Source organism: uncultured Pseudosulfitobacter sp. (assembly GCF_963976325.1).
Taxonomy (GTDB): domain Bacteria; phylum Pseudomonadota; class Alphaproteobacteria; order Rhodobacterales; family Rhodobacteraceae; genus Pseudosulfitobacter.
The window spans coordinates 56,212-165,756 of record NZ_CAXBJW010000002.1 but is presented as its reverse complement, the minus strand read 5'-3'; the positions used below and the strand labels follow the sequence as shown (position 1 = coordinate 165,756).

Annotated in this window: 121 protein-coding genes, 1 tRNA gene, 1 other RNA gene and 2 pseudogenes (2 of these 125 cut by a window edge); 72 read left to right on the top strand and 53 right to left on the bottom strand. The window is 62.6% G+C overall.

All coding sequences use genetic code 11. From position 1 onward, the window contains the following. Positions 1 to 1,647 (bottom strand): annotated as a pseudogene (locus AAC077_RS07940) (DNA polymerase III subunit gamma/tau) (its annotated part extends 105 nt beyond the left edge of the window); the annotation flags it as partial. 67 nt (positions 1,648 to 1,714) lie between these two features. Then, entirely contained in the window at positions 1,715 to 2,077 is a 363-nt protein-coding gene (locus AAC077_RS07935; RefSeq protein ID WP_339768307.1) for a DUF202 domain-containing protein, read from the bottom strand. Between the two features lie 64 nt (positions 2,078 to 2,141). Between AAC077_RS07935 and AAC077_RS07930 the strand changes: the two genes are divergently transcribed. Further along, complete coding sequence (locus tag AAC077_RS07930) at positions 2,142 to 2,978, top strand: neutral zinc metallopeptidase (protein WP_339768305.1); 837 nt, start codon at positions 2,142 to 2,144, stop codon at positions 2,976 to 2,978. A 33-nt stretch (positions 2,979 to 3,011) separates the two neighbouring features. Here the strand turns inward: AAC077_RS07930 and ffs are convergent. Beyond that, positions 3,012 to 3,110: signal recognition particle sRNA small type (gene ffs, locus AAC077_RS07925), an RNA gene on the bottom strand. 225 nt (positions 3,111 to 3,335) lie between these two features. Here ffs and nudC point away from each other — a divergent pair. Continuing rightward, positions 3,336 to 4,304, top strand: coding sequence for an NAD(+) diphosphatase (gene nudC, locus AAC077_RS07920; RefSeq protein WP_339768303.1), 969 nt, complete (start codon positions 3,336 to 3,338; stop codon positions 4,302 to 4,304). A gap of 42 nt (positions 4,305 to 4,346) precedes the next feature. After that, the gene (locus AAC077_RS07915) at positions 4,347 to 4,814 is read left to right on the top strand and encodes an SRPBCC family protein (protein ID WP_339768301.1); all 468 of its coding nucleotides are present in this window, start codon (positions 4,347 to 4,349) and stop codon (positions 4,812 to 4,814) included. An 11-nt stretch (positions 4,815 to 4,825) separates the two neighbouring features. Here the strand turns inward: AAC077_RS07915 and AAC077_RS07910 are convergent, their stop codons facing one another. Next, entirely contained in the window at positions 4,826 to 5,875 is a 1,050-nt protein-coding gene (locus tag AAC077_RS07910) for a PAS domain-containing sensor histidine kinase (protein ID WP_339768299.1), read from the bottom strand. Between the two features lie 145 nt (positions 5,876 to 6,020). Next, on the bottom strand, positions 6,021 to 6,851 hold the full coding sequence (locus tag AAC077_RS07905; protein WP_339768297.1) for a prephenate dehydratase: 831 nt from the start codon (positions 6,849 to 6,851) through the stop codon (positions 6,021 to 6,023). A 133-nt stretch (positions 6,852 to 6,984) separates the two neighbouring features. On the opposite strand from AAC077_RS07905, the gene AAC077_RS07900 reads away from it, so the two are divergent. The 5 genes from AAC077_RS07900 to AAC077_RS07880 all read left to right on the top strand — a co-directional run bounded on the left by AAC077_RS07900 (position 6,985) and on the right by AAC077_RS07880 (position 13,529). Further along, positions 6,985 to 7,488, top strand: a complete 504-nt coding sequence (locus AAC077_RS07900) for a cytochrome c family protein (protein WP_339768295.1) — start codon at positions 6,985 to 6,987, stop codon at positions 7,486 to 7,488. 310 nt (positions 7,489 to 7,798) lie between these two features. Next, the gene (locus AAC077_RS07895) at positions 7,799 to 9,673 is read left to right on the top strand and encodes an extracellular solute-binding protein (RefSeq protein WP_339769478.1); all 1,875 of its coding nucleotides are present in this window, start codon (positions 7,799 to 7,801) and stop codon (positions 9,671 to 9,673) included. Between the two features lie 3 nt (positions 9,674 to 9,676). Continuing rightward, complete coding sequence (locus AAC077_RS07890) at positions 9,677 to 10,771, top strand: microcin C ABC transporter permease YejB (RefSeq protein ID WP_339768294.1); 1,095 nt, start codon at positions 9,677 to 9,679, stop codon at positions 10,769 to 10,771. After that, entirely contained in the window at positions 10,771 to 11,949 is a 1,179-nt protein-coding gene (locus tag AAC077_RS07885; protein ID WP_339768293.1) for an ABC transporter permease, read from the top strand. Before AAC077_RS07890 ends, AAC077_RS07885 begins: the two co-directional genes overlap by 1 nt. Continuing rightward, a complete protein-coding gene (locus AAC077_RS07880) occupies positions 11,946 to 13,529 on the top strand; it encodes an ABC transporter ATP-binding protein (RefSeq protein ID WP_339768291.1) in 1,584 nt (527 codons plus the stop codon). The genes AAC077_RS07885 and AAC077_RS07880 overlap by 4 nt, the downstream gene beginning before the upstream one ends. A gap of 2 nt (positions 13,530 to 13,531) precedes the next feature. On the opposite strand, the gene AAC077_RS07875 is transcribed toward AAC077_RS07880, so the two are convergent. Both AAC077_RS07875 and AAC077_RS07870 read right to left on the bottom strand, forming a co-directional pair. Further along, positions 13,532 to 13,678: a hypothetical protein gene (locus tag AAC077_RS07875; RefSeq protein ID WP_339768289.1), complete on the bottom strand. Its 147-nt coding sequence runs from the start codon at positions 13,676 to 13,678 to the stop codon at positions 13,532 to 13,534. 111 nt (positions 13,679 to 13,789) lie between these two features. After that, on the bottom strand, positions 13,790 to 14,335 hold the full coding sequence (locus AAC077_RS07870) for a cysteine hydrolase family protein (RefSeq protein ID WP_339768287.1): 546 nt from the start codon (positions 14,333 to 14,335) through the stop codon (positions 13,790 to 13,792). Between the two features lie 280 nt (positions 14,336 to 14,615). On the opposite strand from AAC077_RS07870, the gene AAC077_RS07865 reads away from it, so the two are divergent. Continuing rightward, positions 14,616 to 15,476 carry a LysR family transcriptional regulator gene (locus AAC077_RS07865; RefSeq protein ID WP_339768285.1) on the top strand — a complete coding sequence of 287 codons (861 nt, stop codon included), beginning with the start codon at positions 14,616 to 14,618 and terminating at the stop codon, positions 15,474 to 15,476. Between the two features lie 3 nt (positions 15,477 to 15,479). On the opposite strand, the gene AAC077_RS07860 is transcribed toward AAC077_RS07865, so the two are convergent. Both AAC077_RS07860 and AAC077_RS07855 read right to left on the bottom strand, forming a co-directional pair. Further along, positions 15,480 to 16,913: a D-alanyl-D-alanine carboxypeptidase family protein gene (locus tag AAC077_RS07860; RefSeq protein ID WP_339768283.1), complete on the bottom strand. Its 1,434-nt coding sequence runs from the start codon at positions 16,911 to 16,913 to the stop codon at positions 15,480 to 15,482. Positions 16,914 to 17,190: 277 nt separating this feature from the next. After that, complete coding sequence (locus tag AAC077_RS07855; RefSeq protein ID WP_339768281.1) at positions 17,191 to 17,889, bottom strand: HAD family hydrolase; 699 nt, start codon at positions 17,887 to 17,889, stop codon at positions 17,191 to 17,193. A 102-nt stretch (positions 17,890 to 17,991) separates the two neighbouring features. Between AAC077_RS07855 and clpS the strand changes: the two genes are divergently transcribed. From clpS to hemF, 4 genes are all read left to right on the top strand, one after another. Beyond that, on the top strand, positions 17,992 to 18,315 hold the full coding sequence (clpS, locus tag AAC077_RS07850) for an ATP-dependent Clp protease adapter ClpS (protein ID WP_037915897.1): 324 nt from the start codon (positions 17,992 to 17,994) through the stop codon (positions 18,313 to 18,315). An 85-nt stretch (positions 18,316 to 18,400) separates the two neighbouring features. Further along, positions 18,401 to 19,369, top strand: a complete 969-nt coding sequence (locus AAC077_RS07845; protein ID WP_339768272.1) for a class I SAM-dependent methyltransferase — start codon at positions 18,401 to 18,403, stop codon at positions 19,367 to 19,369. A gap of 10 nt (positions 19,370 to 19,379) precedes the next feature. Next, entirely contained in the window at positions 19,380 to 20,180 is an 801-nt protein-coding gene (locus tag AAC077_RS07840; protein WP_339768271.1) for an SDR family oxidoreductase, read from the top strand. A gap of 9 nt (positions 20,181 to 20,189) precedes the next feature. Next, a complete protein-coding gene (gene hemF / locus AAC077_RS07835; protein ID WP_339768269.1) occupies positions 20,190 to 21,083 on the top strand; it encodes an oxygen-dependent coproporphyrinogen oxidase in 894 nt (297 codons plus the stop codon). Positions 21,084 to 21,090: 7 nt separating this feature from the next. Here hemF and AAC077_RS07830 read toward each other — a convergent pair whose 3' ends face one another. Together AAC077_RS07830 and hemC are read right to left on the bottom strand one after the other, a co-directional pair. Next, positions 21,091 to 22,050 (bottom strand): fatty acid desaturase family protein, encoded by a 960-nt coding sequence (locus AAC077_RS07830; RefSeq protein WP_339768267.1) that lies wholly within the window; start codon positions 22,048 to 22,050, stop codon positions 21,091 to 21,093. A gap of 144 nt (positions 22,051 to 22,194) precedes the next feature. Continuing rightward, a complete protein-coding gene (gene hemC / locus AAC077_RS07825) occupies positions 22,195 to 23,133 on the bottom strand; it encodes a hydroxymethylbilane synthase (RefSeq protein WP_339768265.1) in 939 nt (312 codons plus the stop codon). Positions 23,134 to 23,250: 117 nt separating this feature from the next. Between hemC and hemE the strand changes: the two genes are divergently transcribed. Together hemE and AAC077_RS07815 are read left to right on the top strand one after the other, a co-directional pair. Beyond that, positions 23,251 to 24,285, top strand: a complete 1,035-nt coding sequence (gene hemE / locus AAC077_RS07820; RefSeq protein ID WP_339768263.1) for a uroporphyrinogen decarboxylase — start codon at positions 23,251 to 23,253, stop codon at positions 24,283 to 24,285. 53 nt (positions 24,286 to 24,338) lie between these two features. Continuing rightward, a tRNA-Met gene (locus AAC077_RS07815) sits at positions 24,339 to 24,415 on the top strand. 189 nt (positions 24,416 to 24,604) lie between these two features. On the opposite strand, the gene AAC077_RS07810 is transcribed toward AAC077_RS07815, so the two are convergent. Beyond that, a complete protein-coding gene (locus AAC077_RS07810; protein ID WP_339768261.1) occupies positions 24,605 to 25,693 on the bottom strand; it encodes an AbrB family transcriptional regulator in 1,089 nt (362 codons plus the stop codon). Positions 25,694 to 26,094: 401 nt separating this feature from the next. Here AAC077_RS07810 and AAC077_RS07805 point away from each other — a divergent pair, with 401 nt between their 5' ends. From AAC077_RS07805 to AAC077_RS07740, 14 genes are all read left to right on the top strand, one after another. Further along, positions 26,095 to 27,135, top strand: coding sequence for a TRAP transporter substrate-binding protein (locus AAC077_RS07805; RefSeq protein WP_339768259.1), 1,041 nt, complete (start codon positions 26,095 to 26,097; stop codon positions 27,133 to 27,135). A gap of 79 nt (positions 27,136 to 27,214) precedes the next feature. After that, positions 27,215 to 27,796, top strand: a complete 582-nt coding sequence (locus AAC077_RS07800) for a TRAP transporter small permease subunit (protein ID WP_339768257.1) — start codon at positions 27,215 to 27,217, stop codon at positions 27,794 to 27,796. A 6-nt stretch (positions 27,797 to 27,802) separates the two neighbouring features. Next, positions 27,803 to 29,155 carry a TRAP transporter large permease gene (locus AAC077_RS07795; protein ID WP_339768255.1) on the top strand — a complete coding sequence of 451 codons (1,353 nt, stop codon included), beginning with the start codon at positions 27,803 to 27,805 and terminating at the stop codon, positions 29,153 to 29,155. Between the two features lie 11 nt (positions 29,156 to 29,166). Then, positions 29,167 to 30,969 carry a feruloyl-CoA synthase gene (locus AAC077_RS07790; protein WP_339768253.1) on the top strand — a complete coding sequence of 601 codons (1,803 nt, stop codon included), beginning with the start codon at positions 29,167 to 29,169 and terminating at the stop codon, positions 30,967 to 30,969. Positions 30,970 to 31,074: 105 nt separating this feature from the next. Next, a complete protein-coding gene (locus tag AAC077_RS07785; RefSeq protein ID WP_339768251.1) occupies positions 31,075 to 32,622 on the top strand; it encodes a benzoate-CoA ligase family protein in 1,548 nt (515 codons plus the stop codon). Next, positions 32,619 to 33,431, top strand: coding sequence for an alpha/beta hydrolase (locus AAC077_RS07780; RefSeq protein ID WP_339768249.1), 813 nt, complete (start codon positions 32,619 to 32,621; stop codon positions 33,429 to 33,431). Before AAC077_RS07785 ends, AAC077_RS07780 begins: the two co-directional genes overlap by 4 nt. Continuing rightward, positions 33,418 to 33,870 (top strand): DUF309 domain-containing protein, encoded by a 453-nt coding sequence (locus AAC077_RS07775; protein ID WP_339768247.1) that lies wholly within the window; start codon positions 33,418 to 33,420, stop codon positions 33,868 to 33,870. The genes AAC077_RS07780 and AAC077_RS07775 overlap by 14 nt, the downstream gene beginning before the upstream one ends. A 118-nt stretch (positions 33,871 to 33,988) precedes the next feature. Next, a complete protein-coding gene (gene boxC / locus AAC077_RS07770) occupies positions 33,989 to 35,650 on the top strand; it encodes a 2,3-epoxybenzoyl-CoA dihydrolase (RefSeq protein ID WP_339768245.1) in 1,662 nt (553 codons plus the stop codon). Positions 35,651 to 35,710: 60 nt separating this feature from the next. Next, a complete protein-coding gene (boxB, locus tag AAC077_RS07765; RefSeq protein WP_339768243.1) occupies positions 35,711 to 37,162 on the top strand; it encodes a benzoyl-CoA 2,3-epoxidase subunit BoxB in 1,452 nt (483 codons plus the stop codon). A 73-nt stretch (positions 37,163 to 37,235) separates the two neighbouring features. Further along, positions 37,236 to 37,406, top strand: a complete 171-nt coding sequence (locus tag AAC077_RS07760; RefSeq protein WP_197021985.1) for a hypothetical protein — start codon at positions 37,236 to 37,238, stop codon at positions 37,404 to 37,406. Then, positions 37,403 to 38,578 carry a benzoyl-CoA 2,3-epoxidase subunit BoxA gene (gene boxA, locus AAC077_RS07755; RefSeq protein ID WP_339768241.1) on the top strand — a complete coding sequence of 392 codons (1,176 nt, stop codon included), beginning with the start codon at positions 37,403 to 37,405 and terminating at the stop codon, positions 38,576 to 38,578. Before AAC077_RS07760 ends, boxA begins: the two co-directional genes overlap by 4 nt. Next, positions 38,562 to 39,008: a thioesterase family protein gene (locus tag AAC077_RS07750; RefSeq protein ID WP_339768239.1), complete on the top strand. Its 447-nt coding sequence runs from the start codon at positions 38,562 to 38,564 to the stop codon at positions 39,006 to 39,008. Before boxA ends, AAC077_RS07750 begins: the two co-directional genes overlap by 17 nt. Before the next feature lie 4 nt (positions 39,009 to 39,012). Further along, positions 39,013 to 39,900: a helix-turn-helix transcriptional regulator gene (locus tag AAC077_RS07745; RefSeq protein WP_339768237.1), complete on the top strand. Its 888-nt coding sequence runs from the start codon at positions 39,013 to 39,015 to the stop codon at positions 39,898 to 39,900. Continuing rightward, positions 39,897 to 40,376 carry a 3-hydroxyacyl-CoA dehydrogenase family protein gene (locus AAC077_RS07740; RefSeq protein WP_339768235.1) on the top strand — a complete coding sequence of 160 codons (480 nt, stop codon included), beginning with the start codon at positions 39,897 to 39,899 and terminating at the stop codon, positions 40,374 to 40,376. Before AAC077_RS07745 ends, AAC077_RS07740 begins: the two co-directional genes overlap by 4 nt. 2 nt (positions 40,377 to 40,378) lie before the next feature. On the opposite strand, the gene AAC077_RS07735 is transcribed toward AAC077_RS07740, so the two are convergent. From AAC077_RS07735 to hmgA, 6 genes are all read right to left on the bottom strand, one after another. Continuing rightward, positions 40,379 to 40,576, bottom strand: a complete 198-nt coding sequence (locus AAC077_RS07735; protein WP_028957133.1) for a DUF2783 domain-containing protein — start codon at positions 40,574 to 40,576, stop codon at positions 40,379 to 40,381. Further along, positions 40,573 to 42,123, bottom strand: coding sequence for an FAD-dependent oxidoreductase (locus AAC077_RS07730; protein ID WP_339768233.1), 1,551 nt, complete (start codon positions 42,121 to 42,123; stop codon positions 40,573 to 40,575). The genes AAC077_RS07735 and AAC077_RS07730 overlap by 4 nt, the downstream gene beginning before the upstream one ends. Positions 42,124 to 42,136: 13 nt before the next feature. Beyond that, positions 42,137 to 42,403: a hypothetical protein gene (locus AAC077_RS07725; RefSeq protein ID WP_339768231.1), complete on the bottom strand. Its 267-nt coding sequence runs from the start codon at positions 42,401 to 42,403 to the stop codon at positions 42,137 to 42,139. Then, entirely contained in the window at positions 42,400 to 43,350 is a 951-nt protein-coding gene (locus AAC077_RS07720) for an MBL fold metallo-hydrolase (protein WP_339768229.1), read from the bottom strand. Before AAC077_RS07720 ends, AAC077_RS07725 begins: the two co-directional genes overlap by 4 nt. A 67-nt stretch (positions 43,351 to 43,417) precedes the next feature. Next, the gene (fahA, locus tag AAC077_RS07715) at positions 43,418 to 44,674 is read right to left on the bottom strand and encodes a fumarylacetoacetase (protein ID WP_339768227.1); all 1,257 of its coding nucleotides are present in this window, start codon (positions 44,672 to 44,674) and stop codon (positions 43,418 to 43,420) included. 69 nt (positions 44,675 to 44,743) lie between these two features. After that, positions 44,744 to 46,078, bottom strand: coding sequence for a homogentisate 1,2-dioxygenase (hmgA, locus tag AAC077_RS07710; RefSeq protein ID WP_339769476.1), 1,335 nt, complete (start codon positions 46,076 to 46,078; stop codon positions 44,744 to 44,746). Between the two features lie 124 nt (positions 46,079 to 46,202). Between hmgA and AAC077_RS07705 the strand changes: the two genes are divergently transcribed. Beyond that, positions 46,203 to 46,643 carry a MarR family transcriptional regulator gene (locus tag AAC077_RS07705; RefSeq protein WP_339768226.1) on the top strand — a complete coding sequence of 147 codons (441 nt, stop codon included), beginning with the start codon at positions 46,203 to 46,205 and terminating at the stop codon, positions 46,641 to 46,643. Positions 46,644 to 46,903: 260 nt separating this feature from the next. Here the strand turns inward: AAC077_RS07705 and AAC077_RS07700 are convergent, their stop codons facing one another. The 3 genes from AAC077_RS07700 to rplS all read right to left on the bottom strand — a co-directional run bounded on the left by AAC077_RS07700 (position 46,904) and on the right by rplS (position 49,000). Further along, entirely contained in the window at positions 46,904 to 47,713 is an 810-nt protein-coding gene (locus tag AAC077_RS07700; RefSeq protein WP_339768224.1) for a division plane positioning ATPase MipZ, read from the bottom strand. Positions 47,714 to 48,383: 670 nt separating this feature from the next. Then, positions 48,384 to 48,605 carry a 50S ribosomal protein L31 gene (gene rpmE / locus AAC077_RS07695; protein WP_028957141.1) on the bottom strand — a complete coding sequence of 74 codons (222 nt, stop codon included), beginning with the start codon at positions 48,603 to 48,605 and terminating at the stop codon, positions 48,384 to 48,386. An 11-nt stretch (positions 48,606 to 48,616) separates the two neighbouring features. Next, on the bottom strand, positions 48,617 to 49,000 hold the full coding sequence (rplS, locus tag AAC077_RS07690) for a 50S ribosomal protein L19 (RefSeq protein ID WP_339768222.1): 384 nt from the start codon (positions 48,998 to 49,000) through the stop codon (positions 48,617 to 48,619). 336 nt (positions 49,001 to 49,336) lie between these two features. Between rplS and AAC077_RS07685 the strand changes: the two genes are divergently transcribed. From AAC077_RS07685 to AAC077_RS07670, 4 genes and pseudogenes are all read left to right on the top strand, one after another. After that, a complete protein-coding gene (locus AAC077_RS07685; RefSeq protein WP_339768220.1) occupies positions 49,337 to 49,705 on the top strand; it encodes a hypothetical protein in 369 nt (122 codons plus the stop codon). 41 nt (positions 49,706 to 49,746) lie between these two features. Next, positions 49,747 to 51,138 (top strand): PepSY domain-containing protein, encoded by a 1,392-nt coding sequence (locus AAC077_RS07680; RefSeq protein WP_339768218.1) that lies wholly within the window; start codon positions 49,747 to 49,749, stop codon positions 51,136 to 51,138. Between the two features lie 63 nt (positions 51,139 to 51,201). Then, a pseudogene (locus AAC077_RS07675) lies at positions 51,202 to 51,447 on the top strand (SDR family NAD(P)-dependent oxidoreductase); the annotation flags it as partial. A 61-nt stretch (positions 51,448 to 51,508) separates the two neighbouring features. After that, on the top strand, positions 51,509 to 51,970 hold the full coding sequence (locus AAC077_RS07670) for an SDR family NAD(P)-dependent oxidoreductase (RefSeq protein WP_339769475.1): 462 nt from the start codon (positions 51,509 to 51,511) through the stop codon (positions 51,968 to 51,970). A 3-nt stretch (positions 51,971 to 51,973) separates the two neighbouring features. On the opposite strand, the gene trmD is transcribed toward AAC077_RS07670, so the two are convergent. The 5 genes from trmD to rimM all read right to left on the bottom strand — a co-directional run bounded on the left by trmD (position 51,974) and on the right by rimM (position 55,112). Beyond that, positions 51,974 to 52,762, bottom strand: a complete 789-nt coding sequence (gene trmD / locus AAC077_RS07665; RefSeq protein ID WP_339768216.1) for a tRNA (guanosine(37)-N1)-methyltransferase TrmD — start codon at positions 52,760 to 52,762, stop codon at positions 51,974 to 51,976. After that, positions 52,759 to 53,553, bottom strand: coding sequence for a hypothetical protein (locus tag AAC077_RS07660; protein ID WP_339768214.1), 795 nt, complete (start codon positions 53,551 to 53,553; stop codon positions 52,759 to 52,761). The genes trmD and AAC077_RS07660 overlap by 4 nt, the downstream gene beginning before the upstream one ends. Next, complete coding sequence (locus AAC077_RS07655) at positions 53,553 to 54,344, bottom strand: hypothetical protein (protein WP_339768212.1); 792 nt, start codon at positions 54,342 to 54,344, stop codon at positions 53,553 to 53,555. The genes AAC077_RS07660 and AAC077_RS07655 overlap by 1 nt, the downstream gene beginning before the upstream one ends. Positions 54,345 to 54,362: 18 nt before the next feature. After that, the gene (locus tag AAC077_RS07650) at positions 54,363 to 54,524 is read right to left on the bottom strand and encodes a DUF1328 family protein (RefSeq protein WP_339768210.1); all 162 of its coding nucleotides are present in this window, start codon (positions 54,522 to 54,524) and stop codon (positions 54,363 to 54,365) included. Positions 54,525 to 54,599: 75 nt separating this feature from the next. Next, positions 54,600 to 55,112, bottom strand: a complete 513-nt coding sequence (rimM, locus tag AAC077_RS07645; protein ID WP_339768208.1) for a ribosome maturation factor RimM — start codon at positions 55,110 to 55,112, stop codon at positions 54,600 to 54,602. 341 nt (positions 55,113 to 55,453) lie between these two features. Here rimM and AAC077_RS07640 point away from each other — a divergent pair, with 341 nt between their 5' ends. After that, positions 55,454 to 56,269, top strand: a complete 816-nt coding sequence (locus AAC077_RS07640; RefSeq protein ID WP_339768206.1) for an ion transporter — start codon at positions 55,454 to 55,456, stop codon at positions 56,267 to 56,269. Positions 56,270 to 56,634: 365 nt separating this feature from the next. Here the strand turns inward: AAC077_RS07640 and rpsP are convergent, their stop codons facing one another. From rpsP to AAC077_RS07615, 5 genes are all read right to left on the bottom strand, one after another. After that, positions 56,635 to 57,024 (bottom strand): 30S ribosomal protein S16, encoded by a 390-nt coding sequence (rpsP, locus tag AAC077_RS07635; protein ID WP_339768204.1) that lies wholly within the window; start codon positions 57,022 to 57,024, stop codon positions 56,635 to 56,637. Between the two features lie 45 nt (positions 57,025 to 57,069). Then, positions 57,070 to 57,366 carry a chorismate mutase gene (locus tag AAC077_RS07630; protein WP_339768202.1) on the bottom strand — a complete coding sequence of 99 codons (297 nt, stop codon included), beginning with the start codon at positions 57,364 to 57,366 and terminating at the stop codon, positions 57,070 to 57,072. Continuing rightward, positions 57,367 to 58,884, bottom strand: coding sequence for a signal recognition particle protein (gene ffh, locus AAC077_RS07625; protein WP_339768200.1), 1,518 nt, complete (start codon positions 58,882 to 58,884; stop codon positions 57,367 to 57,369). 212 nt (positions 58,885 to 59,096) lie between these two features. Continuing rightward, positions 59,097 to 59,561: a hypothetical protein gene (locus AAC077_RS07620; protein WP_339768198.1), complete on the bottom strand. Its 465-nt coding sequence runs from the start codon at positions 59,559 to 59,561 to the stop codon at positions 59,097 to 59,099. Between the two features lie 128 nt (positions 59,562 to 59,689). After that, entirely contained in the window at positions 59,690 to 60,268 is a 579-nt protein-coding gene (locus AAC077_RS07615; protein WP_339768197.1) for an NAD(P)H-dependent oxidoreductase, read from the bottom strand. A 121-nt stretch (positions 60,269 to 60,389) separates the two neighbouring features. Here AAC077_RS07615 and AAC077_RS07610 point away from each other — a divergent pair, with 121 nt between their 5' ends. Then, positions 60,390 to 61,271 carry a LysR family transcriptional regulator gene (locus AAC077_RS07610; RefSeq protein ID WP_339768195.1) on the top strand — a complete coding sequence of 294 codons (882 nt, stop codon included), beginning with the start codon at positions 60,390 to 60,392 and terminating at the stop codon, positions 61,269 to 61,271. Beyond that, on the top strand, positions 61,271 to 62,176 hold the full coding sequence (locus AAC077_RS07605; protein WP_339768193.1) for a DMT family transporter: 906 nt from the start codon (positions 61,271 to 61,273) through the stop codon (positions 62,174 to 62,176). The genes AAC077_RS07610 and AAC077_RS07605 overlap by 1 nt, the downstream gene beginning before the upstream one ends. 157 nt (positions 62,177 to 62,333) lie before the next feature. On the opposite strand, the gene AAC077_RS07600 is transcribed toward AAC077_RS07605, so the two are convergent. Then, positions 62,334 to 62,684 (bottom strand): metalloregulator ArsR/SmtB family transcription factor, encoded by a 351-nt coding sequence (locus tag AAC077_RS07600; protein ID WP_339768191.1) that lies wholly within the window; start codon positions 62,682 to 62,684, stop codon positions 62,334 to 62,336. 353 nt (positions 62,685 to 63,037) lie between these two features. Between AAC077_RS07600 and AAC077_RS07595 the strand changes: the two genes are divergently transcribed. The 6 genes from AAC077_RS07595 to AAC077_RS07570 all read left to right on the top strand — a co-directional run bounded on the left by AAC077_RS07595 (position 63,038) and on the right by AAC077_RS07570 (position 66,784). Beyond that, a complete protein-coding gene (locus tag AAC077_RS07595; RefSeq protein ID WP_339768189.1) occupies positions 63,038 to 63,946 on the top strand; it encodes a LysR substrate-binding domain-containing protein in 909 nt (302 codons plus the stop codon). A 212-nt stretch (positions 63,947 to 64,158) separates the two neighbouring features. Continuing rightward, the gene (locus tag AAC077_RS07590; RefSeq protein WP_073194184.1) at positions 64,159 to 64,485 is read left to right on the top strand and encodes an AtpZ/AtpI family protein; all 327 of its coding nucleotides are present in this window, start codon (positions 64,159 to 64,161) and stop codon (positions 64,483 to 64,485) included. A 47-nt stretch (positions 64,486 to 64,532) separates the two neighbouring features. Beyond that, complete coding sequence (locus tag AAC077_RS07585; RefSeq protein ID WP_339769473.1) at positions 64,533 to 65,303, top strand: F0F1 ATP synthase subunit A; 771 nt, start codon at positions 64,533 to 64,535, stop codon at positions 65,301 to 65,303. 47 nt (positions 65,304 to 65,350) lie between these two features. Beyond that, a complete protein-coding gene (locus AAC077_RS07580; RefSeq protein WP_028957161.1) occupies positions 65,351 to 65,587 on the top strand; it encodes a F0F1 ATP synthase subunit C in 237 nt (78 codons plus the stop codon). A gap of 83 nt (positions 65,588 to 65,670) precedes the next feature. Continuing rightward, positions 65,671 to 66,222 carry a F0F1 ATP synthase subunit B' gene (locus AAC077_RS07575; protein WP_339768185.1) on the top strand — a complete coding sequence of 184 codons (552 nt, stop codon included), beginning with the start codon at positions 65,671 to 65,673 and terminating at the stop codon, positions 66,220 to 66,222. Between the two features lie 4 nt (positions 66,223 to 66,226). Continuing rightward, on the top strand, positions 66,227 to 66,784 hold the full coding sequence (locus tag AAC077_RS07570; RefSeq protein WP_339768183.1) for a F0F1 ATP synthase subunit B: 558 nt from the start codon (positions 66,227 to 66,229) through the stop codon (positions 66,782 to 66,784). Between the two features lie 533 nt (positions 66,785 to 67,317). Here the strand turns inward: AAC077_RS07570 and AAC077_RS07565 are convergent. Next, a complete protein-coding gene (locus AAC077_RS07565; protein ID WP_339768181.1) occupies positions 67,318 to 68,085 on the bottom strand; it encodes an FCD domain-containing protein in 768 nt (255 codons plus the stop codon). A 112-nt stretch (positions 68,086 to 68,197) separates the two neighbouring features. Here AAC077_RS07565 and AAC077_RS07560 point away from each other — a divergent pair, with 112 nt between their 5' ends. Next, entirely contained in the window at positions 68,198 to 68,587 is a 390-nt protein-coding gene (locus tag AAC077_RS07560) for a hypothetical protein (RefSeq protein WP_339768179.1), read from the top strand. 144 nt (positions 68,588 to 68,731) lie between these two features. Then, positions 68,732 to 72,187, top strand: coding sequence for a chromosome segregation protein SMC (gene smc / locus AAC077_RS07555; protein ID WP_339769471.1), 3,456 nt, complete (start codon positions 68,732 to 68,734; stop codon positions 72,185 to 72,187). Between the two features lie 78 nt (positions 72,188 to 72,265). Here the strand turns inward: smc and AAC077_RS07550 are convergent, their stop codons facing one another. The 5 genes from AAC077_RS07550 to AAC077_RS07530 form a co-directional block, all read right to left on the bottom strand. Then, the gene (locus tag AAC077_RS07550) at positions 72,266 to 73,339 is read right to left on the bottom strand and encodes a PRC-barrel domain-containing protein (RefSeq protein ID WP_339768177.1); all 1,074 of its coding nucleotides are present in this window, start codon (positions 73,337 to 73,339) and stop codon (positions 72,266 to 72,268) included. 142 nt (positions 73,340 to 73,481) lie between these two features. Beyond that, on the bottom strand, positions 73,482 to 73,871 hold the full coding sequence (locus AAC077_RS07545; RefSeq protein ID WP_339768175.1) for a rhodanese-like domain-containing protein: 390 nt from the start codon (positions 73,869 to 73,871) through the stop codon (positions 73,482 to 73,484). Positions 73,872 to 73,882: 11 nt separating this feature from the next. Then, positions 73,883 to 75,046 (bottom strand): lytic murein transglycosylase, encoded by a 1,164-nt coding sequence (locus tag AAC077_RS07540; RefSeq protein WP_339768173.1) that lies wholly within the window; start codon positions 75,044 to 75,046, stop codon positions 73,883 to 73,885. A gap of 12 nt (positions 75,047 to 75,058) precedes the next feature. Beyond that, entirely contained in the window at positions 75,059 to 75,967 is a 909-nt protein-coding gene (gene cbiB / locus AAC077_RS07535) for an adenosylcobinamide-phosphate synthase CbiB (RefSeq protein WP_339768171.1), read from the bottom strand. Continuing rightward, positions 75,967 to 76,896 (bottom strand): threonine-phosphate decarboxylase, encoded by a 930-nt coding sequence (locus AAC077_RS07530; RefSeq protein WP_339768169.1) that lies wholly within the window; start codon positions 76,894 to 76,896, stop codon positions 75,967 to 75,969. The genes cbiB and AAC077_RS07530 overlap by 1 nt, the downstream gene beginning before the upstream one ends. Before the next feature lie 180 nt (positions 76,897 to 77,076). Here AAC077_RS07530 and AAC077_RS07525 point away from each other — a divergent pair, with 180 nt between their 5' ends. After that, positions 77,077 to 77,451 (top strand): response regulator, encoded by a 375-nt coding sequence (locus AAC077_RS07525; protein WP_339769469.1) that lies wholly within the window; start codon positions 77,077 to 77,079, stop codon positions 77,449 to 77,451. 2 nt (positions 77,452 to 77,453) lie between these two features. On the opposite strand, the gene AAC077_RS07520 is transcribed toward AAC077_RS07525, so the two are convergent. Further along, on the bottom strand, positions 77,454 to 78,428 hold the full coding sequence (locus AAC077_RS07520) for a glutathione S-transferase family protein (RefSeq protein ID WP_339768167.1): 975 nt from the start codon (positions 78,426 to 78,428) through the stop codon (positions 77,454 to 77,456). A 195-nt stretch (positions 78,429 to 78,623) separates the two neighbouring features. Here AAC077_RS07520 and AAC077_RS07515 point away from each other — a divergent pair, with 195 nt between their 5' ends. Further along, positions 78,624 to 78,989, top strand: a complete 366-nt coding sequence (locus tag AAC077_RS07515; protein ID WP_339768165.1) for a hypothetical protein — start codon at positions 78,624 to 78,626, stop codon at positions 78,987 to 78,989. Positions 78,990 to 79,202: 213 nt separating this feature from the next. Beyond that, a complete protein-coding gene (locus tag AAC077_RS07510; protein WP_339768164.1) occupies positions 79,203 to 80,531 on the top strand; it encodes an MATE family efflux transporter in 1,329 nt (442 codons plus the stop codon). 57 nt (positions 80,532 to 80,588) lie between these two features. Here AAC077_RS07510 and AAC077_RS07505 read toward each other — a convergent pair whose 3' ends face one another. Continuing rightward, entirely contained in the window at positions 80,589 to 81,758 is a 1,170-nt protein-coding gene (locus tag AAC077_RS07505) for a MalY/PatB family protein (protein WP_339768163.1), read from the bottom strand. Between the two features lie 100 nt (positions 81,759 to 81,858). Here AAC077_RS07505 and def (AAC077_RS07500) point away from each other — a divergent pair, with 100 nt between their 5' ends. Genes def (AAC077_RS07500) through AAC077_RS07480 form a run of 5 tightly spaced genes read left to right on the top strand, consistent with a single transcriptional unit; the run spans position 81,859 to position 84,555 of the window. Beyond that, a complete protein-coding gene (def, locus tag AAC077_RS07500) occupies positions 81,859 to 82,383 on the top strand; it encodes a peptide deformylase (protein ID WP_339768162.1) in 525 nt (174 codons plus the stop codon). Next, positions 82,380 to 82,883 (top strand): peptide deformylase, encoded by a 504-nt coding sequence (gene def / locus AAC077_RS07495; RefSeq protein WP_339768160.1) that lies wholly within the window; start codon positions 82,380 to 82,382, stop codon positions 82,881 to 82,883. The genes def (AAC077_RS07500) and def (AAC077_RS07495) overlap by 4 nt, the downstream gene beginning before the upstream one ends. Beyond that, positions 82,880 to 83,374 carry a peptide deformylase gene (gene def, locus AAC077_RS07490; protein ID WP_339768159.1) on the top strand — a complete coding sequence of 165 codons (495 nt, stop codon included), beginning with the start codon at positions 82,880 to 82,882 and terminating at the stop codon, positions 83,372 to 83,374. Before def (AAC077_RS07495) ends, def (AAC077_RS07490) begins: the two co-directional genes overlap by 4 nt. A gap of 29 nt (positions 83,375 to 83,403) precedes the next feature. Continuing rightward, positions 83,404 to 84,309 carry a methionyl-tRNA formyltransferase gene (gene fmt, locus AAC077_RS07485; RefSeq protein ID WP_339768157.1) on the top strand — a complete coding sequence of 302 codons (906 nt, stop codon included), beginning with the start codon at positions 83,404 to 83,406 and terminating at the stop codon, positions 84,307 to 84,309. 9 nt (positions 84,310 to 84,318) lie between these two features. Beyond that, positions 84,319 to 84,555: a hypothetical protein gene (locus AAC077_RS07480; RefSeq protein ID WP_339768155.1), complete on the top strand. Its 237-nt coding sequence runs from the start codon at positions 84,319 to 84,321 to the stop codon at positions 84,553 to 84,555. 49 nt (positions 84,556 to 84,604) lie between these two features. Here AAC077_RS07480 and AAC077_RS07475 read toward each other — a convergent pair whose 3' ends face one another. The 8 genes from AAC077_RS07475 to AAC077_RS07440 all read right to left on the bottom strand — a co-directional run bounded on the left by AAC077_RS07475 (position 84,605) and on the right by AAC077_RS07440 (position 89,274). Then, positions 84,605 to 85,228 (bottom strand): trimeric intracellular cation channel family protein, encoded by a 624-nt coding sequence (locus AAC077_RS07475; protein ID WP_339768153.1) that lies wholly within the window; start codon positions 85,226 to 85,228, stop codon positions 84,605 to 84,607. Next, positions 85,225 to 85,614, bottom strand: coding sequence for a hypothetical protein (locus AAC077_RS07470; protein WP_339768151.1), 390 nt, complete (start codon positions 85,612 to 85,614; stop codon positions 85,225 to 85,227). The genes AAC077_RS07475 and AAC077_RS07470 overlap by 4 nt, the downstream gene beginning before the upstream one ends. Continuing rightward, positions 85,611 to 86,072: a ribonuclease HI gene (rnhA, locus tag AAC077_RS07465; RefSeq protein WP_339768149.1), complete on the bottom strand. Its 462-nt coding sequence runs from the start codon at positions 86,070 to 86,072 to the stop codon at positions 85,611 to 85,613. The genes AAC077_RS07470 and rnhA overlap by 4 nt, the downstream gene beginning before the upstream one ends. Further along, positions 86,065 to 86,640: a class I SAM-dependent methyltransferase gene (locus AAC077_RS07460; RefSeq protein WP_339768147.1), complete on the bottom strand. Its 576-nt coding sequence runs from the start codon at positions 86,638 to 86,640 to the stop codon at positions 86,065 to 86,067. The genes rnhA and AAC077_RS07460 overlap by 8 nt, the downstream gene beginning before the upstream one ends. Beyond that, on the bottom strand, positions 86,637 to 87,089 hold the full coding sequence (locus AAC077_RS07455; RefSeq protein WP_339768145.1) for a DUF3429 domain-containing protein: 453 nt from the start codon (positions 87,087 to 87,089) through the stop codon (positions 86,637 to 86,639). The genes AAC077_RS07460 and AAC077_RS07455 overlap by 4 nt, the downstream gene beginning before the upstream one ends. Positions 87,090 to 87,122: 33 nt before the next feature. Further along, the gene (locus tag AAC077_RS07450; protein WP_339768144.1) at positions 87,123 to 87,518 is read right to left on the bottom strand and encodes a VOC family protein; all 396 of its coding nucleotides are present in this window, start codon (positions 87,516 to 87,518) and stop codon (positions 87,123 to 87,125) included. An 11-nt stretch (positions 87,519 to 87,529) separates the two neighbouring features. Continuing rightward, a complete protein-coding gene (gene ispH, locus AAC077_RS07445; RefSeq protein ID WP_339769466.1) occupies positions 87,530 to 88,483 on the bottom strand; it encodes a 4-hydroxy-3-methylbut-2-enyl diphosphate reductase in 954 nt (317 codons plus the stop codon). A 212-nt stretch (positions 88,484 to 88,695) separates the two neighbouring features. Further along, entirely contained in the window at positions 88,696 to 89,274 is a 579-nt protein-coding gene (locus AAC077_RS07440) for an NYN domain-containing protein (RefSeq protein WP_339768142.1), read from the bottom strand. A 97-nt stretch (positions 89,275 to 89,371) separates the two neighbouring features. On the opposite strand from AAC077_RS07440, the gene folK reads away from it, so the two are divergent. From folK to recO, 12 genes are all read left to right on the top strand, one after another. After that, on the top strand, positions 89,372 to 89,980 hold the full coding sequence (gene folK, locus AAC077_RS07435; protein ID WP_339768140.1) for a 2-amino-4-hydroxy-6-hydroxymethyldihydropteridine diphosphokinase: 609 nt from the start codon (positions 89,372 to 89,374) through the stop codon (positions 89,978 to 89,980). A 106-nt stretch (positions 89,981 to 90,086) separates the two neighbouring features. Then, positions 90,087 to 90,443 carry a DNA-directed RNA polymerase subunit omega gene (rpoZ, locus tag AAC077_RS07430; RefSeq protein WP_339768138.1) on the top strand — a complete coding sequence of 119 codons (357 nt, stop codon included), beginning with the start codon at positions 90,087 to 90,089 and terminating at the stop codon, positions 90,441 to 90,443. 20 nt (positions 90,444 to 90,463) lie between these two features. After that, a complete protein-coding gene (locus AAC077_RS07425; RefSeq protein ID WP_339768136.1) occupies positions 90,464 to 92,605 on the top strand; it encodes a bifunctional (p)ppGpp synthetase/guanosine-3',5'-bis(diphosphate) 3'-pyrophosphohydrolase in 2,142 nt (713 codons plus the stop codon). A 26-nt stretch (positions 92,606 to 92,631) separates the two neighbouring features. Beyond that, a complete protein-coding gene (locus AAC077_RS07420) occupies positions 92,632 to 93,312 on the top strand; it encodes a DUF2062 domain-containing protein (protein ID WP_339768134.1) in 681 nt (226 codons plus the stop codon). Between the two features lie 142 nt (positions 93,313 to 93,454). Then, positions 93,455 to 94,204 (top strand): pyridoxine 5'-phosphate synthase, encoded by a 750-nt coding sequence (locus AAC077_RS07415; protein ID WP_339768132.1) that lies wholly within the window; start codon positions 93,455 to 93,457, stop codon positions 94,202 to 94,204. Continuing rightward, positions 94,197 to 94,628: an ABZJ_00895 family protein gene (locus AAC077_RS07410; RefSeq protein WP_339768131.1), complete on the top strand. Its 432-nt coding sequence runs from the start codon at positions 94,197 to 94,199 to the stop codon at positions 94,626 to 94,628. Before AAC077_RS07415 ends, AAC077_RS07410 begins: the two co-directional genes overlap by 8 nt. Then, positions 94,625 to 95,029: a holo-ACP synthase gene (gene acpS / locus AAC077_RS07405; RefSeq protein ID WP_339768130.1), complete on the top strand. Its 405-nt coding sequence runs from the start codon at positions 94,625 to 94,627 to the stop codon at positions 95,027 to 95,029. Before AAC077_RS07410 ends, acpS begins: the two co-directional genes overlap by 4 nt. Positions 95,030 to 95,110: 81 nt before the next feature. Continuing rightward, complete coding sequence (gene lepB, locus AAC077_RS07400; protein WP_339768128.1) at positions 95,111 to 95,947, top strand: signal peptidase I; 837 nt, start codon at positions 95,111 to 95,113, stop codon at positions 95,945 to 95,947. A gap of 8 nt (positions 95,948 to 95,955) precedes the next feature. Next, the gene (gene rnc / locus AAC077_RS07395) at positions 95,956 to 96,642 is read left to right on the top strand and encodes a ribonuclease III (RefSeq protein ID WP_339768126.1); all 687 of its coding nucleotides are present in this window, start codon (positions 95,956 to 95,958) and stop codon (positions 96,640 to 96,642) included. Further along, entirely contained in the window at positions 96,639 to 97,547 is a 909-nt protein-coding gene (gene era / locus AAC077_RS07390; RefSeq protein ID WP_339768125.1) for a GTPase Era, read from the top strand. Before rnc ends, era begins: the two co-directional genes overlap by 4 nt. Before the next feature lie 51 nt (positions 97,548 to 97,598). Beyond that, a complete protein-coding gene (locus tag AAC077_RS07385; protein WP_339768123.1) occupies positions 97,599 to 97,928 on the top strand; it encodes a DUF1491 family protein in 330 nt (109 codons plus the stop codon). Positions 97,929 to 97,930: 2 nt separating this feature from the next. Further along, positions 97,931 to 98,656, top strand: coding sequence for a DNA repair protein RecO (gene recO / locus AAC077_RS07380; RefSeq protein WP_339768121.1), 726 nt, complete (start codon positions 97,931 to 97,933; stop codon positions 98,654 to 98,656). On the opposite strand, the gene AAC077_RS07375 is transcribed toward recO, so the two are convergent. From AAC077_RS07375 to AAC077_RS07365, 3 genes are all read right to left on the bottom strand, one after another. Next, entirely contained in the window at positions 98,640 to 99,029 is a 390-nt protein-coding gene (locus AAC077_RS07375) for an META domain-containing protein (RefSeq protein ID WP_339768119.1), read from the bottom strand. The two genes, recO and AAC077_RS07375, sit on opposite strands and share 17 nt — an antisense overlap. An 8-nt stretch (positions 99,030 to 99,037) precedes the next feature. Further along, positions 99,038 to 99,565 (bottom strand): TetR/AcrR family transcriptional regulator, encoded by a 528-nt coding sequence (locus AAC077_RS07370; protein ID WP_339768117.1) that lies wholly within the window; start codon positions 99,563 to 99,565, stop codon positions 99,038 to 99,040. Positions 99,566 to 99,688: 123 nt separating this feature from the next. Beyond that, positions 99,689 to 101,374 carry an acyl-CoA dehydrogenase family protein gene (locus AAC077_RS07365; RefSeq protein WP_339768116.1) on the bottom strand — a complete coding sequence of 562 codons (1,686 nt, stop codon included), beginning with the start codon at positions 101,372 to 101,374 and terminating at the stop codon, positions 99,689 to 99,691. A gap of 148 nt (positions 101,375 to 101,522) precedes the next feature. Here AAC077_RS07365 and AAC077_RS07360 point away from each other — a divergent pair, with 148 nt between their 5' ends. Further along, entirely contained in the window at positions 101,523 to 102,290 is a 768-nt protein-coding gene (locus AAC077_RS07360; protein WP_339768115.1) for a sulfite exporter TauE/SafE family protein, read from the top strand. Between the two features lie 3 nt (positions 102,291 to 102,293). Here the strand turns inward: AAC077_RS07360 and AAC077_RS07355 are convergent, their stop codons facing one another. Beyond that, entirely contained in the window at positions 102,294 to 102,650 is a 357-nt protein-coding gene (locus tag AAC077_RS07355) for a helix-turn-helix transcriptional regulator (protein WP_339768113.1), read from the bottom strand. Between the two features lie 210 nt (positions 102,651 to 102,860). Between AAC077_RS07355 and AAC077_RS07350 the strand changes: the two genes are divergently transcribed. After that, positions 102,861 to 103,691: a LysR family transcriptional regulator gene (locus AAC077_RS07350; RefSeq protein WP_339768111.1), complete on the top strand. Its 831-nt coding sequence runs from the start codon at positions 102,861 to 102,863 to the stop codon at positions 103,689 to 103,691. 183 nt (positions 103,692 to 103,874) lie between these two features. Then, the gene (locus AAC077_RS07345; protein WP_339768109.1) at positions 103,875 to 104,579 is read left to right on the top strand and encodes a hypothetical protein; all 705 of its coding nucleotides are present in this window, start codon (positions 103,875 to 103,877) and stop codon (positions 104,577 to 104,579) included. Between the two features lie 92 nt (positions 104,580 to 104,671). On the opposite strand, the gene AAC077_RS07340 is transcribed toward AAC077_RS07345, so the two are convergent. Further along, positions 104,672 to 106,270 carry a phosphoenolpyruvate carboxykinase gene (locus AAC077_RS07340; protein WP_339768107.1) on the bottom strand — a complete coding sequence of 533 codons (1,599 nt, stop codon included), beginning with the start codon at positions 106,268 to 106,270 and terminating at the stop codon, positions 104,672 to 104,674. Between the two features lie 346 nt (positions 106,271 to 106,616). Between AAC077_RS07340 and AAC077_RS07335 the strand changes: the two genes are divergently transcribed. The 4 genes in view from AAC077_RS07335 to rapZ are tightly spaced (at most 49 nt apart) and all read left to right on the top strand, a layout consistent with a single transcriptional unit that may run on beyond the window. Beyond that, the gene (locus AAC077_RS07335) at positions 106,617 to 107,318 is read left to right on the top strand and encodes a response regulator transcription factor (RefSeq protein ID WP_028957212.1); all 702 of its coding nucleotides are present in this window, start codon (positions 106,617 to 106,619) and stop codon (positions 107,316 to 107,318) included. A 42-nt stretch (positions 107,319 to 107,360) separates the two neighbouring features. Next, positions 107,361 to 109,055: a sensor histidine kinase gene (locus AAC077_RS07330; RefSeq protein WP_339768104.1), complete on the top strand. Its 1,695-nt coding sequence runs from the start codon at positions 107,361 to 107,363 to the stop codon at positions 109,053 to 109,055. Between the two features lie 49 nt (positions 109,056 to 109,104). Continuing rightward, positions 109,105 to 109,491: a serine kinase gene (locus tag AAC077_RS07325; protein ID WP_339768102.1), complete on the top strand. Its 387-nt coding sequence runs from the start codon at positions 109,105 to 109,107 to the stop codon at positions 109,489 to 109,491. Further along, positions 109,488 to 109,545, top strand: partial view of an RNase adapter RapZ gene (gene rapZ / locus AAC077_RS07320; protein WP_339768100.1) — the 5' portion only. The gene runs 833 nt beyond the window's last position; the window shows 58 of its 891 coding nt (coding positions 1–58); it begins with the start codon at positions 109,488 to 109,490; the stop codon falls past the right edge of the window. The genes AAC077_RS07325 and rapZ overlap by 4 nt, the downstream gene beginning before the upstream one ends.

Below are 109,545 nucleotides of genomic sequence, written 5' to 3'. Positions count from 1 at the left end.
CTTTGGGAATTGCGCCAGCACGGCCATGACCAGCGGATGCGCTTCGGCTTCGGCGCGCTGTTCCAGCTCGGCGGCATCGCGCACCTCGGCGATGGTCTTGCCGCCGCCGTCGTTGACGATTGTCACGGCCCAGCGGTTGCCGGTCCATGTTTGCAGGCGCGCGCCCAGCCGTTGCGCCAGATCGCGGGGGGCGTTTTCCGTGGGCACGAATTCAATGCGGCCGGGTTGGTAGGCCGCCAGTTTCAGCGAGGTTTCCACCTCGACCAGCAGTTTGACGTCGCGGTTTGTGCGGATCAGTTCGATCACATGCTCGAAGGTGGGAAAGCGGGCCAGCGCGCTGTCGGCATTGACGGCCAGCGCCGCAGTGGGGCCGCCGTTGCTGTGGGCCGCAGGGCGGGCGGCCTGCGCATAGGCCTGCGTCGCACCGCCCGATGCTGCACCACCCACCGCGCCGCCATTGCCACCGGGTGCGGGCGGTGGCGTGCTGTTCAGCTTGCGCACCAGTTCCTCGGGTGTGGGCAGGTCGGCCACATGGGTCAGGCGGATGATCGCCATTTCGGCAGCCATCATCGCATTGGGGGCGGCGGCGACCTCGTCCAAGGCTTTCAGCAGCATCTGCCACAGGCGCGTCAGCACCCGCATCGGCAGGTTTTCGGCCATGGTCTGACCGCGCTGCCGTTCGTCGGGGGACACGGTGGGGTCTTCCGACGCTTCGGGGGTGATTTTGACGACGCTGACCCAATGGGTGATCTCGGCCAGATCGCGCAGCACCGCCATCGGATCGGCCCCGTCGGCATATTGCGCGCCCAGCTCGGTCAGCGCCGCCGCTGCGTCGCCGCGCAGGATCATGTCCAGCAGGTCCAGCACGCGCCCACGATCGGCCAGTCCCAGCATCGCGCGGACCTGTTCGGCGGTCGTCTCGCCCGCGCCGTGTGAAATCGCCTGATCCAGCAGCGATGTCGCATCGCGCGCCGACCCTTCGGCGGCGCGGGTGATCAGGGCCAGCGCGTCGTCGGCAATCTCGGCGTTTTCGGCACTGGCGATCTTGCGCATCAGCGCGATCATCACCTCGGGTTCGATCCGGCGCAGGTCGAACCGTTGGCAGCGCGACAGCACCGTCACCGGCACCTTGCGAATCTCGGTGGTGGCAAAGATGAATTTGACGTGTGCGGGGGGTTCTTCCAGCGTCTTCAGCAGCGCGTTGAACGCACTGGTCGACAGCATGTGCACTTCGTCGATGATGTAGATCTTGTAGCGGGCCGAGGCCGCGCGGTAGTGAACCGAATCAATAATCTCGCGGATGTCGCCCACGCCGGTGCGCGATGCGGCGTCCATTTCCATCACGTCGACGTGGCGGCCTTCCATGATGGCCACGCAATGTTCGCAGACGCCGCAGGGTTCGGTCGTGGGCGTGCCGTTGCCGTCCGGGCCGATGCAGTTCATGCCCTTGGCGATGATCCGCGCGGTGGTGGTTTTGCCGGTGCCGCGAATGCCCGTCATGATGAACGCCTGCGCGATGCGGTCGGCGTCGAACGCGTTTTTCAGCGTACGCACCATCGCATCCTGACCGACAAGATCGGTAAAGGTTTCGGGCCGGTATTTGCGGGCCAGTACCTGATATTGGACGGGGGCTGTGTCGGTCATGGCAACCTTGCTGGATTCGAGTGACCGGCCAAACCTATGTGCTGGCGGCGGCGGCGTCTACCGCTCAGGCCTACAATGACCAAAGGATAACGCCGGTGCCAAGCGCGCCAAGCGCCATGACGATGGCAACGATCAGGAAATAGCGCGGTGTCTTGATCGACGCGTCGCGCTGGCTCAGGCGGTCATGCGTGCGCGCCGCCTGTCGTTGGGCTGACCAGAACATGAACAGGGCGGCGGCCAGAAAAATGGACGCGACGGCTTTGGCCATCCACGTGGGTTCAAAGGCACCAAACACCGCCTTCAGGCCGATGGCGACGCCGATGGCGGCCATGCCCGTGCGCATCCAGCCCGCAAAGGTGCGTTCGTTGGCAAGGCTGGTGCGGTCTTCGGCCCAGTGAGTGCGGTCTTCGGCCAATTCATTTCTGTCTGACATTGAACTAATCTGGTGCAAAGGCGTTGGCTGACAAGCGGTTTTAGCGCCAAAAGGGAGAATTATCATGCGTTTGCGGGGAATCAAGGGCAGTCGGAATGTCGAGGTCCGCGGGCGTGGGCGTGCAGGCGCTGCGGGTGGCATTGGTGTTGTCGGTCTGCTGGTGGTGCTGGCTGTCGGCTATTTCACCGGCATTGACGTGACGCCGCTGGTGCAGGGCGCAGGTCAGCAACAGACGCAGCAGGGCGCGCCCGCCCAGCCTGCGAACCCCGAAGCCACACAATTTGCATCCCAGGTTCTGGCCACGACCGAACAGGTCTGGACCCAGATCTTTGCCGAGCAGGTGGGGCGCGCATACACGCCGCCGGTGCTTGTGGTCTTTGACGGCGTCACACAAAGCCCTTGCGGCGGGGCATCCGGTGCCACGGGGCCGTTCTATTGCCCGGTGGACCAAAAGGCTTATCTGGACACGCAGTTTTTCGACATGCTGTCACAGCGGTTGGGCGCGGACGGCGATTTTGCGGCGGCCTATGTGATCGCCCACGAGGTAGCACACCATGTGCAGAACCAGTTGGGCATTCTGGGGCAGGTGAACGCGGCCCGACAGCGGGCCAGCACCGCCGAGGCGAATGCGCTGACCGTGCGGCTGGAGTTGATGGCCGATTGCTTTTCGGGCGTCTGGGCCCAGTCGGTGCGCGGCCTGATGGAACGTGGCGATCTGGACGAGGCGCTGAATGCGGCGCGCAAGATCGGGGATGATTATCTGCAACGTCAGGCCGGACAGGTGCCGCAGCCGCATACGTTTACCCATGGCACATCGGAACAGCGGTCCGGCTGGTTCCAGCGCGGCTATGACAGCGGGCAGATTGATCAATGCGATACGTTCGCCGCGCAGAAGCTGTAAGGGGAACACGCCGCTTTGCCGTGCAAAGGGCGAAGGTGAGAGATTGGACAACGACCCAAGCGGGACTCGTTACGGCTGCTTCCTTCCGGATCTGACCGGGTTGGCGAGGCGCTCGCCCGCGCCAACCTCTCGATGCCCCATATAGGGGGCGTGTGGCGGCATGGCAACCGGTTGCCTGCATGGAAATTCGTGGTTTCCGGCAGGCAGGGCGGTGCTTCGGGGCAATCTCTGGGGGAAAATCCGACGCCGCCCGACGTCCGTGGGTTGAGCAAGCGCCTGATCGGCATGGTTTTCGTGGGATTGAACCATTTTCGCCCCCGTGGCACAGGTTAATCCGGTGCGAGGGAGACAGTGCAGATGAGACATGCAGAAACGGTGACATTCGGAGGTTCGGCGCTGGACCGCGCGGGCGAGATACGCGCTAACCCGCAGGCAATGGCCGAGGCACGTGCGCACCCCGATGCCCGTGCGATCGTGTTGTGGCGTGGCAAGCCGTTGATCGTGCGCATTCGTCCCACGATCCTGATGCGCCTGCCGATGGACCACCCGATTTTGCAGGACGCGACCGACGCGCCGATTTTTCTGGGCCGCGAAGACGGCGCGCCGCGCTTTGCCTTTGATCTGTCGAAATGGGAGCCGGACCAGACTGATATGGCCGCGCTTGGCGGGTTTCTGGACCCCAGCGAACAGCACCACCCGACCTTGGACGATCTCGAGGTTTTTGCCGAATTGCGCCGCATCATGACGTGGCTTAGCCCGCGCGACGCGGAACTGGCTGCGACGGCCAAGGCGATCATCGGCTGGCACGACAGCCACGGGTTTTGCGCCAAATGCGGCGCGGCCAGCGAGATTGCCGATGCCGGTTGGCGTCGGGCCTGTCCCGCCTGCCACACCAGCCACTTTCCGCGTACTGATCCCGTGGTTATCATGCTGATCACACACGGAAATTCCGTTCTGATGGGTCGCTCTCCCGGCTGGCCCGATGGCATGTATTCGCTGCTGGCGGGCTTTGTCGAACCCGGCGAAACGCTGGAAGCGGCGGTGCGCCGCGAGGTGTTCGAGGAAAGCGGCGTGCACGTGGGGCAGGTCGATTATCTGGCCAGCCAGCCGTGGCCTTTCCCGGCGTCGCTGATGTTCGGCTGTCACGGTGTGGCGACCAGTGACAAGATCCAGATTGATCCGGTCGAGATCGAGGACGCGATGTGGGTCAGCCGCGAAGAAATGGTGCAAGCCTTTGCCGGCGAGCACCCGCGCCTGCTGCCTGCACGCAAGGGCGCTATCGCGCACTTCTTGCTGGAAAACTGGCTTGCGGATACTTTGGATTAAGATGAAGCTGATAGAAAATCTCAGAAGAGAGCAGGCAGGACCATGAAATTTTCAACCCGAGAGGACTTCGAAGCCCCCATCGAAGGCGTGTTCGACATGCTGTGCGATTTCGAGGGTTTTGAACGCTCGGCCATGCGCCGCGGTGCCGAGGTGCAGCGGGTGGACCGGCTGCCCAAGCCCGGCGTTGGCATGATGTGGGACGTCGTGTTTTCGATGCGTGGCAAGATGCGCAAGGTGCAGCTTGAGATGACCCGCTTTGATCGGCCGCAGGACATGCTGCTGGTCTATCGCTCGGCCGGGCTTGAGGGGACGTTCCAGATCGAGCTGATGGCGCTGTCGCGCACCCGCACGCGGGTGGCAATCGCGCTGGACATCGTGCCGCTGAACTTGTCGGCGCGCCTGTTGGTGCAATCGCTGAAGCTGGCCAAAACGTCGCTGACCAAACGGTTCAAGCTGCGTGTGGCCGAATACGCCAAGACGATGGAAGACCGTTACAAGCGCTCTGCCTGACCCGCTACGATTCAGGCGCCACGCGGCATCGTAAAGGTAAAGCTGGTGCCCGCCTCGTCCGAGGTCAGATGCATCGCGCCGCCATGCGCGCGCGCAATCTGGTCTGCAATATACAGCCCCAACCCCAGCCCCTTTTGATCCTCGTCAGGCTCGAACCCCGAGAAAGGTTCGAATATGCCCACCTGCCGCTCGGCGGGGATCGGGGTGCCACTGTTCTGCACGCTGATCACCAGTGCGTTGTCATCGTCACGGGCGTGCATCCGCACCGCCGCTGCGTTGTCGCCATGTGTCGCCGCGTTGGCCAGCAGGTTTGACACCAGTTGTGCAATGCGCATACTGTCAACACGCACCGGATCGGCAAAGTTGAACTCTGCCTCGAACCGCGTTTGCGGGTGTGCCAGCCGGATTTCCTCAAGCGTGTGGTTCAGCACCTTGTGCAATTCGCTGTCGGTGGGCGACGCCAGGTTGATCCCGTTGCCCAACCGCGCGCGGGCAAAGTCCATCATGTCGTTGATCAGCGCAGACATGCGCGCGACAGAATCCTGAATGCCGGCCATCAGTTGCTGTTTGTCCTGATCCTCTTCTTTGCGCTGCAACATCCGCGTCGCGGCGTTGATTGCCGCAAGCGGGTTGCGCAGGTCATGCCCCAGTATCGCGATGAACTGTTCGCGAAAGCGCGCTTCTTCCTCGCGGTTTTTCAGGTTGGCGCGGTTCAGCTTGTCTTCGGTCACGTCGCGGGCGGAGCAAAAGTATTTGTCGCCCTCTGGAACACAGTTCCATGACAGCCAGCGATAGCCGCCATCTTTGTGCTGATAGCGGTTTTCAAACGCCATGATGGGTCTGCCGCGCTGAATCATTTCGAATGCATCATTCGTCCTGTCGACATCGTCGGGGTGGACGAATTGAAAGAACTCTTGTGTCTCGACCTCGTGCGCACGCCAGCCAAGGACGGTGTACCAGGCGGGGTTGGTGTTCTCGAATTTCCCGCTGGCGCTGAGCACGCCCAACATCTCGGGCGTGACATGCCATGTAAGGCTGTATTTTTCGAAAGAATCCGGCATTTGGCAGGCTCAGTTCACAAGCGGGTTAACAGCAGGTCGGAAAAGGAAAGCTATTGAAATGCCTTTGCAAAACAAGGGCTGGTTTTCCTCATACGACGCTGAGGGTTTTGAGGCAAATGGATATTAAAAAGCGCCTGAGAATGGGTTAATCCCGTCCCGGAGCCGCAGGATAGACGCCCAGAATGTCGATCATATTGGTGAAGTAATCCAGTTCTTCCAGCGCCCGCGCCACGCCGGGGTCTTCGGGGTGGCCTTCGATGTCGGCATAAAACTGGGTCGCGGTGAACGCGCCGCCAACCATATAGCTTTCCAGCTTGGTCATGTTGACCCCGTTGGTGGCAAAGCCGCCCATCGCCTTGTAAAGGGCTGCGGGAATGTTGCGCACCTCGAAGACGAATGTGGTGATCATGTGATCGGCGCGGCGGCTGTGATCGGCTTGCGGCGCCATCAGCAAAAACCGCGTTGTGTTGTGCCCCTGATCCTCGATGCCATCGGCCAGTACCGTCAGCCCGTGGATTTCCGCCGCCACCGAAGATGCCAGCGCCCCCACGCCCATTTCGCCAGACGCCGCGATATCGGCGGCGGCACCGGCGCTGTCCGCCGCGGTTTCCGCTGTAATCCCGTGCGCATTCAGAAACGCACGCGCCTGCGGGATCAGAACCATATGCGCGCGCACATGTTTGATGTCGTCCAGCGACTGGCCGGGGTTTGCCATGATGGCAATCCGCACACGCACGAACGCCTCGCCGACAATACGCAGGCCGGATTGCGGCAACAGGCGGTGAATGTCGGCAACGCGGCCATAGGTCGTGTTCTCGACCGGCAACATGGCCAGATCGGCAGCACCGTCGTTCACGGCGGCAATCACATCGTCAAAGGTGGTGCACGGCACGGGAATCGCTCCGGGCCGTGCTTTCAGGCAGGCTTCGTGACTATAGGCGCCCAGATCTCCCTGAAAGGCGATACGTTCCGGCATGATTGGTCCTTTGTCGTAGGCCCCGGCGTGATTTACAGGGGGCAGGGCGATTGGTCGCGGTAACTACACCTTGCCACAGCCAAGGGGAAGCCGTAGAAACCGCGCCAAACCCATAGACGTGGATGCGAGACAAATGTTCGACACTATGACGACGACAAAGGTGGCCGGCGCGCTGTGCGGCGCGCTTCTTATTTTCCTGCTGGGCAAGTGGGGCGCCGAAGGGCTGTACCATCCTGCAAGCCATGGCGAAGCCGCCTATGTGGTCGAAGTGGCCGACGCGGGTGGCGATGCCGCCCCAGCCGAGGAAGTGAACTTTGACGAGCTGATGGCCAGCGCCGATGTCGAAAGCGGCGCCAAGGTTTTCCGCAAATGTTCGGCTTGCCACAAGCTTGACGGCAGCAACGGCACCGGTCCGCACCTTGACGGTCTGGTCGATCGCGCAGTTGGTAGCGTTGAAGGCTTTAGCTATTCGTCCGCGATGGCGGAACACGGCGGTGTGTGGACACCCGAAGAGATCAGCCATTTCATCGAAAACCCGCGCGGCTATATCTCGGGCACAGCGATGGGCTTTGCCGGTTTGAAAAAACCTCAGGATCGCGCCGACGTGATTGCTTATATTCAAAGCGTTTCGAACTGATCGAACGGCTTGATTGCAGATTTTCCAAGGCCGCTTGCACCGCGCAGGCGGCCTTTTTTGTGCGATCAGGCCGTGATTGACGTTTCGCCGCCGTTCACGGAAACGCAACTTGTGTCCGGTGCCGCTGGCCCTTTAGCTTAGATGTGCCATATTGCGTTGAAACCAACGCCAAAAACGACCCCCACCAAGGAGGACAGGTATCATGATGTCACGTCACCGCAGCCCGAAGGCCCGCGTTATCGCAAAGGTCCGCCGCACCTCGCCGGACAGGGGCGTCTGGGCCGTTGGGCTTGCCCTGCTGTTGGCGCTGATGCTGGCCCTGCCGGTCTGGGCGGACGATGCGGCGGCGACGGATACCACCGCGGCGGCGGATGAAAAAATCATCGACACCTACGGCTACTCCTTTTACGGCGATCTGAGCTATCCCGAGGATTACAAAAACTTTTCCTACGTGAACCCCGACGCGCCCAAGGGCGGTGAAATCTCGTTGGGTGTGGTGGGCACATTCGATTCGATGAACCCTTACACCCGCAAGGGACGGGCCGGTGCACTGTCGTCGATGATGTACGAAAGCCTGCTGGGCGAAGGGCCAAGCGGTGCTGCGGTGCCTGCTGATGTTTATGCCGAATCCTACGGCCTTCTGGCGGAAAGCCTGGAATACGACGAGGGCAAGAATTGGGTGATTTTCCATATGCGCCCCGAGGCGAAGTTTTCTGACGGCACCCCTGTCACCGCCTACGACATCGAATTTTCGCACAACCTGTTGCTGGACGAGGGCCTGAAATCCTACGCCGATGCGGTGCGCAAGCGTATCCCCAAGGTCGAGGTGATCGACGATCACACCATCAAGTTCTACTTTGCCCCTGGCATTTCGCGGCGGTCGTTGATTGATCAGGTGGGCGCGGTCCCTGCATGGTCAAAGGCATGGTACGAAAAGACTGGCGCGGGTCTGAACGAAAGCCGCATGGAGGTTTCTCCCGGTTCCGGTCCCTATGTGATCGAAAGCGTCGATGTGAACCGCCGTATCGTCTATAAACGCAACCCTGACTACTGGGGTGCCGACTTGCCCTTCAACGTGGGGCGCAACAACTTTGACCAGATTCGCATCGAATATTTTGGTGACGACACCGCATCGTTCGAGGCCTTCAAAGCGGGCGAATACACATTCCGCCGCGAGAGCGATTCAAAGAAATGGGCGACCGGCTATGATTTCCCCAAGGTGGAAAGCGGCGCGATCAAGGTCGAGGATCTGCCGGACGGCGCGCCTCCTGCGCCTGCGGGCATCGTGTTCAATTTGGGCTCAGAGCCGCTAAAGGACCGTCGCGTGCGTCAGGCGCTGGCGCTGGCGTTCAACTTTGAATGGACCAACGAAAGCCTGCAATACGGGCTGTTCAAACAACGCGCTTCCTTTACGCAGGACACCGACGTGATGGCAAACGGCGCGCCCGAAGGGGCCGAGCTGGAGCTGTTGAAAAGCCTTGGCGATCTGGTGCCGGCCGAGATGCTGAGCGAACCCGCAGTGGTGCCGCACACCTCCAGCCCCGAACGGTTGCTGGACCGGCGGAACACCCGTGCCGCGATGAAGCTGCTGGATGATGCAGGTTGGCCCGTGGGTGATGACGGCATTCGCCGCAATGCCGAAGGGCAGGTCCTAAAGCTTAACTTCCTGTTCAACTCGTCGGCGTCGGGAACGCTGTCGGGGGTGATGGAAAACTATGTCTCGAACGTGAAAAAACTCGGCGTCGACATCACCCTGGAAAAGGTGGATTCGTCGCAATACACCAGCCGCGAGCGGGACCGCGATTATGATCTGGTTTATGATCAGTACCTGACATTCCTGATCGCGCACACCGGTCTGGGCCAAGCCTACGGCTCGGAAACCTCGGCGTTTTCGCTGTTTAACCCTGCGGGCCTGTCCAGCCCGCTGGTCGATGCAATCATCGACGCTGGCCTGAACGCACAGAACAGCGCCGACGAAAAGACCGCCTTGATCGCGCTTGACCGTGCCTTGCGGTTCGAATTTTTCATGATCCCGGTCTGGTACAACCCCAGCCACTGGGTCGCCTATTACGACCAGTATGAACACCCCGACACCATCCCGCCCTTTGAATTGGGGTATATGGATTTCTGGTGGTACAATCAGGACAAAGCCGACGCCCTGCGCGCGTCGGGCGCGCTGAGGTAACAGATGGGCGCCTATATTCTAAGACGGCTGGCGCTGGTCATACCGACGCTGCTGGGTATCCTTTTGGTCAACTTCGTGCTGACCCAATTCGTGCCCGGCGGTCCGGTGGAACAGGCCATCGCCCGCGCCCAGGGCGGCGGCGACGTGTTCCAGGGCTTTGCCGGTGGCAACAACGACGCCGGCGGCATGGACGCGCTGAACACCGCGTCGGACAGCAAATATATCGGTGCCCGTGGCCTGCCGCCCGAGTTCATCAAAGAGCTTGAGAAAGAGTTCGGCTTTGACAAACCTCCGGTGGAGCGGTTCTTGCGGATGGTCTGGAATTACATGCGCTTTGATTTCGGCGAGAGTTATTTCAGGTCGGTCAGCGTGGTTGATCTGATCATCGAGAAACTGCCCGTGTCGATCACACTGGGCCTGTGGTCCACGCTGATCGCTTATATGATCTCGATCCCGCTGGGCATCCGCAAGGCGGTCAAGGACGGGTCGCGGTTTGACACATGGACATCGGGCGCCATCATCGCGGCCTATGCGATCCCGGGCTTCCTGTTCGCGATCCTGCTGCTGGTGCTGTTCGCGGGCGGGTCGTACTGGCAGATATTCCCGCTGCGCGGACTGACCTCGGACAATTTCGACACGCTCAGCGCCTGGGGCAAGGTCAAGGATTACGCCTGGCACATCACCCTGCCGGTGCTGGCCAGCACCATCGGGGCCTTCGCCACGCTGACCCTGCTGACCAAGAACAGCTTTCTGGACGAGATCAAGAAACACTATGTGATGACCGCCCGCGCCAAGGGGCTGTCGGAACGCCGCGTGCTCTATGGCCACGTGTTCCGCAACGCCATGCTGATCGTCATCGCGGGTTTTCCGGCAGTGTTTATCGGCGTATTCTTTGGCGGCTCGCTGATCATCGAGACGATCTTTTCGCTCGACGGTCTGGGCCGTCTGGGGTTCGAGGCCGCGGTGGCGCGCGACTATCCCATCGTTTTCGGCACGCTGTTCATCTTTGGCCTGATCGGCCTTGTGGTCGGCATCTTGTCGGACCTGATGTATGTGCTGGTCGATCCGCGCATTGATTTCGAGCGGAGGGAAGGCTGATGGTGCACGAAACCGATCCCGTCGTCGCACAGCCCACACCGGGCGAAGCACCGGCCCCGCGCCGACGCACCTTTGGCCTGTCACCGCTGAACAAACGCCGCTGGAGCAACTTCAGGAAAAACCGCCGCGCCTTCTGGTCGCTGTGCATTTTTCTGGTGCTCTTCGGGCTGAGCCTGTTTGCCGAGTTTCTGGCCAACGACAAGCCGATTTTGGTGCGTTATCAGGGCGAATTCTACACGCCGATCTGGAACTTTTACCCTGAAACCGATTTCGGCGGCGATTTCCAGACCGAGGCTGTCTACCGCGACCCCGAGGTGAAATGCCTGATCGCCACGGGTGGCATGGACGCCTGTTTTGACGATCCCGATGCCTTGATCATAGACGCCGCAGACGGCGAGATTGACGGCACGCAGATCAACCGCGGCTGGGCCATCTGGCCGCCGATCCCCTATTCGTTCAACACCGCCGTGGACCGCCCAGGCGCGGCCCCCCTGCCGCCCAACCGTCAGAACCTGCTGGGCACCGATGGCACCAAACGCGACGTGCTGGCGCGGGTGATCCACGGCTTCCGGCTGTCGATCCTGTTCACCCTGATCGTGACGGGGTCGGCCAGCATCATAGGTATTATCGCGGGTGCGGTGCAGGGGTTCTTTGGCGGCTGGACCGATCTGATTTTTCAGCGGATCATCGAAATCTGGTCCTCGACGCCCAGCCTTTATGTCATCATCATCATGTTCGCGATATTGGGGCGCAGTTTCTGGCTGCTTGTGTTCCTGCTGGTGCTGTTCAGTTGGACGGGTCTGGTTGGCGTGGTGCGCGCTGAATTCCTGCGTGCGCGCAATCTGGAATATGTGCGGGCGGCGCGGGCCCTGGGCGTGGGGAACGTGACGATCATGTTCCGTCACATGTTGCCCAACGCGATGGTGGCGACGTTGACCATGCTGCCGTTCATCATCACCGGCACGATTTCATCCTTGGCGGTGCTCGATTTCCTCGGCTTTGGCCTGCCATCGTCGGCGCCTTCGCTGGGCGAGCTGACCTTGCAAGCCAAGCAGAACCTGCAAGCGCCCTGGCTGGCCTTTACCGCCTTCACCGTGTTCGCGGTGATGCTGTCGCTGCTGATCTTTATCTTTGAGGGCGTCCGCGATGCCTTTGACCCGCGAAAGACGTTTTCATGACTGATCCCATCCTCAAGGTGGAAAACCTGCGCGTGTCCTTCCGGCAGGACGGCGCGTTGACCGATGCGGTCAAGGGCGTGTCGTTCAGCGTTGCGCGTGGTGAAACCGTGGCGCTGGTGGGGGAAAGCGGCTCGGGCAAGTCGGTGTCGGCGCTGTCCACCGTGTCCCTGTTGGGCGACAGCGCGCAGGTGTCAGGCTCGGTCACATACGACGGGCAGGAAATGATCGGCGCCAGCGACGCGCTGCTGCGCAAGGTGCGCGGCAACGACATCTCGTTCATCTTTCAGGAACCGATGACCTCGCTCAACCCGCTGCACACCATTGAAAAGCAGTTGACCGAAAGCCTGGCCCTGCATCAGGGGCTGGCAGGCAAGGCGGCGCGTACGCGTATTCTGGAACTGATGGACAAGGTCGGCATCCGCGACGCCGAAAGCCGTCTGGGGGCCTATCCGCACCAACTGTCCGGCGGCCAACGGCAGCGGGTGATGATCGCCATGGCGCTGGCCAACCAGCCCGACGTTCTGATCGCGGACGAACCGACCACGGCGCTGGATGTGACCATTCAGGCGCAGATCCTGGACCTGCTGGCGGACCTGAAGCAGACCGAGAACATGGGGATGCTGTTCATCACCCACGATCTGGGCATCGTGCGCCGCATCGCGGACCGTGTGTTCGTCATGCGCCACGGCGAAGTGGTCGAAAGCGGCCCGACGGCCGAGATTTTCGCCAACCCGCAACACGACTACACCAAGATGTTGCTCAGCGCCGAACCCTCGGGCGCGCCGGACCCTGTGGCCGCAGACGCGCCCGTGGTGGCCGAAACCGAACATCTGAAGGTCTGGTTCCCGATCCAGACCGGGCTGATGCGCCGGGTCACCGGCCATGTAAAGGCGGTGAACGACGCCAGCCTGACGGTGCGCGCCGGTGAAACCGTGGGCATCGTGGGCGAAAGCGGCTCGGGCAAGACCACGCTGGCGCTGGCCATCATGAGGCTGATCTCGTCCCAAGGGCGGATCGTCTACATGGGGCAGGACGTGCGCAAATGGTCCACCCGCGAATTACGCCGTCTGCGGTCGGAAATGCAGATCGTGTTTCAGGACCCCTTTGGCTCGCTCAGCCCGCGTATGACCTGCGCCCAGATCATCGCCGAGGGGCTGACAGTGCACAAGGTCGACGCCCACCGCGACCGCCGCGAACTGGTCAGCGAAGTCATGGTCGAGGTGGGCCTGGACCCCGCCACGATGGACCGCTACCCGCACGAGTTTTCAGGCGGCCAGCGCCAGCGCATCGCCATTGCCCGCGCCATGGTGCTGCGCCCCAAGCTGGTGGTGCTGGACGAACCGACCAGCGCGCTGGACATGACGGTGCAGGTGCAGATCGTGGAACTGCTGCGGAACTTGCAAAAGAAATACGGGCTGGCCTATCTGTTCATCAGCCACGACCTGAAGGTCGTGCGCGCGATGTCACATCAGGTGATGGTGATGAAGCAGGGCGATGTTGTGGAACACGGCACCGCTGCTGACATGTTCGACAATCCGCAAACGGAATACACCCAGACGCTGCTACAGGCGACGCACTAGGTTTATTGCACCGAGGTCAGTGTGGATGTGTGAACGGTCGGCACCTGCAAGGCGGCCAGCCACGTCACGGGCTGTTCTTTCGGCAGGCTGACGACCACACCCAAAGCCAGCGCGGCGGCCAGGCCGGTTGCCATGATAAACAGTTTCATGCGCTGTGCTCCTTTTGCGTTCGACACAAGTATAACGCACACGGAGCAGAATTCCGTCGCTGTATTGGCTGCTTTTTATTCAAGTCGGCCAAAAACAGCGCATGGGCTGGTTCAGTCGGCCTGATCAAGCGACGGGATCACATTTGCATATGTGCCGTTCAGCGCCGCCATGATTGTCGTGTGAACCTGCGGCGCGGGCACTTCGGTGTCGTTCCATTTGACGGCAGGGGCCGCGCAGGCGTTGGCGATGATTTCAACCTTGTAGCCCAGATCGCTGGCCGCGCGGGCGGTGGCGTCGATGCACATCTGGCTCATCGCGCCAACCAGACGGATGTGGGTGACGCCCTTGGCTTGCAATTGCGCGTGCAGGTCGGTGTTCAGAAAACTGTTCGGCTTGTGTTTCAGGATCATCGCCTCGCCCGCGACGGGTGCGACCGACGCATGGATTTCCGCGCCTGTCGTGTCGGGGCGGAAAAACGGGGCATCCTTGGTGCCTTGGTGATGCACATGAAACACCGGCCATGCACGGTCGCGGGCCTGTTCCAGCACGTCCTTGGCAGCCGCAGCGGCAGCGTCCATCTGGTGCAAGGGCCACCGGCCCCCGGGGAAATAGTCGTTCTGAATATCCACGAGGACCAAAGCTTTGACGTCGTTCATGCGTTCACTCACTGCTTTTTGCGATCACTGTCGTGCGACGATTGCACGAACCAATGCCCCTTGGGAAGCCAACGCTTGCGGGGGGCTTTCGGTTTGGTCTCGGGCGCTTTGATCGCACCGCTCCGCGTGGCAGTTCTGAAAGTATTTGCGTATATCAGCAGCATCTTGCGTCCTTTCGTTTTTGCGCTTCGATGCTTGTAATGTGTGGCTATTCCGTGATTGATACCACTCAATTGGATTTCTCAAATGTAAGCTGGGGTTTCATATGGACTGGCGACACATGCCCCCCTTGGCCGCATTGCGGGCCTTTGCGGCCTTTGCCGAACGGGGCACATTGGTTGGTGCGGGTGGCACGCTGGGGGTCAGTCACGCCGCCGTCAGCCAACAAATCCGCAGTCTCGAGGATCACCTGGGGCTGCCGCTTGTGGATCGCACAGGCCGCAAGCTGGAACTGACCGAGGCGGGCGCCGTGCTGGCCCAGGCGTGCAGCGAAGGCTTCGGCAACATCGCCCGCACGGTCGAGGACATCACCGGCGTCAGCGACGCGCGCGCGGTGCATGTGTCGACCACGCCAACCTTTGCCGCCTCGTGGTTGATGCCGCGATTGCCTGCGTTTCAGGCGGACCATCCGGGGATCAAACTGCTGATCGACCCAACCCCCAAGCTGGCCGAGCTTAGCCCGGGCGGAATTGATCTGGCGATTCGCTACGGGGTTGGTCCGTGGGGGCGGTACGATTGCCAGATGCTGCTGGAATCCCCCATCGTGGTGGTTGCAGCGCCCTCATTGATTGCAGGGCGCCCCGTGGGAACCCCGACCGACTTAGCGTGCCTGCCATGGCTCGAGGAACTGGGCACCACGGAAAGCACCACGTGGCTGCACCGGCACGGTGTCGAACAGGGGGCAGTGGGCGCTTACATGCAGATGCCGGGCAATCTGGTGCTGGACGCGGCGCGGGGCGGGCAGGGGATTGCGGTGACGGTGCGTGCCTTCGTGGCCGCGGACATCGCCGAGGGGCGTCTGGTGCAGTTGTTTGAAGAACCGCAGGCAGGGGCGGGCTATCATCTGGTCACACGGGCCGGTGTCATGCGCCCGGGGTTGCGCACCTTTGTGCGCTGGCTGGCCCGTCAGGTGCCGACGTAGGGCCTACGAGGCCGGGCCGACCATAAAGCATGTCACGTTGCGGGCTTGCAGCCTGCGACAGGCCAGATCGGCCGTGTCGCGGGTCATGCCGACAAAATGCGCCTCGAACCCTTGGGGGCGGCGCACAACCTTGCGCAGCGCACCGTCCAACGTGGCCATTTCCGACAGGGCGGTTTTCAGCAAAACCTTTTCGGCTGCATAGCGGCTGGGATACCGACCCACGTTCACACCCCAATGATGACCACCCGAGGTGGACAGGCGTGTGACAACTTCGGGTTCTGCTTCTTTCGCGATTGCCGTGGTCGCTGCTGCCGAGGTGTCGACACTGGCCAGAACGACATCTTCGGGCCGCGCTTCGGGGCGGACCGAGGTGGTCTTGGGCGCGGACTTGACCACTGTGGTGGGCGTGGCGTCGGCAATTGCAGCGGCCTGGGCCTGTGCCTCGACCAACGCGGCGGCGATGTCGGTGGGCGACACGACGGGCGGCGGGGCTTGCGCGACCAGAACCGGTTGCGGTGTCTCGCCGGGGCGCAGGGATGGCCGCAGGCTGCGGGTGACGGCGCCTGTCACACGAATGGTTTTGCCCGCGCCTTGCGGTGTCTCGCCATTGCCGGCGACCACAACGGGTTCGTCGGTATAGGCCGGGCCGTCGGGCTTGCGCACAGGCGCATTGCTGGGCGAACGGCGGAAACCCAGATCCATCAGCTCGGCGACCTTGGCGTTGCGCGATGCGGTGGATTTGCCACCAAACACGGTGGCGATAACGCGTTCGTTGCCACGCTGCGCCGACGCCGTCAGGTTGAACCCGGCGGCGCGGGTGTAGCCGGTCTTGATGCCGTCCGCGCCCTTGTAAGACGCCAAAAAGCGGCGGTTGGTGTGATACACCGTCTTGCCGCCCGCATCCGCCGAAGTGCGCGAGAACAGGTTGTAGTATTCCGGATAGTCGTACAGCAGATGGCGGCCCAGAATGGTCATGTCATGGGCCGTGCTCAGGTGGCCCTCTTCGGTCAGACCGTTGGCGTTCTTGAACGTGGTGCGCGTCATCCCCAGCGCCTTGGCAGTGCGGTTCATCCGGCGGGCAAAGGCCGCTTCCGATCCGCCGATGGCCTCGCCGATTGCCGTGGCCGCATCGTTGGCCGACTTCACCGCCGCGGCGCGCACCAGATAGCGCAGTTTGATTTTTTGACCGGGCCGCAGGCCCAGCTTGGACGGCTCTTCCGAGGCGGCCTTTTTCGACACGGTCACCATGGTGTCCATGGTGATCTCGCCCTTTTTGACGGCCTCGAAGGTGATGTACAGCGTCATCATCTTGGTCAGCGACGCTGGATGCAGGCGCGCGTTTGCGTTCTGCTCGTGCAGGACCTCGCCGGTGCGGGCGTCGATCACATATGCGGCATAGGGCGCAGCAATGGCGCTCAGCGGAAGAACCACCAGCATCCAGAATGCGACGAATAGAAATAGCCCGAAACGGGCCGGCTGAGCGCGCCGAACCTTCACTGGAAACCTGCCTTTTTGTCTGCCTCGTGACCCCCGATTTTTCGGGTGGTCGATTTTATTGGCTTCAGGCTAGCATAGGTTGAATTTGTAATAAACCCTTATAACAAAGGGAAATCTGGAATTCCGCCGATGGAGTTTGGCCATATGTAGGGGTTGATCGGTCAACGGTGTCCACACCAAGTAATGTGTTCGGAATGTGGCGCGCCGACGGCGAAAATCAGCCGAGCCGGGACAGCAGATCAGGCAGCGCGCCCAGATCAAGAATTTCGTGGAATCGCGGGTGGCCCTCGGGGCGTTCGGCGTGCTCCAGATCCCACAGCAGGTCGTGGGGCACATGCACCGCCCAGCCGCCTGCATCCAGCATCGGGCGCACGTCTGAGGCCATCGAATTCCCGATCATCATGCCACGCGCGGCACCGTCATAGGCGTCGAAAATGCGGGTGTAGGTGGCGGGCGTCTTGGCCGACACGATCTGCACAGCGTCGAACATCTCGCCCAGACCGGACTGGGCGACCTTGCGTTCCTGATCCAGCAAATCGCCCTTGGTGACCAGCAGCACGGGGCCGATGGCCTGCGCCGCGCGCAAGGCGTCATTGGCATGGGGCAACACATCAACCGGATGCTGCAACATATCCTGCCCCGCGGCGATCAGCTCGGCGATGACGGCACCGGGCACGGCGTTGTCAGTCACCTCAAGCGCCGTTTCGATCATCGACAGGACGAATCCCTTGATGCCAAAACCATAGTGCCGGATGTTGCGCCGCTCGGCCTCCAGCAGCCGCGACATCAGCGCATCGCCATCGGTGTGCGGCGCCAGCAGCTCTGCGAACCGCTCTTGTGTCAGCTTGAAGAAACGCTCGTTGTGCCACAGCGTATCATCCGCATCGAAGGCAATAGTTGTTAAGGTTTGAGCCATAGCCGGGACTGCCTCTTTTCATGGGGCGCATGGACGTTATATAGAGGCAACAGACACTGACAACGGATTTGGGTGACGGTTTTGAAACTCGGACAGGCGCATATGATGGCAGGCAAGGGCGATGACGAGGGCGACAGCTCGGTCATCACTGAAACCAAGCCGAAAACAAAGCGGCCACCGTTGTACAAAGTGATGCTGCTGAACGACGATTACACGCCGATGGAATTCGTCGTGCTGGTGCTGGAACGGTTCTTTGGCCTGAACCACGCGCAAGCGTTCGAAATCATGCTGACCGTTCACAAAAAGGGGCTGGCAGTTGTCGGCGTCTTTAGCCACGAGATCGCCGAGACGAAAGTGGCGCAGGTGATGGATTTTGCACGGCGTCACCAGCATCCGCTGCAATGCACCATGGAAAAAGAAGACTGATCGCGATGTGTTCGCACGGTCATGGATGCGTTTCCCTGACGGGGAAGCGTGATGAGGGTTTGATGACATTCCAACAGGTTGCACCATGATCGGTGCGCGTTTGCCCTTGGCGGTCGAGGCGGGCTTTGACGGCGCAGGGCGCGTTGCGGTCTTTGCCCCTGCGGTTGGTGCCGACCTGAGTGCGATGGGCGGTTGCGAGGTCATCTCGCCCCTGCGCCCCGTCCATGATTATTTCGAAAGCATGGGTCTGACCTGCCGCACCGCGCCCGAGGGGCGCTACGACGCCGCCGTGGTCTGCGTGCCGCGCGCCAAGGCCGAGGCGCATGTGCTGATTGCGCAGGCCTGCGCCGTAACGGATGGCCCGGTCGTGATCGACGGGCAAAAAACCGACGGTATCGACAGCATCCGCAAGGAACTGCGCAAGCGCGCCGACGTGACCGAAGCGATCAACAAGGCGCATGGCAAACTGTTCTGGATGACATCCAGCGATAATTTTGCCGATTGGGCCCAAGGCCCCGCGCTGACCGATGGCGGCTTCTGGACCGCGCCGGGCGTGTTTTCCGCCGATGGCATTGATCCCGCGTCCGAAATGCTGGCCGCGGCCCTGCCGGACAAGCTGGGCAAACAGGTCGCGGATCTGGGGGCAGGCTGGGGGTATCTTTCGGCGCATATCCTGACGCGCGACGATGTGCAGGCCGTGCATCTGGTCGAGGCACACCACCTGGCGCTGGAATGTGCCAAACGCAACGTGACCGACCCGCGCGCACAGTATCATTGGGCCGACGCCACCCGCTGGGCCCCGTCGGGACGCATCGACACCGTGGTGATGAACCCGCCCTTTCACACCACGCGCAACGCCGACCCGTCGCTGGGACAGGCCTTTGTTGCGGCGGCGGCACGGGTGTTGACCCCGCAGGGCAGCCTGTGGATGGTTGCGAACCGCCATCTGCCTTACGAGACGGCGCTGGACCAACAGTTCGCCCGCGTCGAAGACATGGGCGGTGACGGACGGTTCAAATTGACGCGGGCGACCAAGCCCAGACGCAGGACATAAGGATCAGGCGATGTCATTTTCGATTTCAGGCAAGACGGCGATTGTGACGGGGGCGGCCAACGGCATCGGTCTGGCCATCGCGCGACAGTTTGCCGACAAGGGCGCCAACGTGATGTGCGCCGACATGGATGAAAAGGCGCTGACCCAGCAATGGGGCGACACCTCGGAAGAGGGCAAGATCCGCTATTTCGCCGGCGATCTGCGCCAGCGTCTGACCATCGCAAATCTGGTCTCGGCCACGATCGACGCCTTTGACGGGGTCGACATTCTGGTCAACGCCTCGCGGCAGGTGATGGCAACAGACGCGCTGGATGTGGATGACACCAGCGTCGAAACGCTGCTGGAACAAAACCTTATGACCTCGCTGCGCCTGACCCAACAGGTCGCGCGCCGTATGATCAAACAGGCCGAAGGACAGACCGAGGGGCAGGTGGGGTCCATCATCAATCTGTCCTCCATCGCCGCACGCCACACCCGCCCCGAGCTGTTGGGCTATTCCATCGCCTCGGCGGCGCTGGAACAGATGACCCGCTCGATGGCGCTGGCGCTGGCCCACGACCGCATCCGCGTCAACGCCGTGGCGTTCGGGTCGGTCATGTCCGCCTCGCTTAAATCGTCGATCATGGATCACCGTGAATGGCGCGAGGACATCGAAAACCACACCCCGCTGGAGCGGATCGCCAGCCCCGGCGAACTGGTGGACGCGGTGCAATTTCTGGCATCCGAAGGCGCGGGGTTCATCACCGGCGAGACGATCACCGTGGACGGCGGGCGCAGCCTGTTGGACCCGGTGCGCGCACCAGCACACTAAGGTATCCCCATGACTGACGAATTCACCGCCCAAAAGGCGCAGGCCAGCGCATGGTTCCGCGCCCTGCGAGACGAGATTGTCGCCGCATTCGAAGGGCTTGAGCAAAGCCACGACACCGGCCCGCTGTCCGACGCAGCCCCCGGTGCCTTTGATGTGACCGAGACCAAGCGCGCCTCGGACGACGGAACGGATGCAGGCGGCGGACTGATGAGCGTGATGCGCGGGGGCCGCGTGTTCGAAAAGGTTGGCGTGAACGTATCGACCGTTTACGGCACGCTGGGCGAACGCGCGCAACATGCCATGGCGGCACGCAAGGGCATTCCCGGGATGAAGGACGATCCGCGCTTTTGGGCGTCGGGCATCAGTCTGGTGGCACATATGCAGAACCCGCATGCGCCTGCGGTCCACATGAACACCCGCATGTTCTGGACCCCGCACGCATGGTGGTTCGGCGGCGGGTCCGACCTGAACCCCTGTATCGAATACGCCGAGGACACCGCGCATTTTCATGCGACCCAGCAGGCGCATCTGGACCCGCACGGCGCTGATCTGTACCCGCGTCTCAAGGCCTGGGCGGATGAGTATTTCTACATCCCCCACCGCAAGCGCGCGCGGGGTGTGGGCGGCATTTTTATGGACGATCACTGCACCGGCGACTGGGGCGCGGACTTTGCCCTGACCCAGGACATCGGACGCGCCTTCCTGCCGGCCTTTGTGCCGCTGGTGGCCGCACGGCGGGTGATGCCATGGGACGACGCCGACAAGGACGCGCAACTGGTGCACCGCGGCCTCTATGCCGAATACAATCTGGTCTATGACCGTGGCACCAAGTTCGGGCTGGAAACCGGCCACGACGCCAACGCGGTGTTGATGAGCCTGCCGCCGCTGGCCAAGTGGGTCTGAGCAGGCGCTAGGCTGCGCGCGGCCTTACGCTGCGCCAGCCTGCTTCCATCATCGCGGCGCGGTAATTGGGCGCGGTGCGCATCCTGTCACCCAGCCCCTTGTCGATCAGCAGGGCGTGCATCTTCGGCAATTGCCAGCAGGGCACATGCATCACCATGTGATGCTCCAGATGATAGTTCACGTAATAGGGGGCCACCAGCGCGCGGGCGACGGGGCCTGCATGGGTGGTGCGCACGTTTTGCAGCGGGTTGTCCGACTGTTCGACCGCACCGTGTTCGGCAATGTTGCGCACGCGCAGGACAAACTGGAACCACGTCAGATAAGGCACCAGCCAGAACGCCAGCCCCCACCACCAGTCCCCGATCAGGCTGATGGCTGCGATGATGCCCAATGACACCGGCAAGGCGCGGCCCAGCGTGTTGGACTTGAACGCCTGTGCCGATTGCGACTTGGCCGCGTCCATGGCGTCGTCGTCGCCCGCCAGCCGCACGAACATCATGATCTGTCCCGCCAGTTGCTTGATGCCCGTCTGTCCCGTCAGATCCCGCAGGAACTTGCGCCGCATCGACGCGTGGCTGGTCGGAAACTTCTGGCTCAGTGCAAGGTCGGGGTCTTTGTCGGTCTGGGTAAAGCGGTGATGCGTCAGGTGATAGTGCCGGTAGGCGTGCAAATCGGCCATGATCGGCCAGCCGCACAGCCATTCGCCAACCCAGTCGTTCAGCTTGCGCGACTTGAACAGCGCGCTGTGCGCGGCCTCGTGCATCAGGATCGCCAGCCCCAACTGCCGCGACCCGATCAGCACCACCGCCAGCAGGAACGTCACCGGATTGGGCCACAGCGCAAACACACCGATCGCCAGCGCAATCGTGCCCCAGCAATGCGCCACCAACCACGCGCCCATCAGGTTCGAGCGTTGGGCAAGGGGGCGAATCTCGTCGCTGGTCAGATAGGCTTTGCCGGGTGTCATGGGGCCAGCGTGGGGCGTGCAGGGCCTTTGCGTCAAGTCGGACGCGACGTAGGTTTTTGGGCGCTGCCCCCGGCGCTGGCGCGCCGTCCCCGGAGTTTATCTGGCAAGATGAAGGGGGTTGGTGCCCCAGACGAATGCCCCAGACTAGTGCCAGTCGAAGAAGTCGGGGCCTGCACTTGCAAGAAGTTCCTGCGCCAGATCACGGCCCATATCAGCGCCCGTCGCAATGGGCCCGGCGCGCATACCTTTGATCACTTCGGACCCGTCGGGGCGCAACACTTCGCCGCGCAGGGTCAGCGTGTCGCCGTCCAGCACGGCCAGCCCCGCGATGGGGGTTTCGCACGACCCGTCCAACGTGGCGAGAAAGGCGCGTTCCGCGGCCAGACGCTGGCCGGTGGGCGTGTGGTGGATGGCCTTCAGCAACTGCGCGGTAGCGGCATCATCCGTGCGGCGTTCGATGCCGATGGCCCCTTGGGCGATGGCGGGCAGCATGTCGGCGGTGTCGATGGGGGTGGCGGGCACGTCCGCCATGTTCAGGCGGTTCAGACCGGCAGCGGCCAGAAACGTCGCCACGGCCACGCCGTCGTCCAGCTTGCGCAGGCGGGTTTGCACGTTGCCGCGAAACTCGACCACGTGCAGGTCGGGACGGCGGTGCAGCAACTGCGCGCGGCGGCGCAGCGACGAGGTGCCGACAGTGGCCCCCTGCGGCAGGTCCGCAATGGCGCTGTGGGTCAGCGAGACAAACGCGTCGCGCACATCCTCGCGCGGCAGGTAGGTGTCCAGCAGCAGGCCGGGGGGCTGTTCGGTCGGCATGTCCTTCATCGAATGCACCGCGATGTCGATCTTGGCCGAGGAAAGGTCCTGTTCGATCTCGCGGGTGAACAGCCCCTTGCCGCCGATCTCTTTCAGCGCGCGGTCCTGTATCAGGTCACCGGTGACCTTGATCACCACGATTTCAAACGCTGCGTGCGGCAGATCAAAGGCCGCCGCCAGCCGGTCGCGCGTCTCATAGGCCTGCGCCAGCGCCAGCGGCGATCCGCGGGTGCCGATTTTCAGGGGGCGGTCGGGGGAGGGCAGGGTCACGTCGCACGGGCCTTCGGCTGGGAAACAGGTGTGTCACGGTGTCCTGCCATCGCAGGCCCGACTTGACAAGTGCCCCGCGCCAATAGACCTCACCCCATGACAACAAGGGGACAGCGGATGACCGGGAACAAAACGATTTTGCGCGCACTGGCAGGCGAGACGCTGGATGTGCCGCCGATCTGGATGATGCGGCAGGCCGGGCGCTATCTGCCCGAATACAAGGCGACGCGCGCGCAGGCCGGTGATTTCCTGTCGCTGTGCTACAACCCCGAACTGGCCTGCGAGGTGACCTTGCAGCCGATCCGCCGCTATGGCTTTGACGCGGCGATCCTGTTCGCCGACATCCTGCTGGTGCCGCAGGCGCTGGGCGCGGACCTGTGGTTTGTCACCGGCGAAGGCCCGCGCCTCAGCACGGTGACCACGCAGGCCGATTTCGACAAGCTGGGGCCGGTCGCGGACATTCACGAAACGTTGTCGCCGATTTATCAGACCGTGCGGCTGCTGACCGACGCATTGCCGCGCGAAACCACGCTGATCGGCTTTGCCGGCGCGCCGTGGACCGTGGCCACCTATATGATCGCCGGACAAGGCACCAAGGATCAGGGGCCGGCCCATGCGCTGAAGGCCGAGAATGTGGCGCTGTTCGAGGCGCTGCTCGAGCGGATCACGCTGGCGACCATCGAATACCTGTCGGCGCAGGTCGACGCCGGTGCCGAGGTGGTCAAGATCTTCGACAGCTGGGCCGGATCGCTGAAAGGTGCCGATTTCGAACGCTACAGCCTGGAACCCGCCCGCCAGATCACCGCAGCCCTCAAGGCGCGCCACCCCGGCATTCCGATCATCGGCTTCCCGCGTGAGGCGGGCGAGAAATACGTGGGCTTTGCCAAGGCGACCGGCGTGGACTGTGTGGCCTTGGACAATTCGGTCGCGCCGGAATGGGCGGCGGCGAATGTGCAGGTCGATGGCTGCGTTCAGGGCAATCTGGCGTCGCATCACATGGTGACGGGCGGTCAGGCACTGGTGGACGAGACGCGGGCGATTGTGAAAGCGTTTTCCAAGGGGCCGCATATCTTCAATCTGGGCCACGGAATCACGCCGGATGCCAACCCGGACAACGTGCAATTGATGATAGATACAGTTCGCGAAGGATAAGCTGCGTTTCAGGGTTGACCTGACCGCGTGGCTGTCATACTTCGCACGCCGATGGCGCGGTAGCTCAGTTGGTTAGAGCGATCGACTCATAATCGATAGGTCGGGAGTTCAAGTCTCCCCCACGCCACCATTCTTCACCAACATCTCGGGATTAGACGGACTGCCATACGGCAGGCCCGACTGACGCCCGCCGCTTGCGCGGCAGTCTGAGTGCGGGAGTTCAAGTCTCCCCCACGCCACCACTATCCACCGAAATCTCGGGATTAGACGGATCGCCATGCAGTTGGTCCCGACTGACGCCCGCCGCCTGCTCCACGACCTATCGTTGCTCAGGTCTGCGCAATCTTGGCAGCGACCAGCCTGCAATGCTGACCGTCAGCACAATACGGAACAGGTGGTGCACGGTCACCGCCACCGGGCTGATCCCCAGGCTCAGCGCCACCAACCCCATTTCGGTCACGCCGCCGGGGGCCAGGCTGATGATCAGGGCAATCAACGGCAGGCTGGACCACGGTGCCAGAATCGCGGCAAAGGCCACCGCCACCGACAGCATCACCGCCACGCTGATACAGCCAAAGCCGAACGCCCGCGTCAGGCTGCGTACCGACGACCCCGCGAACAGCACGCCCAGACCCGCGCCGATCACCAGTTGTGCCGCGGACAGCAGCCAGCGCGGGCTTGCCACGTCCAGCACACCGCTGCCGTGTGCAATCGCGCTGAGCAGCATGGGGCCGATCATGTAGGACGCAGGCAGGTGCAGCACGCGGCCCAGCCAGATGCCGACGGCGCACAGCACGGCGATTTCCGCCAGATCCAGCAGCCCCGCCGGTGTCGCGTCAAACGACTGTCCCGCCGCACTTCCGACGACGATGCCGGTTGCCAGGTAATAGGCGGTCGGGATGGCGATGATCACCAGAACGACGCGGGCGAAATGCTGGGTGCTCAGCACGCGCGGGTCGGCCCCTGCGGCTTCGCCCAGGGTCACCGCCTCGATCAGCCCGCCGGGCATGGCGGCGAAAAAGGCGGTGACCCCGTCAAAGCCTGCCAGCCTGCGATAGATCAGAAAGCTGGCCGCATGGGTGCAGATCACAAAGGGCACAACCGCCAGCAACGAAAGCCACAGTTGCGGCAACTGCTCAAGCAGCGCAGGCGAAAACGTGGCCCCGATCATCACGCCGATCAACGACACGCTGGCCTTGCGCAGGGTCTGCAACAGGGGCCGCTCGGCGGTTTCCGGATGGCCGGCGCTGCGCCAGATGGACCACGCGCCGACCAGAATCAACGCGCCCAACAAAAAGGGCAAAGGCGCGCCCAGCCATTTCGCGGCGAACGCACCGACCGCGCCAATCAACAGGATGAACCCGGTAGAGCGCAGTTCAGCGCCGCTGTGCGCGAGGGAAAAAGGCATAGAGGAGGTTCCGTCCGGTGTGTGCCCGCATTTGCGCAGAGACCGCGACCGACTTCCAGACCACATCGGACGCTCTGCCGCCTTTGGAAGGCGCGGCGCAGGTGGGCGTGGTGTTTCTGAATGCGTGTTATTGCACTATTCTGCAATTACAGTGCTCAGGTCCACGCGGTAATTGCCTTGAAAACAAGGGGGCATCGGTCGCCTGATGCTTTTGCGTCCGAGATTGTGATCACCGCTTTGCCGGAATCTGTTCTATCGTGCACAATTACATATCGGTCACTTTGGTATAGGAGGGGGAAAGGTTACAAATTTGGGTGACAGCCCAACAACCTTGCCCTACCAATCTGCCGCAACGACACAAGACAGACCGCCATCAGAGCGTGTCTTCAGGGAGGACGACCATGAATATCACTCGTAAATCATTTCTGTCACTGGCAGGCGCCGCTGCGCTGGCGCTGGGGCTGGGAGCCGCGCCCGCATCGGCCCAAGAGGTCACGCTAAGCCTGCATCAGTTCCTGCCCGCCCAAGCCAACGTGCCGCGTCTGGTGCTGGATGTCTGGGCCGACAATGTCGAAAAAGACAGCGGCGGCCGCATCAAGGTCGACCGTTATCCGTCGATGCAACTGGGCGGCACCCCGCCCGAGCTGATGGACCAGGCGATTGACGGCGTGGCCGACGTCGTGTGGACCGTGGTGGGCTATACCCCTGGCCGCTATCCGTCGACCGAAGTGTTCGAATTGCCGTTCATGATGACCAATGCCCGCGCCGCAAGCCGCGCCTATTGGGAAATGTTCGAAGAGCACATGAAAGACACCGAGTTCAAAGATGTACATATTCTGGGCACTTGGGTACATGGTCCGGGCATGATCCACGCCAACCGCGAGATCAAGGTGCCGGGCGACATGGCCGGTCTGAAAATCCGTGGCGGTTCGCGTCTGATCAACGACTATCTGTCGGCTTTGGGGGCCACACCCGTCGGTATGCCCGTCCCCGCCGTGTCCGAAGGTCTGTCCAAGGGCGTGATCGACGGCACCACCATTCCGTGGGAAGTCACCAGCGCGCTGAAAGTGCCGGAGCTGGTGCACAACCACACCGAATTCGAAGGCAAGGCGCTGTATGTTCTGACCTTCGTTCTGGCGATGAACAAGGACCGCTACGACTCGCTGCCCGATGACCTGAAAAAGGTGATCGACGACAACTCGGGTCTGGAATTCTCGGTCTTTGCCGGTGGTACGCAAGCCGACTCTGATGGTCCTGCACGGGAAGCCGCCGTTGCCTTGGGCAACAACATCGTGACCGTGTCCGAAGAGGACGCCAAAGCATGGCGTGACGCGGCGCAGCCTGTCTATGACGCATGGATCGCTGACATGGACACCAAAGGTATCGACGGTCAGGCGCTGATCGACGAGGCCACCATGCTGATGGAAAAGTACAGCCAGTAAGCTGACTGGTGCGCTGCGGCGTGTGGAGGCACGCGCCGCAGCTTTTCCGTTTGATCCTTACCCAAAATTCGGAGTCCTCATGACACGCCTGGTCACCTGGCTTGCCCGCGCCACTGCCGTCCTTGGCGGTCTGGTTCTGTGCGCCCTGATTGTGCTGACAACCCTGTCGATTATCGGGCGCAGTCTGAACAAGCTGTTTCACACCGACATCGCGCAGTCCGCCTTTGGCGGCTTGTCGAACTGGGCGATCAATGCGGGCGTGGGCGAAATCAACGGCTCGTACGAGCTGCTTGAGGCAGGCGTGGCTTTTGCGATCTTTGCGTTCTTTCCGGTGTGCCAATTGTATACGGGCCACGCGACGGTGGATGTGTTCACATCCGCCCTGCCGCCGCGTGCGCTGGCGGCGCTGCGGGCGTTTTGGGAAATCGTGCTGGCGGCCACCATCGTGTTCCTGACGTTCCGGCTGGCCGATGGCATGATGCGCTATGTGAACAACGGCGAAACCACGCTGTTTCTCGAATTTCCCGTCTGGTGGAGCTATGCCGCCAGCGTTGTTGCGGCCACGGTCGCGTCGATCACCGCAATTTACTGTGCCTGCGCGCGTGTCGCCGAAGCGGCCCTGGGCCGTGCGATCCTGCCCAACGACGCGATAGGGGAATAACCGACAATGCAATGGTTTCTTGATCTTCTGCCGCTGGCAGGCCTCAGCCGTATCGAACTGGGCTTCTGGTCGTTTCCGATCCTGCTGGGGCTGATTTTCCTGCGCGCACCCATCGGTCTGGCGATGCTGCTGTGCGGTTTTGGCGGCTGGTATTTTGCCATGAACGGCAACCCCACGCCGCTGCTGGCCAAGCTGAAGTCCGAAACCTATTCGACCTTTTCCAGCTATTCGCTGACGATCATCCCGATGTTCCTGCTGATGGGCCAGTTCGCGACGCTGTCGGGCATGTCCACGGCCCTGTTCAAGGCCGCAGAAAGCTTTCTGGGGCACCGGCGTGGTGGTGTTGCGATGGCCGCCGTCGGCGCCTGCGCCGGTTTTGGCGCGATCTGCGGGTCGTCGCTGGCCACCGCCGCCACCATGAGCCGCGTGGCCCTGCCGGAACTGCGCCGCTATGGCTATTCGGGCGGGTTTTCCACCGCGACGCTGGCGGCGGGCGGCACGCTGGGCATCCTGATCCCGCCCTCGGTCATTCTGGTGATCTACGCGATCATCACCGAACAGAACATCGCCAAGCTGTTTCTGGCGGCCTTTATCCCCGGCATTCTGGCAGCGGTCGGCTATGTCATCACCATTTCGATCTATGTGCGCCTGTACCCCGATTCCGCGGGCACCCGCGCCCCGCAACCGATGTCCGAACGCTGGAAGGCACTGGCCGAGACATGGCCAGTTCTGTTGATCTTTGGCCTTGTGGTGGGCGGGATTTACGCGGGTTGGTTTACACCCACCGAAGGCTCTGCCGTGGGGGCCGCTGGCACCGGGCTGGTTGCGCTGGTGTCGGGCAATCTGAACTGGGCGGTCTTTCGCGACTCGTTGATCGGCACGGCCAAGACCACGGCGATGATCTTTTTCATCGTGCTGGGGGCGGGGTTCTACAACGGCTTTCTGGCGCTGTCGGGCGTGCCGCAGTTCATGGCCGATTACGTGCTGGGGCAGGGCCTTAGCCCGTGGGTCGTGCTGATCATCATCCTGTTCTTCTATCTGGTCTTTGGCTGCGTGATGGACAGCCTGTCGATGATCCTGCTGACGGTGCCGATCTTTTTCCCCGTCATTTCGGCGATGGATTTCGGCATGTCGCCCGAACATGTGGCGATCTGGTTCGGCATCCTTGTGCTGATCGTGGTCGAGGTCGGGCTGATCACGCCACCGGTGGGGATGAACCTGTTCATCATCAATGCGATGGACCGCACGACCCCGATCACCGAGACCTACAAGGCGGTGATGTTCTTTGTCGGCAGCGACATCGTCAGGGTGGCGATCCTTGTGGCCTTCCCGGCCATCACCCTGTTTCTGATCCCCTGAGAGGTATCACAATGACCCATACGCCGATCCTTGCCCCACATTCCGTGACGCGCGAGGATCGCGCGGATGGGTCCATTCTGCTGACCGCCGACACGCCACTGGGCGACGTGGCGCGCAACAGCGGCGTCTGGCTGGACCATTGGGCGCAAACCACGCCCGACGCGGTGTTTCTGGCCGAACGGTCGGGCGCAGGCTGGCGGCGCGAAAGCTACGCAAGCGCACGGCAAAAGGCGCGGGCGATTGCGGGGTGGCTGCTGGGGCAGGGCATGGGGCCGGACACGCCGGTCCTGATCCTGTCGGGCAACAGCATCGACCACGCGCTGCTGACGCTGGGGGCGCATTATGTCGGTGTGCCCACGGTGCCCGTGGCCGAGCAGTACACGCTGATCCCCGCAGCCCACGGGCGGCTGGATTACGTGGTGAACCTGATCAAGCCTGCGCGGGTCTTTGCCGCCGATGGTGCGGCCTATGCGGCGGGGCTGGCGCGGGTGAACTGCCCTGCGATTGCGTCTGATCCGGGCGATACCGGGGCCACGCCGCTTGCCGATCTGCTGGCCCATTCCGATGCCGGGGTCGATGCGGCCTTTGCCATGGTCGGGCCGGATACGGTGGCGAAAATCCTGCTCACATCAGGCTCTACCTCGGACCCAAAGGGGGTTTTGACCACCCAGCGGATGATGACCACCAACCAGACGCAACTGGCCCAGGGCCTGCCGTTCCTGCGCCAGCGTCCGCCGGTGATCGTGGACTGGCTGCCGTGGAACCATGTCTTTGGTGGGTCGCATAATTTCAACATGGTGCTGTCAGGTGGCGGCAGCCTGTACATCGACGATGGCAAACCGTTGCCCGCGCTGTTCGGGCGCACGCTGGAGAACCTGTCGATGGTATCCGGCACGGTCAGCTTTAACGTGCCTGTGGGTTTTGCGCAGCTTTTGACAGCGCTTCAGAACGACGCGCCCCTGCGCGAGACGTATTTCCGCGACCTCGACATGATCTTTTACGCCGGTGCGTCCCTGCCGCAAGAGACGTGGGCCGGGTTGGAGACGCTTGCCGCCCAGACCGGACGCCGCGTGCCGCTGATCACCTCGTCGTGGGGGCTGACCGAAACCGCGCCGGGGGCGTTGTTGCAACAGGTGCCTGCGCGCGGTGCGGGCATTGTGGGCGTGCCCTTGCCGGGGGTCACGGTCAAGCTGGTGCCAGACGCCGACATGCGCTGCGACGTGCGGGTCAGCGGGCCGTCGATCATGCGGGCCTATCTGGACAACCCGGCCAAGACCGCCGAGGCTTTCGACGACGAGGGTTACTTTATCACCGGCGACGCGATGCGGTTTGTTGATGAGGCCGACCCGAACCTTGGCCTGCGGTTCGACGGGCGCATGTCCGAGGATTTCAAGCTGATGACCGGCACATGGGTGCAGGCGGCAAACCTGCGGCTTGAGATGTTGGCGCTGCTGGCCCCCTATGCGGCCGACATCGTGGTGACGGGGCAGGGGCGCGACCAGATCGGGCTGTTGATCCTTCCCAACCGCGCGGCCATCGAAAAAGCCGGAATTGCGTTGACGGCTGACAACGGTGCCTGCAACTGCCCCGAGCTGGCTGACATCCTGTGCGCCCGTTTGCGCGACAGGGCGGCGGACGCCACCGGCTCGGCCACGCGTGTCACCCGCGCGCTGATTCTGTCAGACCCGGCCGACATGGGCGAGGGCGAGGCGACGGCCAAGGGCAACATCAACTTTGCCAGGCTGCTGGCCCGCCGCGCGCCGCTGGTGGATCGTCTGTATGACGACGCAGACCCCGCGACGATCACGATCTGACGTCAAATCTTGCACTAAGTTGCGCAAACTGCGCGGTCCTGTTGCGATATCCTGAGATTGGCGCACGATAGCGCACAAATCGAGATGTCTTTGGGAGGAGCGTCTATGTCCAGCGTAGCCAGCGCGAATGCAGCCAGCTATTTCGTCGATCGTCATGTGGAAGAGGGGCGCGGCGGCAAGGTTGCCTTTCGGGAATACGGCAGCGGGCGCAACCTGACCTATGGCGATCTTGCGGGCACCTCTGGGCGGGTGGCCACCGCCCTTGCGCAGCATGGCATTGTGCCGGAACAGCGGGTTGCGATGCTGGTGTTGGATACCATCGAATTTCCGCAAATCTTCTGGGGGGCGCTCAAGGCCGGGGTCATTCCGGTCCCGCTGAACACGCTGCTGGCCACGTCGGTCTATGACGCGATCCTGCGCGACAGCCGTGCCACGACGCTGTTCGTGTCGGACGTGCTGTATGACACGGTCGCACCGGCACTGGCGGACAATCCGTTCGTGAAAACCGTTGTCGTGATCGGGGGCGCCGCACCCGACGGCACCACATCCTATCAAAGCTTTCTGGACACCGCCGACGCCCCCACCGTGGCCTTTGACGCGCATGCGGACGAGGTGGCGTTCTGGCTGTATTCCTCAGGGTCCACCGGCCAGCCCAAGGGCGTGCATCACATCCATTCCAGCCTGAAAGCCACCGCCGACACCTATGGCGCGCAGGTGCTGGGGGTGCGCGAGGATGATGTCGTGTTCTCGGCGGCCAAGTTCTTTTTCGCCTACGGGCTGGGCAATGCGATGACCTTTCCGATGGCGGTGGGGGCCACGACCGTGTTGTTTGCAGGCCGCCCGACACCGGACAGTGTCGTGGACATTCTGAACGCCGAACAGCCCACGGTGTTCTGCGGTGTGCCCACGCTTTATGCCGCCTTGGCCGCCCACATGGACAAGAACGGCGCGGCCGGCGCGCCCTTGCGCCGCTGTATCTCGGCGGGCGAGGCGCTGCCCGAGGATGTGGGCAAGCGTTGGGAAAAGCACATGGGCGTCGAAATTCTCGACGGTGTGGGGTCGACCGAGATGCTGCACATCTTCCTCAGCAACCGCCCCGGCGATGTCGTCTATGGCACCTCGGGCGTGGCGGTGCCGGGCTATGCGGTGCGGCTGGTGGACGAGGCGGGGCAGGACGTGGCCACCGGCGAGGTGGGCGAACTGCTGGTGCAGGGCGACAGCGCCGCCAGTTGCTATTGGAACCAGCGCGCCAAGACGCGCACCACCTTCGAAGGCACCTGGACCCGCACCGGCGACAAATACGAATGCCGCGCCGACGGGCGGTTCGTCTACTGCGGGCGCACCGATGATATGTTCAAGGTGTCCGGCATCTGGGTCAGCCCGTTCGAGGTGGAAAGCGCCATCATCAGCCACGCCGATGTGCTTGAGGCCGCCGTGGTGGCCGCGCGCGACGACGACGGGCTGGAAAAGCCCAAGGCGTTCGTGGTGCTGAATGCGGGCGTGTCGCCTGATGGCATCGAGGCGGTGCTGAAAGAGCATGTGAAAACGAAAATCGGCAAATGGAAATATCCGCGCTGGATCACTTGTGTCGATGAATTGCCCAAAACGGCAACCGGCAAGATCCAGCGTTTCAAACTACGCGAGGACGCATGATGGACTGGACCAACGGATTTATCGACATAGACGGGGCATCGCTGGAATACGCCTGTTTCGGCGCGGCACCGGGGGATGCACCCACGCTGGTGATGCTGCACGAGGGGCTGGGCAGCGTGGCGCAATGGCACGACCTGCCGCAGAGGCTGGCGGATCAGACAGGCTTTGGCGTGCTGGCCTATTCGCGGGCGGGCTACGGGCAGTCCAGCGCCGCCAGCCTGCCGCGCCCGCTGGATTACCAGACGCGCGAGGCGGTGGATGTGCTGGGGCCGGTGCTGGATGCCGCGGGTGTGCAGGACTGTGTGCTGCTGGGGCACTCGGACGGGGCGACGATTGCCGCGATTTATGCGGGCAGCGTCAGCGACATGCGGGTGCGCGGGCTGGTGTTGATCGCGCCGCATTTCTTCACCGAACCGGGCGGTTTGGCGTCGATCGCCGCCACCAAGGACGCATACGAAAACGGCGATCTGAAGCAGAAACTGGCAAAATACCACGCCCATCCCGACAGCGCCTATTACGGCTGGCACGACACCTGGACGCATCCCGACTATGCCGCGTGGAACGTGGCCGACAGCATCGACCACTGGCGCATTCCGGTGCTGGCGGTGCAGGGCACGGACGATCCTTACGGCACGATGGCCCAGATCCACGAGATCGACAGCCGCATCTATTCGCCGTTGGAAACGCTGGTTCTGGACGGTGTCGGCCACGCGCCCCACCGCGAGGCGACAGACCGGACAATCGCGGCCATCACCGAATTCTGCGCCCGTCTCAAGCGTATGGAAGAGGCCGAGGTTGAGCTTGCCTGAGCTGCCCGGCGGCACCCCTGCGCCGGCGCACGCCTATGTGCCCGGCCAGACGGCCCGCCACCCCGAGGGCTGGTTCGATCCGCTGAAAACGGTAGACGCCGACCCTTTCGACAGCCCCGCGATGCGGGCCGGTCTGGATTATCTGCACGCCGGATACTTCTGGGAATGCCACGAGGTGCTGGAAGCCGTCTGGCTGGCGCTGCCCGATCCGTCATCCGAGCGGCACATGGTGCAGGCGGTGATCCAACTGGCCAACGCGCGTCTGAAGCTGGTGATGGGACGGCCCAAGGCCACGCTGCGTTTGTGCGCCATGGTGCAGGAACATCTGGTCGCGGGTCGCGCCAGCCGCCCGATTCCCGGCGCGACCCCGCCGGAATTGCTGGACTGGGCCCAAATGACAGCCGAACTGGCCGCGCACGCTCAGAATGGTGAAGTATAATGCCAAGAATGCGCAGTATTTCGCCCTTCCCTTGGCCGAAACGCTCAATATTCGTAACTATACTACACAATAAGCCAGTGCAGACCGCCTTGCACCCCGCCAAAAGGACACAAACATCGTGACCAAGATCATTGATTTCCGCACCGACCCCAGCAAATACCGCCATTGGCGCGTCGCATATGACGGCCCCGTGGCCAACCTGTTCATGGACGTGGACGAAGACGCGGGCCTGTTCGACGGCTACCAGTTGAAGCTGAACAGCTACGATCTGGGCGTCGACATCGAGCTGGCCGATGTGGTGCAGCGGATGCGGTTCGAGCACCCCGAGGTCAAGGTCGTGGTGATGCAGTCGGGCAAGGATAAAGTGTTTTGCGCAGGGGCCAATATCCGGATGCTGGGCGGGGCCAAACACAGCCACAAGGTGAACTTCTGCAAATTCACCAACGAAACGCGCAACACTTTCGAGGCCGCCGAAGCCGACAGCGGCCAGAAATACATCGCTGCCGTCAAAGGGGCCTGTGCAGGCGGCGGCTATGAACTGGCGCTGGCGTGCAATCACATCATGCTGACCGACGACAGCACGTCGTCGGTGTCCCTGCCCGAGGTGCCGTTGCTGGCGGTTCTGCCCGGCACCGGCGGGCTGACCCGTGTCACCGACAAACGCAAGGTGCGCCGCGACCGCGCCGACATCTTCTGCTCGACCGAGGAAGGCGTGCGCGGCAAGCGGGCGCAGGACTGGCGGCTGGTGGACGAGGTGATCGCCAACTCGAAATTCGACGAGACCGTGCAGGAACGTGCCCGCGAATTCGCTGGCAGTTCGTCCAAGGCGGACGTGGCACAGGGCATCACGCTGAACCCCATCGACCGCACCATCGCGGATGACGGCAGCGTGTCCTATGAGCTGGTCGAGGTGGCGCTGGACCGTGCCGCCCGCCGCGCCACGATCACGATCAAAGGCCCCGAGGAAGACGCGCCCGCCGATATGGACGCCTTCACTGCACAGGGGGATGCGGCTTATATGCTGCGTCTGGCGCGGCAGTTGGACGATGCCATCCTGCACCTGCGCCTGAATGAAATGGACGCGGGCCTGCTGGTGTTCCGCACGCAAGGCGACCCCGAACGCTTTGCCGCGCACGAGGCGCTGTTGTTGGACAGTGCCGATCACTGGCTGGCCAACGAGGTGCTGAAATACTGGAAGCGCATCCTGAAACGCATCGACGTGACCGCGCGCAGCATGGCGGCGCTGGTGGAACACGGGTCGTGCTTTACCGGTATCCTTGCCGAAATCCTGTTTTCGGTCGACCGCACCTATATGATGGAAGACGAATTTGACGGCGACAACCGCCCCCTGGCGACCATCACCCTGACGGCTGCGAACTTTGGCCCGATGCCGATGTCCAACGACCTGACCCGTCTGCAAACCCGCTTCCTTGGCGAACCCGAAGCGGTGGACAAGGCAAAGGCCGCGATGGGCGAACAATTGGAAGCGGAAGAGGCCGAAGAACTGGGCCTTGTCACCATGATCCTCGATGACATCGACTGGGAGGACGAGATCCGCATCTTCATGGAAGAGCGCGCCAGCTTTTCGCCCGACGCGATGACAGGGATGGAGGCGAACCTGCGCTTTGCCGGACCCGAAACGATGGAAACCCGCATTTTTGGCCGCCTGACCGCCTGGCAGAACTGGATATTCAACCGCCCCAACGCGGTTGGTGCAGATGGCGCGCTGCAACGCTACGGCACCGGCAAGCGCGGCGATTACAACATGGAACGTGTGTAACTGAACCTGCGCAGCCGTCCGCGACACGGACAGCGCGCCGCACCAGATTGGAGAACGAAGATGATGGACCTGATCAACGTAAGCTACGACACCCAGATCCCCAACAACGTGGGGCTGAGCCAGGACAAGAAGGTGCTGAAGGCGCTGGAAAAATGGCACCCCGGTTACATCAACTGGTGGAACGACCTGATCCCGCAGAACTTTCAGGACTCGATGGTCTACCTGCGCACCGCCGTCAGCGTCGATCCCAAGGGCTGGGCCAAGTTCGATTATGTGAAAATGCCGGAATACCGCTGGGGCGTCCTGCTGGCCCCCGAGGTCGAGGGCCGCACCATTCCGATGGGCGAACATTACGGCGAACCCGCATGGCAAGAAGTGCCGGGCGAATACCGCAACATGCTGAAACGGCTGATCGTCATTCAGGGCGACACCGAACCGGGGTCGGTCGAACAGCAACGGTTTCTGGGCCTGACTGCGCCGTCGCTTTATGACATGCGCAACCTGTTTCAGGTGAACGTGGAAGAGGGCCGCCACCTGTGGGCCATGGTCTATCTGCTGCAAAAATACTTTGGCCGCGATGGCCGGGAAGAGGCTGACGACCTGCTGGTCCGCTCGTCCGGTTCGGACGAAGCGCCGCGGATGCTGGGCGCGTTCAACGAGGAAACGCCGGACTGGCTGTCGTTCTTCATGTTCACCTATTTCACCGACCGCGACGGCAAGATGCAGCTTGAATCGCTGGCCCAATCCGGCTTTGACCCGCTGTCGCGCACCTGCCGGTTCATGCTGACCGAAGAGGCGCACCATATGTTCGTCGGTGAAACCGGCGTGGGGCGCACCATTCAGGCGACGCTTGAGGCGATGGCGAAACACGGCATCACCGATCCCTATGACGCGGGCAAGATCCGCGATCTGGGGGTCATCGACCTGCCGACGATCCAGAAAAAGCTGAACCTGCACTATACGCTGTCGCTGGACCTGTTCGGACAAGAGGTGTCGACCAACGCCGCCAATGCGTTCAACTATGGCATCAAGGGCCGGTATATGGAGCAGCGGATTGACGACGATCACAAGTTGTCCGATGCCACCTATCCCGTCACCTCGATCAAGGACGGCAAGATCGTGACCGAAGACGTCCCCGCCCTGACCGCCATCAACATGCGCCTGCGCGACGATTACGTTCGCGATGCCGCCGGTGGGGTGGGCCGCTGGAACAAGCAGATCGCCAAGGCGGGCGTGAACTTTGAGCTGAAGCTGCCGCACGAAGGGTTCCATCGCCAGATCGGCGTGTTCTCGGCCGTGGCTGTGGACCCCGATGGCAACATCATCTCGTCCGATGAATGGACCAAGCGTCAGAACGAATGGCTGCCGACCAAGGCCGATGGCGACTATATCCAGTCGCTGATGAAGCCCTGCTATGAACCCGGCCAATATGCCTCGTGGATCGCGCCGCCCAAGGTCGGCATCGACAACAAGCCGGGCGATTTCGAATACGTCAAACTGCACATGGCCTGATGGCTTTGGCTCGGGGCGGGGTGTAACCTTGGCCCGGGCGCACGTTTTCCCTTTCGCGCCAAGGAGACGACCCATGCAAACCAAACGCACCGTGGCCTATGCGCCGCAAACCCATGCTCTGGCCGCTGATCTGGCCGCCCTGCAAGGCCCCTGTGTCGGCTGCAAAGGCTGCGAAGGGCTGTGTCAGGCGCTGATCGACGCCATGCTGATCCCCGACATGATCCTGAACGGGCGCACCTCATGAACCAGCCGCTGAAACAGCACCTGATCGACCCCGAGATTTGCATCCGCTGCTATACCTGCGAGATGACCTGCCCCGTGGGCGCGATTGAACATGACGACAACAACGTCGTGGTGGATGTGGACAAGTGCAATTTCTGCATGGACTGCATTCCGGTCTGTCCCACAGGGTCGATCGACGAATGGCGCGTGGTCGATGTGCCCTATACGCTGGATCAGCAATACGCGTTCGACGAACTGCCCGACCAGCAAGAGATCGAAACCGCCGCCCCGTCCGAAGCGGACGACGCGGTGGCCGACCCCATCGCGGCCCTTCTGGCCGAGGCGCATCAGGGCGCTGGCGGCAAGGCCCGCGCACCCGTCAGCGCGGCCAAGGCGGCGGTGAATATGTACAACCTTGGCAAGCCGGCCAAGATGACGGTGCAGGGCAACTATCGCCTGACCGACGACCCAGACCATGACGTGCGCCACATCATCCTGGACCCCGGCGCGCTGCCGTTTCCGGTGCTTGAGGGGCAGTCGGTGGGGATCATCCCGCCGGGCACGGATGCCGACGGCAAGGCGCATCTGCCCCGGCTGTATTCCATCTCCAGCCCCCGCGACGGTGAACGCGCGGGCTATCACAACATTTCGCTGACGGTGAAACGCGAGGCGAAGGGGCTGGCGTCGAACTATCTGTGCGATCTGGCGCAGGGCGACAGCGTGAACGTCACCGGCCCCTTTGGCGCGACCTTCCTGATGCCCAACGACACCAAGGCGCGGCTTTTGATGATCTGCACCGGCACCGGATCGGCACCCATGCGTGCCTTTACCATGCAGCGCCAGCGCAGCGGGGCCACCGCCCAGATGACCATGTTCTTTGGTGCGCGCACGCCGGATTCGCTGCCCTATTTCGGCCCGCTGAAAAAAGTCCCCGAGGCGCAGATGAAACAGCATCTGGTGTTCTCGCGCACCGGCGACAGGGAATATGTGCAGGATCGCATGATCGCCGAGGAAGAGGCGGTTGCCGGTTTGCTGGCGGATGAAAATACGTATATCTACATTTGTGGCCTGAAGGGGATGGAGGAAGGCGTGGAACGCGCCATGACCTCGATTGCCGAAAGTATCGGGCAGCAATGGACCGCTTTGCGCGATGCGATGCGCGAAGAGGGTCGCTATCATGTGGAAACCTACTGACGTGACTGAACAGACTTCGCCTTTTGTCCATGAAATCCGCGTGACATGGGGCGATTGCGACCCTGCGCGCATTGCCTACACGGGCCGTTTGCCGGTCTTTGCGCTGGATGCAATCAATGCCTGGTGGGAGGCGCATCTGGACGGTGACGGCTGGTTCCAGCTGGAACTGGACCGCAATGTCGGCACGCCGTTTGTCAATCTGGCGATGGATTTCCGCAGCCCCGTCACCCCGCGCCACCGGCTGATGTGCCACGTTTGGCCGCAGCGGCTGGGCGAGAAATCCATCACCTTTCGCGTGGACGCCTACCAGAACGATGTGCTGTGCTTCGAGGGCACGTTTACCTGCGTGTTCACCGTGGCGGATGTGTTCAAAAGCCAACCCGCCCCACCGGACATCCGCGCGGTGGTGACGCCGCTGATCCGGCCCTGACGCGATGACGTACCAGTCCAACACCCCCAACGACAATCCGCTGATCCAGCGTCTGGCCGAACGGGTGCGCGCGGCGCGCAAGGCGCAAAAGCTGCCGCGTCGGGCGCTGTCGGACCGGTCGGGCGTGTCGCCACGCTATCTGGCGCAACTGGAAACGGGGCAGGGCAACATTTCGATCCTGCTGCTGGCCCGCGTGGCCGAGGCGCTGGGCGTGTCGGTGTCGGCCTTGCTGGCCGATGATGCGCCGCTGAGCGATGACACGTTGCGCGTGGCGCATCTGTTCCAATCCGCAGGGCCCGACGTGCAGGGCCGCGTGCGTGCGATGCTGGCACCGCATACGCCCGGTGGGGTGCGCGCACAGCGGATCTGTCTGGTGGGCCTGCGCGGGGCCGGTAAATCGACATTGGGGCAGGCGGCAGCGGCGGCGCTGGGCATCCGGTTTCTGGAATTGAACAAGCTGATCGAGGCGCACGCAGGCATGCCGGTGTCCGAGGTTATGGCGCTGTATGGTCAGGACGGTTACCGCGATCTGGAACAAGAGGTGCTGGGCGAGGTGGTCGACAGCGAAAGCCGTCTGATCCTGGCCGTCGGCGGCGGCATCGTGGCCGAACCGCAGACCTATGGCACCTTGCTGGAGCGGTTTCACACCGTCTGGGTGCGCACCAGCCCCGCCGAACATATGGCCCGTGTGCGGGCGCAGGGCGACTTGCGCCCGATGAAGGACAATCCGGCGGCGATGGACCAGCTCAAGGCGCTGTTGACCGCCCGCACCCCGCAATACGAGCGCGCGCAGGCGCAGGTGGATACCGCCAACCGTCCGGTGCAATCGTCGGTGAACGACCTGCTGGCGGTGATCGCCAAGCACCGCTTTGTCGAAAGCATTTCCGTTTGACCGAAGACGCGGTTACGGCGGCCTTGCAAGACAGCTTTTGGCTGGCGGCGGATCATCTGTTGATGTTCCACACCAACCCGTGGGAACTGGACGAGGCGCTGGAGGCGGCGGGCTATGCCATGGGGCCATGTGCTGCGATGGACCTGCTGGGGCTGGACGTGGTGCTGGTCCGCAGGCAAGGGGCGGCGTCGCCGATCCTGCCACGCATGGTGGCCGAGGGGCGCATGGGCAAGAAGGGCGGCGTGGGGCATTACCGCTATCCCGGTGGCGGCGGTGCGGTGATCGACCCGCTGATCGAGGATCTGATCCTGGAAGAGGCGTGGTTTGCCAAGTTCACCCGCCACGACCTGTCCGACGCGGAACTGGTCGCGCGTATGCAGGCTGCACAGGAGGCGGCTGTGGGGCAACTGCTGGATCAGGGCGCGCAGCCCGAAGTGGTCAGGCGGGCCTGCCGGACGGGACTGCACGCGCCATAGATTTACACCGAAGACGCGGGGCTGCGGGCCTCTTGCAGCAGGGCGGCGATGCGGTCGGGATCGGCCACTTCGTTGATCAGCATCAGCACAAGGCGGGCGTTCAGCGCGTGGCTTTCGGCCTCGGACAGACCTGCGTGGGCTTGCATCAACGCGTTGTAGATGCTGTCGCCGTTCGGGCCAAGGTTGTCTTGCAGGATCATGGGTGTTGTCCTTTGGCGCGGGCCATGGCGGCGGTGATCTGGTCGCGGTCGGGGCTGTCGAAATGGGCGCAGATATGTCCATCGGGCCGGATCAGATAGTGTCCGGTGCCATACCGCCGCGCCAGCTCGGGCGCGGGATGGTCCACGTGCAGGGGGCGTATGCCGTCGATTTGTGGGGCCGCGCCGCCGATGCTCAGCAGGGTAAAGGCGCCTTGTGCCTGTTCCACCAGCCATCCGTCGCCCAGCGGCGCGTCGATCAGGGATTGGCCCACCAACGGGTGATCCCCGCTTTGCAACGGCATTCCGTGCAGCGAACAGGGCTGCGACAGGCGGCCCGAGTTGATCAGCTTGCGTGCGAAGGGATGGGTTTCGGCCAAATTCAGCACTTCGTTGCGAAACAGCGCCTCGATGGGGGTCTTGGGCGTCATGAAATTGGTGGCGCGGGACGAGTTCAGAATGTTTTCAGCCGACCCGTGGCAGCGTTCGTCGCTGTAGCTGTTCAACAGGGTGGCAGGGGCATCGCCGGACAGGACAGCGGCCAGTTTCCAGCCCAGATTGTCCACGTCCTGAATGCCGCCATTGCCGCCGCGCGCGCCAAAGGGCGACACCACATGGGCGCTGTCCCCGACGAACAGCACGCGGTTGTGCACGAAATTGTCCAGCTTGGCGCAGCGGAACTTGTAAACGCTCATCCAGTCCAGCCGGAACGGCGTGTCCCCGACGATGGCCTTGATCCGGGGGATCACCTTTTCCTCGGTCGCCTCGGCCTTGGGGTCGGTATCAGGCCCCAGTTGCAGGTCGATGCGGTAGATGTTGTCAGGCTGCTTGTGCAACAGCGCCGACTGGCCGTTGTGGAAGGGCGGGGCGAACCAGAACCAGCGTTCGGGGCTGTCGGTTTCAAACGGGCTTTGCTGCATTTCCACGTCGACGATCAGGAAATGCTCTTCAAAGGTTTGGCCTTCGAACGGCAGATCCATCCGCTTGCGTGTGGGCGACGCGGCCCCTTCGGCGGCGATGTAATAGTCGGTTTCCAACTGGTAAGCGCCATCGGGCGTTTCCACGTCGATCACCACATGATCGCCCTTGTCGGTGTGGCCGGTCACCTTGTTGAGGAACCGCAGGTCGATCAGATCGGACAGCTCTTGCGCGCGTTCCACAAGGTATTGTTCGACGTGATATTGCTGAAGATTGATGAAAGCGGGGTATTTGTGGCCCTCTTCGGGCAGCAGGTCAAAGCTGTAGACCGGCTTGTCGCCATGGAACAGGCGGCCCACTTTCCACGTCACGCCCTTGGCCAGCATCCGGTCGCCCACGCCGAGCCGGTCAAAGATTTCCAGCGACCGTTTGGCCCAGCAGATCGCGCGGCTGCCGACCGAAACCACGTTGTTGTCGTCCAGCACCACCGAGGGCACGCCATGCTGCGCAAGGTCGATGGCCATGGCCAGCCCGATGGGGCCGGCGCCGACGATGACAACCGGGTGGCGCGGCTCGGGCGCGGTCAGGCCGGGTGGGGCGATGTAGGGAAAGGGGGCGTAATCATAGGCCATGGTCAGTGGTCCTTTAAGGGTGGAGCGGGCCTGTCAGCGCGCCAAGGCCGATCAACAGGAAAAGCACGACGGTGGTCGCCAGAAGCTGATTGCGTTCGCGCGGGTGGCTGCGCGCCCAGTCGCGCAAGGCTGCGAGCGCCACAAAGGGGCCGGGCCACATCTTGCCGCTGTTGGCGACGGCGATGCGGCGGGCCTGAAACAGGGCGCGGAACATCTGGAACGCCCAGAGGGCGAAGACTGTGCCTTGCACCACCAGATACACCACTCCCCAGACCGTCATGATTGCAGGTCTTCCCACATTTCCACGTCACGCTTGTCGGTCCAGATGCGCGGATGCGCGATGCCGCGAGCCTCGTCATAGGCGCGGGCGACGTTGAAGGGCAGGCAGTGCTCGTAGATCGCGTAATCGGAAAACTTCGGGTCGCAGGCTTCGCGCACGGCGTCCCATGCCTCTTTCAGCGACCCGCCACGCGCCGCGACACGGGCGGCGGCGGCATAGGTGCTGTCGACGAAATCGCGGGTGTTCTCGATGGCGGCGTTGACCATGTCCCGACCCACCAGCGCGTCACCGCGCCCCGGTGCGATGGCGTCGACGTCGAACGCCTTGATCTTGTCCAGCGTGCCGCCCCATTCGCCATAATATCCGTCGCCGCAGTAACAGGCCGAGTGGTATTCGACGATGTCGCCGGTGAACATCACGTTCTGGTCGGGCACGTGGGCCACGATGTCACCTGCGGTATGGGCGCGGCCCAGATGCATCAGGTCCACGCGGCGGTTGCCCAGATAGACGGTCATCTTGTCGTTGAAGGTGGTGGTGGGCCAGGTCAGTCCGGGGATGCTTTCGTGGCCTTCGAACAGGCGGGGAAAGCGTTGGAATTCGCTGTCCCAGTCCTCTTGCCCGCGTTCCGCGACCATGCCGCGCGCGGTGTCGGACATGATGATCTGTCCCGCATCGAACGCCGACGCACCCAGCACGCGGACCGCGTGATAGTGGGTCAGCACCACGTGGCTGATCGGCTTGTCGGTGACGCTGCGCACGCAGTCGATGACCTTGTTGGCCAGACGCGGGGTGGCCTGCGCCTCGACGATCATCACGCTGTCGTCGCCGATGATAACGCCCGAGTTGGGGTCGCCTTCGGCGGTGAACGCATAAAGGCCCTCACCGACTTCGGTGAACGAGATTTTCTTTTCGGTCATGTCCCCTTGGGACGCGAATGCCTTGGCCATGAGTGTGGTCCTTTTTGGTCAGCGCCGGAGCCTCCGGCGGGAGTTTGTCTAGCAAGATGAAGCGGCGTTAGCGCTTGTAGGGATCGTCCAGCGCGGGCAGCACGGTGCCGGTGCACGGGCCAAAGCCGATGCGATAACCGTCGCCGCTTGCGTGGCCGTGCAGGCCCAGCGTGTCGCCGTCCTCGATAAAGCTGCGGGTGTCGCCGGTGTCGAGCGTGAAGGGTTCCTTGCCGCCCCAGCTGAGTTCCAGCAGGCTGCCGCGTTCGGATTTTTCTGCGCCCGAGATGGTGCCCGACCCCAGCAGGTCACCCGGTGTCATCGGGCTGCCGGCGGTGGTGTGGTGCGCCAGTTGCTGGGCAGACGAGTAATACATTTCGTTGTAGTTGGTGCGCGCGATCACGCTGGCGTCCTTGCCCGCAGGCGCAAGGGTGACGGACAGGTCGATGTTATAGAGCATCGGGCCGGTGTCCTTGAGGTGGTCCAGCAGTTCGAATTCGCGCGCGGGCGTGTCGGTGCGGAAGGGTTCAAGTGCTGCCTTGGTCACAATCCACGGGCTGATTGTGGTGGCGGTCGCCTTGGCCTGGAAGGGGCCCAGCGGCTGATATTCCCACGCCTGAATGTCGCGCGCCGACCAGTCGTTCAGCAACACGTAGCCAAAGATCGCTGCGTCGGCCTCGTCCACGGTCAGCGGGCCGTCGGACGGGGTGCCGACGATGGCGCCCATTTCCAGTTCGATGTCGAACCGCGCGCAGGGGGCAAAGCGGGGCGTGTCGTCGTTCGGTCCCTTCAACTGGCCCCACGGGCGGCGGATGTCGGTGCCCGACACCACGACCGACGACGCGCGGCCGTTGTAGCCAATGGGAATGTGCAGCCAGTTCGGCGGCAGCGCGTTTTCCGCACCGCGAAACATGGTGCCGACGTTGGTGGCGTGGTGGCGGCCGGCGTAAAAGTCGGTGTATTCGGCAACGACCATGGGCAGGTGCATCGTGGCATCGGCCATCGGCACCAGCAGCGGGGTGACCTTGTCCTGATCGGCGCTGCCTTGGGCCAGCAATTGCGTCAGGCGGTCGCGCAGGGCGGCCCAGACGGCGGGGCCTTCTTCCATGACCTCGTTCCAGAACGGCACGTCGAACAGCGGGTATTCGGTCAGCGTGATCAATCCGGCATCTTCGGCGGCGGCCAGATCCAGGATCATGTCGCCAATCGCCACACCGCAGCGCGGATCGTCGTCCCCGACCGAGAACACGCCATATGGCAGGTTGTTCAGCGGAAAGTCGGTGTCGGCGGAATTGGCGCTGGTGATCCAGCTTTTCATCAGGGGCATATGTTGTTCCTATGGATTGTGGGCGGCCACGCGCGGGCCGCCCGGTATTTCAGATCGGCGCGGGGGGCGTTATTTCTTGCCCGGCGTGCCGTCGAATTTCTTTTCGATGTCGGTCCAGCAGTCGATGTAGTTGTCCTGCAACGGCGCCTCTTTCGCGGCGAATTCGGTCAGGTGCTGCGGGAAGCGGGTTTCGAACATGAACGACATGGTGTTGTCCAGCTTCTCGGCCTTGAGGTCCGCGTTGGACGCGCCCTCGAACGCGTTCTTGTCCGGCCCGTGCGGCAGCATCATGTTGTGCAGCGACATGCCGCCGGGGACAAAGCCCTGCGGCTTGGCGTCATACTGGCCGTAAATATTGCCCATCATCTCGGACATGATGTTCTTGTGATACCACGGCGGGCGAAAGGTGTCTTCGGCCACCATCCAGCGTTCGCGGAACAGGACAAAGTCGATGTTGGCCGTGCCTTCGATGCCGCTGGGGGCGGTCAGCACGGTAAAGATCGACGGATCGGGGTGGTCGAACAGGATCGCGCCGACGGGGCAATAGGTGCTGAGGTCGTATTTCACCGGCGCGTAGTTGCCGTGCCATGCCACCACGTCCAGCGGGCTGTGGCCAATGCGGGTCTCGTGGAACTGGCCGCACCATTTGATTGTCACGGTGCTGGGCGTTTCGCGGTCTTCATATGCGGCCACCGGCGTTTTGAAATCGCGGCGGTTGGCCATGCAGTTGGCACCAATCGGGCCACGGCCCGGCAGGTCGAATTTCTGTCCGTAGTTTTCGCAGACAAAGCCGCGCGCGGGGCCGTCCAGCACTTCGACACGGTAGACCAGACCGCGCGGGATGATGGCGATTTCCTGCGGGGCAAGGTCGATCACGCCCAGCTCGGTGCAGAACCGCAAGCGGCCCTCTTGCGGGACGATCAGCAGTTCGCTGTCGGCGGAATAGAAATAGCTGTCGACCATGCTGTCGGTGACCAGATAGATGTGGCTGGCCATGCCGACTTGGGTGTTCACGTCACCGGCGGTGGTCATCGTGCGCATGCCGGTCAGCCACGTATAGGGCTGGTCGGAATGGGGCACCGGGTCCCAGCGGTACTGGCCCAGGCTGGTCACATCCTGCGGGATATGCGGTGCCGATTTCCAATAGGGCAGGTCGATCCGTTCGAACCGGTGCGAGTGTTTCACCGACGGGCGGATGCGATAGCACCATGTGCGTTCGTTCTGGTGGCTGGGCGCGGTAAAGGCGGTGCCGCTAAGCTGTTCGCCGTACAGGCCATAGTTGACCTTTTGCGGGCTGTTCATGCCTTGGGGCAGCGCGCCGGGCAGGGCTTCGGTTTCGAAATCGTTGCCGAAACCGGGCATATAGCCGGGCGTGGTGCCGTTGGTGTCGGGTGCCTGGATCATTGTGCTGGGCGTGGTGTGCGTGTTCATTGCGATGCCTCCCGTGCGGTGCCTGATGCGGCAGCCTTGCAGATTCGTTGCATGTGTAATAGTTGAATTTGTAACTAACAACCATCGCAGGTGGGAAATGGCCGATCAAGACACCTTCGATCTACAGCGTTTCCTGCCCTATCTGCTGAACCAGGCCGCCGAGGCGTCGTCGCTGGATTTTCAAAGCGTGTACAAAAGCCGCTATGGCATGTTGCGCAATGAATGGCGGGTGCTGTTCCATCTGGGGATGTACGGGCGGTTGACCGCGTCGGACATCCGCGACCGGTCGGGGCTGCACAAGACCAAGATCAGCCGCGCGGTGCAGCGGTTGGCCGAACGGCGGTTCCTGACGCGCCTGCGCGACGCGCAAGACCGGCGGGCCGAGCATCTGGAACTGACCCCGCAGGGTCAGGCCGCCTATCGTGATTTGCGCAAGATTGCCAAGGATTATGACGAAGCACTGGCCGAGATGCTGGGCGACGAGGACGTGGCCGCCCTGCGTCGCATGTTGCTGCGGCTGGCGCAGCGGGTGTCTTAGGGTCAGGACCCATTAATCCTGCACCGTCAGCGGCAATTTCACGAAATTTCAGTGGTTTGGGTCGTGCAGCCAATAGTGGTTCTATTTGCAAGCGGCCCAAGCCGCTGAAATGAAATGAAATCGCCGCCCTGCGGGTTCGACGGATTTTCCCGATGCCTGCGGCGCATCTATTTGAAATAGAACCACTATTCCTGCACAGATGCTGCTTGTCAGCGGAAAAATCTGTCGAACTGACGGCGCAGGATTAATGGGTCCTGACCCTAGAAATCGACGCTCACACCCGGTAGGTTCAGCGCCTTGATCAGGTCGCGCAGCTCTTGCCGGGCGGCGACGTTCGAGATGTTCAACTGTTTGACGCCGATGTCTTTCAGGTCCAGCAGGGTCAGCCCGCGGGGGAACAGCTCGCGGAACACCACACGTTCGGAAAAGCCGGGGGCGATGCGGAAACCGATGCGTTTGGCCAGCATCTTGATCGCGCGCTCCATCTTTTCCTTGTTGACCATGCGCTGTGCGCCCATGCGGTTGCGCACCACGATCCAGTCGATGGGCTGCAAGCCCGCCTGCGCGCGCAACTGCCGCGCGTTCCAGACCATTTCGGAATAGACCGATGGTCCCAGGATCTTGTCACCGGTCGCATCAATCCGCGCCAGCAGGTCGAAATCGACAAAGCTGTCGTTCAGCGGCGTGATCAGCGTATCGGCCAGCGAATGTGCCACCTGGCTTAGGCGGGTGTGGCTGCCGGGGCAGTCGATCAGGATAAAATCATTGTCCGGCTCCAGCGAGGCAACGGCGGCGCTGAGCCGGTGGTCATAGATGTTCTCGCCGGGTTGCAGGGTGCCGGGGTCGATCTCGGGCAGGTCGTGCACTTCGGGGCTGGGCAGGGTCAGTTCGGCGCTTTTCAGGAACCCTTGGCGGTTCTCGACATAGCGCCCGAAGGTGCGCTGCCGCAGGTCCAGATCCAGCGCGCTGACCTTGTGGCCCATGCGCGCCAAAGCGGTTGCCACGTGCATCGACACGGTGGATTTCCCCGCGCCGCCCTTTTCGTTTCCGACGACGATAATATGCGCCATGCCTGTCCCCTTGCATCCGCGGTTTCTGTGCGGTTTGCCTTCTTTGGCACACTATATGTTGTGGATCGACCTGTGAAAAGCAGGGAGAGGGGCAAAGCGGGCAAAAATGACAGGGTTAGTGACGCTTATGCGGCAGTGTGGCCCGACCACATAGGGCAGCGCCCGCCCGTCGCACCAAAGGTGCGCCGATTGTTTTAGGCACGCCTCCGGCGTGACGGGCGGTCGGGCGCTGCCCGGCGGCACTGCGTGCCTTGTTCCGGGCTTTGGTGTATCAGCGCTATGTCCTAAGCACCAAACCTTTATCCACACCAGGTCTGGGTCGCAAATAATCACGCGGAACCCCTGCGCCCGAAACCTTCGGGGCAGTTGTTTCATGTCATCTGATGTGGATCGTGGAAAGCCGTTAAAAAAGGCGGCGCCGCCAGATCGGAGTGTGAGACAGGATTTTATCCCTGCATGTCTGAACCGTTCAGATATGACGCGGCACGCGCGCCTCTGGTCCTATGGGCTGCCGACGGGGGTGATGGCCCACGCCGGCGGGGTGTTGCAACGGGGCCAAGGATGCCGCCCACGGGTTAAGGTCGCGTGAGCAGGGCGCGCGGTGCCCCCCCCAAACGAAAAAGGGCGCGGCCATCGCTGGCCACGCCCTTCGTCATGATTGCGGTCAGGCTTAGAAGCCCAGACCGGCGTATTTGTTCTTGAACTTCGACACGCGGCCGCCGGTGTCCATCAGACGGCTGGAGCCGCCGGTCCACGCGGGGTGCACAGAGGGGTCGATGTCCAGCGACAGTTGGTCGCCTTCTTTGCCCCATGTCGATTTCATTTTCACCACGGTGCCGTCCGTCATTTTGACGTCGATCATGTGATAGTCGGGGTGTGTATCGGCTTTCATGATCCGGATCCTTACGCGCTGGCGCCCGACTTGGGCTTGTAGTTGGTGACTTCTGCGATACGCGCGGATTTACCACGACGTTCCCGCAGGTAATACAGTTTGGCGCGACGGACACGGCCACGACGCACGACGGTGATGTCTTCGATGTTTGTCGAGAACAGGGGGAACACACGTTCCACGCCCTCACCAAAGGAAATCTTGCGCACGGTGAACGAACCGGCAATGCCTTTGCCGTTGTTGCGCGCGATGCAGACGCCTTCGTAGTTCTGCACACGGGTGCGTGTGCCTTCGGTCACTTTGTAACCGACGCGGATGGTGTCACCCGCTTTGAAATCGGGGATGTCTTTCCCCAGCGCAGCAATCTGCTCCGCTTCGATCTGTGCGATCAGGTTCATCTGACCTTCTCCTTATGTGCTCGTGGTTGCTCCACGAAGATTTGCGCGCCTCAGAGCTTCCTGTCTTCACCGGGTCCGGCAGTGCCGCCCGCAGGGAGTGTTCAAGCATCGTTCCTTGTTGTGCGTTTCGCGCCGTGCGGGTTCATCGAAGAGATGCCACAGGCCAAACGGTCCGGGCGGCATGGGCCGATTCCGAACTTGCGCGGTATAGGGTGGATGTGCAGGCCCGGTCAAGGGGGCAGTCGGCGCGGGTGTACCCCTGCGCACTATGACGCAGGCGGGTTTTGCGCTGGCGCATTGCGGCGGCCTTGGTAAAACGCGCGCATGGGTTCGTATATGCCACCTCTGCACGCCAAGACAACCGCGCTGATCCGTGCGGTGCATGTGCTGTTGTTCGTGGTGTTTTCCTGTCTGACGCCGGGCACCATGCCGGCCGCACAGGCGGGTGGTATCACGCTGGTGCTGTGTACCGGTGACGGCACCACAACCGTGACGCTGGACGCCGACGGCAACCCGGTCCAGGTGCCGCACGACCGCTGCGACTGGTCTGCGGGCATCGCCCATGCCGTGCTGCAAAGCCCGCTGATGGTGCCCGCTGCATTGCAAATCCGCGCCTATGTGCCGACCGTTCCGACGGTGGCGCTTGTCACGGGACAACCGCAGCGCAGCCAGAACCATACGCGCGGCCCTCCGACCCTTCTCTGACGCGATCCCTTTTCAACTTACTCCTGTCAGAGGACACTTCCATGGTCTCGATCGACCCCACTGCCGCGCCTGCGCGGTCATCCGACACGTCTGCCTTTTACCGCGCCGCGTGGCGCTGGCATTTCTACGCGGGGCTGTACGTCATCCCGTTTTTCGCAATCCTTGCCCTGACCGGCATGACAATGCTGTGGATCGCCTTTCTGGGCGGTCGTGACGGCGAACGCATCCCCGTTGTGCCGCAAGAGGCACCGCTGGCCGTCAGTGTGCAGGCCGATGCCGCCCTTGCCGCCGTCTATGACAGCGTTTTGGTGCAATACGTCGCCCCGCGCGCCGCAGACCGCGCGGCGGTGTTCCGTGTGGACGTGGACGGGCGTGCCACGATGGTCGCGGTCGACCCTTACACCGCCCAAGTGGTGCAGACATGGCCGCGCCGGTCGGGCTGGTATGATCTGGCTGACAACATCCATTCCGATCTGTTGCTGGGCGTGACCGGCGACCGGATGCTGGAAATCGCTGCCTCGCTGGGCATGGTCCTGATTGCCACCGGCCTGTACATGTGGTGGCCGCGTGATGGCGGGTGGCGTCGGGCGCTGGTGCCGTCGTTCAAGGGCGGGCGCAGTGCGTGGAAGTCGCTGCACGGGTCCATCGGTCTGTGGATTTCCGTGGTGCTGGTGTTTTTCCTGCTGTCCGGTCTGTCATGGTCCGGCGTCTGGGGCGAAAAGATGGTCCAAGCCTGGAGCCAGTTCCCGGCCGAGAAATGGGACAACGTGCCCCTGTCGGACAAGACCCACGGCAGCATGAACAACGGGCCGAAAGACGTGCCCTGGGCGTTGGAGCAAACGCCGATGCCTGCCTCTGGCAGTGCTGCGGGCACCCCGGCGGCGCAGGCGTCACCGGACATCGACAGCATCGACGCGCTGGCGCGGCGGATCGGCTTTGACGGGCGTTACCAGATGAACCTGCCCAGCGGGGCGAACGGCGTCTGGACGCTGGCCCGCGATTCCATGAACAACGACAGCGTCAGCCCGACCGCCGACCGCACCACCCACATCGACCGCTTTACCGGCAATATCCTGGCCGATGTGCGCTATGACGATTATTCTTGGGCGGGCAAGGCGATGGCGGTTGGCATTGCGCTGCACATGGGCACGCTGGGCATCTGGAGCGTTCTGGCCAACACGCTGTTCTGCCTGTGTGTGCTGACGCTGTGTCTGACCAGCGTGGTCATGTGGTGGAAACGGCGCAACGGCAACGGCCTGCGGCTGGCCGCGCCGCCGCTGCCGCGTGACATGCCGCTGTGGCAGGGGGCCGTGGTTGTAGGGTTGGCGGTGTCGCTGGCCTTTCCGATGGCCGGGCTGACCTTGTTGGCTGTGCTGGCGCTGGATGCGCTGGTGATCCGGCGCATCGCACCGCTGAAACGGCTGTTGTCCTAAAGGGTGAAAACCGGCGCATGCGTGCTATCTTTGTTTTGAAACATTGCAAAAAAGGTAGCACGCATGCCCAACACGGCCCTGATCACCGGCGCATCCTCTGGCATCGGTATGGAATTCGCTCGCTATCACGCCGCGCAAGGCGGTGATGTCATCCTGACCGCGCGGCGCAAGGATGCGCTGGACGCATTGGCAAGCGAAGTGCAGACCGCGCACAACGTCACCGCCCATGTCTTTGCGCTGGATCTGGGGGCCGAAGGCGGCGCGCAGGCGCTGTATGATCAGGTGAAGGCCGCAGGGCTAAGTGTCGACATCCTGATCAACAACGCAGGTTTTGGCGGGCAGGGGCGGTTTCTGGACCGCGATCTGGCCGATGATCGACCTGAACGTCAAAGCACTGGTGACGCTGTCGCATCTGTTTGCCAACGACATGGTGGCGAACGGTGGCGGCAAGATCCTGAACGTCGCCTCGACCGCCGGGTTCATGCCCGGCCCGTTGCAGGCGACCTATTTCGCGACCAAGGCTTTCGTCAAATCCTTCAGTCAGGCGATTGATCAGGAAAACCGCGAACATGGGCTGACCTGCACGGCGCTGTGCCCCGGCTATGTCAAAACCGAATTTGCCGATGTCAGTGACCTGAACGGCACCGATCTGGTGAACAACGGCGGGGCCACGCCCGACACGGTGGCCCGCCACGGGTATGATGCGATGATGCGCGGCGATCTGGTGACGGTGAACGATGCCAAGCTGGGCTTTGCCGTCAACTGGATCATCCCGCTGATGCCGCGCCGCATGGTGCTGAAGATGGTGCAGCGGATGCAGACCAAGAAATAGGGACTAGGTGTCCCCGCGCTGGTCCTTGTGCTGCGCCCACAGGTCGGGCCGCCGCTCGGCGGTGATCTTTTCCGACATCTCGCGCCGCCATTCGGCGATCTTGGCGTGATTGCCCGACATCAACACTTCGGGGATCGCGCGGCCCTGCCAGTCGGCGGGTTTGGTGTATTGCGGATGCTCCAGCAGGCCGGCCGAATGGCTTTCGTCTACGGCACTTTCCGCATTGCCCAGCACACCGGGCAACAGCCGCACGGTGGCGTCGATCATCGCCTGCGCCGCCAGCTCGCCGCCGGTCATCACGAAATCGCCCAAGGACACCTCGGTGATGCCGAATGCCTCAAGCACCCGTTCGTCCACGCCCTCGAACCGTCCGCACAGCATGGTCACCCCGTCGCACCGTGCCAGATCGCGGGCCATCGCCTGATCGAACCGGCGCCCGCGTGGTGACATATACAGGATCGGCCAGCGCCCCCGCGCGTGGCTTTGCGCCTCGGCGATGGCGGGGCCGACCACATCGGCGCGCAGCACCATGCCGGCGCCACCGCCTGCAGGGGTGTCATCGACATTGCGATGCTTGGTCAGCCCGTGTTCGCGCAAATCATGGGTGTGCAACTGCCACAACCCGTCCTGCATTGCCCGCCCCGTCAGGCTTTCGCCCAGCACGCCGGGAAAGGCGCCAGGAAACAGGGTCACGATACGTGCCTGCCAGACGCCCGCCAGTTCGGGCGTTTCGTCCATCAGCGACGAAGGCTTCAACGTCGCGCGAATGCTTTTGCGGCCATGTGATTTCATCGGTCTTTTCCTTGGGCAGCGGCCAGAATGGCATGTTTGGCCGCCTTGCGTGCATCACGGTCGGTATAGGTGCGGTTGGCGTCCAGCAAGGCCAATAGCACATCCTGATCCAGCGCGGGATTGGCCACCGGCGGCGGCATGATCCGCGCCATCGTCTCGGGCGGCACGTTGCACAGGTCCAGCAAGGGCTGCGCGGGGCCCAGCCGTTGGGTCTGCGCCGCCTCAAGCCGCGCGCGGAACACACGGGCCGGCACGGCGGCGGCGATGTCGTCCACCACGCCGTCCAGATCGGCAGCAAGCCCGTAGCGGGCCACGAAATCGGTAAAGTCCAGCGTCATGGAAGACGATTTCACATGCTCGCCATAGGCGCTGCGCAGCCAGTTTTCCGGATCGCGGGTCGAGGCATAGATCACCACCTCGCAGGCGGGGAAATACCGCTGAGCCCACTCCACGTAGATACGCGCCAGCTCAGGCGCGGCGGAATAGTCGGCCAGCGCGCCACGTCCGGGCATATGGCCCGACAGCTCCTCGGCGGACAAGACCAGCGTGCGGCGCGGCATTCCCGGCAGCTCTTGCAGCAGCATATCGAACCGCCGCGCAACCTTGGCCAACGAGATCTTGTCACGCCAAGTGGAATAGCCGCGCGTGGCGTGCAGCAGGTCGGTCATTTGCGGTTTCAGCCGCATGGCCAGGTGCGGTTTCAGCAGCGCGCGGTTGGTGCGCAGCAGTTGTTGCACCGTGGATGTACCGGTCTTGTGAAAGCCTATGTGCAGCACGATCTTGGCAGGCATCAGAAATCCTCGCGCTTCAGCGTATCCTTGGCCACGCGCCAGTCGGCGTCGGACAGGGCCGAGCGGTTCAGCGCCAGCATCGCGTCAATCTTGCCCTGGGGCGGGGCGGTGTTGTCGGGGGGGCGGGGCGTCAGCGTGGCGGGGTCGATGCCGCCCAGAAGATCCAGCAGGGGCGCAAGCGGACCCAGCGGCGTGGTGCACGCCTCAAGCGGTTGGGCGATGACCTGAACATGGGGCACCGCGTCGGCCACCTGTGCCACGATCTGATCCAGATTGGCCGACCCTGCCATGTCGGCCGCATATTCATCGGCGTCCTGTGTGATCCGCGTGGCCCGCAAATGCTGAACATAGCAGCTGCGCAACCACGGCGCTGCGGCGCGGGTGGTGAAATACAGCACCTGCTGCGCATCCGGCGCGGCCGCGGCAAAGGCCTGAACCAGCGCCTTCATGATGCGCGGCGTGGCGTCGTAAGCGGTCAGCCCGCGCCGTCCGGGCATGTGACCGGCCAGGTCTTCGGAACTGATGACAATATCCTTGCCCCGCGCAGCCCAGCCATCGGCCAGCGCCGCGGCCTCGTACTGGATCAGCGCCAGATCGGTCTGGCTGCGGCTGACGGAATAGGCGCGCGCGGCCTCGCACAGGGCCACCATGCCGGGCCGCAGGATGATGCGGCAATGCGGGCGCAGATCCTCGCGGTTGGCCCGCAGGGTTTTCTGCACCGTGGTGGTGCCGGTCTTGTGAAACCCTGCGTGGATGATGATGCGCATGGCAGCGGTCCGTTCAGCCGCCATGCGCGATCAGGGGCCGGGTCAGGCGATGGCGACAATGCCCAGAATGACCAGCAGGAACAGCACCAGCGCGATGAAAATCAGGAACTTCGCGCCACTCAATGCGGCCCCGGACAGACGGCCAAAGCCGAACAGGCCGGCCACGGCGGCCACGACCAGCAGGATCAGAATAAGTTTCAACATGGTTTGTCCTTTCGCAGGCAGGCGCCAACCGCCCGTCTGTCAAGGAAACTCGCAAACCCGCTCGCGGTTCCGTGATCACGGCCACAGCCCTTCGGGCGGGTCGGCCACGATGCGCCCGGATGCCAGATCAACCGTGGGCACCGCCGCCTGGGTGAACGGCAGCAACACCGTGGCGCTGCTGTCGGGCAAGGCCACCTCAAGCAGGTCCGCAGCCCCGTGGTTCTGCACCGATTTGACACGGCCCAGTTCGGTGCCGCCGGTGTCCACGACCGTCAGGCCGACCAGATCGGCGTGGTAATATTCATCATCGGGCAGCGACGGCAACTGGTCGCGGTGCGCGTGCAGGGTCACACCCTTTAGCGCGTCGGCCTGTTCCTTGGTCGCCACCTCGGCGATGCGCACGACAAAGCCGTTCTTGACCGAATGCACGATGGCCAGCGAAAACGACCGCTTGCCGGTCTCGTCGGTCAGCGGGCTGTAGGTTTCGATGTCTTCGGGGGCGGCGCAGAACGATTTGATCCGCACTTCGCCCTTTACCCCGTAGGCACCGCTGATGGCGCCCACGCAAACCAGTTCATCCTTGTTCACTTCACACCTCTGCATATTCCGTCGCGCATGGTGCCGCCCACATCGGTGCACCGTTGCGCGGCGGCCTGGCTTTCATAAATCCAACCGGCGGCGAAAGCGACCGGCAACAGGAAAATCAACCGAAACAGTTTGAACACACTTACAAAACCTTGATGCACGATTTACGCGGATTACCCTGTCGTCCCCGCCGCCGAGTGTCCAGAGCCGCCACATTTGCGGCACGCGCGCCTGGCCCCCGATTGCACGGTTTTTCGCCGATGGCGCAATCGCTTAGTGTTTCGCGTCACATCTTCCGACTTCGCCCCTTGCGCAGTCAGGGGCCGCATCCGATATGTGCTGCTATGACTGATTCATCCGCTCTCTCTCAGCCCGGCCCGCGCGCCCGCGTGGCCCGCTTCACCGACCGGCCTGCCTTTCAGAATTTCATTCTGGGCGTGATCCTGTTCAACGCGGCTGTTCTGGGGCTTGAAACCTCGGATCAGGCGATGGCGGCGGCCGGTCCGTTGATCAAGACGCTGGACACGCTGTGTCTGGCGATCTTCGTGGTCGAGATCGTGCTTAAGATCTACGGGCGCGGGTTCGCGTTTTTCCGGCGCGGCTGGAGCGTGTTCGATTTTGTGATCGTGGCGATTTCGCTGATCCCCGCAACCCAGGGCCTCAGCGTGCTGCGGGCGATGCGGATCTTGCGTTTGCTGCGGGTGATCTCGGTGGCGCCGTCCTTGCGCCGCGTGGTGGACGGGCTGGTCAATGCGCTGCCGGGTGTCGGGTCGGTGTTCCTGCTGATGGGCGTGATTTTCTACATTGGTGCTGTGATGGCGACCAAACTGTTTGGCGCGGCCTTTCCGGACTGGTTCGGCACGCTGGCGCGGTCGGGCTATTCGCTGTTCCAGATCATGACGCTGGAAAGCTGGTCCATGGGCATCGTGCGCCCGGTGATGGAGGTGTACCCCTATTCGTGGACCTTCTTCATTCCGTTCATCATGGTCACGACCTTTGCCGTGGTGAACTTGCTGGTGGGTCTGATTGTGAATTCGATGCAGGACGCCCACAACGAAGAAACCAACGAAAAGACCGACACCTACCGCGACGAGGTGTTGCAGCGCCTGCTGGAGATCGAGGCGTTGATCAAGGCGCAGAACGACACGCGAAAGGACTGAGGTGCCGTTTGCAATCGGTCACAAAGCCGCGCATCGTCGGGCCGTGGTGCGGCGATCCGACTTCTGTGACTGGCACTTTATGGCAGCCAAGCACATCCGAGCTATCCGTGGAACTCAACAGCAGCCAAATCGCCGTGCCGGCGGACGGCCCGGCGATGTGCGGCGGCCTGCGGCCTTGATCCCGCGCAGGGGATTGCGGAAAGGGCTCACTCCTGCGCTACGGACGCAGCGCCGCACCCTGGGGCAGGGATCTGTCGCAAAAGTCGGTTTTGCCTGGCAACTGACACCCGCACACTTCTGACCCCACACGAAAAAGGCCCGCCCCACCTGCGTGGAACGGGCCTGAAATCAGATAGCAGCCAGAGTTACTCTTCTGCGGCTGCTTCTTCTGCCGGTGCGTTGGCGGCTTCTTCGAGGGCTGCTTTCTTGGCAGCTTTCTCTTCGACGCGCGCCTGGGCTTTCTTGCCGGGCGTGCCCTTGTTGGGGTTGTTACGCTCGGTTTTTGGGGTCACGCCAGCGGCTTCCAGCATACGGGCCACACGGTCTGTGGGCTGCGCGCCTTGGGCGATCCAGTGCTGGATGCGCTCGATGTCCATTTTCACGCGGTCTTCGCTGTCTTTGGCCAGCAGCGGGTTGTATGTGCCCAGTTTCTCGATGAAACGGCCGTCGCGTGGCATGCGGCTGTCGGCGGCTACGATACGGTAAAAGGGGCGTTTCTTGGAACCGCCGCGGGCGAGACGAATTTTCATGGCCATGGTTGGTATCTCCTAAATGATGGCTTTGACGGGGATGGCCCCGTTTCAGGTCTGGTGCTGTTTGTGGTGCTGAATGACTTCAGCGATGATGAAGTTCAGGAACTTCTTGGCGAATTCGGGGTCGAGGTCGGCCTCGGTCGCCAAATCTTCTAGCCGCGCGATCTGTGCGGCTTCGCGCGCAGGGTCGGACGGGGGAAGGTCGTGTTCGGCTTTGAGTTTCCCCACAGCCTGTGTGTGTTTGAACCGCTCGCCCAGAGTATAGACCAGGATGGCGTCCAGCCGGTCGATGCTGGCGCGGTGGCCTTTCAAAAGCTCGGCGGCGCGTGTGACAGGATCAGACATCTATTTCTTCTTCCCAAAGCCGGACAGACCCGACGGCAGGCCCATGCCGCCGCCCATACCGCCCATACCACCCATACCGCCGGGCAGCTTGCCGCCCATCTGTTTGGCGGCGGCTTCCAGCGCCTTGGGGTCCATGCCTGCGGCCATCTCTTCGGGGCTGGGGCCGCCCTTGCCGAACATGCCTTTCATGGCCTGTTTCAGCATGCCGCCCTTGCCCATCTTGCCCATTTTCTTCATCATGTCGGACATCTGGCGGTGCATTTTCAGCAGCTTGTTCAGTTCCGACACTTCCATGCCTGCACCGCGCGCGATGCGCTTTTTGCGGCTGGCTTGCAGCAGGGCAGGGTTGGCGCGCTCTTTCTTGGTCATCGACTGGATCAGCGCGATCTGTTGTTTCAGGATCTTGTCGTCAAAGCCCGACGCCTCGACCTGTTTGGCCATTTTGCCCATGCCGGGCATCATGCCCATCATGCCTTGCATGCCGCCCATCTTGATCATCTGTTCAAGCTGCATGCGCAGGTCGTTCATGTTGAACTGACCCTTGGCCATGCGCTTCATCATCTTTTCGGCCTGTTCGGCCTCGATGGTTTCCTGCGCCTTTTCGACCAGTGCGACGATGTCGCCCATGCCCAGAATACGGCCCGCGATCCGCTCTGGCTCGAATGTCTCAAGCGCGTCCATCTTCTCGCCCAGACCGACGAACTTGATCGGCTTGCCGGTGACCGCACGCATCGAAAGCGCCGCACCGCCGCGCCCGTCGCCGTCCATCCGCGTCAGCACCACGCCGGTGATGCCGATACGGTCGTCAAAGTTCTGGGCGGTGTGCACGGCGTCCTGACCCGTCAGGCCATCGACCACCAGCAGCGTTTCGCGCGGGTTGGCGACATTGCGTACCGCTTCGACCTGTTGCATCAGCTCTTCGTCGATCGACAGACGGCCTGCGGTGTCCAGCATATAGACGTCATAGCCGCCCATGCTGGCCTGTGTCTTGGCGCGTTTGGCGATGGCGACGGGGTCTTCGCCCTTGACGATGGGCAGGGTGTCGACACCGATCTGCACACCCAGAATGGCCAGTTGTTCCATCGCCGCCGGGCGGTTGACGTCCAGCGAAGCCATCAGCACGCGCTTGCCGTCGCGGTCTTTCAGGCGTTTCGCCAGCTTGGCGGTGGTGGTGGTTTTACCGCCGCCTTGCAAACCGACCATCAGGATCGGCGCGGGGGCGTTGTCGATCTTCAGCGCGCCGGGCTCACCCTCACCGGTCAGCGTGTCGATCAGCGCGTCGTGCACGATCTTGACGACCTGCTGGCCGGGTGTGATCGACTTGGTCACCGCCTGACCTGTGGCCTTGTCCTGCACCGCCTTGACGAAATCGCGCGCCACGGGCAGCGAAACGTCGGCCTCCAGCAGGGCGACGCGCACTTCGCGCAGGGCGGTTTTCACGTCCTCGTCGGACAGCGAACCCTGTTTGGTCAGACGGTCAAAGACCCCGCCAAGCCGTTCGGATAGATTTTCAAACATGCCAAGCGCCTTTCGTGCCCGTTTCGATCTGCCCCCTATGTAGGAAGCGGTGAGGAATTTCCCAAGTTCAAACCAAGAGCGCCCCCGTGGGCGCAACGCGCTGACGGAGGGCGATCCCTGATCTGTCAGGGACCGGAAGGCTGATGCTCCCGGATGTTGGGTGCGCGTTTACGGCGTGCGACGGCCCGAGTCAACAGTGGGCGGCATTGGCGCTAAAGCCAGGCGTTGATGGCCGCGACCATTTTCGGCGGGCCGGACAGGTTGGAATAGGCCGTCACCAGCGGATGCCGCCCCGCGCTCATCCCGCCCGTCAACAGCAGGACAGGTCGCGCCAGCGTCGTGCCCTTGGACCCGACCGTGGTTTCCAGCTCGGCGTGGCTGACGTCTTGCAGCGCGTGGGTGACCTGTTTGTACCGCAACAACGACTTGCGCCGGATCGTGACGGTCCCGGCCTTGCGGTCAAAGATCACCTGCAACCGCTCGACCAGCGCGATCAGCACAACCGCCCCCAAACCGCCGCCAAAGACGGCAAAGACCAGACCGAACACCAGTTCGCTTGACATGATGAACAGGCCGCTGCCGACAAAAATCAGAATGAACCCCGCCAGCATCAGCGCCAGAAACCACGGGGTTTCGTCCAGGATCAGTCGGTCGGGCGTGTCTTGCAGCACTTTCATCGGGCTGGGTGGGGCAAAGTGGTGAAAACAGAAAAGGGCATGAAAAATCCGGCGCACTGAATGAACAATGCGCCGGATGCTAGGGCCGGCTGGCCCGTTCTGTCAAAGTCTGCGTGGCCAGGTGCAGCTTACGCGGCCAGTGCAGCCACTTGTGCCTTGGCTTCGGCAATCGACCCTTCGGCATCGACCGACAGACGGTCGGCGGCGATCACTTCAACATCGGTGATACCGATAAAGCCCAGAACATGACGCATGTAGTTGGTGGCAAAGTCGATTTCGGACCCGACAGGTGTGCCGCCGGTCGCGGCAACCAGGATGGCGCGCTTGCCTGTCACCAGACCTTCGGGGCCGGCTTCTGTGTAGCGGAACGTGATGCCCGCGCGGCAGATCATATCGACCCACGCTTTCAGGTTGGTCGGGATGCCAAAGTTGTAAACCGGTACGCCGATCACCAGCACATCGGCGGCTTTGACTTCTGCGATCAGCGTGTCGGACAGCGCCAGCAGTTCCTTTTGCGCGTCCGTACGGTCGGCTTCGGGGGTAAAGTTCGCGCCGATCCAGCTTTCGTTCATCAGCGGCAGGCCGTCGAACAGGTCGCGTGTGACCACGTCACCGTTCAGGCGGGCGACGACATCCTTGCTCAGGTCGCGGGTGACAGAGCTTTCGCGGCGGGCAGAGGCATCAATGTGCAGAATGGATTTGGCCATTTTCAGGTCCTTTCATCAGGAGTGTTCTGACTGGAAACTAGTCATTGTAAATTCACACGCAATTGGCCAAAACTCACATTGAATGTTGAAAAACGCACACAATAATTTGGGTGGCCTTCAAATGGACAATTGGGACGAAATCAAAACGGCCTATCAGGTCGCACGCATCGGAACGGTCAGCGGTGCGGCGGATGTGCTGGGTGTGCACCATGCCACCGTCATCCGCCATATCGACGCCTTGGAATTGCGGCTGGGGGTCAAGCTGTTCCAGCGCCACGCGCGCGGCTATACCGCGACCGAGGCGGGCGAGGATCTGTTGCGCGTGGCCAAGGCGACGGACGATCAGTTCAGCCAGTTGGTCGGGCGCATCAAGGGACGCGGGGCCGGTGTGTCGGGCGATCTGGTGATCACGTCGCTGACCGCGCTGGTGCCGCGCATGGTGCCGCTGCTGACCGAGTTCCAGCGCAAGAACCCCGAGGTGGTGATCCGTTACCTGACCGGCACGCGCCTGTTCCGGCTGGAATACGGCGAGGCCCACGTGGCCATCCGCACAGGATCGCCCCCGTCACAGCCCGACAACGTGGTGCAAACCCTGTCACGTCAGCGCATGGGGCTTTTTGCGTCGCGCCGGTATGTCGAGGAATACGGGATGCCCAAAACCTGGGAGGATTGCGGCGGCCACCGCTTTGTCGGCACCAGCGACGACCAAAGCCGCGCGCCGTTCAACAGATGGATACGGGAAAAAGTGCCCGACGCCGTTTTCAGCTTTCGCAGCGACGAAGACCGCGCCATCGAACAGGCCATCCACAGCGGCGCTGGCATCGGCTTCACCGCAATGCTGGAGGCCAAGGCAAATCCCGATCTGGTGGAAATGTTCCCGCCCGAGGGCGACGAATGGTCGGCGCCGCTGTGGCTGGTGACACACGTCGATTTGCACCGCACAACCAAGGTTCAGGCGTTCCTGACGTTCATCAAGGCGGCGGCAAAGGAATGGGATCTGTGATGTCAAAACTTAACCCGGGGGCGCAGGGGCATCTGGCGATGCTGACCTTCTCGGCGCTGGTTGCGGGGTCGTTTTCTCTGGGGTCCAAGGCGGCCAATGCAATCGAACCTGCGGCCCTGAACGCGGCGCGGTTTGCGCTGGCGGCGGTGGTGATCGGTGCCGTGGTGGCCGCGACCGGAAAGGCGCGTGCGGTGCATTGGCGGGCACCGTGGCGCTATCTGGTGCTGGGCGGATTGTTCGGCATCTATTTCGTGCTGATGTTCGAGGGGCTGAAAACCGCGCCGGCCGTCAGTGCGGCGGCGGTGTTCACCTTGACGCCGATCCTTGCGGGCGGGTTCGGTTGGCTGGTCTTGCGACAGGTGACCACACCGCGCATGGCGCTGGCGCTGGCCATCGGTGCGGCCGGGGCGGTCTGGGTGATCTTTCGCGCCGATCTGTCGGCACTGGCCAGTTTCGAGATCGGGCGCGGCGAGGCGATCTATTTCGTCGGGTGCGTGTCCCACGCGCTGTACACACCGATGGTGCGAAAGTTGAACCGGGGCGAACCGGCGGTGGTGTTCACGCTGGGCACGCTGATTGCGGGCTGTCTGCTGCTGACCGTCTATGGTTGGTCCGACATCATGGCGACCGACTGGCTGAACCTGCCTGCAATTGTCTGGATCACGCTGGTCTACATCGCGGTCTTCGCCAGTGCCGCGACCTTTGTGCTGTTGCAGTTCGCCACGCTGCGGCTGCCCTCGGCCAAGGTCATGGCCTATACCTATCTGACGCCGTCGTGGGTGATTGTCTGGGAGATCCTGCTGGGCAATGGCGCGCCGGGCGGCATGATCCTGATCGGTGTCGCGTTGACCATACTGGCGCTGTATCTGCTGCTGCGTGATGACAGCGCCGTGAGCGGAATGTGAGCGACGCGGGAACCTTTCTGAACATTGCAACGTTAACCCTTCAGAAGTTGAATAAATGAAGGATCTGTCATGCGTGGTATTTTTTACATCATCGGCGTTGTTGTCGTCGTTCTGGCCATTTTGCGTCTGGCAGGCTTGGTCTAAGACGCACCGACCCCTAGCATTCTGAACCATCGGGCTGGACATCATTGTCCAGCTCGATTGCCAAGAACCGCTCGAATGCGTCCAGGTTCACCGGCTCGAACTGCCCGAACCCCTGCATCCAGACCGACGCTGTGCGCATTGCGTCGGGTTCCAGCTTGCACCACTTGACCCGCCCGCGCTTTTCCTGAGCGATCAGGCCAGCGCGCGTCAGGATCGTCAGGTGTTTCGAGATTGCCGCCAGCGACATCTCGAACGGCTCGGCCACGTCGGTGACGGCCATATCATCCTCTAGCAACATCGTCAGGATCGCCCGCCGCGTGGGGTCGGCCAGTGCTGCAAATATCTGATCCAGATCATGTGTCATGGCCTGTCATAGCGGGGCCGCGAGGTGAATAGAAGCGTCACCAGCGCGGATGCACCGGCCCTTGTGACGGCCAGCGATGCGTCAGCCGCGCGTGCGTGGCGGGGCCCAGACCCATGTCGCGCGCCAGATGTTGGTCGATGTGCGGTTCGCGTTTAGGTCTGAAAAACGCGAGCAGGCGTTTGATCTGTGACGGTTGGGCATGATTATTCTGCCCGCCCAAAGCGGTTTTCTTGCAAAAGCGTTCCATGAAACACCTTAAATTTATATGGTTTCCACGCTTATGCGCCCGAAGCTGCGCCCGCTCAATCCAGATAAGTTTGACAAGACCTGTGCGATAAATGCACATATATCCCATGCAACGCCCGCTTCCCCCGCTCAACGCCCTGCGCGCCTTCGAGGCCGCCGGTCGCCATCAAAGCTTTTCCCGTGCCGCGGACGAACTGCGCGTCAGCCATTCGTCGATCAGCCGCCATGTGCGCGGGCTCGAAGACTGGCTGGGCGCGCAACTGTTCCGCGATCTGCCGCGCGGCGTGGCGCTGACGCCGGACGGGGCGGCCTATCTGGCGGATGTGTCTGGCGCGCTGGAGCAGATCAGCACGGCCACCGACCGGCTGACCGCGCGGCCCTCAGGCACGCTGGTCGTGAACGCCGAGCCGCTGTTTGCGACGAAATGGCTGGTGCCGCGCCTGGGCGACTTTCACGCGGCACACCCCGAGATCGAAGTCAGGCTTGAGGCATCGACCGGTCTGGCCGACGTGGCGCGGTACGAGGCCGACATTGCCATCCGCTTTCTGGCCGTCGCAGGGTCCGACCCGCAGGCGATCCTGCTGAGCGATGCGCCAATCTATCCCTATGCCGCGCCGACGCTGATCCCGGTAGCCCCCGACGATCCGGCGGACCTGTTGCGCTATCCGCGTCTGCGCGACCGTTACAAGGACACCTGGGCGATGTGGGCCAAGCTTGCAGGCCTGCCGCCGCCCGAGACCGATGCCGCATGGCGGATGCGGGCGCATCTGGCGATCGAGGCCGCCGTGGCGGGGCAGGGCGTCTATTTGGTGTCCTCTGATGTGGTGGCCAACGATGTGGCCTCGGGTCGGTTGCACCGGGTGTCCGACATCGGATTCCATGATGGCGGGTTCTATCTGGTACAGGCGCAGGGCGGCGCGCGGCGCAAGGCGATCCGCGTCTTTTCGGACTGGATGCTAAAGCAGGCGGCACCATGGCGTGGTGGCAGTGGCCAGGAAGATCAACCAAACGGTTGAATATGGAAAACGGCCCTTTGTAGGGGTTTGGGGCCAAGGGTGGACTCGCGCGGCGTGAAAGAGAAGCCAGAAATACTGTTCAGAATCAGCATATTACCGTGATCTCATTCCGGCACACCCCGCCATTGACTCAAAACCCGCATCACCGTAGCTATCCCCTCAAGTTTCCAAGTGGGGGACACCGCGTGGCGGGGCCAGAAGAACAGCAGCGCATGCGGGATCTCGAGGCCAAGATCAAAGCCCTGAAGGGCGAAGACAAGCCCGAGGCCCACCACTACGACGACCACCACTCTCAGGCGCAGATGGCCTGGCGGATGGTGATCGAACTTGTGACCGGTCTGGGGATCGGTTTCGGGATCGGATACGGGCTCGACAGCCTTTTGGGCACCAAGCCCTGGCTGATGATCCTGTTCATACTTCTCGGCTTCGCGGCCGGCGTGAACGTGATGATACGCAGCGCCCGCGAAATGCAGAGAGACGGAATGGCCAAAGCGGCCGACAGTGACGACGCCCCGCGGGGCACAGACGAAGGGCCCTGAGAATGGCAGACGAAGCACACAGCGCAGCAGCCACAACCGGCGCAGACATGGCACATGGTGCCGATGCCGCACACGGTGCGGACGGTGGTCTGGTTTTTCACCCGATGGACCAGTTTCTGGTCAAGCCGCTGTTCGGCCACGCCGGTGATCCGGTGTTCTGGTACACGCCCACAAACGTGACACTGTGGCTGGGTCTGGCTGTTGTCGCGATCTTTGCGCTGATGGTTCTGACCACATCGCGCCGCGCCGTCATCCCCTCGCGCGGTCAGTCGGTGGCCGAGCTGGCCTACGGCTTTATCTACAAGATGGTCGAAGACGTGACCGGCAAGGACGGGGTGAAATATTTCCCCTACATCATGACCCTGTTCATGTTCATCGTTGTCGCCAACTTCCTTGGCCTGCTGCCCACCGCGTTCACGCCCACGTCGCACATCGCTGTGACGGCGCTGCTGGCGATGGCCGTGTTCCTGGCCGTGACGATCCTGGGCTTTGTCCTGCACGGCTTCAAGTTTCTGGGCCTGTTCTGGGTTTCCGCGGCTCCGCTGCCGCTGCGCCCGATCCTGGCCGTGATCGAGATTATCTCGTACTTCGTGCGCCCTGTCAGCCACTCCATTCGTTTGGCGGGCAACATGATGGCGGGCCACGCGGTTATCAAAGTTTTCGCAGCATTTGCCGCGGTCACGGCCATCGCGCCGATCTCGATCGCAGCCATTGCCGCAATCTACGGGCTTGAGGTTCTGGTGTCCTTTATCCAGGCCTACGTCTTTACCATTCTGACCTGCGTGTACCTGAAGGATGCTTTGCACCCTGCGCACTAAGGTTCGGTCTACTACGCAAATCAAAATTCCATCGTAAGGAGAAAATCATGGAAGGCGATATCGCACAAATGGGTCAATTCATCGGCGCAGGCCTGGCCTCCGTCGGCATGGGTGGCGCAGCTATCGGTGTGGGCAACGTTGTTGGCAACTTCCTGGCGGGCGCCCTGCGCAACCCGTCGGCTGCCGCTGGCCAGACCGCAACCATGTTCATCGGCATCGCGTTTGCAGAAGCTCTGGGGATCTTCTCGTTCCTCGTCGCCCTGCTGCTGATGTTCGCCGTCTAAGCGTCTGACGATTATTCCTTACGCATTGGGCGGCGCGGTCAACCGTGCCGCCCATTGGACTGATTGTTTGACTGGAGGCCATGATGGCAACTGAACCTATTGACCTAGAAGTCGCAGGAACCTGCACGGATGCAGCTGGCAGCGCCATCGGCATGCCGCAGCTGTGTGACGCCTGGTTCGGCAACCAGATTTTCTGGCTGCTTGTCACTCTGGTCGTGATCTACTTTATTCTGTCACGCATTGCTCTGCCCCGGATCGCCGCCATTCTGGCCGAACGTCAGGGAACGATCACCAATGACATCGCTGCCGCCGAAGACCTGAAAGCCAAAGCGCTTGAGGCCGAGGCCGCATATGACCAGGCACTGGCCGACGCCCGTACCGAAGCAGGTCGTATCATCGACGCCGCCAAGGCCGACATGAAGGCTGATCTTGATGTCGCCATCAAGAAAGCCGACGCCGAGATTGCCGAACGTGCAGCCGAAGGCGAAAAAGCCATTGCCGAAATCCGCGAAGGCGCACTTGTCGCCGTCAAGGACGTGGCCAAAGACACCGCGAAAGAACTGATCGCGGCGTTGGGTGGCAAGGCAGACGCACGCACCGTAACCGCTGCGGTCAACGCACGGATGAAGGGATAAGACGATGAAAAAACTGATCGCCCTGTCCCTGATCCTTTCGGCATCGCCCGCGTTTGCCGCCAGCGGCCCGTTCTTTTCGTTGCGCAACACCGACTTTGTGGTGCTGATCGCGTTCCTGATCTTTGTTGGCGTTCTGCTGTACCTCAAGGTGCCCGCAACGCTGATGGGCATGCTGGACAAACGCGCGACCGGTATCAAATCCGAACTGGAAGAAGCCCGCGCCCTGCGCGAAGAGGCCCAAACCCTGCTGGCCAGCTACGAGCGCAAGCAGAAAGAAGTTCAGGAGCAAGCGGACCGGATCGTTGCCGCAGCCAAGGAAGAAGCCACAGTCGCGGCGGAAGAAGCCCGCGAAGATCTGAAAAAATCCATCGCCCGTCGCATCGCGGCAGCCGAAGGTCAGATCGCATCGGCAGAAGCTTCGGCCGTGAAAGAAGTGCGTGACCAGGCTGTGACCATTGCAGTTCAGGTTGCACGCGACGTGATCGCCAAGCAGATGACCGCAGCGGACGCGAACAAGCTGATCGACGAGGCCATCGGCCAAGTGGATGCGAAGCTGCACTGATCCCGACCGGATCGAAAACATTTGAAACCCGGGGCGCGCATCGCCTCGGGTTTTTTCGTTTGGGCGGTCAGTCGTCGAATGCAGGGAATGCCGGACTCTTGGCGAAGAGATTCCTGAATCTTCTCAGTGCTCCGTGACAGGTATTTCCCGCCCAGGCCAGACCTTCGCTGCGGAACGCGAGAAGGTGTGGGCAGCGGGACAAAGCTGCCTTTTGCAACGAAGCACGAAGCCGCGCATCGACGGGCCGAGGTGCGGCGATCCTACGGTATTGGCTGGCACTTTATGGCAGCCAAACACATCCTAGCTATCGACAATATCCAACAGCAACCAAATCGCCGTGCCGTGGGGCGGCCCGTCATGTCGAAGACATGCCTGAGGCATGATGCGCGGCGGCCTGCGGCCTTGGTTCCGCGCGGGGGGAAGTTGAAATGGGTTCAACCCTGCCGTTCGCGGTACTCTGCACAAATGACCGTTTTCCCCCGCGCCTTGGGTCAGTTACCTGTCACCAAAGTCGCGCAAATGCGCCACAAACATCAGGCTTGCGTTTCGTGGTCCAGCCGTTGCCGCGCCACATCCTCGTTGCGCTCGGCCTTTTTCTGGTCGCGCAGGGCGCGTTCGACATAGTCCAGATGTGCCTCGACCGCCGTGCGGGCTGCGTCGGGGTCGCGGGCTTGCAGCGCGTCGTTGATGGCGCGGTGCTGGTCCAGCAGGTCGCCGCGGGTGGTGCGCTGTTTGAACATGACCTGACGGTTGTAAAACACGCCATTGCGCAACAGGTCGTACATCGACCGCATCATGTGCAGCATGATGACGTTGTGCGACGCCTCGACGATGGCCATGTGAAATTGCGCGTCCAGCGCGCTTTCTGCGTCGGCATTACGCGCGGGGTGGGCGGCGACCATCTTGTCGAAAATGGTCTGCACGACCTGTAGGTCGGTGTTCGACCCCAACCGCGCGGCGCGTTCTGCCGCCAGTCCCTCCATGTCGCGCCGGAACGACAGGTAGTCAAAGACCGCCTCGTCGTGGCGCGCAAACAACTGCGTCAGCGCCGGCGCAAAGGCCGAGCCCAGAACATCCGCCACGTAGACGCCGGCACCGGGGCGGGCGTTCAGCAGGCCGGTGTCCTGCAAGCTGCCGATCGCCTCGCGCAGGGACGGGCGGGACACGCCCATCCGGTCGGCCAGCTCGCGCTCGGACGGCAGGCGTTCGCCGGGGCGCAGGATGCCGCGCAGGATCAGCTTTTCGATCTGGCGCACCACGGCGGAAGACAGTTTTTCAGGGGTGACGGGACGAAACGGCATGGGTGATCCTTTTGGAATTGGTCAAATCATATGACCACCCGTTGTCCGGGGTAAAGGGCCGCCTGTGCGGGCTTTCACCAGTTGTTAAGGAAGTTGTACGTAATTTGAACGAATGCGTACATATTTTCTGATCCTGATTGGCGTGGCTGTGACCGCTTGCAACACCCCCGGCCCGCATTTTCGCGGCCTGCCGGCGACGCGGGTGACGGTGGATGGGTCGACCTTTGACGTGCGCGTGCGCGACCGTCTGGCCGAGGCGCTGCGCGTCAATATGGAATACGCGCCCCGCTTTGGCCCGATCCGCGACCGCGCGGGTGTGGCGATGGAACAGGTGTCGGGGTGCAAAGTGACCGAAGTGCGCGGCGATCAGGCGTTGGCGACGGGACTGCTGGATTGTGGAAACGGCCCGCCTGCGCGGACCATGACGGCGGGCGCACAGTACGAATGTTTTGCGGTTGATGCGCTTGGTTCCGATCCTGTCTACGCGTGCGACCGAATTTAGCCGAGGGCAGCGGAACAGACCCCAAACGCGCAATATCTTGTGGATAACTGCGGGGTTCACCGCCTTCCCTAGCGGTTGTCGTTGACAGGTCGACATAGGCTACTTCATCCTGTGGCGCAGTGGAATCGGACCAAAGGCAGGCATTTGCGCTTTACCAAGCTGAAACTGACAGGCTTCAAAAGCTTCGTTGACCCCACCGATCTGATCATCGCCGATGGTCTGACCGGCGTTGTGGGGCCGAACGGCTGTGGCAAGTCGAACCTGCTTGAGGCGCTGCGCTGGGTGATGGGTGAAAACCGCCCCACCGCGATGCGCGGCGGCGGCATGGAAGACGTGATTTTCGCCGGTGCAGCGACACGGCCCGCCCGCAACTTTGCCGAGGTCAGCCTGCACATCGACAACAGCGACCGGCTGGCGCCTGCGGGGTTCAACGATCACGACCATATCGACATCGTGCGCCGCATCACCCGCGACGTCGGCAGCGCCTACAAGGCCGGCGGCAAGGACGTTCGGGCGCGCGATGTGCAGATGCTGTTTGCCGATGCCTCGACCGGTGCGCATTCGCCTGCGCTTGTGCGGCAGGGGCAAATCTCGGAACTGATCAACGCCAAACCCAAAAGCCGCCGCCGCATTCTGGAAGAGGCGGCGGGCATTTCGGGCCTGTACCAGCGCCGCCACGAGGCTGAGCTGAAGCTGAAGGGGGCCGAGGCCAACCTGACCCGCGTTGATGACGTGGTCGAGCAACTGGCAGCCCAACTGGCGCAACTGGCACGGCAGGCGCGGCAGGCGGCGCGGTATCGCGAGATTGGCACGGAATTGCGCCGGACCGAGGGGATGTTGCTGTACCGCCGCTGGCGCGAGGCGGACGATGCGCGCGCCACGGCGGACGAGGCATTGCGCGCACGGGTGACGGCGGCGGCACAGGCCGAGGCGCGGGTGCAGACCGCCATCAAGGCACGGGCGGCGGCCGAGGACGGGCTGCCATCGCTGCGCGAGGAAGAGGCGATTGCCGCCGCGTTGCTGCAACGTCTGATCGTCCAGCGCGACACGCTGACAGACCAGGAGGCACAGGCGCAGCGCACGATTGAAACGCTGGTGGGGCGTATTGACCAATTGGCCCGCGACATCGACCGCGAGGGCGGGTTGAACCGCGACGCGGGCGAGACCATCGAACGGCTGGAGTGGGAACAGACCGAACTGCGCAAGGCGGCAGAGGGGCACGACGCGCGGCTGGAGGCTGCTGTTGACGCCGCCCACGAGGCCGCGTCGGTGCTGCAAGACCGCGAGGCCGATCTGGGCGTTCAGACCGAGGATGTGGCGCGGTTGTCGGCGCGGCACAGCTCGGCGCAGCGGCTGCTGGATGACAACCGCAAGACCGAGGACCGCTCCGAAACCGAAGCGACCAAGGCGCGCGATGCCGTGGCCGCGTCGCAGGCGGCGCTGGCCAAGGCGGGCACAGATTTCGAAGCAGCCGAAAAGGCGTCGCGGGTGGCCGAGGAAACGGCTTTGCGGGCCGATGCCGCGCTGACCGCCGCCGAGGTGGCCCGCGCCGATGCGCAGACGCTCGAGGCGGATGCACGCGGCGAGCGGTCCGAGGCCGAGGGCGAGATGAACGCCCTGCGCGCCGAAGTGGGCGCGCTGGCCAAGCTGGTTGAACGCGACACGGCTGAGGGTGGGCAGATTCTGGACCGGTTGCAGGTTCAGAAAGGCTTTGAAAAGGCACTGGGGGCCGCGCTGGCCGATGATCTGCGTGCGCCGCAGGTCGAGGGGGATGGCCCGTCTGGCTGGGCCGTTCTGCCGGCCTATGCGCTGGACCAGCCGCTGCCCGACGGGGTCACGCCGATTTCCCAGCATGTGTCGGTGCCCGATGTTCTGGCGCGGCGCATGTCGCAGATCGGGCTGTGCGATGCCGATGATGCCGCGCGTCTGCAAGAGCAGTTGAAGCCCGGTCAGCGGCTGGTGTCGCCCGAGGGCGACCTGTGGCGCTGGGACGGGTTCCGCGCCTGGGCTGAGGATGCGCCGTCGGCGGCGGCGCTGCGGTTGCAACAGTTGAACCGGCTGGAAGAATTGAAACAGGGGCTGGAGCACGCCAGCCAGCGGGCTGAAGGCGCACGGTCCGCGCATGAGGCGCTGACGGCGCGGCTGGCGGAACTGTCCAACGCCGATAAAGCCGCCCGCGAGGCGCGCCGCGAGGCGGATCGTCTGGTTGCGGACGCGGGCCGCGCGCTGAGCCGTGCCGAGGCGGATCGCAACCTGGCCGAGGGGCGTCTGGAATCGCTGTCGATGGCGGTGAAGCGCCACGAGGAAGAGGCGATGGCGGCCCGGTCCCGCGTGCTGGAAGCGCAGCGGGCATTGGACGAGCTGGACGATGTAAGCGAGGCGCGCGCGGCGGTTGAAGATCTGCGGATGACGGTCGAGGCGGCGCGAATCACGATGATGTCGCGCCGGTCTGCGCAGGACGAATTGCGCCGCGAGGGCGAGGCCCGCACGCGGCGGTCGCAAGAGGTGACCAAGGAGCTTTCGGGCTGGCGGCACCGTCTGGAAACCGCCGAAAAGCGCAGTGCGGAACTGGTCGAGCGCAAGGCGCAGTCCGAGGCTGAGTTGAAGGCCGCGCAGGCCTTGCCGACCGAGCTGGCCGCCAAACGGGACGAGCTGTCCGAGATGATGGCCGAGGGCGAGGACCGCAAGGCCAACGCCACCGATGCGCTGAGCGTGGCCGAGGGCGTGCTGCGCGAGGCGACCGTGACCGAGCGCGAGGCAGAGCGTGCCGCATCCGAGGCCCGCGAGGCGCGCGCGGCGTCCGAAGCCCGCGCCGAGGCCGCCCGCGAAACCGTGCAGGCCGCCGCCGAGCGCATCGCGGAAGAACAACAGCAGACGCCCAACCAGTTGCTGACCGCGCTGGACGTGGACCCCGGCCAGATGCCCCGGTCGGACGCATTGGAGGCGGATGTGAACCGTCTGAAACGCCAGCGCGAAGCCTTGGGGGCGGTCAACCTGCGCGCCGAGGAAGATGCGCGCGAGGTGCAGGAAGAGCATGACACGCTGGTCAGTGAAAAGGCTGACCTGGAAGAGGCGATCAAGACGCTGCGGTCGGGCATTGCCAGCCTGAACCGCGAGGGGCGTGAACGGTTGCTGACGGCGTTCGAGCAGGTGAACAGTAATTTCTCGTTGCTATTTACTCACCTGTTCGGCGGCGGCGAGGCCAATCTGGTGATGGTGGAATCGGATGATCCGCTTGAGGCCGGTCTGGAGATCATGTGCCAGCCGCCGGGCAAGAAGCTGTCGACGCTGAGCCTGTTGTCAGGGGGCGAGCAGACGCTGACGGCGATGGCGCTGATCTTTGCGGTGTTCCTGGCCAACCCGGCACCCATCTGTGTGCTGGACGAGGTGGACGCGCCGCTGGACGACGCCAACGTGACGCGGTTCTGCGACCTGCTGGACGAGATGTGCCGCCAGACCGACACGCGGTTCCTGATCATCACGCACCACGCGGTGACGATGGCGCGGATGGACCGGTTGTTCGGGGTGACGATGGGCGAACAGGGCGTCAGTCAGTTGGTGTCGGTCGATCTGAAAAAGGCGGCGAAGCTGGTCGCCTGAGGGTCTGGTCCTGACACCTGCACACGAAAACGCCCGCCCCCAGAAGGGACGGGCGATAAACTGTGCTAGAAGCAAACCTTACTTGGTTTCTTGCATCGCTTTCAGGCTTTCTTCGGTCATGTCGACATAGACACGAACCTCGTTTGCTTCGGCGTCACGCTGGATGTTCAGGCTTTCCATGTCCACACGGACGTGGTCTTCGCCGATGCCCAGGAAGCCACCGATGTCCAGCTCGGCGCCGGTCAGTTGACCGTCAGCCGAAACATACAGTTCGCCAACTTCACCGATGTCTTTCATCTGTGCGTCATACACGACGGCACCTGTCAGATCTTCGGTTGTCAGGTCGGCCAGTTCAACCTGCGACCAGCCGTCAACGGTTACATCGGGACGCTCGGCAGAGTAGACGTTGCCTTCGTCGGCCATGGCGCCATCAGCGTCGGCGGTATCCATGGTTTTGTCGGCTGCCATATCGTCGGTCGCCGCAGTGTCCGTGTCGGCCATCGCGGGATCGTCGGCTTTCATGCCACTGTCGGCGGCGGCCGAGTCTGTTTCGGTCATCGCAGGGTCGGTTGCCGCGGTGTCCGAATTGGTCATTGCGGGATCAGCCGATTTTTCCATGTCGGTTGCTGCCGTGTCGGTTGCCATGGCACCCGTTGCAGCGCCGTCGGCTGCGGCATTGTCAGCCTGGGTGTCTTCGGCCCATGCGCCGATGGCGGATGCGTCATACTCGGGGGCGTTTTCCAGCGATTCGGCTGTGCCGTTGAATACGACGTAGTATTCGCCGCCGTCATTCATGCCGCTGACCAGTTGCAGTTGGTCCATGCTCAGCGCGACGCTGCGTTCGCCCATGCCCAGAAAGCCGCCGATGTCCAGCAGGACCGCGTTCACTTCACCGTCGGGGCTCATGACAAGGTCGTTCACTTCACCGACACGTTCCCATTCGATGGCGTCTGTGTCGATCTCGGTCGCGGTCACGTCTGTTTCGGTGACGTAGACAGCTTTGCCCATCAGGTTTGAGGCGCGCACGGTTTGGGCGTTGGCCACGGATTCAACAGTTGAATCGACGAAGGGCGATTGAGTTGCTTCGGACTGCGCATAGGCGGTGGTTGCCATAAGGGCTGCGGCTGCGGTGGTGGCGAGAAAATGTTTCATGTGATCCTCCTGATCGTGATGACTTGATGTCAGCAGAACACGGGCGGATCGTTGGTTGTTCCCGGAAATCTTTAGGAATTATGGTTCCTTATGTCCTGTGACATAAGGCGGATTTTTGCTTGGATTGGATGTGAAACCGGATTCATCCCTTGGTTTCAACAGGCCCGCCCAATTTCACCCATTCCGAGAAACCGTTCTTGAGGTGGGCTGCCTTGAATCCCATGTCATTTAACGTATCAACGGATATTGCCGACCGCCAACCCGAGGCGCAGTGGAATACGAATTTGCGATCCTCGGCGAAGATGTCCTTGAAGTAGGGGCTGTCGGGGTCGACCCAGAATTCCAGCATCCCGCGCGGGCAGTGAAAGCTGCCGGGGATATATCCGGTGCGCTCGCGTTCGCGCGGGTCGCGCAGATCGACGATCTGCACCTTGGGGTCATCGACCATGGCGATCAGGTCGGCGGTTTCGATTTCCTCGATGCGGGCACGGGCGTCGGCGACCATCTGGGCGCTGGATTTCTTAAGAGCCATGGAGGTGTCCTTTACAGTTGGTTCAACAGCGCAGGCGTGGGCCATGCGTCGGCGGGCAGGCCCAGCCGTTCTTGTTCGGCTTGCACGGCAGCGCGGGTGCCGGACCCCAGAATGCCGTCGATCTTGCCAACGTCATAGCCCTTGTCTGACAGACGCTGTTGCAGTTGTTTCATCTGGTTGCTGTCCAGTCCGGCATCGGGGGTGCCTGCATCATAGACGGGTGCGCCGCCCAGACGGGTGGCGAAATAGGCGGCGGTCAGCACGTAGGTGAACGACTGGTTCCATTCGAAATAGACGTTGAAGTTGGGATAGGCGAGGAAGGCCGGCCCCTTGTGCCCTTGCGGCAGGATCAGCGATGCGGGCAGGTCGGCCAGCGTGCCGTTGCGTGCCGCGACCCCAAGCGCCTGCCAGTCCGTTGCGGGCATGACCGTGTCCAGCCCGCTTTGCGACCAGTCCATCGAGGCGGGCACGTTGACCTCTTGCAGCCATGGCTGCCCTGCCTGCCAGCCCAGATGGTGCAGCATCTTGCCGCCCGAGGTCAGGGCATCGGGGGCGGATGTCTTCAGGCTGACATGGCCGTCGCCGTCGGCATCGACACCGTTTTCGATGATGTCCATGGGCAGCATCTGGACCATGCCGATCTCGCCCGCCCATGCGCCCGTGGTGGTGCGCGGGTCAAAGTCGTCGGCGGCGTGCAGTTGCATCGCGGCCAGCACCTGCGGGCGGAACAGGTCGGGGCGGCGGCAGTCGTGGGCCAGCGTGGCCAGCGCGTTGGCGGTGTTAAAGTCACCCTGGAACGCGCCGTAATCCGTCTCGAACGCCCAGAAGGCCAGCAGCACGGTGCGGTCCACGCCATAGGTTGCTTCGATGTTGTCAAAGACGCTGTCGTATTGCTGTGCCAGTTGCTTGCCCTTTTCCAACCGCTGGGACGAGATCAGGCGGCGGGAAAATTCGATGAACGGTTTCTGGAACACGCCCTGCGCCTGATCGGCCTTGAGCACGGCAGGGTCCTGACGCACGCCGGACAGGAACGCATCGGCGGATGCTGCGGGGATGCCCATGCCGACCGCTTCGGCTTTCAGCTCCGCCTTGAAGTCGGCAAAGTCGCCGCCGCATTGGGCAAAGGCCGTCACAGGCAGGGTCAGGGCAAGGGCAAAAGAGGCAAGGCGCAGCATAACGGGTCCAGTTCAGAACAAGGAAAGAAGGGCGGCAAGGCCCAGAAATACACCCCATGTCTTCCACAGTATCGCACAGGCGGCGTCAATGTCTGTGGCGGTCAGCGGCACGCGTCCGCCGTCGTTGACCCAAGCCAGCGGCTGAATCGTGCCGTCGTAGCTGCGAGGGCCGGCCAGCGCGATGTTCAGGGCGCGGGCCATTGCGGCCTCGGGCCAGCCTGCGTTGGGGCTGCGGTGGCGGCGGGCGTCGGCGGTGATGGCGTGCCATTGGGTCAGGTCACCGGACAGGGCCGCGATCATCAGGGCGGTCAGGCGGGCCGGTATCCAGTTCAGCACATCGTCCAGCCGCGCGGCGGCCCAGCCGAAGTGCAGGTATTTGTCGGTGCGATAGCCGATCATGCTGTCGGCGGTGTTCGCGACCTTGTAGATCACCAGCCCCGGCAGGCCGCCGATCAGGAACCAGAAGGCGGGGGCGATGACGCCATCGCTGAGGTTTTCGGCGGCGCTTTCGATGGCGGCGCGGGCGGTGGCGCTGGTGTCCATGTCGCGGGTGTCGCGGCTGACAATCATCGCCACGTTGCGGCGACCCTGGTCCAGCGACATGCGCAGGCCGTCGGCCACGGCCGACACGTGCTGCACAAGCGACCGTTGCGCCAGCAGGATCGCAGCGGCGAGGGTGATGACGATGGGGCCGAACAGGGACAGGACTGCGCCGATTGCGCCGCCGCCCAGCACCAGCGCCGCCACGGCAATCACGCCATGCCATTTGCGGCGGGGGCCGGTGTTCAGCCGCTGGTCCAGCAGGTGGACGGCACGGCCCATCAGCACCGCAGGATGGGGCAGCCGCGCCCACAGCCATTTCGGCTCGCCCAGTGCGGCGTCCAGCAGGAGGGCCAGTATCAGCAGGGGGGCGGTGTCCATCAGGCGTCCTGAACCTGAGCCCAGCGGTCGGGGGCGGGCAGACCCAGGCGCAACCATGTGTCGGAATAGGGGAAGATGCGGCTCCAGACATGGGCGCGGGCCAGACGGTCGCGCCAATCGGTTGCGTTGTCCGTGTTGTAGAGACGGAACAGGTCGGTGCCGCCGACCACGGTGGCGCCCTTTGTTGTCATGATGTCGTCCAGCCGCGCGGCGTCCTGTGTCAGACGCGCGCGGGTTTGCGTGGCCCAGTCGGGGTCGGACAGGGCGGCGGTTCCGGTTTCCAGCGCCACGCCTGACACGGGCCACGGGCCCAGCATGGTGCGCAGCGCGTCGATCAGTGCAGGATCGCCAATGGCAAAGCCCAGCCGCAGTCCGGCCAGCCCCCAGAACTTGCCAAAGCTTTTCAGGATCACGGTGCCGGGGCGGGCGGCTTGCGCCATCAACGAGGCATCGGGCGTCACGTCGCAAAAGCTTTCGTCGATGATGCGCAGGTCGCCGGTCAGGTCGTTTGTGGTCCAGTGTCGCCCGTCCGGGTTGTTGGGATTGACCAAAACCTGGGTTGTGCCGTGCAGGCCCACGTCCCAGCCATGGGCCTGAAAAGCGGCGGCGTGTTCGTTATAGGTTGGTCCCGCGATGGCGACGCTGCCCGTCTGTGCCAGCCGTGGCATTTGCGCGATCAGGGCGGATGCACCGGGTGCGGCCAGCACATCGGCCCCATCGGGAACATTCCAGAACCGCCGCGCGGCGGTTTCCAGCCCTGCGGTGGCGGTGGCGTCGGGCAGGGCGGTCCATGCCGCGTCGGACAGCGCGGGCACGGGGTAGGGCACCGGATTGATGCCTGTGGACAGGTCGGCCCAGTCACTGCGCGTGCCGCCAAAGCGGGCCATCGCCGTGTCCAGATCGCCCCCGTGATCTCTTTTATGTGTCACGCCGATGTCCTTTGCCGTAAACAAGCCGAATATTGCCCTATTCACACGCTGCCTGCGGCGGAAACAAGCCGTTTTAGGCGCGTTTTCCGACTTGTTAGGGATTGGTGGGGTCCATTAACCCTTTGTTAAGAATTTGGGCGGACTGCTGGTGGGGTGGGAATGCTGGGGACCAGGACGCTGATGAATGTGTTGATCGTAGAAAGCGACGTTGCGCTGGCCGATCTTTGGCGCAGGCATCTGGAACGCTCGGGGATGGTGGTGCGCGTGGCCACCACCCAAGAGGAGGCCACCCAACAGATCACCGAGGACGAACCGGGGATCATCATTCTGGATCTGGTGCTGGGTGATGGCAGCGCGCTGGCCGTGTCGGATTATGCCAGCTATCGCTGCCCGCTGGCGCAGATCATCTTTGTCACCAACACGTCGTTCTTTTCCGACGGGTCGATCTTTGCCCACGCCCAGAACGCCTGTGCCTTTGTCCAAAGCCAGACCCCGCCCGAGGATCTGACGGCGATGGTCGAGCATTATTGCCAGAGACGCCCGCAATCTGCCTGACCTCAGCCGCGCCCGTGCGCAGCGTCGAAGTCGGGGGTGGGGTTGATCGGGATGATCCGGTTCGGATTGATGTTGTCGTGGCTGTAATAATAGTGGCGCACGATGTGGTCGAAATGGACCGTTTCGGCCACGCCGTCCCATTGATACAGCTCGCGCGTATAGGCCCACAGGTTGGGGTATTCGACGATCCGCGCGCGGTTGCATTTGAAGTGGGTGTGATAGACCTTGTCGAACCGCACCAGCGTGGTGAACAGCCGCCAGTCGGCCTCGGTGATCTGGTTGCCCATCAAGTAGCGATTCTGGCTCAGGCGGTCTTCCAGCCAGTCCAGCGTGTCGAACAGCGGGTGCACCGCTTCGTCATATGCGTCCTGCGAGGTGGCAAAGCCGGATTTGTACACGCCGTTGTTCAGCGTGTCGTAGATGCGGTCGTTCACCGGTTCGATGGCGTCGCGCAGCTTTTGCGGCCAATAGTCGTCGGTGTTGCCGGTGATGTCGTTGAACGCGCTGTTCAACATGCGGATGATTTCGGCGCTTTCGTTGTTCACGATGGTTTCGCGGTGTTTGTCCCACAGGATCGGCACAGTGACGCGCCCGGTGAATTTCGGATCGGCGCGGGTGTAGATGTCGCGGGCATAGGGCAGGTCGAACAATGTGTCGCCGGTCGCCCCGTCAAAGTCGGTGTCAAAGGTCCAGCCTTCGCCCAGCATGTGGGGGTGTACGACCGACAGGCCGATGTGATCCGTCAGCCCCTTGAGGGTGCGAAAGATCAGCGCGCGGTGCGCCCAGGGGCAGGCGTAGGATACATAGAGATGATAGCGCCCCGATTCGGCGGCAAATCCGCCTTCGCCCGACGGTCCGGCGGACCCGTCTGCGGTGATCCAGTTGCGAAACTTGGAGTCCGAGCGCTCGAACTTTCCGCCCGAGGAGTCGGTGTCATACCATTTGTCTTGCCATTGGCCGTCTACGAGCAAACCCATGTCTATCTCCCTTGTTGCTTGGGACATACCTAGGGCGCAGGGCGGCAAAGGCCCAGCGGTGCCGCCGCGCAGCCCCCCTGCACAGGCGCACATTTCTGCAACAGCCGCAGTGCAGCAATTTGAAGTTCATCAGAAATTCACTTGAAGCGCGGTAAAGAAGCGCCAAGTTTCATTGCGACAGCACTGGGGACGATCATGACGACATTTCTGCCAAAAGAAGTTCAAGCGGGGCTGGACAGCGCCCGTCTGAACAGTCTGAAAAAAGCGTCGCGCCTGCGGGTGAACATCGACGGTGTCACGCATCCGGTGCTGCGGATGTGGAAAACCGGCTTTTCGGTCGATGCGTCCACCGCGCCCTATTTGCGCGGGTATGTCGATCTGTACGACGGGGCTGTGCATTTGTTTCAGTGCCTGATCGTCGCATCGGATGAAGAGGCGGGCGAGATGAACTATGAGTTCAAGCGCGCCACCGCCGTGGCCGACAAGCCCGCGCTGGATTTTGAAAAATCGCCGGACGCGCCTGTGGCCCTGCTAACGGATCGCCCTGTCGCCGAGATGTAATTTGCGTCACGCTTGACGAAAAACCGGCCCGCGTGTAATCGCAGCGCAGGGCCCGACCCCTGCCGCTCGCATGGATGGTGAAGTTCGGGAACCGGCATCTGGTCCCTTTCTTTGGTACATATGCGGTCCGACGGCAACGCGAGCCCCTTCCCAACACCGCATCTGAGACCGAAAGAGGCTTTGGATGTTTTATCTGTCCTTTGCGGGTGCGCCATGAGCGATGCGCCCGTTTCCAATATGTTTACCAGCGGGCCGTTGGTGCCGCTGTTCTTGCGCACGGCGGCACCCATCATTCTGGTGATGGGGATCAACGGGGCCTTTGCTGTCGTCGATGCCTATTTCCTGGGGGTCTATGTCGGCGCGCGGGCGGTGATTGCCGTGACGCTGATGTTCCCGCTGTACATGATGCTGGTGGCGCTTTCGACGTTGGTGTCGAACGGGTTTTCCGCGCTGTACGCGCAGGCGCTGGGCGCGGGCGATGGTTTGCGGGCGCATGCGTTGCTGGGCAGTGCGCTGCAACTGGCGCTGGTGGTCAGTTTTGTTCTGATGGGACTGTTCATGCTGTTCGGCGCCCCCATGGCGATACGGGTGGCGGCGGGGGATGTCGGGTTGGCGGACACCGGGCATTTGTATCTGGCGATACTGGTCTTCGGGTCGCCGCTGGGGTTCCTGGTGGCGATTGGCGTCGATGCGCTGCGGGCGCAGGGCCGCATGGGGCCGATGGCGGCGATCATGCTGATGGCGGCGGTGCTGAACATCGGCTTTGACGCGCTGCTGGTGGTGGGGCTGGGCCAAGGCGTGGCGGGATCGGCCATTGGCACGTTGCTCTCGCAGCTTTGCGCCGGGCTGGCGGTTGTCGCGGTGCGGCGCGGGCAGCCGCGTCCTGTGGTGTGGCCCATGCGGCCAGCGTATTGGGGGCGGTTGCTGGCCCTGGGGGCGCCGTCCAGTCTGGGGTATATCGGGCTGTCGTTGTCGGCGGCTGTGACCTTGGTGGCGATCCAGATCTGGGGGGGTGCACAGTTCAATGCGATTGCGGGGGCTTTTGGCATCATCTCGCGGTTGATGACCTTTGCGTTTCTGCCGCTGTTGGGGCTGTCGATGGCGTTTCAGACGATTACCGCCAATGTTTACGGCGCAGGGCAACGCGTGCGGGTGCGCGCGGCGCTGCGGGTGGCGGTCGGCATTGGCCTGACTTACGGGGTGTGCGTGCAGGTGGTGTACCTGCTGGGCGCGCCACGGTTGGGGGCGGTGTTTGTCGATGATCCGCAGATCGTGGCGCAGGTGGCGCGCATTCTGCCGATCACGACTGCCACGATGTTCCTGTTCGGGCCGCTGATGATGGTGGCGACACATTTTCAGGCCATCGGAGACGCGCCGCGTGCGGGACTGTTGGGGCTGTCGCGCACCTATCTGTTCGGGCTGCCACTGACGCTGTTGTTGCCGCTGGTCTGGGGCGAGATCGGCATATGGCTGGCAGGTCCGGTGGCCGAGTGTCTGGTGCTGGGGCTGACGGTGTGGGTGCTGTGGCGCAGGCGCGGGTGAAACGAAACAGGTCGGGCTGTTGCGGCCCGACCTGTCATGCCGTTGCGATTGCGCCGCTTACTGCAAGTCGCCGAACGCTTTGGTCAGACGCGCCACCGCATCCTCGACACGGCTGCGTTGGGTGGCGATGTTAAAGCGCATGAACGTATCGCCGCCCTTGCCGAAGGTCGGCCCGTAGTTGGTGGCGATTTTTGCGTCTTTTTCGATGCGGCGGGTGACTTCCTCGCGGCTCATGCCGGTGCCTGCGAAATCGACCCAGCTAAGATAGGTCGCCTGCAAGGGCATCGCTTTCAACCCCGGGATGGCATTCACGCCAGCGTCGAAGATGCGCGCGTTGCCTGCGATGTATTCCATCACGTCATCGACCCACTGCGCCCCTTCGGGCGAGTATGCCGCGGTTGCCATGAACAGGCCAAAAGCGTTGGGCGACAGACCCAGCGCGCCCATGCGTTTGGCGAACTTGGCGCGCAGTGTTTCGTCCTGAATAATGACGTTGCCGACATGGGCGCCGGCGATCGAGAAGGTTTTGGTCGTGGCGGACATCATCACCAGACGGTCGGTGACGCCTTCGATCTTGGCCATCGGGATGTGGGTGTGGCCGGGCATCACCAGATCGTGGTGAATTTCGTCCGAAACGATGATCAGATCGTGTCGCTTGGCAAAGGCTGCGACGCCTTCAAGCTCCGCTTTGGTCCAGACGCGGCCACCGGGGTTGTGCGGGCTGCACAGCAGCAGCAGCTTTTCGCTGCCGTTCATCTGCGCGTCCCATGCGTCGAAATCCAGCGTGTATTGCCCGTCGTTCAGGGCCATCTGGCATTCGACCACGGGCCGGTCGGCGGCATTAATCACGCGGGCAAAGGCGTGGTAGATCGGCGTGAACATCACCACACCATCGCCCGGCTGGGTATAGCTGTCGATGCACATGGCGGCGCCGTTCACCAACCCGTGGGTGGTGAAAATCCACTCGGGCTGGATGTCCCAGCCGTGGCGCTCTTTCATCCACCACTGGATCGCTGCGTGATAGTCGCTGTCGTCGCCGAAATAGCCGAACATGCCGTGATCGACCCGCGCCTGCAACGCGTCCAGCACGCATTGGGGCGGGGCAAAGTCCATGTCGGCGACCCACATTGCCAGCCCGTCGTCGGCAGAGACGCCGTACAGCTTTTCCATCATGTCCCATTTTGCGCAATGGGTGCCGCGGCGGTCTACGATGTCGTCAAAGCTCATAAGGCTGTCTCCTGTGATTTTCGATTGTATTGCTAACGCGCTGACGGTCAGGCGCAAGGGGCCGTTGCACCGCACCGCGTGTTGTCCTACATGACCTGCCATGAAACGCCCTATCCTTTTGCACCCCGACCCCCGGCTCAAGAAGCTGTGCACGCCCGTCAGCGACATGACGGACGACCTGCGCAGCCTGGGCGATGATATGCTGGCCACCATGTACGATGCGCCGGGCATTGGCCTGGCAGCGCCCCAGGTGGGTGTGCTGGAGCGGCTGATCGTGCTGGACTGTGTCAAGGCCGAGGGCGAGGCGCCCCGTCCGTTGATCATGTTCAACCCGGAGATCATCGCATCGTCGGACGAAACCAGTGTCTACGAAGAGGGCTGTCTGTCGATCCCCGAACATTTCGCCGATGTGACCCGCCCCGCCGAGGTGCAGGTGCGTTGGATCGACCGCGACGGCAAGGAACACACCGAAGAGATGGGCGGGCTGTGGGCCACTTGTGTGCAGCACGAGATCGACCATTTGGACGGCAAGCTGTTCATCGACTACCTCAAGCCGCTGCGGCGGCAGATGATCACGCGCAAGATGACCAAGCTGAAGCGCGAACTGGCCCGCGACAAGCCATGAGCACACGGCCGATCCTGACCTGGCCCGATGTGCGCCTGACGCAGCCTTGCGCCGCGGTGGGAGAGGTGACCGCGCAGGTTCAGATACTGGCGGCGGATATGCTGGAAACCATGTACGCGGCCCCCGGACGCGGGCTGGCTGGGCCGCAGATTGGCGAGATGTTGCGGATTTTCGTGATGGACACCGGCTGGAAAGAGGGCGCGCCCGATCCGCTGGTGTGTATCGACCCGCAGATTGATGTGCTGGACGACAGCCCCGTAACGAACAACGAAGGATGCCTGTCGATCCCCGGCGTGTCGGCGGCGGTGACACGCCCTGCGGCTGTACGGCTGGCCTATACCGGTCTGGACGGGGCGCGGCATGTGCGCGATTTGACCGGATTTGACGCGGTGTGCGCGCAGCATGAATATGACCATCTGGACGGGGTGCTGACCTTTGACCGTCTTGACGCGGATGCCCGCGCGGCCTTGTTGGCCGACTATGACGAGGCCGCGACATGACCGTGCGCCCGTTCGTGCCATGGCCCGACAAACGTCTGCGCACGGCGGCGGCGCCGGTGGACGAGATCACCGATGACATCCACGCCCTGTGGGCCGATATGGTCGAAACGATGGACGCGATGCCCGGTGTCGGGTTGGCCGCGCCGCAAATCGGGGTGATGCTGCAAGTGGCGGTGGTGGATGCCACGCCCGACCGCAGCCGCCGCATTTTGCTGGCAAACCCGACGGTTCTGACAGCCTCGGACGAGGTCGAGGCGGGGACCGAAGCCTCGCCCAATCTGCCCGGTGTGCATGCCGAGATCGTCCGCCCCAAGGCGGTGACGGTGCGGTTTCTGAACGCCCAGGGCGTGATTGACCGGCGCGATTTCGAGGGGCTTGAGGCGCGGTCGGTGCAGCACCAGATCGACCATCTGGCGGGGCGGATGTATTTCGACAATCTGGGCCGCGTGAAACGCGATATGCTGATCCGCAAGGCACGCAAATCCCGCTGAGCCCCGTGCCTGTCAGGAAAGGACACCCTATGCGCATCATCTTTATGGGCACGCCCGATTTTTCGGTGCCGGTGCTGGACGCGCTGGTTGACTCCGGTCAAGAGATTGCCGCCGTCTATTGCCAGCCGCCGCGTCCTGCGGGGCGGGGCAAGAAGGACCGCCCGACGCCGGTTCATGCCCGCGCCGAGGCGCTGGGATTGCCGGTGCGCCATCCTGTGTCGTTGAAATCACCCGAGGCGCAGGCCGCGTTTGCGGCGTTGCAGGCGGATGTGGCGGTGGTCGTGGCCTATGGTCTGATCCTGCCGCAAGCGATCCTGGACGCGCCTGCGCGCGGCTGTCTGAATATTCACGCCAGCCTGTTGCCGCGCTGGCGCGGGGCGGCGCCCATCCACCGCGCGATCATGGCGGGGGATGCGGAAACCGGCGTGTGCATCATGCAGATGGAGGCGGGGCTGGACACCGGGCCGGTGCTGCTGCGCGAAGCGACGCCGATTGGTGCGACCGAGACCACCGCGCAATTGCACGACCGGCTGAGCGCGCTGGGCGCTGCGGCGGTTGTGCGGGCGCTGGGCCAACTGGACGATCTGACGCCGCAGGTGCAGCCCGAAGACGGCGTGACCTATGCCCACAAGATCGACAAGGCCGAGGCGGCGCTGGACTGGTCGGCGGACGCGGTTGCGGTGGACCGGCAGATTCGCGGGCTGTCACCGTTTCCGGGGGCGTGGTTCGACCATGACGGGGTGCGTATCAAGGTGCTGGGCAGCCGGCTGGCGACAGGGCAGGGCGCTGCGGGTAAGGTGCTGGATGATGCGCTGACGGTGGCCTGTGGCACGGGGGCGGTGCAGTTGACCCGCTTGCAAAAGGCCGGGCGCGGGGCGCAGGATGCGTCAGAGTTTCTGCGCGGCACGGCCCTGCCCGCAGGCAGCCAGCTTTAGGAGCGCGCGATGTTTCCCGTTTTGATCGGCACCGTGGTGATTGCGGGGATCGTTGGTTACCTTTCCGAACGCTCGGGCTTTACCCACAACGGTATTCTGCAAAGCATCATCATCTGCATCGGCGGGGCGTTTCTGTTCTACTTTGTGCGGCTGATGTTCGGGTTTGGTTTCAACAGTGCGGGGCTGAACGCGATTGTGTCCAGCATCGGGGCGTTGATCATTGTCCCGACCCATTGGCGCAGGTAGCCGACCGGCCCTTCGGGGAGGATTTTTTGAACCAGAGAAGGGGCGGGGGTCAGGATTTTGGCGGCGTCGAGCGGTAGGTGGGCAGTTGCCAGCCAAAGGCCAGTGATCCGGCACGCAAGGCCCATGTGACGCCCGCGCCTGCGGCCAGTGCGGGCAGGTCAGGGGCGATGTAGGTCGAGGTGAGCCACAGCGCCAGCGCGCCGCCGAAGGCCGCCGAGACGTAAAGTTCGCCCTGTTTCAGCACCACGGGCACGTCGCCGACCACCACGTCGCGCATCAGGCCGCCCATACAGCCGGTGATCATGCCCATCAGGATGACGATAGGTGCGGGGGTGCCAAGGTCCAGCGCCACGCCAGCCCCCGCAGGGACCGCGATGGCCAGCGCGAGACTGTCCAGCCACAGCAAAGTGCGCAGGCGGCTTTCCAGCAGGTGCGCGGTGAAGAACACCACGATGGCCGCCCCGCAGGCAACGGCGATATAGGTGGGCTGGGCGATCCAGAACACCGGATTGCGGTCCAGCAGCACGTCGCGCAGGGTGCCGCCGCCCATGGCGGTCAGGCAGGCGATGAACAGGAACCCCACGGGGTCCATCTGGGCGCGGCTGGCGACCAGCGCGCCGGTCAGGGCAAAGATCATCACCGAGCCGAAGTCGAGAAGGGCCAGCCAGCTCATAGCGCGGCCCTGATCCAGTCGAGGGCGCGGTCGTGGGGCGTGGTCAGGCCGTCGGGCAGGGCGTCGTCCAGCGCCAGCCAGCCAAAGCGTTGCAGGGTGCCGTCGGGGCCAGCGTTCTGCCAGTGGGCGCGCACCGGTGGCACCGTGCGGCACAGGGCGAAATGCCAGCGTTCGCCCGCGACGATGTCGTCAGAGGTGCCCAGCAGCAGCGCGGCGCGTGTTTCCAGCCCGCCGATGGCATAAAGCGCCTGTGCGGCGGTGTTTTCGGGGCGGGCGTCGGGGGCGATGTCGGTGTGGACCAGCGCAAGCTGCGGCTTGGTCGCGATGGCCAGACGACGGGGGGCTCCGTCGGGGTGCAGGGCCACGGGGCAGGCGACCAGCCTCATTTCGACTTGGTTTTGAACGGGGCCATGCCTGCGCGCGCCAGCGCATCGGCGCGTTCGTTTTCGGGGTGGCCTGCGTGACCTTTGACCCATTTCCATGTCACGTTGTGGCGGGCCTGTGCCTGATCCAGACGTTGCCACAGTTCGGCATTGGCCACGGGTTTTTTCGCCGCATTCTTCCAGCCGTTTTTCTTCCAGCCGAAGATCCACGCTGTGATGCCGTTTTTGACATAGTTGCTGTCGGTCACCACGGTGATCTTGCTGGGCCGCTCCAGTGCTTCAAGCGCGTTGATCGCGGCCAGCAGTTCCATGCGGTTGTTGGTGGTCGCCGCCTCGCCGCCCTTCAGCTCGCGCTGTTTGACGACTGCGCCGTTTTCCATTGCGAGCATCAAGGCACCCCAGCCGCCCGGGCCGGGATTGCCGCTGCACGCGCCATCGGTATATGCAAATAAATCAGCCATGAGCGCGCAGACATAGCCAGTCTGCATAGGTGCCGTCCAGCCCCTTGTCGCGCCCATAGGCGCGGGCGTCGATGGTAAAGCCTGTGTCGGTCAGAAGGCCGGCCAGTTCGGGTTCGGAATAATAGGTGTACAGCCTGCCGATGCTGTCGCGGGCGGCGCCTGTGCCCAGTTTCATGCCGATGTGGAACAGGCCACCCGCGTGCAGGGCGGATTTGATCGCCGCCAGATGGCGCGGCATGTCGGCGCGCGGGGCGTGCAGCAGGCTGAAGTTGGCCCAGATGCCGTCGTAGGTGCCGCTGATGTCGTCGAAAGTGCCCAGTTGCGCCGTAACGCCCGCGTGCCGGGCCGCCATTGCCACCATTTCCGGCACGGGGTCCATGGCGGTGACCTGAAACCCTGCCTCGGCCATTCGCGCGGCGGCGCGGCCCGGGCCACAGCCCAGATCCAGCACGCGGCCCTGTCCGAGGGCGGCCATGAAATCGGTCAGTTGCGGGTCCTCGTGGTCGGTCATGGTGGCATAGTCGGCCGCTTTGGCGGCGTAGACATCCAATGTGGCCTTGTCGCTCATGCGAAGACACCGATGGCCAGACAGATCAGCACGATGCCGGTCAGCAGCACGCGCAGGTGCATCCACCACACAGGCGCCAGCCCCCAGCGCCAAAAGGCGAAATCAAGCAGCAACAGGCCGGCAAAGCCCACCATCAGGTTCAGCCCAGCCGCTTCGGGGCCGTTGCCCGTCATGACAAAAGCCCAGAGCGCGGGAATCACCGACAGCGCATAGCCGGTGGCGGCCTGCGCGCCGCTGGCTTTGGTGGCAAAGCCCCACAGGACGCCGGACATGAACGACAGGATCACGGCGCCATAGAACAGTTGCACGTAAGGCCCGACAAAGCGCGACCCCAGCGTGCGAACGCACCAGTCGGCCAGATCGGGGCTGAGCACCGTGGCGGCGCCCCAGACAAAGGGGATCAGGCCCAAAAGGCCCAGGGCCAGCGGTGCGCGGGGGATCGTGTTCATGGCGGGCGTCGTCCTGTCAGGTGGCGAAAAGGGTCAGTGGCCGTCCCAGACCAGTTCCATGCGCAGGCCACCCGGTTCGGCAAACATCATGTGCTGGCGCGGGCCGTCGCCCATCAGTTCGGGCATGAATTCAACGGTCACGCCGGGCCAGCCGGCGACCAGTTCGGCGGTGTCCATCAGGTGCGCCTGATCGGGCACGGACAAGGCCAGATGGTGCAGGCCGATCTGGGCGTGGCGGTCAAAGTCGCTGGCGTTCGCGTCGGCCTGCCACAGGGTCAGGCGCAGGCTGCCATCGGTCACGGTGTTGCGCGGGTAGGACAGGTCCTGGGCTGTCTGCAACCATCCCAGACATTTGACGAAAAAGCCGGTGGTGGTGTCCAGATCGCGCACGGTCAGGCCAAGATGGTTCAGGCCGGTGGTCTTTGTCATGGGGACCTCCTTCATGCGGTGGTGCGCAGCACGCGCGGTACTTTGAATTCGACGTGTTCCACGGCGGTTTCGACCAGTTCCGTGGTGACGTCAAAGCGGGCTTTCAGGGCGTCGATCACCTCGTTGATCAACACTTCGGGGGCAGATGCGCCTGCGGTCACGCCGATCGACGCGATGCCTTCGAGGCTGCGCCAGTCGATGTCGGTGGCACGTTGCACCAGTTGGGCATAGTCGCAACCGGCACGCGCGCCCACTTCGACCAGACGGCGCGAGTTGGACGAATTCGGCGCGCCGACCACCAGCATGGCGTCGCATTTTGGGGCGATGGCCTTGACCGCCTCCTGGCGGTTGGTGGTGGCGTAGCAGATGTCTTCCTTGTGGGGGCCCACGATGCCCGGGAACCGTGCCTTGAGGGCGGCCACGATGTCGGCGGTGTCATCCACGCTAAGCGTCGTCTGGGTGACATAGGCCAATTGCGTGGGGTCGCGGACATCGACATGCGCCACGTCGTCGGGGGTTTCGACCAGCAACACCTCGCCCTCGGGCAGTTGCCCCATGGTGCCGATGGTTTCCGGGTGTCCGGCGTGGCCGATCATGATCATCTGCAAGCCTGCCTCGGAATGGCGCTGCGCCTCGATGTGGACCTTGCTGACCAGCGGGCAGGTGGCGTCGACATAGACCATCTGGCGGCCTTCGGCGGCGGCTGGGATCGCCTTGGGGACGCCGTGGGCGGAAAAGATCACCGGGCGGTCGTCGGGGCATTCGTCCAGTTCCTCGACGAACACGGCGCCTTTGTCGCGCAACCCGTCGACGACAAAGCGGTTGTGCACGATTTCGTGGCGCACATAGACCGGCGCGCCCCACTTTTCCAACGCCATCTCGACAATCTTGATGGCACGGTCCACGCCTGCGCAGAACCCGCGCGGTGCGGCTAGATACAAGGTCAGGGGCGGCTTGGGCGGCATGGCAGGCTCCGGCGTGGTGATATGTGACAGGTAGGTCGTCCGAGGGGCGGCGTAAACCCTGTGTGCCAGCACATGCGGCGTTTCGGCGGATCAAATGCGGTTGATGCGGGCCATGGGCCGCGCCCAAGAAAAAACCGGGCCTTTGCGAAAAAGGCCCGGTTTGCTTTTTTGTGTGGCTGCAAGACAGGAATCGCGTGCGCAGCCCGTCGAGGTCAGCGTTCGTTTGCGACCGCGCTGGGGCGTTGCTGTGCCATGTCATCCTCGCGCGGGGGGCGACCGATCACGTCCTTAAGCTCGTCCAGTTCGATGAAGTTGTCGGCCTGGCGGCGCAGGTCGTCAGAGATCATCGGCGGCTGGCTGCGGATCGTTGAAACAACAGAGACGCGAACGCCCTGGCGTTGCAGGCTTTCGATCAGCGGGCGGAAGTCCCCGTCGCCCGAGAACAGAACGATGTGATCCACACGCGGAGCAAGCTCCATCGCGTCGACCGCCAGTTCGATGTCCATGTTGCCTTTGACCTTACGCCGGCCCATGGAGTCGGTGTATTCCTTGGCCGGCTTGGTCACCATGGTGAAGCCGTTGTAGTTCAGCCAATCAACCAGGGGGCGAATGGGAGAGTATTCGTCATTCTCTAGAAGCGCGGTGTAGTAAAAGGCACGGAGCAATTTGCCGCGGCGCATGAACTCTTGGCGCAGAAGTTTGTAGTCGATGTCGAAACCTAATGCTTTCGCGGCGGCATACAAATTAGACCCGTCGATGAACAGCGCGAGCCGTTCGTCTTTATAAAACATAAAACGTCCTTTCGAAAAACGCCCCGCCTGCCTGTTTCCGTGAGTGTCTTGGTGAATTAAGACAGGGCGTATCGGGCGAAAATATGTATTTTTAAGTATGCTGCAAGGCACCCAAAGGGTCAAAAGGGACATTGAGTTGATGCAATTCCGGTCAGATATACTGATTGCCGTGGGGTCAAATCAGCGATCTTCCGCCGGAACGCCCGAAGACACGCTGAAAATGGCCTACTCACGAATCGTTGAAGCGGGCGGAGTGATTCGCGCCGCCAGCCCGTTTTATGCGACACCATGCTTTCCCGCCGGGGCAGGGCCGGACTATGTCAACGCCGCACTCGCCTTAAAGTGGAGCGCGTCGCCGCAGGACATCATCGCTGCGTTGCACCGGATCGAGGCGGACCTGGGGCGCGAGCGGGTGCAGCGGTGGGGGCAGCGCACGGTTGACCTGGACCTGATCGCGGTGGGGGACCTTTTGCGGCCCGATCTTGAAACTTACACCCGTTGGCGCGATCTGCCGCTGGACCGGCAGATGAAAGAGGCCCCCGATCAGTTGATCCTGCCGCATCCGCGAATGCACGAGCGCGCCTTTGTGCTGGTGCCGCTGGCAGATGTCGCACCCGATTGGGTGCATCCTGTCACCGGGCAAAGCGTGGTGCAGATGCGCGATGCGCTGGACCCTGCGTTGCGGGCCGAGGTCAAACCCGTGTGAGCGGCGGCGCTGCGTCGCTGTGACACCTGTTTTCGCCTTGTCATCAGGGGCGGAAGCGCCTAAATACACGGCTTCTGATGTTATTGTCCGATGCAGGAGCACCCAAATGGCCCGCGTAACAGTCGAAGATTGCGTAGATAAGGTTCCAAACCGTTTCGAACTGGTGATGCTTGCCGCACACCGGGCGCGCGAAATTTCGGCAGGCTCTGCTGTCACTGTCGACCGCGACAACGACAAGAACCCCGTTGTTTCCCTGCGCGAGATCGCAGAAGAAACCCAAGGTGCCGACGACCTGCGCGAGCGGATGATCGAAAGCAACCAGAACCAGATCGAAGTTGACGAGCCGGAAGAAGACGCAATGGCGTTGCTGATGGGTCAGGAAACCGCTGACAAGCCAGACGAAGACAGCATGACCGAAGAAATGCTGCTGCGTCAGTTGATGGCGGCTCAGGGACAAGGCTAACGCCTTAAGGTGCGGACCAAATGATCTCTGCCGATGACCTGATCGCGCTGGTCCGCAACTATAACCCCAAGACAAATGAAAAGCATATTCGTGCCGCCTATGACTACGGCGCGAAGATGCACGAAGGGCAGTTCCGCCACTCGGGAGAGCCGTATTTCACGCATCCCGTGGCCGTCGCCGCGATCCTGACAGAGCAGCAACTGGATGATGCCACGATCATCACCGCGCTGCTGCACGATACGATCGAGGACACCAAAGCATCCTATAAAACGGTATCAGAGCTGTTTGGCGATGATGTGGCCACGCTGGTTGACGGCGTGACCAAGCTGACCAATTTGCAGCTGAGTTCGCTGGAAACCAAACAGGCCGAGAATTTCCGCAAGCTGTTCATGGCCATGTCCAAGGACATGCGGGTGATTCTGGTCAAGCTGGCCGACCGTCTGCACAACATGCGCACGATCAAATCCATGCGTGTCGACAAACAGGTGCAGAAAGCCCGCGAGACGATGGATATTTTCGCGCCGCTGGCGGGGCGCATGGGTATGCAGTGGATGCGCGAAGAGCTGGAGGATCTGGCCTTTCGCGTGCTGAACCCGGAAGCGCGTGCGTCGATCATCCGCCGCTTTGTCACCCTGCAACGTGAAACCGGCGACGTGATCCAACGGATCACCAACGACATGCGGCACGAGCTGGAAAAGGCGGGCATCGAGGCAGATGTCTTTGGTCGCGCGAAAAAGCCGTTTTCGATCTGGCGCAAAATGCAGGAAAAGGATCTGAGCTTTTCGCGGCTGTCGGACATTTACGGGTTCCGGCTGATCACCGACAGCGAAGAGGATTGTTACCGCGCGCTGGGTGCCATTCACCAACGGTGGCGGGCGGTTCCGGGCCGGTTCAAGGATTATATCAGCCAGCCCAAGACCAACGGCTATCGGTCGATCCACACCACCGTGTCGGGCCGTGACGGCAAGCGGGTCGAGGTGCAGATCCGCACCCGCCAGATGCATGACGTGGCCGAAAGCGGCGTGGCGGCGCATTGGTCCTATCGGGACGGCGTGCGGTCGCAGAACCCGTTTGCGGTTGATCCGGTCAAATGGATTGCAGGCCTGACCGAACAGTTCAACGACGAAGACGATCACGACGATTTTCTCGAAGCGGTCAAGCTTGAGATGTATTCGGATCAGGTGTTCTGCTTTACGCCCAAGGGCGACGTGGTCAAGCTGCCGCGCGGGGCGACACCGATTGATTTCGCCTATGCCATCCACACGCGGATCGGCAACGCCTGCGTCGGCGCCAAGGTGGACGGTATGCGGGTGCCGCTGTGGACGCGGGTGAAAAACGGCCAGTCGGTCGAGATCATCACCGCCGAAGGTCAGACACCGCAGGCCACATGGCTTGAGATTGCCACCACCGGCAAGGCCAAGTCGGCGGTGCGCCGGTCGCTGCGCGAAGCGGACCGCGAGCGGTTTATCAAGCTGGGTCACGAACTGGCACGCTCGGCGTTTTCCAACGTGGGCCGCAAGGCGACGGACAAGGCGCTGGACACCGTGGCCAAACACCTGCGGCTGTCGTCGGGCGACGAGGTGCTGGCGCGTCTGGGCAGTGCAGAGCTGACGGGGCGCGAAGTGGTGCAGTCGATCTATCCCGATCTGGCCCCGAAAGCGGGCAAGAAGGTGGACAAGCGCCGCGCGGTGATCGGTCTGTTGCCGGGGCAAAGTTTTGATCGCGCGACCTGCTGCCAGCCTTTGCCGGGCGAGCGGATCGTGGGCATTACCTATCGCGGGCAAGGGGTGGTCGTGCATTCGATCGACTGCGAGCGGCTGGTGGATTTCGATGACCAGCCCGACCGCTGGCTGGACCTGCACTGGCACGACGGCAGCCATCCGGCGGTCTATGGGGCCACGCTGGATATGACGATTGGCAACGATGCGGGCGTTTTGGGCCGGATCTGCACCTTGATCGGGGACAGCAGCGCAAATATTTCCAATCTGGAGTTTCTGGACCGGAAACCGGACTTTTACCGGCTGCTGATAAATGTTGAACTGCGCGACGTGGAGCATTTGCATTCGCTGATGCTGACACTGGAAGCCGAAAGCGAGGTTGCGTCTATCGAACGCTTCCGCGATGTCACGAAGGGTGCGGCCGACCCGGCACGTACCAACTGAACCCGAACGGGAAGGACCCTGACCCGGTGATCTTCAAACGTCGAGATCCCAAACCGTTCCTGCGCGCATTGGCCGAGGCCCTGTGGCCGCGCGGTGGTTGGACCCGTGCGTTTCACTATGTCAAACATCGGGTGCGGCGGCTGCCCGACACGCCCGAGCGCATCGCGCGGGGCATCTGGGCCGGTGTGTTCACCACGTTCACGCCGTTCTACGGGTTGCATTTCGTGGTTGCGGCACTTGTCGGCAAGGCGATGCGGGGCAATCTGCTGGCGGCGTTGATGGCCACGTTTTTTGGCAATCCGCTGACCTATGTGCCCATCGGCATTGCATCGCTGAAAACCGGGCACTGGCTGTTGGGCACCCGCATGGCGCCCGACGAGCACCGGTCGTTTGGTGGCAAGTTCTATGATGCGGGGACCGATTTGTGGGACAACCTGATCGCCGTGTTTCAGGGACACCCGACAGACTGGACCGGGTTGGACCGGTTTTTCCATGATGTGTTTTTCCCCTATCTGGTGGGGGGCATCATTCCCGGGATCATCTGCGGCACCATCGCCTATTATATTTCCGTACCGCTGTTGCGCGCCTATCAGAAGCGGCGCAAGGGGGCGATCAAGGCCAAGTTCGAGGCGCTGAAGGCCAAGGCTGCGGAAAAGGCTGCGGCCAAGGCGGCCAGCAAGTCCGAGGCGCGCACCGAACAGGATTAGGGGGCTCTGCCCCCGCGCCTTGCGGCGCGCCCCCGGAGTTTACCCGGCAAGATGAAGTTGCGATGTATCGGTACAAAGAAGGCCTCGCGCTTGGGCGCGTCGGGCATTAGGCTGCGGCGCAAAATACGGTCTGGAGTAGCTTATGAAACCGCTTGGTCCCCTTCGTCTGGGGGTGAACATTGATCACGTGGCCACGGTGCGCAATGCGCGTGGTGGCGACACGCCGGACCCACTGCGCGCCGCGCGGATCGCACAAGAGGCGGGCTGTGACGGCATCACGGCGCATTTGCGCGAGGACCGCAGACATATTTCGGACGCCGACATCGAGGGGTTGATGGAGGTGCTGACGGTGCCGCTGAACTTCGAGATGGCGGCCACCGACGAGATGCAGCAGATCGCCCTGCGCCACCGTCCCCACGCGGTGTGCATCGTGCCGGAGAAACGCGAGGAACGCACGACCGAAGGCGGGCTGGAAGTGGCGCGCGAGGAAAACAAGCTGGCGCATTTTATCGCGCCCTTGCGCGATGCCGGCTGCCGTGTGTCTATCTTTATCGGTGCGGACCAGCGCCAGATCGAAGCGGCGCACCGCATTGGGGCGCAGGTGATCGAGCTGCATTCGGGCGCCTATTGCGATGCCCACCACGAAGGCCGCTTTGACGACCGCGACCGCGAGCTGGAGGCGCTGCGCGAGATGTCGAGCTTCGCACACAGTTTGGGGCTCGAGGTGCATGTGGGCCACGGGCTGACCTATGAAACGGTGCAGCCGGTTGCGGCCTTTCCCGAGGTGATGGAGCTGAACATCGGGCATTTCCTGATTGGCGAGGCGATCTTTCGCGGCTTGCAGCCCGCCATCGCCGAAATGCGCCGCCTGATGGATGACGCCCGTGGCTGAGTATCGTTTCAACATCCCGCGGTTTGCCACGTTTTACCTGGGGCTGAGCATCGGCCTGCCGGTGCTGATTTATCTGATCCGCCAGTATCTGGGGTTCGACCTGAGTTCAGGCGGGATTTCGTTGATCCCGATCATGCTGACGACGCTGAACGAAGGCGCGCGGTTTGTGCGCGCGACGGGGCGGCGGCCTGATAATCGTGAAGCGTGGAAGATGGCGGGGCTGTTTGCGCTGCTCGGGGTCATGTTTTCGATGCTGCTGGCGGCGGTTGTGCTGGTGGTGGCCCCTGCGTTTCTGGGCGATTTGTCCAGTCTGGGCGTCGGGTTTATCGCGGTGATGGTGGCGGTGATGGCCATTGTCTACGTGCTGGTGGCACGCGTATTCTTTGCCTTGGGGGCCCGCAGCGAGGTGAAGCGGCTGCCATGATCCTGGGCATTGGCACCGATCTGGCGAATATCGAGCGTATCCAAGGCACGCTGGACCGCTTTGGCGACCGGTTTCGCAACCGCGTGTTCACGGAAGTTGAACAGGCCAAATCCGAGCGGCGTAAGGACGTGGCCGGCACCTATGCCAAACGCTGGGCCGCGAAAGAGGCCTGTTCCAAGGCGCTGGGCACCGGCCTGCGCATGGGGATTTCGTGGCGTGATATGGCGGTCAGCAACTTGCGCACCGGACAGCCGGTGATGCATGTGACCGGCTGGGCCGCCGAGCGGCTCGCGGCGATGACCCCCGCAGGGCACGAAGCGATCATTCACGTGACGCTGACCGACGACCACCCGTGGGCGCAGGCCTTTGTGCTGATCGAAGCGCGGCCCATAGCAGGTTGAGCGATTGGCCGCATGTGGCCTGCCTTGACACCTTGACGCTGCACCCGCATGTAGCAGCGTGACCCAAGCAGGAGCGCCCCCATGGCTGCCAAGGAAAAGTCCGGCAACGGATTCGTCGAAACGATCAAGACCATTGTCTATGCGCTGCTGATCGCAGGTGTGTTCCGCACCCTGTTCTTTCAGCCGTTCTGGATTCCGTCCGGGTCGATGAAAGAGACGCTGCTGATCGGTGATTTCCTGTTCGTGAACAAGATGGTCTACGGCTATTCCTATGCGTCCTGCCCCAGCATCGTAATCCAGCGCCTTGGCATTGATGTGGATGCCGAAGACATCTGCGGTGTCTTTGACGGCGACAACACGCGTTTGTTCGGCGGCACGCCGAAACATGGCGACGTGGTGGTGTTCCGTCATCCGGTGTCGGGGCGTGATTATATCAAGCGGCTGATCGGTTTGCCGGGGGACACGGTGCAGGTCAAGGACGGGATCGTGATCCTGAACGGAGAGCCGTTGCCACAGGAACCCAGCGGCACCTTTACCGAAACCATGGCGCGCCAGGGGCCGCAAGGGCTGGTGCCGCGCTGTGAAAACGGACCGGTGGGCGAAGGCGGCGATTGCACCAAGTCGGAATATACCGAGACGATGCCCAACGGCGTCAGCTATACTGTGCTGAACACGGGCAATCAAAGTTCGGACAACACCAATGTGTTCCAGGTGCCCGAGGGGCAGTATTTCTTTATGGGCGACAACCGCGACAATTCGCTGGACAGCCGGTTTTCGCAACTGGCCGGCGGTGTCGGCTTTGTTCCTTATGAAAACCTGATCGGGCGCGCGGACCGGATCATGTTCTCGTCCGCGGGGCGGTCGATGCTGTTCTTCTGGACCTGGCGCGGCGACCGGTTCTTCAAAGGTATTTACTAGGCGTTTAGATGAAAATTTCGAGCGAACTCAAAGACTTTGAACAACGCATCGGACACGAGTTCGCCGATCCCGCGCTGCTGACCGAGGCGGTGACGCACGCGTCGATGTCGTCGCCGACGCGGGGCGACAACCAGCGGCTTGAGTTTCTGGGCGACCGTGTGCTGGGGCTGGCGATGGCGCAGGCGCTGCTTGAGGCGGACACCGACGCCGCCGAGGGCAAGCTGGCACCGCGTTTCAATGCGCTGGTGCGCAAGGAAACCTGTGCCGATGTGGCCCGCGAGATCGACGTGGGTGCCGTTCTGCGGCTGGGGCGGTCTGAAATGCTGTCGGGTGGCCGCCGCAAAGAGGCGCTGCTGGGCGATGCGATGGAGGCGGTGATCGCCGCCGTTTATCTGGACGCGGGCTTTGACGTGGCGCAGGCGATGGTCATCCGGCTGTGGGGCAAGCGCATCAAGGATGTTGACGCAGACGCCCGCGATGCCAAGACTGCGATGCAGGAATGGGCACAGGCCCAAGGGCTGCAACCGCCGCGCTATGTCGAGGTGCACCGCGAGGGGCCGGACCACGCGCCGGTGTTCACAATTGCCGCGAAGCTGACCAATGGGGCCAGCGCGCAGGCCACTGCCAAATCGAAACGTCAGGCCGAACAGGCCGCTGCCGCCGCATTGCTGGCGCAAATGGAGAAGACCCAATGAGCACCCGCGCCGGTTTCGTCGCCCTGATCGGAGAGCCGAACGCCGGCAAATCCACCCTGTTGAACCGCATGGTCGGGGCCAAGGTGTCGATCGTCACCCACAAGGTCCAGACCACGCGCGCGCGCATTCGCGGTGTTGCCATCGAGGGCGATGCGCAGATCGTGTTCGTGGACACCCCCGGCCTGTTTCAGCCGCGCCGCCGGCTGGACCGCGCGATGGTGGCCGCTGCGTGGGGCGGAGCTGCGGATGCCGATGTGGTGGTTCTGATGGTCGAGGCGCACCGTGGTGTGTCCGAGGGTGTGGAGCGCATTCTGGAGGGTCTGGCGACCGTCGGCGAAGGCCGCAAGGTCGCGCTGGCGATCAACAAGATCGACCGCGTGGAATCGCAGGTTTTGCTGGGGCTGACCAAGGATCTGAACGAACGCTATGCCTTTGTCGAAACCTTCATGATTTCGGCCGAGAAAGGCTTTGGCGTGGATGCGCTGCGCACATGGCTGGGCGGGCAGTTACCCGACGGCCCGTGGCTGTACCCTGAAGATCAGATTGCCGACCTGCCGATGCGCATGATCGCCGCCGAGATGACCCGCGAAAAGCTGACGCTGCGGCTGCATCAGGAACTGCCCTATCAGTTGACGGTCGAAACCGAGAACTGGGAAGAGCGCAAAGATGGCACCGCGCGGATCGACCAGGTGGTCTATGTCAGCCGCGATGGCCACAAGGGCATCGTTCTGGGCAACAAGGGCGAGACGATCAAATCGGTCAGCAAGGCCAGCCGCGCTGAGCTGGAAGAGTTTCTGGGTCGTCGTGTGCACCTGTTCCTGCAAGTCAAGGTGCGCGAGAAGTGGCAGGAAGAGGCCGAGCGGTATTCGCAGATGGGGCTGGATTTCAAAGATGGCAACGCCTGATATTCTGGCCAGCCGACCCTCCGGGGGGAGTTTATCGGGCAAGATGAAGCCATGAGCCGTCTGACGGCACGGTTCTGGGTTGATGCCTATCTGACGCGGCTGCGGTTGTTCGATATTCCGGGGTTTGTCGTGTCGCATGGCGATGACACGGGCGGCGCGGTTCTGGTCAAGCTGAACACGCTGGACGGGCAGGCGGTGGTGTTTCACCGCAGTTTCGATCTGCAAAGCGATGCGCGGGTCTGGGCCGAGTTGTCCCGCGGACCCGAGGCCGATGTGGACGCTGTGGTGACGCGGCAGCGCGGATTTGACCCCGACCTGTGGGTGGTCGAGGTCGAGGATCGTTCTGGGCGGCATCTGCTGGATCACGACGGGCTGGGCTGAGCGTGGACTGGCGGGGCACGGGCATATTGCTGTCGGCGCGCAAACACGGCGAAACCTCTGTCATTATCGACGTGTTCACCGAAGATCGCGGGCGTCATGCGGGCGTGGTGCGGGGTGGCACCAGCCGCAAGATTGCGCCGATCCTGCAACCGGGCGCGCAACTGGATGTCGCGTGGCGGGCGCGGCTTGAGGATCACATCGGCAGCTTTAGCGTAGAGCCTGTGCGCAGCCGCGCGGCGCAGGCGATGGGCGACCGGCTGTCGCTGGCGGGTTTGAACGCGGTGACGGCGCTGTTGTGTTTTTGCCTGCCCGAGCGCGAGGTGCACGCGCCGCTGTACCGGCGGACCGAGGCGCTGCTGGACCTGATGGGGCAGGCCGATTTGTGGCCGCTCGCCTACTTACGCTGGGAATTGGCCTTGCTGGAAGAGATGGGCTACGGGCTGGACCTGTCGGCCTGCGCGGTCACCGGCGCGACCGAGGGGCTGGTCTATGTCTCGCCCCGGTCGGGGCGGGCGGTGTCGGCAGAGGGGGCAGGCGAATGGGTGGACCGGATGCTGCCCTTGCCCGAAGTTTTACGCGGGCGTGGCGATGCACCGGATGCAGAGATTGTCCAGGGCTTGCGGACCACCGGATATTTCCTGGAGACGCATCTGGCCGCCGATCAGGGCAACCGCGCCTTGCCTGTGGCCCGTGCGCGGTTTGTCGAGACGTTCAGTCGGCAGCTCTGAACATCATCTCGCGGCCTTTTTCGTTCTTCAGGATCATCACGTCGCCCAGCACTTCGATCAAGGTCATGTCTTGCAGGGCCGTGAAATAGCGGGTTTCGTCACCCAGCGCCGGACAGGCGCGGCGGGTGCTGCGCAGGGGGCCGGTTTTGAACCACGGGTAGGGCACCGACATCGTGCCCGAGAAGCCGTTGCAGGGACCGCGCCCTTCGATCTTGTCCGCTTCGGGAAAGCTGAGCGTGGCCATGGCATCAAAGTGCTGGCCGTCGATTTCGGTCAGGGTCCACGTTTTGCCACCGGCACCATAGGCGCGGGCGGTTTCATCTGCTTTGCAGGACATGGCGAAGGTCAGGGCGAAGATCAGGGCAATACGCATGGCGCTGACTAGCGCAATGCCAGCACAAGGTCGATCAAAGCGGTATAGGCGTTGGCGGAATCGTGCCGTTTGGATTTGGGCAGCATCGGCATTCCGATCAACGCGCCATAGGCGGCGCGGGCAAAGTCCGGGTTTTTCAGGCCCAGTTGCAGCAGCAGGGTTGCCATGTAGGTCAGCCGTTCTGCATCGACCTGTGCCAGCGCATCGGCAGCGCCTTTGTGTTCCTGCGCCCAGGACCGGATCGCGGGGGCTGTCGTGTCGTCCAGCACGTGGGCGCCAAAGTCTTGCAGGCGGGTGGCGGCGTTGCCTTGTCCTTCGAGCAGGGCGACCACATCGGCGAAGGCCCGGCTTTTCCAGTGGTCCAGCAGTGCGTCGTGAAAGGCGGGGACATCAGCGAAATGCCAGTAGAACGACCCCTTGGTCGTGCCCAGGCGGCGTGCCAGCGGTTCGGCCCGCAGCGCAGGCGGACCATCGCTGCGCAAGGCGGTAAGGCCTGCGTTGATCCACTTCTCGCGATTGAGACGGGCGTGTTTCATAGGAACGGGTGTAGAGGGTCGCCTGTCACCTCGCAAGCGGCATATGCTGCACGTGCAGCATATGCGTGGACGCTTGCGACGGATTTGGGCGCCGTGCCTGTTAAACGGGCTGTTTGACGGGGTTCAACCCAGCAAGCGGCGGGCGATGACCTGTGCCTGAATTTCGCCTGCGCCCTCGAAGATGTTGAGGATTCGGGCGTCGCACAGGACGCGGCTGATCTTGTATTCCAGCGCAAAGCCGTTGCCGCCGTGGATTTGCAGGCCGTTGTCGGCCGCCGCCCATGCCACGCGGGCGCCCAGCAGCTTGGCCATGCCGGCCTCGACGTCGCAGCGACGGCCCTGATCTTTCTCGAAGGCGCTGAAATAGGTCAGTTGGCGGGCGATCATGATCTCGACGGCCATCATCGCCAGCTTGTTGGCAACGCGTGGGAATTCGATCAGCGATTTGCCGAACTGCTTGCGGTCCTGGGCATATTGCATCGAGATATCCAGCGCCGATTGCGCCACGCCGATGGCGCGGGCTGCGGTCTGGATGCGGGCGCTTTCGAAGGTTTCCATGAGTTGTTTGAAACCCTTGCCCTCTTCACCGCCCAGCAGGTTTTCACCTTTGACGTGGAAGCCGTCGAAAGCCAGTTCGTATTCTTTCATGCCGCGATAGCCCAGCACCTCGATCTCGCCGCCGGTCATCCCGTCGGTGGGGAAAGGGTTGGCATCGTCGCCGGGGGTCTTTTCGGCCAGGAACATCGACAGGCCCTTGTAGTCGGTCGTGTTCGGATCGGTGCGCGCCAGCAAGGTCATCACATGCGTGCGTGCCGCGTGGGTGATCCATGTCTTGTTGCCGGTGATCTTGTAGTCGTCCCCGTCCTTGACGGCGCGGGTGCGCAAGGCCCCAAGGTCCGATCCGGTGTTGGGTTCGGTGAACACGGCTGTTGGCAGCGTCTCGCCCGAGGCCAAGGCAGGCAGCCACTTGGCCTTTTGCGCGTCGGTGCCGCCCGCAATGATCAGTTCTGCGGCGATTTCCGAGCGCGTGCCCAGCGAGCCGACACCGATATAGCCGCGCGAGAGTTCTTCCGAGACCACGCACATCGACGCCTTGGACAGGCCAAGGCCGCCGTGTTCTTCGGGGATGGTCAGACCGAAGACGCCCATTTCGGCCAGCTCGTTGATCACCTCGATCGGGATCAGTTCGTCCTTGAGGTGCCAGTCGTGTGCAAAAGGTTCGACTTTTTCCAGCGCGTAGCGGCGGAATTGTGCGCGGATCATTTCCAGCTCTTCGTCCAGACCGGTGGCGCCCACCGTGATCTCGGCATTGCGTTCCTGCATGAGCGCGACCAGACGGATGCGGGCGGACTGGGTATTGCCGGTCCGGATCAGCGTCATGGTGGCGGGCGCAGACAGGCCCGCGATGTCGTCTGTGGTCAGGCCCATGTCGTGCGGGCGCAGGATTTCGCCCTGGTTCATCGGGATGCCGCCCTGGATCTGGCCCAGATATTCGCCCACGCCGATTTGCAGGATCAGCTTTTCCACTTCGCCGAACTGGCCGTTTTCATCCAGTGTTGTGGCCCATTTCTGCATCTGGTGCAGGGCCTGAACGTAGGTGGCAAGCCATGCCAGCCCGTGGGCCGCCGTCTGGTTCTGTTCGACAAGGGTGGCCGACACGCGGCCGTTTTCGCTGAGCACGCCGCGCAGTCTGTCCTTGGCCGCCTCCAGAATCGCATCGACCGGCGCAATGGCGTCTGCGGTTTTTGCCAAAAGATCGTCCAGAATCACCGAAGTGGTCGAAGTCATGTCTTGTCCGTCGTGTGCCATGGCTCACATCCCCTTGTTTGCTTGCGGTTCGAGATAGTTCCTTCGCAGGTGCAGCGCAACTTATTTGCGTACAAGTGCGGCAATTTGATCGAAAGTTACGCGGTGTTTTTGCACGTGCAGCCGCGAATGAGGGTGGTATAGCGGGTTTATGGACATTTTTCTGACTTTGCTGACACCGACCCAACTGGGTCTTGCCGTGGCAATCGCGCTGTTGGCGGGGTTTGTAAAAGGGGTTGTGGGCTTTGCCATGCCGATGATCTTTGTGTCGGGGCTGTCCAGCTTTCTGGCGCCCGAACTGGCGCTGGCGATGCTGATGCTGCCGACGTTGGCGACCAATGGCATACAGGCGCTGCGCCAGGGGCCGCGTGCCGCGTGGGAATCGATTGCCCGGTTCAAGGTCTACATGATCGTCGGGGGTGTTGTGCTGATCCTGAGTGCGCAACTGGTCAATGTGCTGCCGATGCAGGTGATGCTGCTGATCATCGGCGTGCCGGTGACCGGCTTTGCGCTGATGCAGATCGTCGGCTGGACCCTGACCATGAGCGGCCAAAGCACCACCTTCGAGGTGGTTATCGGCGTGGTTGCCGGGTTCCTTGGCGGGATCTCGGGGATTTGGGGGCCGCCGACGGTGATGTATCTGACGGCGCTTGGCACACAGAAACACGACCAGATGCGCGCGCAGGGCGTGATCTACGGGTTGGGGGCTGTGTCACTGGTGGGGGCGCACATCGGATCGGGCGTGCTGAATGCGGCGACCTGGCCGCTGAGTGCGGCGATGATCGTGCCGTCGCTGATCGGGATGTTCTGCGGTCGTCAGATCATGGACCGGATCGACCAGGTGGTGTTCCGACGCGCGACGCTGTTCGTGCTGCTTGTGGCAGGGCTGAACCTGATGCGCCGCGCATTGGTGGGGTGACCCTTAGGCCGATCTGGCGACCGTGCGGCCGGACACGTCTTCGATGAAGGTGACGATGCGCGATTTGATCTGTTCGTCGTCGATCGAGGCGACGGCGCTTACGATGTCCAGTCCGGGATCGCGTGCGGTAGAATCGCTGACGTCTTGCAGGCCTTCAAAGAAATAAGAGGTTGGAACATCCAGGATGCGCGACAGGTCATAAAGGCGGCTTGCTGCGATGCGGTTGGAGCCAATTTCGTATTTTTGAATTTGTTGAAAAGAAAGTTTTAGGTGCCGGGCGACATCTGTTTGCGACATACGGCGCAACGTGCGTGCCTGCTTCAGCTTACGACCAACATGAATATCTACGGGATGAGACATCTGTTTAAGTACCTCCGGTTGTAACTCTGGCAGTGATCCAAGAATTGTTGGCCATAATCAAGTGCCTAGATTTATACATTTGTGGTATATTTATATTGCAACACTGGATGATTTATGCACCCTTAATGGTAGCCGTGATGGATAAGGGGTCGTCAAATCACACGCAGGCCTACGAATTTTCAGCAAGAACACCAGCCGCTTCTGTTTGAAATGTTGCGATCGTTTGCGACTTTGGCGCGTCATTTAAACCTTTCGCGCGCTGTTGAAGAGCTGGGCAGCACCCGTCAAACGGTCCGGCGGCACATTACTTTTCTTGAGCAGGCCAAGGGTTTTGAGCTGTTTCGAATCAGGGACCGGCGCTACGAGCTGACCGAACGCGGTGCCAGCGCACTGCCCGAGGCGTTGACGTTGCTGTCGCGCGGGACTGCGTGGCTGAGTTCCGAGGTTGGTTTCGAATACGGGATGCTGCGGATTGCCAAGGTCGAAGGCGACTGGCGGTTTTACCTGCAACAGCGCCCCCTGTCAGAGATTTGGGTGCACGGATCAAGCTTTCTGCGCAACAGCGTGCGGTGTTGGGCCGACGCCGGTGGCAATATCGAACATCCAGCGTTTCAGCCCGTGCGTCCCTACGCCATGGTGTTTCGCCCCAACGACCAGCAGTGGGTTTGCGTGGACGTGGGGCGCGAGTCGTCGTTCGCCACATGGTTCGGCTGGGAATGGCAAAGCAGTTCGATCGGGCGCACGCTTGAGGCGTTGCCGGGCGGGCCGTTGATCGGCGACATCATGGAAGGCACCTTTCACGAGATCGCGGCCAACCACGGGCTGCGCTTTGATCACATCCACACCACGGTGGCGCGCAAGCCCGATACACCGCTTGTCCCGCTTAGCTATTCGCGGCTTTTGCTGGGGTCGCGGTTTCCCGATGGCAGTTTTGCGCTGGTCAATATTATCGAGCGGACCAACGCGCTGGAGATTGACGAACTGCCTGCGGAGTATCTGAATTCCATGGATCCAAGTCTGGAAATGCAGGTCAGCATCTGACCGGGCTGATTGTTGCGCGCCGACGCGCGCTTTGGCCTGTTGTCTGCGGCGGTGCGTCTTGCCGATGCAAATGATGCTGTTCTGGTGTATGGACTGTGGCGTAAATGTTGCCAAGGCAGAGGTCAAAAGGCCGTTTGCCTGCTGTTGCTATTTCAACCTGTGCGCCATACCGGGAGAAACCTGATGAGCATACACGACATATTTGAAGGGTCGCGTTTGCTGACCGAGACGGTGGAGTTGCTGGCGCAGCGCCAACTGTATCTGACGGTCGGAGACGATTTTAATCATTACAAAGCTTTGATTTCCCAATACCGGCCCAACCAGCCGGTCAGCCTGCCGTTTGATCCTGCCCAATCGGATCTGTCGGGCGGTCAGGGGTTTTGGTCGGTTGGCCGCAATCCCCAAGGCAAGATCGTGCAGACGCAGGCGGTGCGGTTGATCGACCTTCAGGGGCAGACGCTGGCCGATTACATGGAGCGCAATTTCCGCGCCTATCCGCCGTCGGGCGTGCCGATTGATCTGGACGATTCCTGGTACAGGTCGGGGCCCGGGGCGCGGCGGATGTCGGGGCTGGTGTGCTATCACGGCGAGATGTGGATCAACCCCGAAGAGGGCAACTATCGCGGACGCGGGATCGTCGACATTCTGGCGCGCTTTGCCTTTCTCAGCAGCCAGTTGCATTGGCAACCCGATTATGTGTTCGGGTTCATGCCCCGTGCGATCGCGCGCCGTGGTCTGGCCGAGCGCGAGGGGTACATGCATGTGGACCCACTGTGCCTAAGCTGGAAGATCACCGGCCAGAACAAGCCGGTCGAGGGCAACATGGTCTATATGGGCCACGAGGACATCCAGCATATCATTCAGGTGCCGCTCGAACTGGCCGCCTGATCGCAGCACTCAGGACGTTGCACCCATGAAAAAGCCCCCGCGCCAGATCGGCTGCGGGGGCTTTTGTCGTTCGGGGCCCGGGGCCGCGCGGCTTAGCCGATGGCGGCGGCGCGCACGTCTTCGTCGATGTGCGGCAGGTACTGTTCAAAGTTCGTGGCGAACATTTCGACCAGTTTGTCGGCTTGACGGTCATAGCTTTCGGGATTGTCCCAGGTGCGGCGGGGGTCCAGCAGGATGTCGGCCACACCGTCCACGGCAACGGGCACTTCGAAACCAAAGTTCGGGTCTTTGCGGAACTTGGCGTTGCCCAGGCTGCCGTCAAGCGCGGCGGTCAGCAGTGCGCGGGTTGCGCGGATCGGCATCCGGCTGCCGGTGCCATAGGCGCCGCCGGTCCAGCCGGTGTTGACCAGCCAGCAGGTCGCGCCGTGCTGTGCGATCTTTTCGCGCAGCAGGTTGCCGTACACTTCGGGACGGCGGGGCATGAACGGCGCACCGAAGCAGGTCGAGAATGTGGGCTCGGGTTCGGTCACGCCGCGCTCTGTTCCGGCCACCTTGGACGTGAAGCCCGACAGGAAGTGGTACATCGCCTGCGCCGGTGTCAGGCGCGCGATGGGGGGCAGAACACCAAAAGCATCGCATGTCAGCATGATGATGTTCTTGGGGTGGCCGCCCAGTGCGGTTTTCGATGCGTTCGAGATATAGTGCAGCGGATAGGCGCAGCGCATGTTCGCGGTCAGGCTGTCATCGGCAAAATCCAGATCCTTGGTTTCTTCGTCAAAGATCATGTTTTCGATCACGGTGCCGAATTTCTCGGTCGTGGCGTAGATTTCCGGCTCGGCCTCGGCGCTGAGGTTGATCGTTTTGGCATAGCAGCCGCCTTCGAAGTTGAAGGTGCCGCGGTCGGACCAGCCATGTTCGTCATCGCCGATCAGTGTGCGCGACGGGTCGGCCGACAGGGTTGTCTTGCCGGTGCCGCTAAGGCCGAAGAACACGGCGGTGTCAACAGGGTTGCCCGTGGCATGGTTGGCCGAGCAGTGCATCGGCATCACGCCTTTTGCGGGCAGCATGTAGTTCAGCAGGGTGAACACCGATTTCTTGTTCTCGCCTGCATATTCGGTGCCGCCGATCAGGATGATCTTGCGGTCAAAGTTCAGGGCGATCACGGTGTCGGACTTGCAGTCGTGTTTTGCGGGGTCCGCTTTGAACGACGGGCAGTTGATGATTGTGAAGTCTGCGGTGAAATCTTCCAGGTCTTCGCGATCGGGACGGCGCAGCAGGTGGCGGATGAACAGGCCGTGCCATGCCAGCTCGGTGACCATACGGACGTTGATGGCGTAGGCCGGGTCGGCACCGCCCACCAGATCCTGCACGAAATAATCGCCGCCCTTCATATGGGCCAGCATGTCATTGTACAGCGCATCAAAGCCTGCCTCGGACATCTCGGCGTTGTTTTCCCACCAGATGTTGTCTGCCACGCTGGCGGTTTTGACGACGTGTTTGTCCTTGGGCGAGCGGCCGGTAAATTTGCCGGTGGTCACCAGGAAAGAGCCACCTTTGCCCAAGGTGCCTTCGCCACGGGCAAGCGCGGTTTCAACCAGCGCAGGCTCGATCAGGTTGTAATAGACATTGCCCAGATCCTTGATCCCTTGATCTTCGAGCCGGAAATTCGGGTTCACCCGTCCAGATGTCATATGTCGTCTCCTGTCGCCGCCACGGGCGGATCGTACTAAATTAGGCGCGTCAGCGTCGTGGCCGTCATGGCCTATGGGCCTCTTAACATGACGTTTCCAGACATGAACAGGACGCTTTGGCACAGTTAGCGCCATCACCGCGATCTTTGGCCCATGCACCCTGTTACAGCCCTTTTCGCAGCCTCCCGTATTCGGGGAAAGTGCGTCAATTTAGCCATTCCTAACCAAATTGTGGCGCAATTAGGGCATTAGGGGGGAGTGATTCGCACTTAAAGATTGATTCGACCCAATAAAATCTGGATGTATGGACAAAAAACAATATTGAGCAGCAAAAAGGGTACAGGCAATGTCAAAGATTGCATTGGTGGACGATGACAGGAACATTCTGACATCCGTTTCGATGACGCTCGAGGCTGAAGGCTTTGAGGTTGAGACATATAATGACGGGCAGGCGGCGCTTGACGCCTTTAACAAGGGGCTGCCGGATATGGCGGTTCTGGACATCAAGATGCCCCGCATGGACGGGATGGACCTGTTGCAGCGACTGCGTCAAAAGACGTCGATGCCGGTCATTTTCCTGACATCAAAAGACGACGAGATTGACGAAGTGCTGGGCCTGCGCATGGGCGCCGATGACTACGTCAAGAAACCCTTCAGCCAGCGTTTGCTGGTCGAACGCATTCGTGCCCTGCTGCGTCGCCAGGATGCGGTTGCCACGGATGAAGTGGGCGACACGGAAGACACCAAGGTGATGGAGCGCGGCGATCTGCGTATGGACCCGCTGCGCCATTCGGTTAGCTGGAAGGGCAACGATGTGTCCCTGACCGTGACCGAGTTCCTGCTGTTGCAGGCGCTGGCCCAACGGCCCGGGTTCGTCAAGTCGCGCGACCAGTTGATGGACGTGGCCTATGACGATCAGGTTTACGTGGATGATCGCACCATCGACAGCCACATCAAACGTCTGCGCAAGAAGATGCGGACGGCGGACGATTCCTTTTCGGCGATTGAGACGCTGTACGGGATCGGCTATCGATACAACGAAGAGTGATGCGCGCAAATGGCTCTGGCGGAAAGGAACTTCGTGCGGGATATGGCCCCACCTCCATCACGTGACGGTGACGTTGTGCTGGGCGACGACTGGGTCGCGCCCGACCGTTCGGAAACCGGAAATGAAATCCGGGCCAAGCGTGAACGCCGCGGGCTGTTTTCGCTGCGTGCGTCGCCGCTGACACGCAAGATCATCACATTCAACCTGATCGCGTTGAATGTGCTGGTCGCGGGTATCCTGTATTTGAATTCCTCGCGCGACAGCCTTGCCGTGCAGCGCGCCACGTCGATGGTCAGCGAGGCAGAGCTGATTGCCGACGTGATCGAGGCGCAACTGCCTGCGGGCGCGCCGGTCAATCTGGCGACCGGTGACGGTGTTGATGTGGCGACCACCCTGCAAGGGCTGGACCTGCGCAGCGGCATCGAGGTTCTGGTGTTCGATCCGACAGGCGCATTGGTGTCCAGCATCGAAGGTGCGGCAAATCAGTCGATGGGCCAGCAACCCGGCGGCGCAAGCCGGACCATTCTGACCGACGGACTAAGCTGGCTGTGGTCCAAGCTGTCGTCACCCTTTGCCTCGGACACCGTCGCTGAGGCGCCCAGTGTCGAAGAACAATTGCGCACGATGGTGCCCGGCAGCCTGACCGGCGGCACACAGGTGCAAGACAGCCTTGATACCGCGGGCGGCACGCTGTTCAGCGTCGTTACGCCCATTGTTCAGGGATCGACCACCGTTGGCGTGGTCGGCATTACGTCCGCCGCGGGCGAGATCGACAAGCTGGTGCGCGGCGAACGCGAGCGGGTGTTGCAGATGTTCGTGATTGCCACGTTGGTGTCTGTGGGTCTCAGCCTGGTTCTGGCGTCGACCATCGCCAATCCGCTGGCCGATCTGGCCGCCGCTGCCGAATTGGGCCGCGACCGCAACCAGCGCAAGGTCAATCCCGGACGCATCCGCATTCCCGATCTGACCGCGCGGCCCGATGAAATCGGCCGATTGTCCGGTGCCCTGCGCGGCATGATCGCCGCCCTTTACAACCGCATCGACGGCAACGAACAGTTTGCCGCCGACGTGGCCCACGAGATCAAGAACCCGCTGGCGTCGCTGCGCTCTGCCGTGGGCACGCTGCGGCTGATCAAACGCGAGGACCAGCGCGAAAAGCTGCTGGATGTGATCGACCATGACGTGCGCCGTCTGGACCGGCTGGTCAGCGACATCTCGAACGCGTCGCGGCTGGATTCCGAACTGGTCAAGGAAGAGGAAGAACCCTTTGACCTGCTCAAGATGCTGGGCAACCTAAGCCAGTACCTGGGCGAGGACGCCAAATCGAAGGGCATTGATTTCATCACCAACCTGCCTGCACAGCCCCTGCTGGTCCACGGGCTTGAGGCGCGGCTGGCGCAGGTGTTCGTAAACCTGATCACCAACGCGATTTCCTTTTGCGAGGACGGCGACGCGATCCGCGTCTGGGCCCGCAAAAAGGAAAACCGTGTGCTGGTCGTGGTCGAGGACACGGGCCCCGGCATCCCCGATCAGGCGCTGTCCAAGATCTTTAAACGTTTCTATTCCCAGCGTCCCGAAGAGCATTTTGGCAACAACTCGGGCCTTGGTCTGGCCATTTCAAAACAGATCGTCGAAGCACATGGCGGCGTGATCTGGGCCGAGAACATCCGCCCCACCGATGCCGACATCACCAGCGACCCGCTGGGCGCCCGTTTCGTCGTGGGTCTGCCGGTTTGATATGCCGTCCGGTGCGGCCACGGCCACGCTTCATGCAACGGCAGTGGCCGTGGATGGGCGCGCAGCCCTGATCCTTGGCGCTTCGGGGGCGGGGAAATCGTCGCTTGCGCTGCAATTGATGGCGCTGGGGGCGGTGCTGGTCGCGGACGACCGCACCGTGGTGCAGCGTGATGGCAGCCACATCGTTGCAGATGTCCCCGACACCCTGCGCGGCCTGATCGAGGCACGCGGCGTCGGCATTCTGAATGCGACTTGTGCCGGGCCTGTCCCGGTGTCGGTGGTGATTGATCTGGACCAGACCGAAACACAACGCCTGCCTGCGGCGCACGGTCACAGCCTGTTAGATCTGACGCTGCCTTGCCTTCACAAGTGCGATACTCCAGCTTGGCCCGCGGCGATCATGCAATATCTTAAAGCCGGAAGCGCAAAGATATGACCCAGACCGAACCCACACATAGACGCCTTGTTCTGATCACCGGACCTTCGGGCG

Coding starts and splice junctions, on each gene's coding strand:
- AAC077_RS07630 (WP_339768202.1), bottom strand. CDS start 57,366: ATGTCTGATCCTGTCACACGCGCCGCCGAGCTTTTGAAAGGCCACCGC.
- AAC077_RS07360 (WP_339768115.1), top strand. CDS start 101,523: ATGGACATTTTTCTGACTTTGCTGACACCGACCCAACTGGGTCTTGCC.
- AAC077_RS07680 (WP_339768218.1), top strand. CDS start 49,747: ATGGTCTCGATCGACCCCACTGCCGCGCCTGCGCGGTCATCCGACACG.
- AAC077_RS07880 (WP_339768291.1), top strand. CDS start 11,946: ATGACTGATCCCATCCTCAAGGTGGAAAACCTGCGCGTGTCCTTCCGG.
- AAC077_RS07895 (WP_339769478.1), top strand. CDS start 7,799: ATGCTGGCCCTGCCGGTCTGGGCGGACGATGCGGCGGCGACGGATACC.
- era (WP_339768125.1), top strand. CDS start 96,639: ATGAGCACCCGCGCCGGTTTCGTCGCCCTGATCGGAGAGCCGAACGCC.
- AAC077_RS07795 (WP_339768255.1), top strand. CDS start 27,803: ATGCAATGGTTTCTTGATCTTCTGCCGCTGGCAGGCCTCAGCCGTATC.
- cbiB (WP_339768171.1), bottom strand. CDS start 75,967: ATGGACACCGCCCCCCTGCTGATACTGGCCCTCCTGCTGGACGCCGCA.
- AAC077_RS07615 (WP_339768197.1), bottom strand. CDS start 60,268: ATGGCCAAATCCATTCTGCACATTGATGCCTCTGCCCGCCGCGAAAGC.
- AAC077_RS07790 (WP_339768253.1), top strand. CDS start 29,167: ATGACCCATACGCCGATCCTTGCCCCACATTCCGTGACGCGCGAGGAT.
- hemE (WP_339768263.1), top strand. CDS start 23,251: ATGACCGGGAACAAAACGATTTTGCGCGCACTGGCAGGCGAGACGCTG.
- boxB (WP_339768243.1), top strand. CDS start 35,711: ATGATGGACCTGATCAACGTAAGCTACGACACCCAGATCCCCAACAAC.
- AAC077_RS07650 (WP_339768210.1), bottom strand. CDS start 54,524: ATGTTGAAACTTATTCTGATCCTGCTGGTCGTGGCCGCCGTGGCCGGC.
- AAC077_RS07510 (WP_339768164.1), top strand. CDS start 79,203: ATGAGCGATGCGCCCGTTTCCAATATGTTTACCAGCGGGCCGTTGGTG.
- AAC077_RS07610 (WP_339768195.1), top strand. CDS start 60,390: ATGGACAATTGGGACGAAATCAAAACGGCCTATCAGGTCGCACGCATC.
- AAC077_RS07780 (WP_339768249.1), top strand. CDS start 32,619: ATGATGGACTGGACCAACGGATTTATCGACATAGACGGGGCATCGCTG.
- AAC077_RS07340 (WP_339768107.1), bottom strand. CDS start 106,270: ATGACATCTGGACGGGTGAACCCGAATTTCCGGCTCGAAGATCAAGGG.
- AAC077_RS07600 (WP_339768191.1), bottom strand. CDS start 62,684: ATGACACATGATCTGGATCAGATATTTGCAGCACTGGCCGACCCCACG.
- AAC077_RS07730 (WP_339768233.1), bottom strand. CDS start 42,123: ATGGCCTATGATTACGCCCCCTTTCCCTACATCGCCCCACCCGGCCTG.
- AAC077_RS07605 (WP_339768193.1), top strand. CDS start 61,271: ATGTCAAAACTTAACCCGGGGGCGCAGGGGCATCTGGCGATGCTGACC.
- AAC077_RS07900 (WP_339768295.1), top strand. CDS start 6,985: ATGTTCGACACTATGACGACGACAAAGGTGGCCGGCGCGCTGTGCGGC.
- AAC077_RS07515 (WP_339768165.1), top strand. CDS start 78,624: ATGACGACATTTCTGCCAAAAGAAGTTCAAGCGGGGCTGGACAGCGCC.
- ispH (WP_339769466.1), bottom strand. CDS start 88,483: ATGCCGCCCAAGCCGCCCCTGACCTTGTATCTAGCCGCACCGCGCGGG.
- AAC077_RS07335 (WP_028957212.1), top strand. CDS start 106,617: ATGTCAAAGATTGCATTGGTGGACGATGACAGGAACATTCTGACATCC.
- AAC077_RS07890 (WP_339768294.1), top strand. CDS start 9,677: ATGGGCGCCTATATTCTAAGACGGCTGGCGCTGGTCATACCGACGCTG.
- AAC077_RS07915 (WP_339768301.1), top strand. CDS start 4,347: ATGAAATTTTCAACCCGAGAGGACTTCGAAGCCCCCATCGAAGGCGTG.
- lepB (WP_339768128.1), top strand. CDS start 95,111: ATGGCTGCCAAGGAAAAGTCCGGCAACGGATTCGTCGAAACGATCAAG.
- AAC077_RS07375 (WP_339768119.1), bottom strand. CDS start 99,029: ATGCGTATTGCCCTGATCTTCGCCCTGACCTTCGCCATGTCCTGCAAA.
- fmt (WP_339768157.1), top strand. CDS start 83,404: ATGCGCATCATCTTTATGGGCACGCCCGATTTTTCGGTGCCGGTGCTG.
- AAC077_RS07655 (WP_339768212.1), bottom strand. CDS start 54,344: ATGGCGGCTGAACGGACCGCTGCCATGCGCATCATCATCCACGCAGGG.
- AAC077_RS07590 (WP_073194184.1), top strand. CDS start 64,159: ATGCGGGATCTCGAGGCCAAGATCAAAGCCCTGAAGGGCGAAGACAAG.
- AAC077_RS07550 (WP_339768177.1), bottom strand. CDS start 73,339: ATGAAACATTTTCTCGCCACCACCGCAGCCGCAGCCCTTATGGCAACC.
- rplS (WP_339768222.1), bottom strand. CDS start 49,000: ATGAACCTGATCGCACAGATCGAAGCGGAGCAGATTGCTGCGCTGGGG.
- AAC077_RS07745 (WP_339768237.1), top strand. CDS start 39,013: ATGACGTACCAGTCCAACACCCCCAACGACAATCCGCTGATCCAGCGT.
- def (WP_339768160.1), top strand. CDS start 82,380: ATGAGCACACGGCCGATCCTGACCTGGCCCGATGTGCGCCTGACGCAG.
- AAC077_RS07705 (WP_339768226.1), top strand. CDS start 46,203: ATGGCCGATCAAGACACCTTCGATCTACAGCGTTTCCTGCCCTATCTG.
- nudC (WP_339768303.1), top strand. CDS start 3,336: ATGAGACATGCAGAAACGGTGACATTCGGAGGTTCGGCGCTGGACCGC.
- clpS (WP_037915897.1), top strand. CDS start 17,992: ATGATGGCAGGCAAGGGCGATGACGAGGGCGACAGCTCGGTCATCACT.
- AAC077_RS07525 (WP_339769469.1), top strand. CDS start 77,077: ATGAATGTGTTGATCGTAGAAAGCGACGTTGCGCTGGCCGATCTTTGG.
- rpoZ (WP_339768138.1), top strand. CDS start 90,087: ATGGCCCGCGTAACAGTCGAAGATTGCGTAGATAAGGTTCCAAACCGT.
- AAC077_RS07845 (WP_339768272.1), top strand. CDS start 18,401: ATGATCGGTGCGCGTTTGCCCTTGGCGGTCGAGGCGGGCTTTGACGGC.
- trmD (WP_339768216.1), bottom strand. CDS start 52,762: ATGAAATCACATGGCCGCAAAAGCATTCGCGCGACGTTGAAGCCTTCG.
- rpsP (WP_339768204.1), bottom strand. CDS start 57,024: ATGGCCATGAAAATTCGTCTCGCCCGCGGCGGTTCCAAGAAACGCCCC.
- AAC077_RS07930 (WP_339768305.1), top strand. CDS start 2,142: ATGCGTTTGCGGGGAATCAAGGGCAGTCGGAATGTCGAGGTCCGCGGG.
- rnhA (WP_339768149.1), bottom strand. CDS start 86,072: ATGGCTGATTTATTTGCATATACCGATGGCGCGTGCAGCGGCAATCCC.
- AAC077_RS07725 (WP_339768231.1), bottom strand. CDS start 42,403: ATGACGGTCTGGGGAGTGGTGTATCTGGTGGTGCAAGGCACAGTCTTC.
- AAC077_RS07910 (WP_339768299.1), bottom strand. CDS start 5,875: ATGCCGGATTCTTTCGAAAAATACAGCCTTACATGGCATGTCACGCCC.
- AAC077_RS07520 (WP_339768167.1), bottom strand. CDS start 78,428: ATGGGTTTGCTCGTAGACGGCCAATGGCAAGACAAATGGTATGACACC.
- AAC077_RS07935 (WP_339768307.1), bottom strand. CDS start 2,077: ATGTCAGACAGAAATGAATTGGCCGAAGACCGCACTCACTGGGCCGAA.
- AAC077_RS07370 (WP_339768117.1), bottom strand. CDS start 99,565: ATGAAACACGCCCGTCTCAATCGCGAGAAGTGGATCAACGCAGGCCTT.
- AAC077_RS07865 (WP_339768285.1), top strand. CDS start 14,616: ATGCCCCCCTTGGCCGCATTGCGGGCCTTTGCGGCCTTTGCCGAACGG.
- fahA (WP_339768227.1), bottom strand. CDS start 44,674: ATGCCCCTGATGAAAAGCTGGATCACCAGCGCCAATTCCGCCGACACC.
- AAC077_RS07830 (WP_339768267.1), bottom strand. CDS start 22,050: ATGACACCCGGCAAAGCCTATCTGACCAGCGACGAGATTCGCCCCCTT.
- AAC077_RS07700 (WP_339768224.1), bottom strand. CDS start 47,713: ATGGCGCATATTATCGTCGTCGGAAACGAAAAGGGCGGCGCGGGGAAA.
- def (WP_339768162.1), top strand. CDS start 81,859: ATGAAACGCCCTATCCTTTTGCACCCCGACCCCCGGCTCAAGAAGCTG.
- AAC077_RS07330 (WP_339768104.1), top strand. CDS start 107,361: ATGGCCCCACCTCCATCACGTGACGGTGACGTTGTGCTGGGCGACGAC.
- AAC077_RS07640 (WP_339768206.1), top strand. CDS start 55,454: ATGACTGATTCATCCGCTCTCTCTCAGCCCGGCCCGCGCGCCCGCGTG.
- AAC077_RS07800 (WP_339768257.1), top strand. CDS start 27,215: ATGACACGCCTGGTCACCTGGCTTGCCCGCGCCACTGCCGTCCTTGGC.
- AAC077_RS07475 (WP_339768153.1), bottom strand. CDS start 85,228: ATGAGCTGGCTGGCCCTTCTCGACTTCGGCTCGGTGATGATCTTTGCC.
- rnc (WP_339768126.1), top strand. CDS start 95,956: ATGAAAATTTCGAGCGAACTCAAAGACTTTGAACAACGCATCGGACAC.
- AAC077_RS07720 (WP_339768229.1), bottom strand. CDS start 43,350: ATGGCCAAGGCATTCGCGTCCCAAGGGGACATGACCGAAAAGAAAATC.
- acpS (WP_339768130.1), top strand. CDS start 94,625: ATGATCCTGGGCATTGGCACCGATCTGGCGAATATCGAGCGTATCCAA.
- AAC077_RS07785 (WP_339768251.1), top strand. CDS start 31,075: ATGTCCAGCGTAGCCAGCGCGAATGCAGCCAGCTATTTCGTCGATCGT.
- AAC077_RS07860 (WP_339768283.1), bottom strand. CDS start 16,913: ATGCTGGTGGTTCTTCCGCTGAGCGCCATTGCTGCGCCCTATGCCGCA.
- hmgA (WP_339769476.1), bottom strand. CDS start 46,078: ATGATCCAGGCACCCGACACCAACGGCACCACGCCCGGCTATATGCCC.
- AAC077_RS07355 (WP_339768113.1), bottom strand. CDS start 102,650: ATGTCTCATCCCGTAGATATTCATGTTGGTCGTAAGCTGAAGCAGGCA.
- AAC077_RS07480 (WP_339768155.1), top strand. CDS start 84,319: ATGTTTCCCGTTTTGATCGGCACCGTGGTGATTGCGGGGATCGTTGGT.
- AAC077_RS07415 (WP_339768132.1), top strand. CDS start 93,455: ATGAAACCGCTTGGTCCCCTTCGTCTGGGGGTGAACATTGATCACGTG.
- AAC077_RS07425 (WP_339768136.1), top strand. CDS start 90,464: ATGATCTCTGCCGATGACCTGATCGCGCTGGTCCGCAACTATAACCCC.
- hemF (WP_339768269.1), top strand. CDS start 20,190: ATGACTGACGAATTCACCGCCCAAAAGGCGCAGGCCAGCGCATGGTTC.
- AAC077_RS07875 (WP_339768289.1), bottom strand. CDS start 13,678: ATGAAACTGTTTATCATGGCAACCGGCCTGGCCGCCGCGCTGGCTTTG.
- boxA (WP_339768241.1), top strand. CDS start 37,403: ATGAACCAGCCGCTGAAACAGCACCTGATCGACCCCGAGATTTGCATC.
- AAC077_RS07760 (WP_197021985.1), top strand. CDS start 37,236: ATGCAAACCAAACGCACCGTGGCCTATGCGCCGCAAACCCATGCTCTG.
- AAC077_RS07565 (WP_339768181.1), bottom strand. CDS start 68,085: ATGCCGTTTCGTCCCGTCACCCCTGAAAAACTGTCTTCCGCCGTGGTG.
- AAC077_RS07620 (WP_339768198.1), bottom strand. CDS start 59,561: ATGAAAGTGCTGCAAGACACGCCCGACCGACTGATCCTGGACGAAACC.
- AAC077_RS07735 (WP_028957133.1), bottom strand. CDS start 40,576: ATGATCCTGCAAGACAACCTTGGCCCGAACGGCGACAGCATCTACAAC.
- def (WP_339768159.1), top strand. CDS start 82,880: ATGACCGTGCGCCCGTTCGTGCCATGGCCCGACAAACGTCTGCGCACG.
- AAC077_RS07460 (WP_339768147.1), bottom strand. CDS start 86,640: ATGAGCGACAAGGCCACATTGGATGTCTACGCCGCCAAAGCGGCCGAC.
- AAC077_RS07580 (WP_028957161.1), top strand. CDS start 65,351: ATGGAAGGCGATATCGCACAAATGGGTCAATTCATCGGCGCAGGCCTG.
- AAC077_RS07855 (WP_339768281.1), bottom strand. CDS start 17,889: ATGGCTCAAACCTTAACAACTATTGCCTTCGATGCGGATGATACGCTG.
- AAC077_RS07440 (WP_339768142.1), bottom strand. CDS start 89,274: ATGTTTTATAAAGACGAACGGCTCGCGCTGTTCATCGACGGGTCTAAT.
- AAC077_RS07810 (WP_339768261.1), bottom strand. CDS start 25,693: ATGCCTTTTTCCCTCGCGCACAGCGGCGCTGAACTGCGCTCTACCGGG.
- AAC077_RS07670 (WP_339769475.1), top strand. CDS start 51,509: ATGATCGACCTGAACGTCAAAGCACTGGTGACGCTGTCGCATCTGTTT.
- AAC077_RS07685 (WP_339768220.1), top strand. CDS start 49,337: ATGCCACCTCTGCACGCCAAGACAACCGCGCTGATCCGTGCGGTGCAT.
- AAC077_RS07455 (WP_339768145.1), bottom strand. CDS start 87,089: ATGAACACGATCCCCCGCGCACCGCTGGCCCTGGGCCTTTTGGGCCTG.
- ffh (WP_339768200.1), bottom strand. CDS start 58,884: ATGTTTGAAAATCTATCCGAACGGCTTGGCGGGGTCTTTGACCGTCTG.
- AAC077_RS07660 (WP_339768214.1), bottom strand. CDS start 53,553: ATGCCTGCCAAGATCGTGCTGCACATAGGCTTTCACAAGACCGGTACA.
- folK (WP_339768140.1), top strand. CDS start 89,372: ATGCTGCAAGGCACCCAAAGGGTCAAAAGGGACATTGAGTTGATGCAA.
- AAC077_RS07885 (WP_339768293.1), top strand. CDS start 10,771: ATGGTGCACGAAACCGATCCCGTCGTCGCACAGCCCACACCGGGCGAA.
- AAC077_RS07840 (WP_339768271.1), top strand. CDS start 19,380: ATGTCATTTTCGATTTCAGGCAAGACGGCGATTGTGACGGGGGCGGCC.
- AAC077_RS07450 (WP_339768144.1), bottom strand. CDS start 87,518: ATGACAAAGACCACCGGCCTGAACCATCTTGGCCTGACCGTGCGCGAT.
- AAC077_RS07505 (WP_339768163.1), bottom strand. CDS start 81,758: ATGAGCTTTGACGACATCGTAGACCGCCGCGGCACCCATTGCGCAAAA.
- AAC077_RS07570 (WP_339768183.1), top strand. CDS start 66,227: ATGAAAAAACTGATCGCCCTGTCCCTGATCCTTTCGGCATCGCCCGCG.
- AAC077_RS07750 (WP_339768239.1), top strand. CDS start 38,562: ATGTGGAAACCTACTGACGTGACTGAACAGACTTCGCCTTTTGTCCAT.
- AAC077_RS07365 (WP_339768116.1), bottom strand. CDS start 101,374: ATGGCACACGACGGACAAGACATGACTTCGACCACTTCGGTGATTCTG.
- AAC077_RS07870 (WP_339768287.1), bottom strand. CDS start 14,335: ATGAACGACGTCAAAGCTTTGGTCCTCGTGGATATTCAGAACGACTAT.
- AAC077_RS07350 (WP_339768111.1), top strand. CDS start 102,861: ATGTTGCGATCGTTTGCGACTTTGGCGCGTCATTTAAACCTTTCGCGC.
- AAC077_RS07345 (WP_339768109.1), top strand. CDS start 103,875: ATGAGCATACACGACATATTTGAAGGGTCGCGTTTGCTGACCGAGACG.
- AAC077_RS07470 (WP_339768151.1), bottom strand. CDS start 85,614: ATGAGGCTGGTCGCCTGCCCCGTGGCCCTGCACCCCGACGGAGCCCCC.
- AAC077_RS07905 (WP_339768297.1), bottom strand. CDS start 6,851: ATGCCGGAACGTATCGCCTTTCAGGGAGATCTGGGCGCCTATAGTCAC.
- AAC077_RS07585 (WP_339769473.1), top strand. CDS start 64,533: ATGGCACATGGTGCCGATGCCGCACACGGTGCGGACGGTGGTCTGGTT.
- AAC077_RS07385 (WP_339768123.1), top strand. CDS start 97,599: ATGAGCCGTCTGACGGCACGGTTCTGGGTTGATGCCTATCTGACGCGG.
- AAC077_RS07595 (WP_339768189.1), top strand. CDS start 63,038: ATGCAACGCCCGCTTCCCCCGCTCAACGCCCTGCGCGCCTTCGAGGCC.
- AAC077_RS07545 (WP_339768175.1), bottom strand. CDS start 73,871: ATGGCTCTTAAGAAATCCAGCGCCCAGATGGTCGCCGACGCCCGTGCC.
- AAC077_RS07805 (WP_339768259.1), top strand. CDS start 26,095: ATGAATATCACTCGTAAATCATTTCTGTCACTGGCAGGCGCCGCTGCG.
- AAC077_RS07540 (WP_339768173.1), bottom strand. CDS start 75,046: ATGCTGCGCCTTGCCTCTTTTGCCCTTGCCCTGACCCTGCCTGTGACG.
- AAC077_RS07575 (WP_339768185.1), top strand. CDS start 65,671: ATGGCAACTGAACCTATTGACCTAGAAGTCGCAGGAACCTGCACGGAT.
- rpmE (WP_028957141.1), bottom strand. CDS start 48,605: ATGAAAGCCGATACACACCCCGACTATCACATGATCGACGTCAAAATG.
- AAC077_RS07560 (WP_339768179.1), top strand. CDS start 68,198: ATGCGTACATATTTTCTGATCCTGATTGGCGTGGCTGTGACCGCTTGC.